At 53.2% G+C, this 112,523-nt stretch carries 106 protein-coding genes, 4 tRNA genes and 3 pseudogenes (2 of these 113 running past the window's edge); 60 read left to right on the top strand and 53 right to left on the bottom strand.

Annotated elements, in window-relative coordinates:
• Positions 1-2,663 carry the 3' portion of an isoleucine--tRNA ligase gene (gene ileS / locus ABLW18_RS04365; protein WP_347823637.1) on the top strand. 244 nt of this gene lie to the left of the window's left edge, so the window shows 2,663 of its 2,907 coding nt (coding positions 245-2,907); its start codon lies off the left edge, out of view; it ends in the stop codon at positions 2,661-2,663.
• A 66-nt stretch (positions 2,664-2,729) separates the two neighbouring features.
• The gene (locus ABLW18_RS04370) at positions 2,730-3,566 is read left to right on the top strand and encodes a DMT family transporter (protein WP_347823638.1); all 837 of its coding nucleotides are present in this window, start codon (positions 2,730-2,732) and stop codon (positions 3,564-3,566) included.
• Here the strand turns inward: ABLW18_RS04370 and ABLW18_RS04375 are convergent.
• The 4 genes from ABLW18_RS04375 to fsa form a co-directional block, all read right to left on the bottom strand.
• A complete protein-coding gene (locus tag ABLW18_RS04375) occupies positions 3,563-4,252 on the bottom strand; it encodes a CDP-alcohol phosphatidyltransferase family protein (RefSeq protein ID WP_347823639.1) in 690 nt (229 codons plus the stop codon). The two genes, ABLW18_RS04370 and ABLW18_RS04375, sit on opposite strands and share 4 nt — an antisense overlap.
• A gap of 35 nt (positions 4,253-4,287) precedes the next feature.
• Positions 4,288-5,226 (bottom strand): tyrosine recombinase XerC, encoded by a 939-nt coding sequence (locus ABLW18_RS04380; protein ID WP_347823640.1) that lies wholly within the window; start codon positions 5,224-5,226, stop codon positions 4,288-4,290.
• Positions 5,227-5,235: 9 nt separating this feature from the next.
• On the bottom strand, positions 5,236-5,940 hold the full coding sequence (locus ABLW18_RS04385) for a DUF484 family protein (protein WP_347823641.1): 705 nt from the start codon (positions 5,938-5,940) through the stop codon (positions 5,236-5,238).
• A 62-nt stretch (positions 5,941-6,002) separates the two neighbouring features.
• Entirely contained in the window at positions 6,003-6,656 is a 654-nt protein-coding gene (gene fsa, locus ABLW18_RS04390; protein ID WP_347823642.1) for a fructose-6-phosphate aldolase, read from the bottom strand.
• 89 nt (positions 6,657-6,745) lie between these two features.
• Between fsa and ABLW18_RS04395 the strand changes: the two genes are divergently transcribed.
• Positions 6,746-8,935: a primosomal protein N' gene (locus tag ABLW18_RS04395; protein WP_347823643.1), complete on the top strand. Its 2,190-nt coding sequence runs from the start codon at positions 6,746-6,748 to the stop codon at positions 8,933-8,935.
• 69 nt (positions 8,936-9,004) lie between these two features.
• On the opposite strand, the gene ABLW18_RS04400 is transcribed toward ABLW18_RS04395, so the two are convergent.
• Positions 9,005-10,978: a protein meaA gene (locus tag ABLW18_RS04400; protein ID WP_347823644.1), complete on the bottom strand. Its 1,974-nt coding sequence runs from the start codon at positions 10,976-10,978 to the stop codon at positions 9,005-9,007.
• Between the two features lie 139 nt (positions 10,979-11,117).
• Here ABLW18_RS04400 and ABLW18_RS04405 point away from each other — a divergent pair, with 139 nt between their 5' ends.
• The 3 genes from ABLW18_RS04405 to ABLW18_RS04415 all read left to right on the top strand — a co-directional run bounded on the left by ABLW18_RS04405 (position 11,118) and on the right by ABLW18_RS04415 (position 15,520).
• A complete protein-coding gene (locus tag ABLW18_RS04405) occupies positions 11,118-12,485 on the top strand; it encodes a 1-acyl-sn-glycerol-3-phosphate acyltransferase (protein ID WP_347823645.1) in 1,368 nt (455 codons plus the stop codon).
• Between the two features lie 107 nt (positions 12,486-12,592).
• A complete protein-coding gene (gene ccrA, locus ABLW18_RS04410) occupies positions 12,593-13,879 on the top strand; it encodes a crotonyl-CoA carboxylase/reductase (RefSeq protein ID WP_347823646.1) in 1,287 nt (428 codons plus the stop codon).
• Positions 13,880-13,969: 90 nt separating this feature from the next.
• Positions 13,970-15,520 carry an AAA family ATPase gene (locus ABLW18_RS04415; protein WP_347823647.1) on the top strand — a complete coding sequence of 517 codons (1,551 nt, stop codon included), beginning with the start codon at positions 13,970-13,972 and terminating at the stop codon, positions 15,518-15,520.
• 210 nt (positions 15,521-15,730) lie between these two features.
• On the opposite strand, the gene ABLW18_RS04420 is transcribed toward ABLW18_RS04415, so the two are convergent.
• Positions 15,731-17,233, bottom strand: a complete 1,503-nt coding sequence (locus ABLW18_RS04420; protein ID WP_347823648.1) for a trimethylamine methyltransferase family protein — start codon at positions 17,231-17,233, stop codon at positions 15,731-15,733.
• Between the two features lie 83 nt (positions 17,234-17,316).
• Between ABLW18_RS04420 and ABLW18_RS04425 the strand changes: the two genes are divergently transcribed.
• On the top strand, positions 17,317-17,781 hold the full coding sequence (locus tag ABLW18_RS04425; RefSeq protein WP_347823649.1) for an MmcB family DNA repair protein: 465 nt from the start codon (positions 17,317-17,319) through the stop codon (positions 17,779-17,781).
• A 12-nt stretch (positions 17,782-17,793) separates the two neighbouring features.
• Here ABLW18_RS04425 and ABLW18_RS04430 read toward each other — a convergent pair.
• Positions 17,794-17,983: pseudogene (locus ABLW18_RS04430) on the bottom strand (DUF6324 family protein).
• Between the two features lie 199 nt (positions 17,984-18,182).
• Between ABLW18_RS04430 and ABLW18_RS04435 the strand changes: the two are divergent.
• Positions 18,183-18,259: transfer RNA gene (locus tag ABLW18_RS04435), tRNA-His, on the top strand.
• Positions 18,260-18,462: 203 nt separating this feature from the next.
• Here ABLW18_RS04435 and ABLW18_RS04440 read toward each other — a convergent pair.
• The 3 genes from ABLW18_RS04440 to ABLW18_RS04450 all read right to left on the bottom strand — a co-directional run bounded on the left by ABLW18_RS04440 (position 18,463) and on the right by ABLW18_RS04450 (position 21,263).
• Positions 18,463-18,879, bottom strand: coding sequence for a hypothetical protein (locus ABLW18_RS04440; RefSeq protein WP_347823650.1), 417 nt, complete (start codon positions 18,877-18,879; stop codon positions 18,463-18,465).
• 287 nt (positions 18,880-19,166) lie between these two features.
• On the bottom strand, positions 19,167-20,192 hold the full coding sequence (locus ABLW18_RS04445; RefSeq protein ID WP_271508886.1) for a DMT family transporter: 1,026 nt from the start codon (positions 20,190-20,192) through the stop codon (positions 19,167-19,169).
• A 111-nt stretch (positions 20,193-20,303) separates the two neighbouring features.
• Entirely contained in the window at positions 20,304-21,263 is a 960-nt protein-coding gene (locus ABLW18_RS04450) for a 2OG-Fe(II) oxygenase family protein (RefSeq protein ID WP_271551036.1), read from the bottom strand.
• 292 nt (positions 21,264-21,555) lie between these two features.
• Here ABLW18_RS04450 and ABLW18_RS04455 point away from each other — a divergent pair, with 292 nt between their 5' ends.
• Complete coding sequence (locus tag ABLW18_RS04455) at positions 21,556-21,717, top strand: hypothetical protein (protein WP_271551038.1); 162 nt, start codon at positions 21,556-21,558, stop codon at positions 21,715-21,717.
• Between the two features lie 428 nt (positions 21,718-22,145).
• Here the strand turns inward: ABLW18_RS04455 and ABLW18_RS04460 are convergent, their stop codons facing one another.
• Positions 22,146-23,315 carry an MFS transporter gene (locus ABLW18_RS04460; protein ID WP_347823651.1) on the bottom strand — a complete coding sequence of 390 codons (1,170 nt, stop codon included), beginning with the start codon at positions 23,313-23,315 and terminating at the stop codon, positions 22,146-22,148.
• Positions 23,316-23,600: 285 nt separating this feature from the next.
• Here ABLW18_RS04460 and ABLW18_RS04465 point away from each other — a divergent pair, with 285 nt between their 5' ends.
• The 5 genes from ABLW18_RS04465 (at position 23,601) to ABLW18_RS04485 (ending at position 28,556) form a co-directional block, all read left to right on the top strand.
• On the top strand, positions 23,601-24,155 hold the full coding sequence (locus ABLW18_RS04465; RefSeq protein ID WP_347823652.1) for a histidine phosphatase family protein: 555 nt from the start codon (positions 23,601-23,603) through the stop codon (positions 24,153-24,155).
• A 4-nt stretch (positions 24,156-24,159) separates the two neighbouring features.
• Positions 24,160-24,660: a hypothetical protein gene (locus ABLW18_RS04470; protein ID WP_347823653.1), complete on the top strand. Its 501-nt coding sequence runs from the start codon at positions 24,160-24,162 to the stop codon at positions 24,658-24,660.
• Between the two features lie 971 nt (positions 24,661-25,631).
• Entirely contained in the window at positions 25,632-26,708 is a 1,077-nt protein-coding gene (locus ABLW18_RS04475; protein ID WP_347823654.1) for an MBL fold metallo-hydrolase, read from the top strand.
• 245 nt (positions 26,709-26,953) lie between these two features.
• Positions 26,954-27,631, top strand: coding sequence for a nitroreductase (locus ABLW18_RS04480; RefSeq protein WP_347823655.1), 678 nt, complete (start codon positions 26,954-26,956; stop codon positions 27,629-27,631).
• 247 nt (positions 27,632-27,878) lie between these two features.
• Positions 27,879-28,556: a glutathione S-transferase family protein gene (locus ABLW18_RS04485; RefSeq protein WP_347823656.1), complete on the top strand. Its 678-nt coding sequence runs from the start codon at positions 27,879-27,881 to the stop codon at positions 28,554-28,556.
• A 739-nt stretch (positions 28,557-29,295) separates the two neighbouring features.
• Here ABLW18_RS04485 and ABLW18_RS04490 read toward each other — a convergent pair.
• The 8 genes from ABLW18_RS04490 to ABLW18_RS04525 all read right to left on the bottom strand — a co-directional run bounded on the left by ABLW18_RS04490 (position 29,296) and on the right by ABLW18_RS04525 (position 35,508).
• Positions 29,296-29,571 carry a hypothetical protein gene (locus ABLW18_RS04490; RefSeq protein WP_347823657.1) on the bottom strand — a complete coding sequence of 92 codons (276 nt, stop codon included), beginning with the start codon at positions 29,569-29,571 and terminating at the stop codon, positions 29,296-29,298.
• 25 nt (positions 29,572-29,596) lie between these two features.
• A complete protein-coding gene (locus tag ABLW18_RS04495) occupies positions 29,597-29,905 on the bottom strand; it encodes a DUF3764 family protein (RefSeq protein WP_271538787.1) in 309 nt (102 codons plus the stop codon).
• Between the two features lie 32 nt (positions 29,906-29,937).
• Positions 29,938-30,561 carry a hypothetical protein gene (locus ABLW18_RS04500; RefSeq protein ID WP_347823658.1) on the bottom strand — a complete coding sequence of 208 codons (624 nt, stop codon included), beginning with the start codon at positions 30,559-30,561 and terminating at the stop codon, positions 29,938-29,940.
• A 316-nt stretch (positions 30,562-30,877) separates the two neighbouring features.
• A complete protein-coding gene (locus ABLW18_RS04505) occupies positions 30,878-31,777 on the bottom strand; it encodes an aminotransferase class IV (protein WP_347823659.1) in 900 nt (299 codons plus the stop codon).
• Positions 31,774-31,971, bottom strand: coding sequence for an NAD(P)-binding domain-containing protein (locus tag ABLW18_RS04510; RefSeq protein ID WP_347823660.1), 198 nt, complete (start codon positions 31,969-31,971; stop codon positions 31,774-31,776). Before ABLW18_RS04510 ends, ABLW18_RS04505 begins: the two co-directional genes overlap by 4 nt.
• Positions 31,972-32,096: 125 nt before the next feature.
• Complete coding sequence (locus tag ABLW18_RS04515) at positions 32,097-33,302, bottom strand: multidrug effflux MFS transporter (protein WP_347823661.1); 1,206 nt, start codon at positions 33,300-33,302, stop codon at positions 32,097-32,099.
• A 74-nt stretch (positions 33,303-33,376) separates the two neighbouring features.
• Complete coding sequence (locus ABLW18_RS04520; RefSeq protein ID WP_347823662.1) at positions 33,377-33,850, bottom strand: DUF3429 domain-containing protein; 474 nt, start codon at positions 33,848-33,850, stop codon at positions 33,377-33,379.
• Entirely contained in the window at positions 33,847-35,508 is a 1,662-nt protein-coding gene (locus tag ABLW18_RS04525; protein ID WP_347823663.1) for a cryptochrome/photolyase family protein, read from the bottom strand. The genes ABLW18_RS04520 and ABLW18_RS04525 overlap by 4 nt, the downstream gene beginning before the upstream one ends.
• A gap of 49 nt (positions 35,509-35,557) precedes the next feature.
• Between ABLW18_RS04525 and ABLW18_RS04530 the strand changes: the two genes are divergently transcribed.
• The 7 genes from ABLW18_RS04530 (at position 35,558) to iolB (ending at position 43,863) form a co-directional block, all read left to right on the top strand.
• Entirely contained in the window at positions 35,558-36,775 is a 1,218-nt protein-coding gene (locus ABLW18_RS04530; RefSeq protein WP_347823664.1) for an FAD-binding domain-containing protein, read from the top strand.
• Positions 36,776-37,117: 342 nt separating this feature from the next.
• Positions 37,118-37,600: a (2Fe-2S)-binding protein gene (locus ABLW18_RS04535; protein ID WP_347823665.1), complete on the top strand. Its 483-nt coding sequence runs from the start codon at positions 37,118-37,120 to the stop codon at positions 37,598-37,600.
• 11 nt (positions 37,601-37,611) lie between these two features.
• Complete coding sequence (locus ABLW18_RS04540; RefSeq protein WP_347823666.1) at positions 37,612-39,972, top strand: xanthine dehydrogenase family protein molybdopterin-binding subunit; 2,361 nt, start codon at positions 37,612-37,614, stop codon at positions 39,970-39,972.
• A gap of 12 nt (positions 39,973-39,984) precedes the next feature.
• Positions 39,985-40,776 carry an FAD binding domain-containing protein gene (locus tag ABLW18_RS04545; protein WP_347823667.1) on the top strand — a complete coding sequence of 264 codons (792 nt, stop codon included), beginning with the start codon at positions 39,985-39,987 and terminating at the stop codon, positions 40,774-40,776.
• Between the two features lie 66 nt (positions 40,777-40,842).
• Complete coding sequence (locus ABLW18_RS04550; protein ID WP_347823823.1) at positions 40,843-41,730, top strand: MoxR family ATPase; 888 nt, start codon at positions 40,843-40,845, stop codon at positions 41,728-41,730.
• Positions 41,730-42,950, top strand: a complete 1,221-nt coding sequence (locus tag ABLW18_RS04555) for a VWA domain-containing protein (protein WP_347823668.1) — start codon at positions 41,730-41,732, stop codon at positions 42,948-42,950. Before ABLW18_RS04550 ends, ABLW18_RS04555 begins: the two co-directional genes overlap by 1 nt.
• A gap of 106 nt (positions 42,951-43,056) precedes the next feature.
• Positions 43,057-43,863: a 5-deoxy-glucuronate isomerase gene (gene iolB / locus ABLW18_RS04560; RefSeq protein ID WP_347823669.1), complete on the top strand. Its 807-nt coding sequence runs from the start codon at positions 43,057-43,059 to the stop codon at positions 43,861-43,863.
• Between the two features lie 19 nt (positions 43,864-43,882).
• Here iolB and ABLW18_RS04565 read toward each other — a convergent pair whose 3' ends face one another.
• The 4 genes from ABLW18_RS04565 to ABLW18_RS04580 all read right to left on the bottom strand — a co-directional run bounded on the left by ABLW18_RS04565 (position 43,883) and on the right by ABLW18_RS04580 (position 47,833).
• Complete coding sequence (locus tag ABLW18_RS04565; protein WP_347823670.1) at positions 43,883-44,215, bottom strand: AzlD domain-containing protein; 333 nt, start codon at positions 44,213-44,215, stop codon at positions 43,883-43,885.
• On the bottom strand, positions 44,212-44,919 hold the full coding sequence (locus ABLW18_RS04570) for an AzlC family ABC transporter permease (RefSeq protein WP_347823671.1): 708 nt from the start codon (positions 44,917-44,919) through the stop codon (positions 44,212-44,214). Before ABLW18_RS04570 ends, ABLW18_RS04565 begins: the two co-directional genes overlap by 4 nt.
• Before the next feature lie 61 nt (positions 44,920-44,980).
• Positions 44,981-46,603 (bottom strand): citramalate synthase, encoded by a 1,623-nt coding sequence (gene cimA / locus ABLW18_RS04575; protein WP_347823672.1) that lies wholly within the window; start codon positions 46,601-46,603, stop codon positions 44,981-44,983.
• A gap of 72 nt (positions 46,604-46,675) precedes the next feature.
• On the bottom strand, positions 46,676-47,833 hold the full coding sequence (locus ABLW18_RS04580) for a cytochrome P450 (protein ID WP_347823673.1): 1,158 nt from the start codon (positions 47,831-47,833) through the stop codon (positions 46,676-46,678).
• A gap of 153 nt (positions 47,834-47,986) precedes the next feature.
• Here ABLW18_RS04580 and ABLW18_RS04585 point away from each other — a divergent pair, with 153 nt between their 5' ends.
• From ABLW18_RS04585 to ABLW18_RS04600, 4 genes are all read left to right on the top strand, one after another.
• Entirely contained in the window at positions 47,987-48,988 is a 1,002-nt protein-coding gene (locus tag ABLW18_RS04585; protein WP_347823674.1) for a DctP family TRAP transporter solute-binding subunit, read from the top strand.
• A 67-nt stretch (positions 48,989-49,055) separates the two neighbouring features.
• Positions 49,056-49,748: a TRAP transporter small permease gene (locus ABLW18_RS04590; protein ID WP_347823675.1), complete on the top strand. Its 693-nt coding sequence runs from the start codon at positions 49,056-49,058 to the stop codon at positions 49,746-49,748.
• A 4-nt stretch (positions 49,749-49,752) separates the two neighbouring features.
• Positions 49,753-51,600, top strand: a complete 1,848-nt coding sequence (locus tag ABLW18_RS04595; RefSeq protein ID WP_347823676.1) for a TRAP transporter large permease — start codon at positions 49,753-49,755, stop codon at positions 51,598-51,600.
• 28 nt (positions 51,601-51,628) lie between these two features.
• Positions 51,629-53,512: an SLC13 family permease gene (locus ABLW18_RS04600; protein WP_347823677.1), complete on the top strand. Its 1,884-nt coding sequence runs from the start codon at positions 51,629-51,631 to the stop codon at positions 53,510-53,512.
• Here the strand turns inward: ABLW18_RS04600 and tpiA are convergent.
• The 4 genes from tpiA to ABLW18_RS04620 all read right to left on the bottom strand — a co-directional run bounded on the left by tpiA (position 53,509) and on the right by ABLW18_RS04620 (position 55,438).
• Entirely contained in the window at positions 53,509-54,240 is a 732-nt protein-coding gene (gene tpiA, locus ABLW18_RS04605; protein ID WP_347823678.1) for a triose-phosphate isomerase, read from the bottom strand. The two genes, ABLW18_RS04600 and tpiA, sit on opposite strands and share 4 nt — an antisense overlap.
• A gap of 30 nt (positions 54,241-54,270) precedes the next feature.
• Positions 54,271-54,597, bottom strand: coding sequence for a TfoX/Sxy family protein (locus ABLW18_RS04610; protein WP_347823679.1), 327 nt, complete (start codon positions 54,595-54,597; stop codon positions 54,271-54,273).
• Complete coding sequence (locus tag ABLW18_RS04615) at positions 54,594-54,959, bottom strand: iron-sulfur cluster assembly accessory protein (RefSeq protein ID WP_347823680.1); 366 nt, start codon at positions 54,957-54,959, stop codon at positions 54,594-54,596. Before ABLW18_RS04615 ends, ABLW18_RS04610 begins: the two co-directional genes overlap by 4 nt.
• 119 nt (positions 54,960-55,078) lie before the next feature.
• Complete coding sequence (locus ABLW18_RS04620) at positions 55,079-55,438, bottom strand: SUF system Fe-S cluster assembly protein (RefSeq protein WP_347823681.1); 360 nt, start codon at positions 55,436-55,438, stop codon at positions 55,079-55,081.
• Positions 55,439-55,617: 179 nt separating this feature from the next.
• Here ABLW18_RS04620 and tgt point away from each other — a divergent pair, with 179 nt between their 5' ends.
• Entirely contained in the window at positions 55,618-56,748 is a 1,131-nt protein-coding gene (tgt, locus tag ABLW18_RS04625) for a tRNA guanosine(34) transglycosylase Tgt (protein ID WP_347823682.1), read from the top strand.
• 11 nt (positions 56,749-56,759) lie between these two features.
• Here tgt and ABLW18_RS04630 read toward each other — a convergent pair whose 3' ends face one another.
• A complete protein-coding gene (locus ABLW18_RS04630) occupies positions 56,760-57,251 on the bottom strand; it encodes a hypothetical protein (RefSeq protein ID WP_347823683.1) in 492 nt (163 codons plus the stop codon).
• A 275-nt stretch (positions 57,252-57,526) separates the two neighbouring features.
• On the opposite strand from ABLW18_RS04630, the gene lon reads away from it, so the two are divergent.
• From lon to ABLW18_RS04660, 6 genes are all read left to right on the top strand, one after another.
• The gene (gene lon, locus ABLW18_RS04635) at positions 57,527-59,935 is read left to right on the top strand and encodes an endopeptidase La (protein WP_347823684.1); all 2,409 of its coding nucleotides are present in this window, start codon (positions 57,527-57,529) and stop codon (positions 59,933-59,935) included.
• A gap of 58 nt (positions 59,936-59,993) precedes the next feature.
• Positions 59,994-60,620 carry a histidine phosphatase family protein gene (locus ABLW18_RS04640; RefSeq protein WP_347823685.1) on the top strand — a complete coding sequence of 209 codons (627 nt, stop codon included), beginning with the start codon at positions 59,994-59,996 and terminating at the stop codon, positions 60,618-60,620.
• Between the two features lie 56 nt (positions 60,621-60,676).
• Positions 60,677-60,752, top strand: a tRNA-Val gene (locus ABLW18_RS04645).
• A 196-nt stretch (positions 60,753-60,948) separates the two neighbouring features.
• Positions 60,949-61,602, top strand: coding sequence for a protein-L-isoaspartate O-methyltransferase (locus ABLW18_RS04650; RefSeq protein ID WP_347823686.1), 654 nt, complete (start codon positions 60,949-60,951; stop codon positions 61,600-61,602).
• Positions 61,603-61,636: 34 nt separating this feature from the next.
• On the top strand, positions 61,637-63,001 hold the full coding sequence (locus ABLW18_RS04655; protein ID WP_347823687.1) for a TolC family outer membrane protein: 1,365 nt from the start codon (positions 61,637-61,639) through the stop codon (positions 62,999-63,001).
• A gap of 50 nt (positions 63,002-63,051) precedes the next feature.
• Positions 63,052-63,399 (top strand): hypothetical protein, encoded by a 348-nt coding sequence (locus ABLW18_RS04660; protein ID WP_347823688.1) that lies wholly within the window; start codon positions 63,052-63,054, stop codon positions 63,397-63,399.
• 33 nt (positions 63,400-63,432) lie between these two features.
• On the opposite strand, the gene ABLW18_RS04665 is transcribed toward ABLW18_RS04660, so the two are convergent.
• The gene (locus ABLW18_RS04665; RefSeq protein ID WP_347823689.1) at positions 63,433-64,890 is read right to left on the bottom strand and encodes a cobyric acid synthase; all 1,458 of its coding nucleotides are present in this window, start codon (positions 64,888-64,890) and stop codon (positions 63,433-63,435) included.
• Positions 64,891-65,088: 198 nt separating this feature from the next.
• A complete protein-coding gene (locus ABLW18_RS04670; RefSeq protein WP_044049365.1) occupies positions 65,089-65,400 on the bottom strand; it encodes a DUF6280 family protein in 312 nt (103 codons plus the stop codon).
• Between the two features lie 215 nt (positions 65,401-65,615).
• On the opposite strand from ABLW18_RS04670, the gene efp reads away from it, so the two are divergent.
• A complete protein-coding gene (efp, locus tag ABLW18_RS04675; RefSeq protein WP_044049366.1) occupies positions 65,616-66,179 on the top strand; it encodes an elongation factor P in 564 nt (187 codons plus the stop codon).
• On the opposite strand, the gene ABLW18_RS04680 is transcribed toward efp, so the two are convergent.
• Positions 66,176-66,907 carry a folate-binding protein gene (locus ABLW18_RS04680; protein WP_347823690.1) on the bottom strand — a complete coding sequence of 244 codons (732 nt, stop codon included), beginning with the start codon at positions 66,905-66,907 and terminating at the stop codon, positions 66,176-66,178. The genes efp and ABLW18_RS04680 overlap by 4 nt on opposite strands.
• Positions 66,908-66,967: 60 nt before the next feature.
• Here ABLW18_RS04680 and ABLW18_RS04685 point away from each other — a divergent pair, with 60 nt between their 5' ends.
• Positions 66,968-67,645, top strand: coding sequence for a TIGR04283 family arsenosugar biosynthesis glycosyltransferase (locus tag ABLW18_RS04685; RefSeq protein WP_347823691.1), 678 nt, complete (start codon positions 66,968-66,970; stop codon positions 67,643-67,645).
• A gap of 51 nt (positions 67,646-67,696) precedes the next feature.
• Here ABLW18_RS04685 and ABLW18_RS04690 read toward each other — a convergent pair whose 3' ends face one another.
• On the bottom strand, positions 67,697-69,460 hold the full coding sequence (locus tag ABLW18_RS04690; protein ID WP_347823692.1) for an ABC transporter ATP-binding protein: 1,764 nt from the start codon (positions 69,458-69,460) through the stop codon (positions 67,697-67,699).
• Positions 69,461-69,569: 109 nt separating this feature from the next.
• Between ABLW18_RS04690 and ABLW18_RS04695 the strand changes: the two genes are divergently transcribed.
• Positions 69,570-70,775: an aminotransferase class V-fold PLP-dependent enzyme gene (locus ABLW18_RS04695; protein ID WP_347823693.1), complete on the top strand. Its 1,206-nt coding sequence runs from the start codon at positions 69,570-69,572 to the stop codon at positions 70,773-70,775.
• Position 70,776: 1 nt separating this feature from the next.
• Here the strand turns inward: ABLW18_RS04695 and ABLW18_RS04700 are convergent, their stop codons facing one another.
• The 5 genes from ABLW18_RS04700 to ABLW18_RS04720 all read right to left on the bottom strand — a co-directional run bounded on the left by ABLW18_RS04700 (position 70,777) and on the right by ABLW18_RS04720 (position 76,365).
• Positions 70,777-71,886, bottom strand: coding sequence for a pyridoxal phosphate-dependent aminotransferase (locus tag ABLW18_RS04700; RefSeq protein ID WP_347823694.1), 1,110 nt, complete (start codon positions 71,884-71,886; stop codon positions 70,777-70,779).
• Positions 71,887-71,920: 34 nt separating this feature from the next.
• Positions 71,921-74,848 carry a valine--tRNA ligase gene (locus ABLW18_RS04705; protein WP_347823695.1) on the bottom strand — a complete coding sequence of 976 codons (2,928 nt, stop codon included), beginning with the start codon at positions 74,846-74,848 and terminating at the stop codon, positions 71,921-71,923.
• Between the two features lie 61 nt (positions 74,849-74,909).
• Positions 74,910-75,503 carry an HD domain-containing protein gene (locus tag ABLW18_RS04710; protein WP_347823824.1) on the bottom strand — a complete coding sequence of 198 codons (594 nt, stop codon included), beginning with the start codon at positions 75,501-75,503 and terminating at the stop codon, positions 74,910-74,912.
• Positions 75,503-76,255, bottom strand: a complete 753-nt coding sequence (locus ABLW18_RS04715) for a phytanoyl-CoA dioxygenase family protein (protein ID WP_347823696.1) — start codon at positions 76,253-76,255, stop codon at positions 75,503-75,505. The genes ABLW18_RS04710 and ABLW18_RS04715 overlap by 1 nt, the downstream gene beginning before the upstream one ends.
• Positions 76,201-76,365 carry a hypothetical protein gene (locus ABLW18_RS04720; RefSeq protein WP_347823697.1) on the bottom strand — a complete coding sequence of 55 codons (165 nt, stop codon included), beginning with the start codon at positions 76,363-76,365 and terminating at the stop codon, positions 76,201-76,203. Before ABLW18_RS04720 ends, ABLW18_RS04715 begins: the two co-directional genes overlap by 55 nt.
• A gap of 141 nt (positions 76,366-76,506) precedes the next feature.
• On the opposite strand from ABLW18_RS04720, the gene ABLW18_RS04725 reads away from it, so the two are divergent.
• Both ABLW18_RS04725 and ABLW18_RS04730 read left to right on the top strand, forming a co-directional pair.
• Positions 76,507-78,792, top strand: a complete 2,286-nt coding sequence (locus ABLW18_RS04725) for a xanthine dehydrogenase family protein molybdopterin-binding subunit (RefSeq protein ID WP_347823698.1) — start codon at positions 76,507-76,509, stop codon at positions 78,790-78,792.
• Positions 78,793-78,798: 6 nt separating this feature from the next.
• Positions 78,799-79,878, top strand: coding sequence for a DUF2235 domain-containing protein (locus ABLW18_RS04730; protein ID WP_347823699.1), 1,080 nt, complete (start codon positions 78,799-78,801; stop codon positions 79,876-79,878).
• Here the strand turns inward: ABLW18_RS04730 and ABLW18_RS04735 are convergent.
• Together ABLW18_RS04735 and ABLW18_RS04740 are read right to left on the bottom strand one after the other, a co-directional pair.
• The gene (locus tag ABLW18_RS04735; RefSeq protein ID WP_347823700.1) at positions 79,807-80,325 is read right to left on the bottom strand and encodes a PaaI family thioesterase; all 519 of its coding nucleotides are present in this window, start codon (positions 80,323-80,325) and stop codon (positions 79,807-79,809) included. The genes ABLW18_RS04730 and ABLW18_RS04735 overlap by 72 nt on opposite strands.
• A 55-nt stretch (positions 80,326-80,380) precedes the next feature.
• Positions 80,381-81,202 carry a methylenetetrahydrofolate reductase gene (locus ABLW18_RS04740; protein WP_347823701.1) on the bottom strand — a complete coding sequence of 274 codons (822 nt, stop codon included), beginning with the start codon at positions 81,200-81,202 and terminating at the stop codon, positions 80,381-80,383.
• 95 nt (positions 81,203-81,297) lie between these two features.
• Between ABLW18_RS04740 and ABLW18_RS04745 the strand changes: the two are divergent.
• The 4 genes and pseudogenes from ABLW18_RS04745 to ABLW18_RS04760 all read left to right on the top strand — a co-directional run bounded on the left by ABLW18_RS04745 (position 81,298) and on the right by ABLW18_RS04760 (position 83,881).
• Positions 81,298-82,204, top strand: a pseudogene (locus ABLW18_RS04745) (LysR family transcriptional regulator).
• 58 nt (positions 82,205-82,262) lie between these two features.
• Positions 82,263-83,054, top strand: a complete 792-nt coding sequence (locus ABLW18_RS04750; RefSeq protein ID WP_347823702.1) for an inositol monophosphatase family protein — start codon at positions 82,263-82,265, stop codon at positions 83,052-83,054.
• Positions 83,055-83,208: 154 nt separating this feature from the next.
• Complete coding sequence (locus ABLW18_RS04755) at positions 83,209-83,748, top strand: tetratricopeptide repeat protein (protein WP_347823703.1); 540 nt, start codon at positions 83,209-83,211, stop codon at positions 83,746-83,748.
• 47 nt (positions 83,749-83,795) lie between these two features.
• Positions 83,796-83,881 (top strand) — tRNA-Leu (locus ABLW18_RS04760).
• A 136-nt stretch (positions 83,882-84,017) separates the two neighbouring features.
• On the opposite strand, the gene ABLW18_RS04765 is transcribed toward ABLW18_RS04760, so the two are convergent.
• Positions 84,018-84,497, bottom strand: coding sequence for a winged helix-turn-helix transcriptional regulator (locus ABLW18_RS04765; protein WP_347823704.1), 480 nt, complete (start codon positions 84,495-84,497; stop codon positions 84,018-84,020).
• 224 nt (positions 84,498-84,721) lie between these two features.
• Here ABLW18_RS04765 and ABLW18_RS04770 point away from each other — a divergent pair, with 224 nt between their 5' ends.
• Positions 84,722-85,006 (top strand): hypothetical protein, encoded by a 285-nt coding sequence (locus ABLW18_RS04770; protein WP_347823705.1) that lies wholly within the window; start codon positions 84,722-84,724, stop codon positions 85,004-85,006.
• Between the two features lie 131 nt (positions 85,007-85,137).
• Positions 85,138-85,500, top strand: a complete 363-nt coding sequence (locus ABLW18_RS04775; protein WP_347823706.1) for a DsrE family protein — start codon at positions 85,138-85,140, stop codon at positions 85,498-85,500.
• Positions 85,501-85,640: 140 nt separating this feature from the next.
• On the opposite strand, the gene ABLW18_RS04780 is transcribed toward ABLW18_RS04775, so the two are convergent.
• Both ABLW18_RS04780 and ABLW18_RS04785 read right to left on the bottom strand, forming a co-directional pair.
• Positions 85,641-86,207 (bottom strand): glutathione peroxidase, encoded by a 567-nt coding sequence (locus tag ABLW18_RS04780; protein WP_347823707.1) that lies wholly within the window; start codon positions 86,205-86,207, stop codon positions 85,641-85,643.
• A gap of 259 nt (positions 86,208-86,466) precedes the next feature.
• Positions 86,467-87,393, bottom strand: a complete 927-nt coding sequence (locus ABLW18_RS04785) for an ion transporter (protein ID WP_347823708.1) — start codon at positions 87,391-87,393, stop codon at positions 86,467-86,469.
• A gap of 333 nt (positions 87,394-87,726) precedes the next feature.
• Between ABLW18_RS04785 and ABLW18_RS04790 the strand changes: the two genes are divergently transcribed.
• The 3 genes from ABLW18_RS04790 to ABLW18_RS04800 all read left to right on the top strand — a co-directional run bounded on the left by ABLW18_RS04790 (position 87,727) and on the right by ABLW18_RS04800 (position 89,282).
• Entirely contained in the window at positions 87,727-88,002 is a 276-nt protein-coding gene (locus ABLW18_RS04790) for a hypothetical protein (RefSeq protein WP_347823709.1), read from the top strand.
• A gap of 132 nt (positions 88,003-88,134) precedes the next feature.
• Complete coding sequence (locus tag ABLW18_RS04795) at positions 88,135-88,728, top strand: holin-associated N-acetylmuramidase (RefSeq protein ID WP_347823710.1); 594 nt, start codon at positions 88,135-88,137, stop codon at positions 88,726-88,728.
• Positions 88,719-89,282, top strand: coding sequence for a 3TM-type holin (locus ABLW18_RS04800; protein ID WP_347823711.1), 564 nt, complete (start codon positions 88,719-88,721; stop codon positions 89,280-89,282). Before ABLW18_RS04795 ends, ABLW18_RS04800 begins: the two co-directional genes overlap by 10 nt.
• A 15-nt stretch (positions 89,283-89,297) precedes the next feature.
• Here the strand turns inward: ABLW18_RS04800 and ABLW18_RS04805 are convergent, their stop codons facing one another.
• Positions 89,298-89,609 (bottom strand): DUF6476 family protein, encoded by a 312-nt coding sequence (locus ABLW18_RS04805; protein WP_347823712.1) that lies wholly within the window; start codon positions 89,607-89,609, stop codon positions 89,298-89,300.
• Here ABLW18_RS04805 and ABLW18_RS04810 point away from each other — a divergent pair.
• The 4 genes from ABLW18_RS04810 to ABLW18_RS04825 all read left to right on the top strand — a co-directional run bounded on the left by ABLW18_RS04810 (position 89,608) and on the right by ABLW18_RS04825 (position 93,063).
• Complete coding sequence (locus ABLW18_RS04810; protein ID WP_347823713.1) at positions 89,608-90,606, top strand: RluA family pseudouridine synthase; 999 nt, start codon at positions 89,608-89,610, stop codon at positions 90,604-90,606. The two genes, ABLW18_RS04805 and ABLW18_RS04810, sit on opposite strands and share 2 nt — an antisense overlap.
• 126 nt (positions 90,607-90,732) lie before the next feature.
• The gene (gene rpoH / locus ABLW18_RS04815; RefSeq protein ID WP_347823714.1) at positions 90,733-91,629 is read left to right on the top strand and encodes an RNA polymerase sigma factor RpoH; all 897 of its coding nucleotides are present in this window, start codon (positions 90,733-90,735) and stop codon (positions 91,627-91,629) included.
• Positions 91,630-91,721: 92 nt separating this feature from the next.
• Complete coding sequence (locus tag ABLW18_RS04820) at positions 91,722-92,696, top strand: Gfo/Idh/MocA family oxidoreductase (RefSeq protein ID WP_347823715.1); 975 nt, start codon at positions 91,722-91,724, stop codon at positions 92,694-92,696.
• A gap of 139 nt (positions 92,697-92,835) precedes the next feature.
• A complete protein-coding gene (locus ABLW18_RS04825; protein ID WP_347823716.1) occupies positions 92,836-93,063 on the top strand; it encodes a DUF4389 domain-containing protein in 228 nt (75 codons plus the stop codon).
• Here the strand turns inward: ABLW18_RS04825 and ABLW18_RS04830 are convergent.
• Entirely contained in the window at positions 93,060-94,877 is a 1,818-nt protein-coding gene (locus tag ABLW18_RS04830) for a M3 family oligoendopeptidase (protein WP_347823717.1), read from the bottom strand. The two genes, ABLW18_RS04825 and ABLW18_RS04830, sit on opposite strands and share 4 nt — an antisense overlap.
• Before the next feature lie 200 nt (positions 94,878-95,077).
• Between ABLW18_RS04830 and ABLW18_RS04835 the strand changes: the two genes are divergently transcribed.
• Positions 95,078-95,842 (top strand): aldolase/citrate lyase family protein, encoded by a 765-nt coding sequence (locus ABLW18_RS04835; protein WP_347823718.1) that lies wholly within the window; start codon positions 95,078-95,080, stop codon positions 95,840-95,842.
• Here the strand turns inward: ABLW18_RS04835 and ABLW18_RS04840 are convergent.
• The gene (locus tag ABLW18_RS04840; RefSeq protein ID WP_347823719.1) at positions 95,827-96,708 is read right to left on the bottom strand and encodes an alpha/beta hydrolase; all 882 of its coding nucleotides are present in this window, start codon (positions 96,706-96,708) and stop codon (positions 95,827-95,829) included. The two genes, ABLW18_RS04835 and ABLW18_RS04840, sit on opposite strands and share 16 nt — an antisense overlap.
• A gap of 65 nt (positions 96,709-96,773) precedes the next feature.
• A complete protein-coding gene (locus ABLW18_RS04845) occupies positions 96,774-97,064 on the bottom strand; it encodes an SCP2 sterol-binding domain-containing protein (protein ID WP_347823720.1) in 291 nt (96 codons plus the stop codon).
• Positions 97,065-97,170: 106 nt separating this feature from the next.
• Here ABLW18_RS04845 and ABLW18_RS04850 point away from each other — a divergent pair, with 106 nt between their 5' ends.
• The 5 genes from ABLW18_RS04850 to ABLW18_RS04870 all read left to right on the top strand — a co-directional run bounded on the left by ABLW18_RS04850 (position 97,171) and on the right by ABLW18_RS04870 (position 101,991).
• Complete coding sequence (locus ABLW18_RS04850) at positions 97,171-97,698, top strand: hypothetical protein (RefSeq protein WP_347823721.1); 528 nt, start codon at positions 97,171-97,173, stop codon at positions 97,696-97,698.
• Positions 97,699-97,717: 19 nt separating this feature from the next.
• Positions 97,718-100,540: a helicase-related protein gene (locus ABLW18_RS04855; RefSeq protein WP_347823722.1), complete on the top strand. Its 2,823-nt coding sequence runs from the start codon at positions 97,718-97,720 to the stop codon at positions 100,538-100,540.
• The gene (locus tag ABLW18_RS04860; RefSeq protein ID WP_347823723.1) at positions 100,537-100,914 is read left to right on the top strand and encodes an RNA-binding S4 domain-containing protein; all 378 of its coding nucleotides are present in this window, start codon (positions 100,537-100,539) and stop codon (positions 100,912-100,914) included. Before ABLW18_RS04855 ends, ABLW18_RS04860 begins: the two co-directional genes overlap by 4 nt.
• A gap of 68 nt (positions 100,915-100,982) precedes the next feature.
• Positions 100,983-101,321: a ferredoxin FdxA gene (gene fdxA / locus ABLW18_RS04865; protein WP_347823724.1), complete on the top strand. Its 339-nt coding sequence runs from the start codon at positions 100,983-100,985 to the stop codon at positions 101,319-101,321.
• Positions 101,322-101,472: 151 nt separating this feature from the next.
• On the top strand, positions 101,473-101,991 hold the full coding sequence (locus tag ABLW18_RS04870; protein WP_347823725.1) for a CarD family transcriptional regulator: 519 nt from the start codon (positions 101,473-101,475) through the stop codon (positions 101,989-101,991).
• 82 nt (positions 101,992-102,073) lie between these two features.
• On the opposite strand, the gene ABLW18_RS04875 is transcribed toward ABLW18_RS04870, so the two are convergent.
• A complete protein-coding gene (locus tag ABLW18_RS04875) occupies positions 102,074-102,826 on the bottom strand; it encodes an adenosylcobinamide-GDP ribazoletransferase (protein WP_347823726.1) in 753 nt (250 codons plus the stop codon).
• An 83-nt stretch (positions 102,827-102,909) separates the two neighbouring features.
• Between ABLW18_RS04875 and cobT the strand changes: the two genes are divergently transcribed.
• Positions 102,910-103,923 (top strand): nicotinate-nucleotide--dimethylbenzimidazole phosphoribosyltransferase, encoded by a 1,014-nt coding sequence (gene cobT, locus ABLW18_RS04880; RefSeq protein WP_347823727.1) that lies wholly within the window; start codon positions 102,910-102,912, stop codon positions 103,921-103,923.
• 5 nt (positions 103,924-103,928) lie between these two features.
• Here the strand turns inward: cobT and ABLW18_RS04885 are convergent, their stop codons facing one another.
• Positions 103,929-105,971 carry a hypothetical protein gene (locus ABLW18_RS04885; RefSeq protein ID WP_347823728.1) on the bottom strand — a complete coding sequence of 681 codons (2,043 nt, stop codon included), beginning with the start codon at positions 105,969-105,971 and terminating at the stop codon, positions 103,929-103,931.
• 205 nt (positions 105,972-106,176) lie between these two features.
• Here ABLW18_RS04885 and ABLW18_RS04890 point away from each other — a divergent pair, with 205 nt between their 5' ends.
• Complete coding sequence (locus ABLW18_RS04890) at positions 106,177-106,593, top strand: VOC family protein (protein ID WP_347823729.1); 417 nt, start codon at positions 106,177-106,179, stop codon at positions 106,591-106,593.
• A gap of 18 nt (positions 106,594-106,611) precedes the next feature.
• Here the strand turns inward: ABLW18_RS04890 and ABLW18_RS04895 are convergent.
• Positions 106,612-107,525: pseudogene (locus ABLW18_RS04895) on the bottom strand (hypothetical protein).
• A gap of 290 nt (positions 107,526-107,815) precedes the next feature.
• Here ABLW18_RS04895 and ABLW18_RS04900 point away from each other — a divergent pair.
• Positions 107,816-109,468, top strand: a complete 1,653-nt coding sequence (locus tag ABLW18_RS04900) for a choline dehydrogenase (RefSeq protein ID WP_347823730.1) — start codon at positions 107,816-107,818, stop codon at positions 109,466-109,468.
• Between the two features lie 622 nt (positions 109,469-110,090).
• On the opposite strand, the gene ABLW18_RS04905 is transcribed toward ABLW18_RS04900, so the two are convergent.
• A tRNA-Tyr gene (locus ABLW18_RS04905) sits at positions 110,091-110,174 on the bottom strand.
• A gap of 442 nt (positions 110,175-110,616) precedes the next feature.
• Here ABLW18_RS04905 and rlmB point away from each other — a divergent pair.
• Positions 110,617-111,390: a 23S rRNA (guanosine(2251)-2'-O)-methyltransferase RlmB gene (rlmB, locus tag ABLW18_RS04910; protein WP_347823731.1), complete on the top strand. Its 774-nt coding sequence runs from the start codon at positions 110,617-110,619 to the stop codon at positions 111,388-111,390.
• A 14-nt stretch (positions 111,391-111,404) separates the two neighbouring features.
• On the opposite strand, the gene ABLW18_RS04915 is transcribed toward rlmB, so the two are convergent.
• The 3 genes in view from ABLW18_RS04915 to hisA are tightly spaced (at most 28 nt apart) and all read right to left on the bottom strand, a layout consistent with a single transcriptional unit that may run on beyond the window.
• Positions 111,405-111,710 (bottom strand): phosphoribosyl-ATP diphosphatase, encoded by a 306-nt coding sequence (locus ABLW18_RS04915; protein WP_347823732.1) that lies wholly within the window; start codon positions 111,708-111,710, stop codon positions 111,405-111,407.
• Entirely contained in the window at positions 111,707-112,468 is a 762-nt protein-coding gene (gene hisF / locus ABLW18_RS04920; protein WP_347823733.1) for an imidazole glycerol phosphate synthase subunit HisF, read from the bottom strand. Before hisF ends, ABLW18_RS04915 begins: the two co-directional genes overlap by 4 nt.
• A gap of 28 nt (positions 112,469-112,496) precedes the next feature.
• On the bottom strand, positions 112,497-112,523 hold the 3' end of the coding sequence (hisA, locus tag ABLW18_RS04925) for a 1-(5-phosphoribosyl)-5-[(5-phosphoribosylamino)methylideneamino]imidazole-4-carboxamide isomerase (protein ID WP_347823734.1). 690 nt of this gene lie beyond the right edge of the window; 27 of the gene's 717 nt are visible here — the last part of the coding sequence; its start codon lies off the right edge, out of view — the gene reads right to left on this strand; its stop codon occupies positions 112,497-112,499.

Consider the following 112,523-nt stretch of genomic DNA (forward strand, 5'->3'; position numbering starts at 1 on the left):
TCCGCTCGCAACAAATGATGGGCAAAGATGCGCGCTATATCCCAGGTTGGGATTGTCACGGTTTACCCATTGAGTGGAAAATAGAAGAGAAATACCGAAAAAAAGGCCGAGATAAAGACGCGGTTCCGATCGTCGAATTTCGTCAAGAATGCCGGGAATTTGCCGCGGGTTGGGTTGATATCCAACGCGAGGAATTCAAGCGACTTGGCATCACCGGCAAATGGGAAAATCCGTATTTGACTATGGATTTTCATGCGGAACGGGTGATTGCGGCGGAATTTCAGAAATTTTTGATGAATGGCACACTGTATCAAGGTTCAAAACCTGTGATGTGGTCGCCTGTTGAAAAGACGGCGCTTGCGGAAGCTGAGGTCGAATATCACGACAAGGAAAGTTTTACAGTCTGGGTTAAATTTCAGGTGGTTGGCACGGGTGATGCGACATTAGACAGTGCCAAAGTTGTGATATGGACCACGACGCCGTGGACCATGCCGTCGAATAAGGCCGTGGTCTATGGTGCGGGAATTTTCTATGGGCTTTATGAGGTAATCGGCCGGCCTGAGGAATGTTGGGCGCGGATCGGTGAGCGGTTTATTTTGTCAGATGCATTGGCCGAAGATGTCTTGGGCCGTGCGCGGCTTGAGCCGTCGATGTATCGCCGCCTGTGTGATATCACGCCCGAGGATTTGGCGAAGATCCAGTTGCTCCACCCTTTGCATGGTGTTGACGGCGGTGAGGGCGAATGGGATGGCATCCGCGACTTCCGCGCGGCTGATTTTGTCACCGACAGTGAAGGCACGGGATTTGTGCATTGTGCACCCTCGCACGGGATGGAAGAGTTTGAGCTCTATCGCGACCTGGGCATGTTGGAGCAGGTGATTACCTATAACGTGATGGAAGATGGGCGTTTCCGCGCTGATCTGCCATTCTTCGGTGGCAAGGCAATTCTCAAGCCCAATGGCAAAGAGGGCAATGCCAATGGCGCGATCATTGAGAAACTCGCCGAAGTGGGTGGATTGCTTGCGCGCGGTAAAATAAAGCACAGCTACCCACACAGCTGGCGCTCTAAGGCGCCTGTGATTTACCGCAATACGCCACAATGGTTTGCCGCCGTCGACAAGCCGGTCAACGACGGGCAAGACACATATGGCCAGACCATCCGTGAGCGGGCGCTGACCTCCATTGACGAGCTGGTCACTTGGACCCCGACGACCGGGCGCAATAGGCTGTATTCGATGATTGAAGCTCGACCTGATTGGGTCTTGTCGCGCCAGCGTGCCTGGGGGGTACCTTTGACGTGTTTTACCAAAAATGGCAGCCTGCCCACAGATGACGATTATCTGCTGCGCAATGACGAAGTGAACGCCCGCGTATTGGACGTTTTTGAGGCTGAAGGGGCGGATGCTTGGTATCACGAAGGCGCAAAAGAGCGCTTTTTGAGCGATATTGTGGCTCCTGAAGACTATACGCAGGTGTTTGATATCCTGGATGTTTGGTTTGATAGCGGATCCACGCATGCTTTTGTCTTGCGCGACCGAGCAGATGGGTCTGAAGATGGCTTAGCTGACCTCTATCTTGAAGGCACAGATCAACATCGTGGATGGTTCCATTCCTCAATGCTGCAATCTTGCGGTACGCAGGGCCGCGCGCCCTATCGGGGTGTTCTTACCCATGGTTTCACGCTGGATGAAAAGGGCATGAAGATGTCTAAATCAATCGGCAATACGGTTTCGCCGGAGGATGTCACCCGGCAATATGGTGCGGATATTTTGCGTCTTTGGGTGGCGCAGTCCGATTACACCAGTGATCTGCGGATTGGTCCGGAGATTCTCAAAGGTGTGGCCGATAGCTATCGCCGTTTGCGCAATACGATGCGGTTTATGCTCGGTTCATTGGCGGATTTTACCCCAGCAGACCAGGTGGCCCCCGAGGCAATGCCGGAGCTGGAGCAATGGGTTTTGCATCGCTTGGCGCAATTGGATGCCAACGTGCGGGAGGGCTATGCGGCCTATGACTTCCAAGGGGTTTTCCAAGCCTTGTTCCAATTCGCAACCGTCGATCTCTCCTCATTCTATTTCGATATTCGCAAAGACGTGCTGTATTGTGATAGCGATACCCCAGAACGCCGCGCCGCTCGGACGGTATTGGATATCCTGTATCAACGTTTGACGACCTGGCTGGCCCCGGTTTTGACCTTCACGATGGAAGAGGTTTGGCTGGAGCGGCAAAGGGAGGAGGGCAGTTCGGTGCATTTGCAAGATATGCCGCAGACCCCTTCAAGCTGGTCCAATCCTGATTTGGCTGAAAAATGGTCCAGCATCCGCAAGGTGCGCCGTGTGGTCACCGGGGCGCTGGAAGTGGAGCGGCGTGAAAAGAACATCGGCTCCAGCCTTGAGGCGGCGCCGGTGGTTTATGTATCTGCAGATGTGGCAGAGGTGTTGAAATCTGTGAGCTTCGCAGATTTGTGTATCACATCTGGCATTGAAATTTCGACCGAGACAGCGCCAGAGGCTGCTTTTGTTTTGGAAGACACAGATGGGGTGGCAGTGTCCTTTGCCAAGGCCAGCGGTAAAAAATGCCAACGTTGTTGGAAAATTCTTCCCGATGTGGGTCGACACAGTAATGCCGGTGTCTGCGGGCGCTGCGATGCTGCGCTGCGCTAGGTCGCTATGTGATTTCGGGGCGGGGGGCCGTGCGCGCCCCGTTTTCGTTTGCAAAGTGCGGACGCCGTGACTGGGCTAGTGTTCAGCTCGGTAGTGTTTGCCGCCGTGTTGCATGCTAGCTGGAATGCTTTGGTCAAAACTGGACAGAACAAGCAATCGGGCATGCTGCTTTTGACTCTGGCTCACGGGTTCTTCGGGCTTTGTATTCTCCCCTTTGTTCCGGTGCCACAGGGCGCGGCATGGTTGTGGCTCACTGCCTCGGGCCTTATTCACATGTTTTACCAACTGTTCCTGGGCTTTGCCTATGAGCGCGGTGATTTAAGCCGGGTCTACCCAATCGCCCGCGGCGCTGCGCCGCTGATCGTTTTGATCGTCAGCCTCTGTTTTGGCATTGATTCGTTGCGTGGTTTGGATTTGCTGGGGATTTTGGTTTTGGGAATTGGGATCGTTTTGATGGCCCATGGGGTGTTCCGCTCTGGTGAGGATCGCCGGCTCATTCCCCTGGCGCTTGGGTCAGCGGTCGCCACGGCGGGCTATTCTTTGGTGGATGGGCTGGGCGCGCGTGTGATGGGGGATGCGCTGGCCTATGTCTCGTGGTTGCTGATTTTCTCGGCGGTGTTTTACACACCCGTAATTTTGGCGTTACGCGGTCGTTCGGTGCTTCCGCGGGGAGGCGGGCAGGTCGCGCTTGGATTTTTGGCCGGATTTGCTTCCTTTATTGCTTATGCGATTGTGGTTTGGGCGATGACAGAAGCGCCCATCGCCCTGGTCACCGCGTTGCGTGAAAGCTCCATTCTGTTTGCCATGCTGTTGGGCTGGTTTTTCTTCAAAGACCCGATGGGTCCGACCAAGAGTCTGGCTGGGCTGGTGATTGTCGCCGGGGTAGTACTCACGCGTTTTTAAGAATCCGCAGTCATTTGCTGGACAATACCGGCAAATAATAAGTATGCCGAACAGGCCACCAAGCCGAGATTGGCCACATAAACCTCGGTGAAATTGCCCCAAGCTGCCCAAGCCGCGAAGCCCACCCAAGCCAAAGCAATGGGCAGGGTCAAAGGGCGCCAGCGCTCCGTGCGCATGGGATGGACAAATTTAAGCGGCAGGAACATCGAAACGGCCAAGAGCGAAACTGCCGCAAGAATGACCCAATGGTTAGGTTCGGTGGCAAAGATTACAATCACCGCCATATTCCAAGCGCCTGGAAAGCCCTGGAAGGAGTTGTCTTTCGTCTTCATGCGCTTATCTGCGAAATACATCGCGCTTGCAAAGGTGATGACAATGATCGCTATCCAGCCGGACCACCCGGCCAACAGGCCACTGGCAAAGAGCGCATAGGCAGGAATGAATACATAGGTGAGATAATCAATGATCAAATCGAGCAGCACCCCGTCAAAAAGCGGTGCATTAGTTTTGACGTCATAGCGACGGGCCAAGGGGCCATCTATCCCATCAACGAAAAATGCGACCACCAACCAGACAAACATCATGTCCCATTTTTCATTGACCGCTTCCAGCATTGCCAATATTGCAAAAACAGCTCCAGTTGCAGTCAGCAAGTGAACCGCCAAGGCTTTAATTCGAATATCCATACACCCGTATAGGCGCAATTGCCATCAAGTGGCAATTAAGCTTTGGGATGGGCGGCGTTGTAAACATCCATCAAGCGAGCGGTATCGACGGCGGTATAGCTCTGCGTGGTTGAAAGCGAAGCATGGCCGAGCAGCTCTTGGATGGTGCGCAGGTCACCGCCGGCGCTGAGCAGATGCGTGGCAAAGGAGTGGCGCATGGCATGCGGGGTGGCGCTTGCGGGCAAACCCAATTGCATCCGCGCTATGCGCATGGATTTTTGAACTAATCCTGGCCCTAATGCGCCGCCGCGTTTTCCTCGAAAGATCGGATCTTTTGCTCCGATATGAAAGGGACAGAGCTCTGCATATCGCGTGAGAGCGGCACGGGCGACCGGTAAAACTGGCACCAAACGCTGTTTGCCGCCTTTGCCCGTGATGCGCAAGACTTCGGGCAAGGGATGATCTGCCCCGGTTAATCCGAGTGCCTCAGATATTCGCAGACCGCAGCCATAAAGCAGGGTTAAAACGGCCACATCGCGGGCGGCAATCCAATCTTCTTGGGCCTGAACCTCGACGGTCTTAATCATTGCATGAGCGGCATCCTCCGCCAGAGGGCGGGGCAATTTGTGTTCGAACTTTGGCGCGCGTGCCAATAAGACGGCTGTCGGTTCAAGCGCATGTCGCTCTGCGAGCCAACGAAAGAACGTTTTGACTGCACAGAGCGCACGCGCCAAACTGCGACTGCTCACGCCGCGGCTGCGCTCATGTGCCATCCAGGCACGCATGTCCCGTGTCGAAATGGCGGCCAGTGGCGCCAGCCCTTGCCGATCGCCGCTATGCTCGGCCATGAAAGCGGTAAATCTAGCCACATCGGTTGCGTAGGCAATAAGGGTGTTATCGGCCGCAGATTTCAAAGCGCGCTCATGCGACAGCCAATGCCGCAGCACGTCGCGAATGGCTGGTGATATCAAGGTGAGGTCAGACCTCTGTGACATCATCGCCCCCTATGCCAGCCACCGGCGCAGGGCGCGCTCAAAGATTGTTGCAAAAAATGTCAGCAAATCTGTTCCTTGGGCGGGAGAAAATTGCTCGGCATCTTTGGCCGCGAGGATCAACAGTCCGGGCAGGGTGCCCGCGCCAAAATCAAGCCGCAAACAAGCTTCAGACCCCACGGGTGTGACGTCTTGCGGATAGACAAAAATATCTGTGTCCGTGACGGTGCGCAGGGTTACTTTTTCCTCCAAACTTGGGGACAGGTAATGGGCGATGAAGCCCAAAGGCGCAGGTTTCACAACAGGGCCCAGCTGCGCGAGGCTGGGATTGGGACTTTGATTTTGAGTTTCTAGAATCAAACAGGCGTAATCTATCCGCAATATATCAACCATCTCTGTGCCGATCATGGTCAAGAACCCGCCAAAATCTGTCGGCTCCATGATTTTCAGTAAGGCCCGATGGACTTGTTGCGTGCCGGCGAGATTGTCGTAAGCGGCTGCAATAACAGAACGGTTGGTTTCCTCAAGCCGGCCCAATTGCGCCTCAAGCCGTCGCATGGCAACGCTGCGCAAGTCTACGATGTTCTGCCCTAAGGTTTCATCATGAGATGCCAGTAGCGCACGCATGACATCCGGGGCGTCAAGAACGATCCGTGGGTTCTTAGTGATGATATCACGTAAGATATCTTCGGCTTGTGCTGCGGTTTGCGGTGTCATGGCTGTCCCATTCACTGATGCGATGGTTGTCCTACATGGGCTGCGGACAAGTTTACCATAGGTTAGAGAATTTTCTGACCTGTTTTTGCCCAATCCGACATAAATTGCTCTAAACCCTTGTCGGTTAACGGATGATTTGCAAGGGACTTGATTACATTTGGCGGCGCTGTGATCACATCTGCTCCAATTAAGGCCGATTGAGTGACATGGTTAACGGTGCGGATAGAAGCTGCCAATATTTGCGTGTCAAATCCAAAGTTATCATAAATCTGGCGGATATCTGCGATTAAATCCATACCGTCGATGTTCACGTCATCTAGGCGGCCGATGAAGGGGCTTATGAAGGTTGCCCCGGCCTTGGCGGCCAAAAGCGCTTGGTTGGCGCTGAAGCAGAGGGTGACATTCACCATTTTGCCTTCACTCGACAGGGTCTTACAAGCCTTGAGACCGTCCCATGTCAGCGGCAATTTGACCGTGATGTTTGAGGCAATTTCCGCCAGCTTGCGCCCTTCGGCGATCATATATTCCGCTTCGGTCGCAACCACTTCGGCGCTGACCGGGCCGGAGACCAATTGGCAAATCTCGCGTGTAACTTCAATAATATCACGGCCAGATTTTAAAATTAAAGAGGGGTTAGTTGTCACCCCGTCGACCATGCCTAAATCGTTCAATTCGGCAATTGCGTCTATTTCAGCAGTATCAACAAAAAATTTCATGGCGTATGTCCTTGATAGGTTGGCCCTCGTTGGGGCAAGCTTTATCGGAGTTTTTAGGGCACTAAAAGCCCTGCTGTTAAGGAAATGTCGTGTCAGAGCCCCAATTTTTTCATCAAGGTGACTTGGTCGCCGTCCTAACCAGCCAACCGCTGGATAGGGTGCTTGATTATAAGGCGCCGGAAGGTGGATGCTGGCAGGGGGCTTTCGTTGAGGTACCTTTGGGACCACGAAAGGTCTTAGGTGTCGTTTGGGGGGCTGGCGCGGGGGATTATGACCACGCCAAGATCCGCCCCGTGATCCGCGTGCTTGATGTGGCGCCCATGCAACAGAGTATGGCAGAATTCCTGCGCCGGGTCTCGGACTATACGCTCACACCTATGTCGAAAATGCTGCGCTTGGCCACGCGCGCGCCGGGCTTGGGCGATCCGCCCTCGATGCGGCAGGTTTACCGCTTGGGTGCGCAGACCGAGCTTCGAATGACCGCCGCAAGGCAAAAAGTGCTCGCGGTTTTGGAAGAATTTGCAGAGCTGAGCTTTACGCTGAAGGAACTGTCAGAGGCGGCAGGCGTGACCGCATCGGTGGTTAAAGGCCTGGTGAAACTGGGAGCAGTGGCAGAGATGGCCACGCCGCAAGACATGCCCTTTGCGCATTTAAACCCGGGCTTGCCCGGCAAGAGCCTGTCAGAGGATCAGGCCCATGCGGTTGCACAATTGCAGGCAAATACCGTGGGCTATCGCACGACGCTTTTGAAAGGTGTCACGGGATCGGGGAAAACGGAGGTCTATTTGGAGGCGGTGGCCAGCTGTCTCAAAGAGAGGCGACAGGCCTTGGTTTTGTTACCTGAAATCGCTTTGACAGCAGAATTTTTAACCCGTGTGGAGGCCCGCTTCGGCGCGCGCCCAGCGGAATGGCATTCGGGCGTTACGATGACGGAGCGCCGCCGCACTTGGAAAATGGTAGGGCAAGGTCACGCGCAAATGGTTGTGGGCGCGCGGTCGGCCCTGTTTCTTCCGTTTCAAGATTTGGGCCTGATCGTCGTCGATGAGGAACATGACAGCAGCTACAAACAAGAAGACGGCGTGCTGTATAACGCGCGCGACATGGCTGTGCTGCGCGCGTCTTTGGTCGGCGGGCAGGTGGTGCTGGCCAGTGCAACGCCCAGTCTCGAAAGTTGGGCCAATGTGGAGGCCAAAAAATATACGAAAATCGAACTGAAAAGTCGCTTTGGTGTGTCGGTTTTGCCGGAGATGATGGCGATTGATATGCGGCAAGAAAATTTGCCGGCGGACCGATGGATATCTCCCAGTTTGCAAAAGATGGTTGAGGCACGCATCTGGGCGGGGGAGCAATCTTTACTTTTTATCAATCGCCGTGGTTATGCGCCAATCACCCTCTGCCGGGCTTGTGGCGATCAAGTGGGCTGCGATCACTGCGATGCGCGGATGGTCGAGCATCGCTTTCAGAAGCGTTTGATGTGTCACCAATGTGGCGCAAGCAAGCCAGTGCCAAAAATTTGCCCCAGTTGTGCGGCGGAGAATCGTTTGGCTGTGGTCGGGCCTGGTGTGGAACGGTTGGCGGAAGAGGCCACAGCGCTCTTTCCTGAAGCGAAAGTCGCGGTTCTCTCGTCAGATTTATTTGGCTCTGCCCGCGCACTTAAGGAGCAAATTGCCAAACTCGCGGCTGGTGAGGTGGATGTGATCATTGGAACGCAGCTGGTCGCGAAAGGGCATAATTTTCCAAAGTTAACCTTGGTCGGTGTGATTGATGCCGATTTGGGGCTGCAAGGTTCAGATTTGCGAGCCGCAGAACGTACCTTTCAGCTTATGCGCCAAGTGGCTGGACGTGCCGGTCGGTCTGACAAGCCGGGCGTTGCGGCATTGCAAACCCATCAGCCTGAACACCCGGTAATTCGTGCAATTCTGGACGGCGATGAAGAGGCCTTTTGGAGCGCTGAAGCGCAAGCGCGTGCACAGGCCGGTGTGCCGCCATATGGTCGTTTGGTCGGGGTTGTTTTATCTTCGCCCGATGCGCAGGAGGCTTTTGAGGTGGCGCAGGCCATGGCGCGCAATTGCCAGCCCTTGACGGATATCGGCGCACAGATCTTTGGGCCGGCACCGGCCCCTATTGCCCGCATCCGCGGGCGCCACAGGGTGCGTCTCTTGATCAAGGCGGAAAAAAACGCCCCTATTCAATCAGCTTTGAGCGCTTGGTCGGCCCAATTCAAATTTCCTAATGCGCTCCGCTTATCGATAGACATTGATCCGCAAAGTTTTTACTGAAAGACCCCTGCATAACCCAGCTGCCAGACTAAATGGCTTTGCCGGGTGATGACACCGGGCTGCGCCTGGCTATTGTGCCGCAATGCCGTCCGGGCCGGGATCGGTGAGGGCCACAATATCGAACATGATCCGATTGAGCTCAAAGTCCTTGGGCGTGTAGATGCGCGCGATTCCCATTGCGCGGAGCTTGTGTGCATCTTCATCGGGAATAATCCCGCCCACGATCACCGGAATATGGTTCAGCTCAGCCGCGCGTAGCTTGGCCATCAACTCTTCCATCAAAGGCATATGTGAACCGGAAAGGATAGACAGGCCGATCACGTGCACCGCGCCGTCGCGCGCGGCTGTGATGATCTCGTCTGGAGTGAGGCGGATGCCCTCATAAGAAATCTCCATTCCGCAATCACGGGCACGGGTTGCTATTTGCTCTGCGCCGTTGGAATGCCCATCCAGACCCGGTTTGCCCATCAAAAACGTCAGCTTGCGTCCCAGTCGATCGCTGACCGCCGCGACTTGATCGCGAATGTCATCTAAGCCTTCCGTACGATTGGACGGGGTGCCGCTGACACCTGTAGGGCCTCTATATTGACCGAATGCTTGGCGCAGTACATCGCCCCATTCGCCCGTGGTGACCCCGGCTTTCGCGGCGGCAATAGAGGGTGGCATAATGTTGCTGCCATCGAGCGCGGCTGTGCGCAGATCCTGAAGCGCATCGGACACGGCTTGCGCATCTCGCGCATCTCGCCAGCGGGTGAGGCGCTCGATTTGCTCGGCTTCGGTCCTGGGATCCACTGTCATGATCGCATCATCGCCCGAGGTGAGCGGGCTGGCTTCGCCGTTCTGATAGGCGTTGACCCCGACCACAGTCATATCGCCGCTCTCAATTTGCCTAATCCGCGCGGCGTTAGATTCGACCAAACGCGATTTCATATATTCGATCGCCTCCACGGCTCCGCCCATAGAATCGATAAGCGCCAGCTCCGCCCGTGCGCCTTCCTTGAGAGCTCCGACTTTGCGTTCCACCGCGGGATTTTCGTCAAACAGATCTTCATATTCCAATAGATCGGTTTCATAGGCCATAATTTGTTGCATCCGCAGCGACCATTGCTGATCCCAGGGGCGGGGCAGGCCCAAAGCCTCATTCCAAGCGGGCAATTGCACAGCTCGGGCGCGGGCCTTCTTGGACAGGGTAACGGCCAGCATTTCAATCAAGATTCGATAGACGTTGTTTTCCGGTTGTTGTTCGGTCAGGCCCAGAGAGTTGACCTGAACGCCATAACGAAAACGCCGCATCTTCGGGTCGCTCACCCCATAGCGCTCGCGGCAGATTTCATCCCACAGATCAACAAACGCGCGCATTTTGCACATTTCAGTGACAAAACGGATGCCGGCGTTCACGAAAAAGCTGATCCGCCCAACCATCTGTCCAAAATGTTCTTCGCGCACTTTGCCTTTGAGGTCGTCCAAAACTGCAGTTGCTGTTGCGAGGGCGAAGGCCAGCTCCTGCTCTGGTGTCGCGCCGGCCTCTTGCAAATGGTAAGAGCAGACGTTCATCGGATTCCATTTAGGCAGGTGCGCGCGCGTGTAAGCGGCGATATCCGTGATCATCCGCAAGGAAGGTTTGGGCGGACAGATATAGGTGCCTCGGCTCAGGTATTCCTTAATGATATCATTTTGCACAGTGCCTTGTAGCGCGCTGATATCGGCGCATTGTTCACCGGCTGCGGCAATATAAAGCGCCAGCAGCCAAGGTGCTGTGGCATTGATGGTCATGGAGGTGTTCATCTGATCAAGTGGGATATCTGCAAATAGCGTGCGCATATCCCCCAAATGGCTGATGGGCACGCCTACTTTACCGACTTCTCCGCGCGCTAAGATGTGGTCGCTGTCGTAGCCGGTTTGTGTCGGCAGATCAAAGGCTACGGATAGGCCGGTTTGCCCTTTGGCGAGATTAGAGCGGTACAGAGCATTCGAAGCCTCGGCCGTAGAATGGCCTGCATATGTTCGAAACAACCAGGGACGATCTTTTTGCACTTGGGTCATGACGAGCCTCTCATTCTTGTGTACGAAATATAATTGCGCATTTCAATTTAATGGAGGAATAATCCCACCCTGTCAATTCGCTGCAACGCGGCAATTTTTCCATCTGGCGCAGACCTGCCTTTTCAGGCAGGTTGGCCGGATGTTTGAGACAATCGAGCTTCCGATGTGGTTTGTGGTGATCGCGGCGGTTTTTGCTGCGATTGCCGCTTTGGAGCGGGCCTTGATTCCTTCGGTGCGGTGGTTTTTCCGGCGCAGAATGCAACGAGTGGTCAGCCGGTTGAACGCGCGTTTAGACCGTCCAATTGAGCCGTTCAAATTGGCCCGCCGCCATGATATGATTCAAAGATTGCTTTATCATCCAGATGTGATGCAGGCGGTCAATGATCATGCCTCCAAAAAGGGCATCCCGGAGAATGTCGCCTTTCAAGAGGCTCGGAAATACGCGCGAGAAATTGTACCGTCTTTTAGTGCGACGGTCTATTTTACCGTCGCCAGCACTATTGCTCGCTTTCTCAGCGAGACGCTCTACAGGGTGCGAATTGGGCGTTTTGAGGATGTCTTGAGCGGTCTAGACCCCAAGGCAACTGTGGTGTTTGTCATGAACCATCGCTCAAATATGGATTATGTTCTAGTGACTTATCTGGCCTCAAAACGATCTGCTTTGTCTTATGCGGTGGGCGAATGGGCGCGGATCTGGCCGATCAGCTTGCTCATTCGCGCAATGGGCGCATTTTTTATTCGCCGCAAGTCGCGAGGGTCGCTGTATCGGCGGGTTCTGGCCCGCTATGTGCAAATGGCGACGCAGGGCGGGGTGACGCAAGCGGTGTTTCTTGAGGGCGGTCTGTCACTGGATGGGCGTTTGGCGCCGCCGCGTTTGGGTTTTCTGAACTATGTTATTTCCGGTTGGGAACCGCAGACTCGGGACGTAATTTTCGTGCCAGTCTCGATCAATTACGATCGGGTCTTAGAGGATTATATTTTGTTGGCCGCTGGCAAGCGCGGCCAAAGGCGTTTTGGCGCCAATATCTCAGTGATTGCGCGATTTATGGCGCAGCAATTTTGGCTTTGGTTGACCGGCCGGTATAAGCGCTTTGGGTATGCGGCGGTCCATTTTGGCAGGCCGGTTAGCCTGGCAGACTTCCATAGACGGGGTGGGGGCACGATCTCCTCGCCTGTGCTTGCAAGCGAGATCATGGCGCAGGTCGAGGCCGGCATTCCTGTTTTGCCAGTTCCACTAATCTCATTGATACTCATTAATAAAGCGCCTCTGCGCGCATTGGAGCTCAATGCGGCATTTGTGGCTGTGATGCAGGCGGTTGAGCCGGAGTATTTGCCAGCCACTCCAGATGCTTGGACGGAGGCGGCGGAAGCGGGCGTGCTGAATTTGATGCAGCGTAAGTTGATTGTGCATGACGCGGGGCGTTATGTTATTACCGAGAAAGGAAAATCTGTCCTGCCCTATTATATGGCCAGCCTATCTCATATATCAAAAATTTTAGCTAAGTAATTAAATTACAAATTAAAGCAAAAATTGGTTGCAATATTACGCAATGGATTTTACCCATTGAGGTGCAGGTTGATTCTGCATCGCAGCAATATCGTAAGGGGCCTCTCATGCCATTTGATTCAAACTCACCCTTGACCACCTATACCGCGGAGAAAAAAGACCTCTATGACTTGGGCGAGATGCCGCCCTTGGGTCATGTACCAAAACAAATGTACGGATGGGCCATTCGCAAGGAGCGCCATGGCGAACCAGATACGGCCATGTTGCAAGAAGTCTTGGATGTGCCGGAATTGGACAACTACGATGTTTTGGTCTTGGTGATGGCGGCCGGAATTAACTACAATGGTGTTTGGGCCGCATTGGGCGTGCCAATCAGCCCTTTCGATGGCCACAAGCAACCTTATCACATCGCGGGATCTGACGCGTCGGGCATCGTTTGGGCCGTGGGCTCGAAAGTCACGCGCTGGAAAGTGGGCGATGAGGTTGTCGTCCATTGCAACCAAGACGATGGTGATGATGAAGAATGCAATGGCGGTGATCCGATGTATTCGACGTCCCAGCGCATCTGGGGCTATGAAACCCCTGATGGCTCGTTCAGCCAGTTTACCCGGGTTCAAAGCCAACAGCTCATGCCGCGTCCGCAGCATCAAACGTGGGAAGAGAGCGCCTGTTACACGCTGACCTTGGCCACGGCCTATCGAATGCTCTTTGGTCACGCGCCACATGAGTTGAAACCGGGTCAAAACGTATTGATTTGGGGTGCATCGGGCGGGCTGGGCTCTTATGCCGTGCAATTGGCCAATGTGGTCGGTGCCAATGCCATTGGTGTCATCAGTGACGAAAGTAAACGTGATTTTGTCATGGGGCTGGGCGCTAAAGGCGTGATCAACCGCCGTGATTTCAATTGCTGGGGAGCAATGCCCACTGTCAATACCCCGGAATATGCGGCTTGGTTCAAAGAGGCCCGTAAATTCGGCGCGGCGATTTGGGAGATCACAGGTAAAGGCAACAACCCCGATTTGGTGTTCGAGCATCCCGGAGAGAGCACCTTTCCTGTCTCAACCTTCGTATGCAAAAAAGGTGGCATGGTGGTCATCTGCGCTGGCACCACCGGTTACAATTTGACCCTTGATGTGCGCTACATGTGGATGCATCAAAAGCGCCTTCAAGGCTCTCATTTTGCCAATCTCAAGCAGGCCGCCGCGGCCAATCGGTTGATGTGTGAAGACAAGCTGAACCCATGTTTGTCTGAAACCTTTGATTGGATCGACCTGCCTGGAGCACATATGAAAATGCGCCGCAATGAGCATCTGCCGGGCAATATGTCAGTATTGGTGCAGGCGTCCCGTCGCGGGTTGCGCACTATTGAAGAGACGCTCGCGGTTGCACGGTAAAATAGTCTCTGGGAGCAATTAATTTGCTCCCGGCCACCGGGGACGCGCAATAGCTCTGGCCCCACGACAAGCCATTGGCTAAACAAAGGCATGTCACAGACCCCAATTTCCTATTCCGAAGATCAGGCTCAGGCCTATGATACCATAAGTGAAATTCTGCGCTATGCGGGCGTGGATCTAACCAATGGGCGCGTGACCCCGCCGCCAGCGGGTAAAGACAATGTTGTTGCCGTCATCGGCAAGGCTGGATCGGGTAAAACTCTGCTTTTGGCGCAGCTTTATCATGGGCTGAAAGACGCGGGGCTGAACATCGTGTCCGAAGACTATGAACCCCGGGCGCGCAAAGACCGCCGTACCTTGGCGATTTTGGCGCCCACCAATAAAGCCGCGAGCGTGTTGCGCAATAGAGGTGTGCCAGCGACGACCATTCACCGCATTCTCTATACCCCGATGTATGATCCCGAGTATGCGAAAATCGCAGATTGGCTCGGTGGCAATGGCGCGCGCCCCGAGGTCGAAGGGGTCAGTGACCTTGCATTAGACCGGGCATTGAGCTTTTTCTCTTCTAATGCCTCTATTCCCGGCGCTTTGGCGGCGGCGGGGCTGCGCGGTTCGGACTTCATTACCGGATGGAAGCGCCGTGAGGAGCCTTTGGATGTCGGTTTTGTTGATGAAAGCTCCATGCTGGATGCGCAGCAATTGGAAGATCTCAAAGAGATTTTCCCCACATTGATTTTGTTTGGAGACCCGGCACAATTGGCGCCGGTGAACCAATCCGGGGCGATGGTGTTTGACGCCTTGCCGAAGGAGCGGCGCTTGGTGTTGAGCCGGGTACATCGCCAGACTCAGGACAATCCAATCTTGGATCTGGCCCATGCTTTGGGCGACCCCTCTTTGCAGTTTTCTGATTTTGAGCAGATGGTGCAGGACGCATCCAAGCGCGATGATCGGGTGGTGATTGGCCAAAGGGTTGAATCTGACCTCATGGCTCGGTCGCCCGTATTGGTGTGGAGAAATGTGACTCGGATCAAGCTCATTCAAGCGTTCCGCGGGGCCTATCAAGCCCCCATGGAGGAGCTCTTGCCGGGCGAGCCGTTGATTTGCGATGGAATCGAGCTTCCTCTGAAGCACCGCAAAAAGCGGTTGGATCTGGAGGCGCGCGGTCTGATCAAAGGCGCGCAGGTGGTTTATCTTGGTCCTGGCCGTAAACCTGGATTTTCGCGCCTGCATGTCATCGGTGCAGAGCAACCCCAGCTGAGTGCCGCCAGTATCGTCAAGATTGAAATGCCCGATGAGGAAGAACCCTTCATTCCTTTCGCCGCCCGCATGGGGGCCACTTTTTTGCATGGTGCAGCGGTGACGATTCACAAGGCTCAAGGCTCTCAATGGGATACGGTACAGGTGTTTGCGCCGGATATTTTTGTCGCCGCCCGCATGAACCGTACAGAGGCGGGCACCCAGCTTTGGAAACGTTTGGCCTATGTGGCGATCACACGAGCTGAGAACCGGCTCATTTGGGTTGTGCGCAACCGGCTGGCGCGTCCGAGTAGCGCTCTGGTGGTCGATGACTTGGCGGCAGATGTGCCGAATTTTGAATTGACGATGGAGCCGATTGAAGATCAAAAAGACGGTGCATTCTGAAGCAAAACGTGGCGGGCCCGCCAGAACAACCGTGTTGGTACTGAATTCCCGAGGACCTGTATGTACAGGTGGGCGCCAGGTAAAAGAACCAGGGTTCAATCAGAGCCAGCTCCCTCGGATTGCGTATGGCCACTGGAATTTGACCGCTTTCGAGAAGGGCAGAACCCGCCGCTGTTTGAGATAGGCTTTTGCACGGGCTTGTGCAAGGGTTCACTCGATAATCGGTGCACCACCGGCTTGGGTGAATTTTGCGATTGTACCCTCCATGCGGTCCACCCGTTCTTCTGCGCCAGGTGGGGCGGTGAAGTCGTGCAATATTGCCTGCCATTTCGCCGTGGCCCGAGCTTCGGCGGTCAATGCGCCATTTTTCTGCCAAGTGCCAAAATTTGTCAGATCCGCATTTACAGGTTCCAGAAAAGCTGTGCTATAATTCTTTAAGGTCTGATCTGTTTCGAAAAAATGTCCGCCTGGAGCCACTTGTCCTATGGCATCCAGCCCAATGGCTGCTGCATCCGCAGCCACTGGTTTGCACAGATGCGCAATCGCTTGCAGCGCTTCAATGTCTTGGATGAATTTCTCAAAGCCAAATGTCAGCCCACCTTCAAGCCAGCCAGCCGCATGGATGATCATGGTTGCATTGGCTTGAAGACAGCCCCAGAGCGACATAACGGTTTCATGGGTGGCCTGCATGTCATTGGTATTGGCTGCCGCGCCGGCGGCTGAACGCCAGGGCAGGCCGATATGACGGGCCATTTGCCCCGAGCCGATCGACATTTGAATATGTTCCGGTGTGCCAAAACTTGGTGCTCCAGATTTCATATCTACGTTTGAGCCAAAGCCACCGTACATCACTGGAGCGCCAGGTTTGGCCAATTGATTGAGCGTAATGGCGGCCAAAGCCTCGGCATGTTGCAAGGTCAAAGCCCCGGCGATCGTGATAGGCGCCATAGCACCCGCCAAACAAAACGGCGTGACAATGCACATTTGACCGGCGCGGGCGAAGTCTATCAAAGCCTGCGCCATAGGCCGGTCCAGCATGCGCGGGGAGTTTGTATTGATGACCGTGGAGCAATAGGGCGCATCGCTAAATTCAGCAGCGCTGAGACCCAGGGCGGTTTGGATGATCTCAAAGCATTCCTTTACCTGCTGCCGGCCCCGACCATAGACGGTCACGGCCTTATCTCCCAATCCCATTTGCGTTTGCATCATTGCGTAGTGGCGCAAATGCACTGGAATGTCTTGCGGTTCGGGCGCAGGGGTGAGCTTGTGGATGACGTCGAAGCTCTGCATTAAGCGTACGGCATCTTGATAGCTCGCCAGATCACCAGGCCTGCGGCCTCGGATGGCGTCGCTGACATTGGGGCAACCGCCGCCGGGGGTAAAGATCAACTGTCCCGGCGCGACAGGCAGATTGCGTGCGCGATTGGGTGCGTGCAGGGTGAAGGACTGTGGCGCAGAAGCCAGGGCGGCCTCCACCATATCCGAGCCGATCCGCAGCATGTCCCCAGAGACGGCAGCGCCATATTTGGCGAAAAGCTCAATCGCTTCGGGCAAAAGGACTTTGATTCCAAGATTTTGCAAGACCTCCAAGGCCGCTTGATGGATGGCCTCCACGCGATCTTGCGAGAAAATATTTTGCGGCTCAAAAGGATGCCGCAGGACCGACCAACTGTGCGTCGAATCGGCCGCTTGTCTGGTTTTGCGGCGTCTCATGCCCGTCACGATAACCGCGTTTGGGCCGCGCGCAATAGGCAGCTTGCCCTTGCGCCGCTTTCCTATTCGTCCATAAATGGCGCATGGATGAAAGCAATCTTTCAAATCTGATGCCGGGCCAGCTTCTGGCGCGGGGCGTTTGTCGCCATTTGCTGAGCTATGATTTTGTTTCAGTCGAAGAATTGGTGCCAACACCAGGTCGCCGCGTGGATGTAATGGCGTTGGGACCGAAGGGGGAGATATGGATTGTCGAATGCAAATCTTCCCGCGCAGATTTTCAATCCGACCATAAATGGCAAGAGTATTTACAGTGGTGTGACAGGTATTTTTGGGCGGTCGACCAAGAGTTTCCCAGTGAAATATTGCCTGGTGACACGGGGCTCATTATGGCCGATGCCTATGATGCGGCGATCCTGCGCATGGGGCCGGAGCATAGGTTGGCACCCGCCCGGCGCAAAGTCATGATCCAAAAATTCGCCCGCCATGCCGCAAGACGGGCACAGGTCAGTCGCGACCCCGGCGTGGCGCGCTTTAACGGTTCCTCGTGACGGATATTGCGGCTATTTTGCCACCGCTGCGGCTGCCCGGGCCGCGGCCATTATTTCTTCTGCAATATCATGGGCTTCGTCAATTTCAAAGTCCATCGGGATTTCAGCATCGCCGGCAGTGACGAAAGATCCGTACCATGCCTTGATCCGTGGGGCCAATTTGCAAATTGGCTTCGATGTCTTTTTCTATGTTGATGCCCATGGGTGTGCCTTTCGCTCTATGTCCTTGGGGTAAGGGGCTTTTGAGATATGATCAAGGGTCTTTCCGGCGGCTTTCACGCAGGTTTAAGCCTCCGCTTGGGTCCGCAGGTGCATTTTCTTGCATTTTGCTTGGCCGATGGCGTTTATTGCACACTCGAGCCCTTGCATTCACGCAGCAGCCCCGCTAAATCGCTCTCAGTGCCGCCTTAGCTCAGTTGGTTAGAGCGCCTGATTGTGGATCAGGAGGTCCCTGGTTCGAGACCAGGAGGTGGTACCATTTATTATAATTTTATAACTGAAAATCAAATGCATAGGAAGTTCATTGCAATTTTATAGACCTTTTTATGTACCTTTGGTTTAGCTTGTTGCGCTAATTAAGCGTAGTATGTACCCACTAACGTGCCATCAGCGCAATAAATTTTATATAGCCGCTTGTTGCGCGTAATCTTCCTCTCTAGCTTATGTAACCTGGTTTTGTGATTATGCATTTGAATTCTCCAGCACCTGAAGCCTTTGTTCTATCTCAGTCAACTCAAGAGTGCGTCTATAGCTATCAATCAATCCCATAACCCTTGTCCCTTCGATGGGTGTAATGGTTCCGTCGCTTACTGCGCTTAAAACGCTTCCTGCGGCTTCTGAGGCGTCCATAGCGTCGAGCATCTGGGGCAGGGGGAAGACAACAGGCTTATCTTTCATTGGGGGTGCTATGCGGTCCATACAAAGCCTCAGAGCAATGCTATCGCCGTCCAACGCTTTCGCTATAGCAGTCTGGGTTAAAGCCTCTGCTTGGCCCTGAAGTAGGCTTTCAATTGCAATAGTTGCTTTATTGCGAGAACCTTTCGGGCGCCCTAAGTTTCCATCGGAGAACTTACCATCCGTATTTCTGCCGTTTTTCATATCTACTGCTAACACAAATTTAGCTTGCTTTGAAGTTTTGTATGAATTTGAGTGCTGTAGCTGTGAGTGAGCCTGAAAATACTCCACCTTTACTCAGGTCTCAATTTCAAGCCAAACCGTGCCGCTGCTCTCGCTGAGTGGCGCCAATTATTGAGCGCATAGATTCAGGCTGCGCTAGCAATCCGATGCGAGTTCTCATTTGTCTGACTGCACCCTATGCAAGCCTCACACGCTTTTGGAGGTAGTAGGCCTGGTAGCTAGAGGTGGGGGTAACACCAAAGGCTAAATCATAATTTTTGCCTGTTTTGCTGCTCAAATAAAGCAATACCTGCAAATACAAAGATCATCGCAGCAAGGTGGTAGGTACTGAAACTTTCGCCCAATAGCATCACAGCAATAATGGCGGAAAAAACAGGCACCAAATTGGCATATAAACCGGCGGCCCCAGAACCTATAAGATCAACGCCACGCATGAAAAATACCTGCGCAATAAACGAAGGGATCAGAGCAATGTAAAGAATAATAAACCACCCCTTTGTTCCAGGCATGGCCGTTCCAAATACTGCATTTTCAATTACCATAAACGGTATAGTCATCACGAAAGCTGCGACTGCAAAATAGCCCAACATAACAAGGCCCGAAACCTTAGGCCGATCTTTCAATCCAATTGTATAACCTGCATAAAAGAAACATGCGATAAGCATCAACAAGTCACCAGTGCTAAAGGCTAAGAGCATCAGGTTTTCAATTGAGCCTTTAGAAACCATCACAACTACACCGATGAACGTCATTAAAAGTCCGAAAGTTTGTAATGTGTTAATGCGAGAACCAAAGATAAAAAATGAACCAAGTAGGATCATACCAGGCATCGTGCTTTGTATAATACCCAAGTTTACCGCGGTTGTGCTGTGTGCTGCGATGTAGAAAAGCGCATTAAACATACTCAATCCAAAACCACCCATCAGAAAAACCCATTTAAGCCTTTTACGAATGTTGGGCCATTCCTTGATCATCTCTTTACCATGAAGGGAAAAGACAAATATTACGACCAAACCCCAGCGCAAGAAAATTAACATCATTGGCGAAACTTCGCCAACCGCAAGGCGACTAGCGACGGTATTAGTACCCCAACCAAAAGTGGCGAGACAAAGGACTATCGGAGCATTGGCATAAATGCGCGAGAAAAGTTGTAACGCCATATGTGGATCTGTAAAACATTCGAAAATTTGAGCAAGATATTTCATACGATATAATAAATTAATCTTTGCCGTTTTGTTTGGAACTTGAAAGATTTTATCAATTGAAAATTTCAACACATACTTTGAACCAACCCAGACATCCCGGACATCTGGACACCCCTATAGGGGTGTGTCCGTGTCTGTCCGGTCCAGGAATGTCGACGGACATAGTGGACATTTCCGTCATTACTTCCGGCTTGATTGATCAGCTTGGTGCGCGTCATAACTTGCGCCCAACTCGGCTCTTAAAAAGTCCCCGAAATTCAAAGGATCGAATTTTGGCGCACCGGTCCCTGGCAATGGCGCGACAATGGTCGAAATATTGGGATCAAAGAAGAATGGCACCGAATAACGCTCCCGTCCGGAGGTGTTGATAACTCTGTGAGGGGTCGACAATAGCTTCCCATTCGACATGCGGTGCAACATATCACCAACATTTAAGATAAAGGCGTCCTCACGCGGTGGCACATCCACCCATTTACCCGCCGGAGTTTGCACCTGTAAGCCGCCAACGTCATCTTGCGCTAGAAGTGTCAAACACCCAAAGTCTTTGTGAGGGGCTGATCCGTACAAATCCTCAGCTGCCTGAGGAGGTTGCGGTGGATAGTGTAGCAGACGCAGCCAAATCGTTGGCGTGTCAAATGCTTCGAGGATCCCTTGTTCCCTAACGTCAATTGCGTCCAGCGCCAATCTCATCAGCTTATGTGCCAGCTCTGTCATCGCTTCTGCATAGGCTTCACACACATCTTGAAACCCTTTCAGAGCAGGCCATTGGTTTGGACCCGACAAGTAGACGTCTGAACGAGCAAATTCATCTTCTCGCATCATCATAAAAGACGTAGACTGGTTAGGTTTCGTCACGTCTGCGAGATCAGAGTTCACATCAGTAGATGTATTGATAGCGATGTAGCCCCGATGGTTCTTATCTAGTGCGATCGCCTGCTTCTGCGCTTCCGAAAGGGTATGAAACTGCTTCGAAGCCGCGAATATGCTCTTACGAAGCTTTGGGTCCACGCCATGGTTGATGATGTAACCAAAGCCCGTATTTCCGTATGCATTTGCAAAGTCGATGGTCAGCTGGGTTTTGTCGCCACCATTCGTCAACGGCGCAAGGTCCAGCACCGGTATTTCTGTAAACTCAGCCATAGCAATCTATCCTACCCACCTAAGCCCAATACTGTCGTCTTGAAACTACAAAGACAATCCTCTCAGCGCCCATATTAGCTTCGTACAAGCGTAATAGTCTTTGTTTTGCCACATGATGATGCTGACGTTAAACACGCTGTAAGAGCCTCTGTGTGGGCCTCCGATGGGACCCTCCAGGAAGCTAGGACAGGTATCGGTATGGGTTGGTTTGGGCTACGGCCTACAAGACAAAAAATAAGTTTGCGGGCGGGTTAGTTCTTTGGCAGTTTGGAAAGTGAGGAGACCCATTGGAATGGTGAAAAGTAGAATTGAAGAAACTGAAGAAGAGTTTGATGCTCGGATGGCAGCGATAAGTTCTGAAGCTAAGAACGCTAATAAACCGCAAGCTAAGCCAATAGAAAGCTCAAAAGAAGTTTTTGGGGCGCTGTTTTCAGCATCGCCTAAAGAGGACTAACAGCTCCATGAAACACCTCATCAAGCCAACACGGGCGATCCACTTTATGGTTCTGGCGTTCCTTATGATGATTGGGTCTCAGACTAGTGCTGCTACCAACGCTGAAACTATCCAGTACATATTCGATAAGCATGAGGCTGAATGTATTGCCTAACAATACGAAGTCCTGAATGCCAAAGAAGGTGAAACACCTGAGGTCACTGTCGATTTGAAACTGGATGATGATAACATCTACGAGATAACCATAGGCAGTGATGGTAAGACTGCCACTGTTATTCATGCTGAGTTTAGCTGCACTGGCATTGGATATTACTGGTGTGGGAACAGTAGTTGCGCATCTTACGTGATTGTCGATGGTGTGAGCTTCACTGCACGTGGAAAGCCTGTGTCAGTTGAGGTGAGCATCCGATTAACCCTCTATTTTGTTGCTAATTTTTACAAGTTTTCATGAAAAAATAGTAAGTTAACAATGCAAAAAAGAAAAGCGATGCAGCAAATGCGAGCGCAAACTTAGACGTACCCACATAGTCATAAAGCCAGCCAGCTATTATTGGCGATACTGCAGCAAAGAAGAAATATATAGTTTGAAGAATACCCATTCCAAAGGCTCTACGATTTGCGGACATTGCCTGACCAGCAAGTGCTATAATTATTCCACCACCAGACATGCCAAATGCTCCAAATAGGAAACTAAATGTTAACCAAAAGCTGCCCAAAGGTAGAAGTAACAGCGATACAATTCCAATAAAACTGCTCACAAATACGATGACTTCGTGCAATGAAAATTTGTCCGCCAAAAAGCCACCTAATGGGATTGATAACATGATTAGAAAGCTGCAAAAACTGAGTGCCGCAGCAGCGGTCAGGGTCGACACGCCAATCTCTATAAGCGCCAAAAAAGCAAAACTGAGAAATACTAAATAGCCAGCGTTATAAAAAGCCCAGGATAATGCAGCCAAAATAGTCTTACGCCACTCCTCTTTTGAAAGTTTACTTTCCTGCTTAATTGGCTTGGAGTGAGGTTGGATGAGTTCTGGCGGTTTGTAGAGAGCGTAAAAAATAACGGCACTTCCAAGACAAAAAATACTCGCAGTGGATACTGCACCTCTCCAGCCAACCTCTAAGGAAACTAATGGATGGATAGCCTGACTTAAAGCAATGCCACCAGGCCAGCTTATTATCAAAATGCCCATAGCTGTTGCTAATTCACGCCCCTCAAACCAGTCTATCGTAACTTTACTGAAATACATCGTGGTCAATACGAAACCGACGCCACAAACAATTCTGCCAAGCGCCATTATGCTGAAATTATTGGAAGCTACCACTATCAAACCACCTCCACACAGGCACATTAGACCAAATGAAATGATTGACTTGTCTCTGAAGTAGCTTCCCAAATAACCACCAGGAAATGCCAAAAATAACCCAGGAAGCATAAATAGCCCAATCAACGAACCAAGCTGAAAGTTTGAAAGTCCTACGCCGCTGACTAAATCATGACCGACTGATCCTAAGCTTTGAAATTGGAAGCCCATAGATAATCTTGTCAGGAAAAGTAAGACAAGCATCGACCAACGTTTATTAAGAACTTCACTCATATGAGACGGAACTTAATAGTGCCAATTAAAGCTGTCATTAACTCTTGGAGGATAGTGCGCATACTCAACTCCAATTTTTTGTTGATATGATTATTGTGAGGCAACTTGTAGTGAAAATCTATATCAAATGAGGGAGTGTTTTGGTCCCATAAACACCACAGCCCATGAGGTACGTCAGAGAGCCAGATGCCATAACTGCGGTGTGAAGGGTAACAACACGTATCAGATCGTTTATGCGGGTAACTCTTATATTGCGATGGATGGGGCTGGGGTTAAAGTAAAACCATGACTATGCGCTTAATTCCCGTTTTAGTATATCTCGTGATGCACTTCAGCCATGTCACTGCTGAAAGTCAAAACAACCTCACAAACGCAATAGCAGCAGTTGATGCCAATGTCGTTTTCATGAGACATGCATTAGCGCCCGGCTATGGAGATCCAGATAATTTCTCTTTGAGTGATTGTAACACTCAGAGAAATTTGGACGCCAAGGGTAGAAAGCAAGCCAGTTATATTGGCGCAGCTATCCAGCATAGTGGGTTTCGTTTCACCCACATATTCTCCAGTGAATGGTGTCGTTGCAAAGAAACAACTGAACTTATGCAACTGGGCTACTGGACAACCTTTTCGGGTCTGAACTCTTTTTTCCAGAGTTATGCGGACAAGCAAGATACACTTGAAAAGCTACGCTTCAAGCTTCAGGCACTCACCGACGGTGTTACTTTGCTGGTGACCCATCAGGTGATTGTCAATGCGGTTACTGGAGCATCTGTAAGAAGTGGAGAGTTTGTTGCTTACAATACTCACACAAAGAGACGAAAAGTATTTCGCTTGGACTGACTGAATGCGTATTATTATCTTAGCCATTTGCTCTGTACTTGCCAACAAGGCTTATGCCGTTGAGGAATGTGACCTTCTTGGGTCTTTAGAGGCTGACCCATTCTCAACCTCTGAACCTGTGAAGTTCCAAGACATACAGAGTACCAAGCTTGTAAAGGCCTGCACTGAAGCCATCGAAGAACAAAACGATAATGTTGCAAGATATTATCTGCTGAGGGCTAGAGGCCATTTACGTGGTGGGTCATACGAACAAGCGATTAATGATATAAGCCTGTCTCACGATATGGATTACCCAGCGGCAACATTTGCACTCGCTACTCTTTATCATTTTGGCGATGCTATGCCGCAAGACCTCGAGAGGGCCGCCTCTCTTTACCATGCAGCATTTAATAATGGCGTTACTTGGGCGGCTCGTGGACTAGCGATCCTCTATGAAGATTTCAGTTTCGACAACTACAACCCTGAGTTGGCGAAAGAGTGGCTTAAGAAATTTGAGGGTGTCTAGCGTTTGGCATACCAAAGCTGATGCCTCTCTCTCCATCCTGATAGGTCATCATCCCCACTGATAATTGTATCTACGTCTAATGCGGTAGAATCCTCACTATCGTCCTCATCCTTGCGGTATGTCCAAGTTAGTATTTCTTTGTCGATCTTGGAGATAGGCTCACGCATTTCATCGTAGAAAGCCCGATGCATTGCTTCCTCTACTTCTCCGCTCCCACCTCAAGAACGAATGCAGGAATAAATGCCAAATCATACGGGACAACCCGGACATCTGGACACCTCTGTAGGGGTGTGTCCGTGTCTGTCCGGTCCAGGAGTGTCGACGGACAAAGTGGATATGTCCGCTATTTGTCCTGTCCGTCCGGGTCATCAATAAACCAGATTTTATTCTCATATTCGCGAATATAATCATTTGCCTGCAGCCAGTCCCGCGCCCTGTTGAGGCTTTTGCGAACTGCGTCCGGTTTTGCGGCATCGTCAGCCCGTCGCAACTTAAAATCTTCGAACCACAGGCTGGCATCGACTACTAGACGGTTTGACGGGTAAAGCTCTGACTTAGCTATCTTGCAGCTATGTCTCTTTAGCGCGTCGTGCAGCGCTTGGTTCTTTTTACCGCAGTGGTATTGGGGGCAGGCTACATGCTGTTAGATAGATGGCTTTTTGAAGTTGATCGTTGCTCACCGCTTGGATGCACGGAAGGCTATCCATGCTTTGATCAGGGTAATTGCAGTCGTTGGAAAGATCCTCCTGACTAACACGCTCCATTTTGGCTGCGTCATTGGACGTGTAAGATAACCGGTCGGAGCCTACAGGTCCCTTAGATTCATAACCAAACGAATTGGGTTGGCCCGTTTTGCAGGTGGGAATCCAAGGTAAATATTTGTTTGAAAATAAAATGCTCGGGTGGACATAAAAGGTGCGTTTCATTAGACGCGACAACATAATTAGGAAAATTCAGGTATTAGTTCGATCATGAATAGACGAAAGTTCTTAAAATGGACCGGATTTGGTGCCCTCAGTCTAAGCTTGTATGGATGCATCAAAGGTCTAAATGCTACCCAACAAAACCATTATTACAGCGGCCCCATTACAGATCACTTTGATGGAGTCCATTTTTTCAATCGTAAAGATAAACATGTGACAAGCTTTTCTGACTTTTTGAAATGGAGAGTGCTTGAAAAGAGAGCGGTCTGGCCAGATAATTATCCCAGTCCCTATTCCAAAGTATCACCTGACCCGTCTTTATCTCATGATGAAATCACGGTCACAATGGTCGGCCATGCAACCCTGCTCATCCAAATGGTTGGGTTAAATATCTTAACTGATCCTGTTTACTCTGAGCGAGTGAGTCCGATAGATTATGTTGGCCCAAAACGTCATAATTCTCCCGGAATTCAGTTTGAAGCACTGCCAAAAATTGATGTAATACTTATTACACATAATCATTATGATCACCTCGATTTAGAGACTTTGAACAAGCTTGTATCACGAGATAGCCCAAAGATTTATACGCCACTGGGAAATGATACAATTATCAAAAAAGCGATTCGAACTTCCGACATCCAAAGCGGTGACTGGGAAGATGAATTTAAATTTAATGCTGATTTAAAAGTTCATTTTGAACCCTGCCAACATTGGTCTGCAAGAGGAGTAAATGATCGAAGGATGGCATTATGGGCTGGTTTTGTTCTCGAAAGTGATAACCATAAAGTTTATCATATTGGAGATACTGGATTTGGTAATGGAGAAAATTACCGTGACGTTGCCAAGAAGCATGGTGGGGTTGATGTCGCAATATTACCAATAGGAGCTTACGAGCCTCGTTGGTTTATGAAATCTTCACATCAAAATCCACAAGAGGCACTAACCGGATCGCAATTGTGTAAGGCACGCTATGGGCTAGGGCACCACTGGGGTACATTTCAGTTGACCAATGAAGCAGTTGATGCCCCCAAGCAAGCTCTCGACGCAGCTTTAAAACAACAAGCACTCGATCAAGACCAGTTTATTGCGCTACGACCTGGACAGGTTTGGAAGCTTCCCACTTGAAATTCACACCACAACGGTTAGCTACTCTTTCTTTAGTCAGAAGCTTTCATACCATAGTCCGTGAGGTGCGTCAGGGAGCCAGATGCCATAACTGTGGCGTGTGAAGGGTAACAACACGTATCAGATCGTTTACACGGGCGGTTCAGGCGTTGATATGGATGGCGCTTGAGGTTGCAGAGCGTAGCGGGCTTGTTACTGTCTATGATGGAAGCAATTCACTCGATTAATTTCCATGGAGGCGATCTATGAAACTTGAAAAAGCGATGATTGAGCGAAGATCAATTAGGGGCTTTAAGGATGAGCCGGTATCCAAATCTATTCTGGAGGATGTCATTGCCCTTGCAAATCGAGCGCCGTCTTCAATGAATACTCAACCTTGGCACCTACATGTATTAACGGGAAAGCCTCTCGAAGCTGTTAGACATGGCAATACAGAGCGGATGCTTGCTGGTATGACCCCTGTTCGTGAAATCGAAGATTACGCTGCATATGAGGGAGAACATAGAAAACGTCAGATCGAGATCGCTGTGCAGCTATTTGAAGCTATGGGTATCAAGCGAGAGGATGCAGAGCGGCGACAAGATTGGGTCATGAGAGGTTTTCGTCAGTTTGACGCACCTGTCTCAATCGTGGTTTGTTTTGATCGATCTCTTCTTGAGAATACAATAGCCCATTTTGATACTGGAGCGATGACGTATGGGTTAGTTCTTGCTGCATGGAGCAAGGGCCTTGGAGCCGTTATTAACGGCCAAGGGATCATGCAAAGCCCGGTGGTGCGCGAAGCAGCTAATATTCCTGAAGATCAAGTTATACTAACTTGTGTAGCCCTTGGTTGGCCTGATGAGGAGTTTGTTGCTAATTCAGTTGTGTCTCGCCGACGGCCTATCGAAAATGTCACAAGATACCTCGGGTTTGAGGAATGAATTTGGACCGTGAAGCTCTGACCTCAGTACTTAACGCTCCTGTTCTTGGGATGGGGGCATAGCAGTTCGCAGGGTTAATAAAGTTTTGATAAGCCACAATAGGAGGGGGGGCGAAAAACAGCCGCTCTTTTATGGTGATATGTCCTGCTCTCACATTTTTTGTGAAAAAGGTTTGGCATTTGAAAAATAATTTTTAGTCTATAGGCTTATTCTACTGATGTAGAACTATTAATAATGGGAACCCAAAATGATCAAACTTGTTTATTTTAAAATGCGGGCGCTTGCTGAGGCACCGCAAATGCTGATGCGCGCCTATGGAATAGAGTACACGTATCTGATGTCGTGGGATCATTTTGGCGATCAGTGGAGTAAGGTAAAACCAAGGGTTCCATTTAAACAATTGCCAATTCTAGAACTTGATAATGGAATTCAGATTGGTCAGAGCATAGCGATATTGAATTATATCGAAACAGTAAAAGGTCTATCTATACGTGACCCAGAAAAGGCCGCTGAAGCATGTGCTATACTGCAGAGTTCGCAGGAGTTATTTGCGCCTTTAAATCCAACCGTTAATTTTGCTGTTGGTGAAGACTTTAAAGCTAAAAGAGATGCGATGAGATCTGATTTGGAAAGCAGGTTTTCCGATTTAGAGCGTTATCTGAATAAGTACGATGGAAGGTACTTTGTTGATGACATGCCCAGAGCTGCTGAGTTTGCTTGCTTTCATCATTTAGATTTATCGAAAAAGCTTGATCCAAAATTATTAGATGGGTTTCCTCGGTTAATGGAATTTGTAGATGATATGACAAGCATTGATGAAGTGTCGGAATATATGAAAAACCGACCCGAGCTAGTTGATGTTGGTGTAGAGCCAAAACTTGTAATTGACGGCATAGCGCATCCCACGGGTGTTAACAAAACTTAATCAGAACTGAAAAGCAGCCAAGTGCAGACGTTTAACACACTCTACCCGCCTCTGTGTGAGCCTCAAGGGAACCCCTAGATTCATAACCAAACGAATTGGGCTGGCCCGTTTTGCAGGTGGGAGTCCAAGGTAAAGATTTAGTTTGCGGATGGGTTTGGTCTCTGGCAGTCTGAGGATGATACCTACGGGCGATCCACTTTAAGTAGGCAAAAAAAAGCCAGCTTTTCAATTTAAAAAAACTGGCAAGTTAGTTGGTCCTCTGACTACAGGTTGGGAGACCCTTTGAGAGGACTTGCTCCGGACCTTACGGAGTGCTGCTAATTCATGAATTTTTGTAATTTCAGTCTAGTTCTAATTGTAGAGTGGTTATATTGATTAACATCACAGCCCACGAGGTACGTCAGAGAGCTGGATGAGCCAAATGTAACAACTGCGGCGTGGAGGGTAACGATACGTACCTGATCGTTTATCGAGGCGCCTCAGATGCTGCTATGGATGGTGCTGGTATTAGCTAGGGAAAGTCACTTTGCTTGCCTCTCAATGGGAGAGGGGGGGGGCCAAAAGCAGCCGCCCTTTTATAGGGATATGTCCTGCTCTCACATTTTTTGTGACAAAGGTCCCTTCTTTTTCATAATTTGGGAAGTGCAGCAGTTAAATTTTGAGCCTCCAGTACAGAAAATGTACCGAAGGGCTAGATGCTGTTGAGAAGGTTTCTCTATTGTCGGCGCGAAAGAGCGAATTAAATTCCGACGCTCGCAACCATTGGCCCAGCTTCTGCCTTGATCAGGGTTGCTCCAAAGGTATCCGACCCTTCAGAACGTATTTCAGCTATTCGTTGGGATGCTTCTATAAAAGTTACTTCATCAGGGTATACGGCAATGATGCTCACCGTCGTATCACTTGTCTGAACTTCAAAACATTGCGTTGCGCCTAATGATTTTATCATCGGCATGAAATGTTTTTGCATTGTTTCGTACATATTATCAGTAATTTCTGGCGCTTCCCAGTGTGACATGCTCACGTGCATCGCTTGGTTTCCTTTACTTCAAATTTAAGACCATAGGATAATTAATAAACGCTTCGTCTGTGATTGGTGTAAAAGTACCTGTTTCCACTATTGCTCCCGCTTCCGCTCTTAAACGTGTAAGTTCCTGATCCTCGCTGAAACTCTTAAGGTGTGCTTCACTTTCAAAATGAATGACTGTGTGTAGCATGCTGTCATCATCTTTTTGCGTTCCAGCAAAAACAAAAGTCATCCCGTGTTCTTTCATCTTATCTCCAACGGAATGCACCATGTCCTTCCACGCTTGAAAGCCTTTCGATAAACGTATTGTTGTTACCACAAGCATTGTTATCTCCTCCTAATGCAATGCTGCTAATTTTACATCGCCGTACTTTGAACCTTGATTATGGTTCTAAGATTCACATCAAGTGCGTTATAGATTTTTGCAGCAACAGGGTTACTGGCGATAGCGTCGTACGTCGCTTCAATTTCTGACATGGACGGGTAGGTGACACCCAATAGAAAATCGCCTGTATTATTGCCTGTCATTATTCTAGCAAACCTAAAAGTTTGCGCCCCAGTCTCTGCAAACATAGGGGATGCTTCTGCCATCAATTCCATTAACTCCGGTTGTGAGATGTGAGATTTTCCGCGTGTTAAAATGACATATTTTCTTTGAGGGTTAGCCGGTGCATCAAAAGGTACGTCGCAAAATTTTGCTATATTTCGACTCGTGACTGTTAATCCAGTTCCCATTATTTTGCCGTAAGTGTCTGATGTAGCGAAGGCATCCATCACATTTGCAAAATCGTTCAGAGACTGGAAGAATTGCTGAAAGACTACGCTGCCTGCGTTGTTGCCGGTCATTATGGTACCAACGCTAGCTCTAGTTGATCCAGCTGCTTTAGACTCCTCAGCAAGTGTTACACCTAGCGAAACAGCTTCTGATAGTTTGCCAGCTGGTACAGCTCCAACTGTATTGACGTAGAAATTTTCCGACATTTGTTAGCTCCTAAGATTAATATCCCGCTACGTACAAAAAACCTTTCGCATTACTTTCGTTCAAGTCTAAATCTTGAAGTGGTTGGAATAATTGTGGCCTAGTGGAGCATTATGCGAGGTGCGGGCGGTAAAATCCGCGCGCCACGAACTCGCCTGCAAGTTGACAGCCTAGAAGCAATCCCAAAGTTTGAAGCATCGGCGCCGCACTCCTTAACACTGTCAGAGTGATGCGGAACCAGCCGGGAGGCAATCTATCAAAGAACGGTTAATCAAAACGGCGCCAATTGCTAGTGGCAAATCAGATGTAGAGCGGGATTTAAACGTAGGTGACTTTCTCAGTCAAATCCGCCCGATTGTGCCAATCCCAGTAGGTTTGGAGAATTTGAGCCGTGAGTGGGCTGGCTGTGTCATTGCCCAGAATAGTTGTGTTGACCCTTGTCACAGGGACCGGGCCACCGGCTGTGGTTGCGGTAAAAACCTCATCGGCTGATAGGAACTCATCAAGGCTAATGTCGGTCTCTGCGCAGGGGATGCCAAGGTCGACGCAAATTTCCAAGACGGTTTTTCTGGAAATGCCTTCGAGCATTCCCGATCTGGGTGTCCGTACTTTTCCGTCAATAACTGCGAAAATATTAAAGCCTGGGCCTTCGGTGATATAGCCGTTCGTGTCGAGTAATACGGTGGTGTCATAGCCGGCATCGAGCGCATTAAACAGGGCGGCGGTCATGTCGCCCCAATGATAGTTTTTAACAGTAGGATCAATGCAATGAGGGGGAATGCGCCTCAGGTTCTCTTCAACAGAAATATGCACGCCACGTTGAGCCACCTCTTGCGGGATCACCCAGATGAACGGAACGGCCCAGGCATAAAAATGGTTGGTGCAGGCTCTGGGATCACGCGTGCCCGCAATTTGCGGCGTGCCGCGGGAGGCCACCATGGAAACATAGGCTGATTTTAGACCCGATGTGGCAACCAACTCAACCAAGGCGGCCTTTATCTCAGCGCGGTTCATGCCCACATCAAGTCGCAGCTTATTCATCGAAATCATGAAGCGATCTAAGTAGTCTTCCAGCCGAAAAAATGCGCCTTCCCAGACATGGACAACATCATATGTAATATCGGAGCGCGTCAAACCCCAATCAAAGACGGAAATTTTGGCCTCCGATACCGGTATGACCTTACCCTCCATCCACGCCGCACCGGCCGAATAATTCATCTCATTGCCTTTTCATGGGGTGCGAAACCCCGGTAACGACAGTTTGAGCGCCTTGCGGAGATCTGCCGAATGGGCGCGCGATTACGATGGGCCAGCACATAGACTGGGTAGCCCGCAAGTAAGAGGTTTTTGGCAATACCGTGCCCCATGAGGCCTACGCCTATAAATCCGATCGTCTCTGCTGAATTATTCATGACTTATCCTTAGTGACGGTGTTGCTGGGATGCGCTTTCATGTGTGAAACTGGAGTGAAAATAAGCGCCCTTGTCAAGTCGTCGCCTTTGGGCGGGCGCGGCTTGCCTGCTGTAGCGAACACATCCTAAAATGCCGTTGTGCGGTCAAATCTTTTCAAGCGATGCGCGCTGAGGGATCCGCAAATTGACCACACAAAGATGGCGATAAGCAACACCAACGGTGTGCCATCAAAAAATTGCCCGGCGATGGTGGCCAAAAGGATTGAGCCCAAGGTAGCGACGGCGCTGGTGACGCTGGCGGCCGTTCCGGCGATATGACCGAGTGGTTCCATAGCTAAAGCTGTGAGGTTGCCCAAGGTCATTCCAGCTTGAAAAAACAATCCAAAAATCCAAAAGATGAAAAGTGCAAAGCCAAGATTGCCCGCCATTAGTCCTTGCGCGTAGAGCACCAGCATCCCGAGGCTCCAGACGATCTGCATGCGCAAAGCCGCGCTGATTAGGCGGCGCATCCCGAGGCGCATGACGATCATGGAGTTTAGAATACTGGCCGAGGCTGATAGACCAGCCACTAAAGCGAACCATCGCGGAAAACTGTCAGCGCGGCCGTAAAATTGATCGAAGATCTGTTGCACCATAAGGATGCTCAAAAACAGCATCGCATAGGCAAACACCATGGTCAGCATCGAAATACGCACCATACCAAGGGAAAAAATCTCGACCAAGGCGGCTTGAAAGGCGTCTCTGCGGAAGGGGATGCGCTGCTCTGGTGCCAAGGGCTCTTGAATGCGCAATCCGGTCCAAGCGGTGCTGAGGGTTGAAAATAAAATGAAAATCACAAATATCGATTGCCATGCGAAAATTGAGATCAATCCGGCTCCGAGCAAAGGGGCGAGCGCGGGTACAATGGAAAAAATCATCATTACAAAAGAGGAAATCCGCGCCATTTGTCGCCCAGAGTAAAGATCGCGGATCAAGGCTTGGGAGACAACACGCGGGGCGGCAGCGCCAAAGCCTTGACAGAGGCGGGCGATAATCATCGTCTCAAGATTGCTGGCAAAAATACAAATGATGGAGGCCAAAATATAAAGGCCAGCGCCCCAATAAATTACGGTTTTGCGGCCAAAACTGTCCGACAGCGGGCCGACGATCAATGTGCCCACAGATATGCCAACAATGAAGCTCGACAAAATCAACTGCACGTTATTGGGGCGCTCCGGTGTCAGTGTTGCGGCGATATCCGGCAGCGCAGGCAACATCGCATCAATCGAGATGGCAACTGTGGCGACCAGCATCGCCATAAGCGCGATAAATTCGGGAGTTGAGATCCGCATGACTATCCAGACTTAAATGTGTTTGTAGGCTAGTCGTGGGAATTGACTGAAAAGTAAACACCTGCTGCGCAATCTTAAGCGGCGATACCCAAACATGCCAAGACCAAAGCCGTCAGCAGCGCGCGCAATTTAAGCCACCAATCTGGCGTTAATCTGTAGCGAAAGAACATAATATCAAGACCAAAGAGCGCCACGAAGCCGCCGATCAGCAATATGGGTTGCATAGGTGCCGCACTGGCCAAAAGGAAAGCCGCCCAGAGCGCTGGAAGGGTTGAAAGGCTGAAAAGCAAGGGAGCTTTGGGCTGAGCTGCTTTGCAGGCGAAACCCCACAGAACCCCGGACATAAACGATAAGATTACCGCGCCATAGGTCAGCTGTAGGCCGCGCCCAATAAACCCGGTGCCGAGCCAGTCGGCGACCGGCCGGGCAAGCTCGCCGCTCCAAGCGCTTATGGCGCCCCAAACAAAGGGCAGCACGCCTGCCAGGCCAAGCCACCGAGGTGCGCTTGGGATTTGGGTCTGAAAGGCGCGGCTCTCGAGAATATTCATGGGCTGTGGTCTTTGGTTGCGAGATCGTTAAAAAACTGTTCGGCATCAGATCGGATCGCCTGCTGTTTGTCAGCGCCCATGCGATCATAAACTTGGTACATCATGCCGACCCGTGGGTTTGTACGCAGCTTGGTGCGGTTACGGTCGAGAAAATCCCAATAGAGATAATTAAATGGGCAGGCCTTTGGGCCGTTTTTGACCGTAACGCTATAGCTGCAGCCTTTGCAATAATTAGACATCTTATTGATATAGCCCCCACCAGAGGCATAGGGTTTGCTGGCCAATTTGCCGCCATCGGCAAAGAGCGCCATGCCAGACACATTCGGCAGCTCGACCCATTCAAAGGCATCGGCATACACGCTCAAAAACCAATCATTGACCTGCGCGGGCAAGATACCGGCCAGAAGCGCAAAATTGCCCAAAACCATGAGCCGTTGGATGTGATGCGCATAGGCATGATCAATCGTATCTTGTACCGATTGGCGCAGACAGTTCATTGGCGTGTCAGCGGTCCAGTAGAAGTCAGGCAGATCGCGCTGGGCATCAAAAAAGTTGAGCCGTTCATAGCCAGGCATATTTTGCCAGTAGAGCCCGCGTACAAATTCGCGCCAACCCAAAATCTGTCGAATAAAGCCTTCAACTGCATTGAGAGGCGCTTGATTGCGATGATAGGCCTGCTCGGCGGCGGCAATACACTCTAGCGGAAGCAGCAAGCCGGTGTTGAGATAGAGCCCGATATGCGCATGGAACATCCAAGCCTCATCTTGCAGCATGGCATCTTGGTAGTCACCAAAGAAGGTCAAGCGTTCGTCAATAAATTGCTGCAACGCCGCGCGCGCAGTCTCGGCGGTTACTGCGAAATGGAAGGGGGCGGCGGCGCCCATATGGTCGGGGAACAATCGCTCAACCATAGCGCAGACCTCTTGAGTGATGGCATCGGGCGCGCGGTGAAACGTATCGGGAATGACGATGGCCGAATTAGGCGGTTTTCGGTTTTCACTGTCAAAGTTCCATTGGTCTCCGACCGGCTGGTCACCGTCCATAAGGATCATGTAACGCTTGCGCATTTCACGATAGAAATATTCCATCCGCAAAGATTTACGCCCAGCGCTCCAGGTCTCAAAATCGCTATGGTTGGCTAAAAACCGCGTGTCAGGACGAATATCAACCGGCAAATTTAGCAGCCCAGGCCAAAGCTTTATCTCCTCTAGAACACGATACTCACTGGGCTCTGTCACGACTATTTCATCAAAACTTGCCCTTTGCGTCGCGCCGATCACCACGTCTGAAAAACGTGAAAATGATTTTGCATCATCAAGCTTGTGGTAGATTACCCGGTAACCTGCATTGCGCAGCTCTTGTGCAAAATGCCGCATGGCGGAAAAAATGAAGACCAGCTTCTTTTTGTGGTGTTTGACATAGGTGGCTTCTTGTTGGACTTCACAGAGCAATACCGTATCTCTGTCCTTGTCGGTATTGTGCAGACAAGAAATTGTCGGGCTAAGCTGATCGCCCAAGATTACGCGTAATACCGCCAAAGTGTCACCAATTCCGTTTTGCCATGGGTAGAGCCGACCCTCAAAAGGTGAGTTAGATTGATTTGACTTCGCTGCAACGCCGGGCGGCAATTTTTGTCTCGTGATAGGCGCCGCGCGCATTGCACTATCGGCTTGTCGCTATATTTCCATAGCAACAAAGGAGCTGGCGATGACACATCCAATTACAGCAACCCGCGCGGTAGGGCTGGCGCGGCTTGAACAATTTTCTGCAAGAATGGGGCGCGATTATGCTCAAGGGCGCAATTTTGATCGAGGGTTGGGTGCGCATCGGGATGTCTCGATGCTATCGGCTTACATCCGGCGCCGGCTCATAACAGAGCAGGAGGTTATCGCCACGGCCATTAAAGCGCAGGGGGCCGAAGCCTCTGCCAAATTCATTGATGAGGTGATTTGGCGCAGTTATTTCAAGGGTTGGTTGGAGCAGCGGCCAGAGGTCTGGGACCGCTATGCGGGCGGGCTGCGGCAAGACTTAGCTGCACTGGACGCGGATGCGGGGCTGCGTCACGCGGTTCAGGCCGCCGAAACGGCACAAACAGGGTTGGCCTATTTCGACAGTTGGGCCGCAGAGCTGATTGAGACCGGATATCTGCATAACCACGCGCGCATGTGGTTTGCCTCCATTTGGATCTTTACGCTGAAATTGCCATGGCGTCTTGGGGCAGATTTTTTTTTGCGGAATTTATTGGATGGGGACCCCGCTTCCAATACTTTGAGCTGGCGTTGGGTCGCGGGTCTGCACACGCGCGGCAAGCCCTATGTGGCGCAAGCGGGCAATATTGCGCGCTTTACCGAAGAGCGCTTTGTGCCGCGCACGCAGGAGTTGACGCAGAGCGCCGCCGGGCTGGAGGCGCTTGAGCCTGATGGGTTGCCTGAGTGCAAAGCGCCAAGGGTGCCGATCGCGCCGCAAAAGCACATTCCGACTGCGCTATTGTTGACCGAGGAAGATTGCCAGATCGAAGATTTTCCCGTGCAAGAGTTGATGTGCACCACAGTGGCCACTTTGGCAGCAAGCTCGCTGCGCTCGCCGCGTGACACAGCGCCGCTTGTGGCGCAGTTTGAGGCGGAGGCGTTGGCTGACGTAGCGCAAAGATCAGGCCTTGCGGTCACCGCTTTGCAGATTGGCGCGCCGTCCGATCTGGCGCAATGGGCGTTGCAATCGGGCGCACAGCAAATAGTCACGCCCTATGTGCCTGTTGGCCCGCTGCGCGATTGGCTCGCGCGTGCCAAACCAGAGCTCGATGCGGCGGGCATTTCTTTGGCTGAATGGCGCCGCGATTGGGATGCGACGATCTGGCCCTATGCGACCGCGGGATTTTTTAAGGTCAAAAAACAAATTCCGAAGTTCTTGCGCTTAATTTCTTTGTGAGCGCAGGGCGCCGAGTATCTGCGCCCCAGCAGATCGCCTGCCAGATCTGCGGCTGGCTGGCCAGTTTTGAGGCGGGCGATGGCCGCCGACGCGATGGTTTGGGAAAGTCGCGCCTTGCATAATGAAACGAATGCAATAAGCTAGCTTACAAGACCTTAATGCTGCAGCGCTTAACTCATTGTTTATAAATTGGGGGGCGCATGACTTGATCTTTGTGTCCTGCCGTTTGCGCGTAGCCTGATGCTCAGCATCCTATAACGAGACTGCGTGTAACACATGGGCCAAAGACGTGGCGTAAGATAAAAATATTAAAAATAAAGACTACGACTAGGGAGAAAATGAATGAAAATTACGATGACTGTGAACGGCAAATCGGTATCTCGTGATGTTGCCGGCAACACTTTGTTGGTTGATTATATCCGGGATCATTTGCGACTGACCGGGACCCATGTGGGCTGTGATACTAGCCAATGCGGCGCCTGTGTTGTTCACCTGGACGGCAAGGCGATGAAATCTTGTACCATGCTCGCGGCCAGCGCTGAAGGTGCGTCGGTCACGACGGTGGAAGGATTGGCGACATCGAAAGATGACCTGCATCCCATGCAGATCGCCTTTAAAGAAAATCATGGTCTTCAATGCGGATTTTGTACCCCGGGCATGATTATGACCGCAACCGATATGGTCGCACGCTATCAAGCCGCAGGCAAAACATTGACGGAGGATGATATTCGCCATGAGCTTGAAGGCAATATTTGCCGCTGCACCGGCTATCATAACATTGTGAAATCCATCTCGGACGGTGCGTCCAAGATGACGTCAGCATAGGGGGACGGGATATGTCAGAAGGAATTGGCGCGCGCGTTTTGCGCAAAGAAGACAAAAGATTCATAACCGGCAAAGGCCGTTATACCGACGATATCATCGAGGCCAATCAGGCCTATGCTGCCTTTGTACGCAGCCCGCATGCACATGCGCGGATTGTCTCGCTGGACACCTCTGCGGCTTTGGCCATGGAGGGGGTTGAAACCGTTTTAACTGGTCCGGAATTGGTGGCCGATGGCATTGGCAACATCATCTGCGGCTGGGGTATTACCTCCAAAGATGGCACCCCCATGAATATGGGAGCTTGGTCCGCATTGGCTACTGAGAAAGTGCGCTACGTGGGCGATGCCGTCGCGATTGTTGTGGCAGATAGCAAATCACAGGCTCAATTGGCTGCTGAGGCGGTGGTTGTGACTTACGAGGAGCTGCCGGTTGTCGTCGGTTCGGTTGAGGCTTTGGCCCCAAATGCGCCGAAAATTCATGATAATGCCCCTGGAAATGTGATCTTTGATTGGGAGATCGGGGATTTGGCGCCTACTGACGCGGCTCTGGCCTCTGCGGCGCATGTGACGGAGATGGAAATCACCAACAATCGTTTGGCACCCAATCCAATGGAGCCACGGTCCGCCATCGCCACCTTTAACGAGGCGGAAGACCATTACACGCTCTATACCACCAGTCAAAATCCCCATGTGGCTCGTTTGGTGCTCTCGGCCTTTTATAACGTCGCGCCAGAGCATAAATTGCGGGTGATTGCGCCTGATGTCGGCGGCGGTTTTGGATCCAAGATCTATATTTATCCCGAAGAGATTGCGTGCCTTTGGGCCTCTATGAAATCGGGCCGTTCGGTGAAATGGACCTCAGATCGCACAGAGGCCTTCCTCACAGATGCCCAAGGGCGCGATCATGTCACAACCGCTAAAATCGGTTTTGACAATGAAGGCAAGATTGTGGGGCTGAAGGTCAACACTAAGGCGAATTTGGGCGCTTATATGTCCCTGTTTAGCTCGGCTGTGCCGACCTATCTCTACGCGACTTTGCTGTCAGGTCAGTATGATATTGCAAATATCTATTGCGATGTTCAGGCGGTTTACACCAATACCGTGCCGGTCGATGCCTACCGCGGAGCAGGGCGTCCAGAGGCCTGTTATGTGGTTGAACGCATCATGGAAACGGCGGCGCGTGAAATGGGCATGGACCCTGCCGAGCTGCGGGCCAAGAACTTCGTGCGCAGCTTCCCGCATCAAACGCCTGTGATAATGGCCTATGACAGCGGTGATTTTGACGCCAATTTGAAGCAAGCTCAAGCGGCCGCAGATGTGTCGGGTTTTGCCGCAAGAAAAGCCGAAGCGGCTAGCCGTGGTAAGCTGCGAGGGATGGGCTACTCCAATTATATCGAAGCCTGCGGCATCGCGCCTTCGGCTGCGGTTGGTAGCCTTGGAGCAGGGGTCGGTCTTTGGGAAAGCGCAGAGGTTCGGGTCAATCCCGTGGGCACCATAGAGATCCTCACCGGCTCGCACAGCCACGGGCAAGGGCATGAAACCACATTCGCGCAGATCGTGGCGGAACGTTTTGATTTGCCGACGGAAAACATCCAAATTGTCCATGGCGACACCGATAAGGTGCAATTTGGTATGGGCACCTATGGCTCCCGTTCCGGTGCTGTCGGCATGTCTGCCATTGTGAAAGCGATGGATAAAGTGGAAGCTAAGGTCAAGAAAATCGCCGCTCATGTGCTTGAAGCCGGCGAGGATGATATCGTGATCGAAGGTGGGGCAGTCAAAGTGGCTGGCACTGACAAACAGATGCTCTGGCATGAGGTTGGTCTTGCAGCCTATACGGCCCATAATATCCCCGAAGGCATGGAGCCTGGTCTGAAAGAAAGCGCCTTTTATGACCCGACCAATTTCACATTCCCAGCGGGGTGTTACATTTGTGAGGTCGAAGTGGATCCCGAAACTGGGGTGACGGAAGTGGTGCAATTTGTGGCCTCTGATGACTTTGGAACCATCATCAACCCTATGATTGTGGAAGGCCAAGTGCATGGCGGTATCGCGCAGGGCATTGGCCAAGCGATGCTTGAAAATGTTGTCTATGACGCGGCCGGTCAACAGCTATCGGCCAGCTATATGGATTACGCCATGCCGCGCGCCGATGATTTGCCAAATTATTCGGTGCATCACGCCTCGACCACCTGTCCCGGAAACCCGCTTGGGATGAAGGGCTGTGGGGAGGCCGGTGCGATTGGTTCGCCGCCTGCGGTGATCAACGCCATCACGGATGCCATCGGCAATAACAATCTTTCAATGCCGGCCACTCCCTCTGCGGTTTGGGCCGCGTTGCAGGATGTGAGCCAAAAACTAGCAGCTGAATAAGGAGTTTGGACGATGTATGAGACCAATTTTCATAAAGTGGCCACCGCACAAGAGGCTGCCGCCCTGTTGAACACCTCTGAAGATGGTAAAATATTGGCGGGGGGGCAAACCTTAATCCCCACCATGAAACAACGACTTGCCAATCCGACAGATGTGATTGATCTAAGCGGCGCGGCGGATCTTAGCGGGATTACCATTGCGGGTGATCAGATCACCATTGGGGCGATGACACCCCATGCAGAAGTGGCGGGACATGCCGGTCTCGCAGCGCTGTGCCCTTCGATTTGTAAACTTGCGGCCAATATCGGCGATCCCGCTGTCCGTCATCGCGGAACGATTGGCGGGTCTTTGGCCAATAATGATCCGGCGGCTGACTATCCAGCAGCTGCCCTAGCCTTGAACGCGCGGATTCACACCACCTCTCGTGAAATTGCGGCCGATGATTTTTTCGAAGGTATGTTTACCACAGCCTTGGAAGAGGATGAGATTATCACCGCCGTCAGCTTCACCGCCCCTGCGAAAGGTGGTTATGGCAAGTTCCCTAATCCGGCGTCGCGCTATGCAATGGCTGGCGTGTTTGTGGCCAAATCAGCCGAGGGCAGCGTACGGGTTGCTGTGACCGGCGCGAGTGAAGATGGGGTCTATCGCCATGACGCGCTGGAGGCTGCCTTGAGTACGGATTGGTCGGCCTCTGCTGTTGATGGGGTCGAGATCTCATCGGACGGGCTTTTGTCTGATCTTCATGGAAATGCGGAGTATCGCGCTAATCTGATCAAGGTCATGGCCAAACGCGCTTTGGGCTAGATCTTTCACAAACCTTACACACCAACCCCATTTTTGGGGTTGGTGTTGCCAATTTACAGGGCAGATATCGTGCAAAACTTGCCGCAGTCCATCGACGCAACCACCGCTCTGCTCGCTTCTGAAGGCTATGTGGCCGATCGTGCTTTGTCGACCTTGACCTTCCTCTCCCTGACGCTCAATCGACCAATCTTTTTGGAGGGTGAAGCAGGCGTCGGTAAAACAGAATTGGCTAAGGTGATCGCCAAAGGTCTTGGGCGAGATTTGATCCGCTTGCAATGCTATGAAGGGTTAGACGCCAGCAGCTCGGTCTATGAATGGAATTTCGCCGGCCAAATGCTGGCAATGCGCAATGGGGCTGAGCAGGGCGACATATATTCAGAAAAATACTTGATCAAACGTGCCTTGTTGCAGGCGGTTGAGCCTCATCCCTCTGGGCCGCCGGTGTTGCTGATCGATGAGATTGACCGCACAGATGCACCTTTTGAGGCGTTTTTGTTGGAGGCGCTCTCTGATTTTCAAGTTACCGTACCAGAGCTGGGCGTCATCAAAGCCCCAGAGCCGCCGATTGTGATTTTGACCTCAAACCGCACGCGTGAGGTGCATGACGCGTTGAAGCGCCGCTGTCTGTATCACTGGGTTGATTACCCGGGGTTCGAGCGCGAGATGGAAATTTTGCGTGCCCGCCTGCCAGAGGTGAACGCCGATTTAAGCCGCGAGGTGGTGGCTTTCATCCAAAAGCTTCGTGAGGAAGAGCTGTTCAAGCGGCCAGGACTGGCCGAGACGTTGGACTGGGCCAAATGCCTTGTGGCGCTGGATGTTGTGGCACTCTCACCCGATGTGATCACAGACACCATTGGTGCGGTACTGAAATATCAAGATGATATTGCCAAGATCACCGGGGGCCCTGCGACGCGTATTTTGGAGCAAATTCGGCAAGATATGCAGGCGCTGTAATGGCAGATGCCGCAGGCAGATTGCCGGACAATATCGTCTATTTTGGCCGCGCCTTGCGCCGGGCCGGCGTGCCGGTCGGAACGGCGCAAGTTCTGGAGGCCCTGCGGGCGGTGCAGCTGGTTGGCTTCACCAACCGGCAGGATTTTCACACCACCCTACGGGCGATGATTGTGACCCGGCCAGAGCATCTACTGATATTTGACCAAGTCTTTGCAATGTTCTGGCGCGATCCTGATTTCTTGGAAAATATGATCACGAACCTCCTGCCTGTGATCACGGCACCTTCGGCTGAGAGACCCATGAAGCCGGCGCAGAATAGGGCCGCCGAGGCAATGGCGGCAGGTGGGGGAAAGCCGCGCGATGCACCCCCGAAAGAGCAGCTGGAAATGGATGCGCAGTTTTCTCATTCGGATGTGGAGAAACTGATGCAAAAAGATTTTGAGGCTATGAATGCCGCAGAAATCCGCCAGGCCGAACAGGCCATTGGAAACCTGCGGTTGGATTTGCCACAGCTGGCGGGGCGGCGTTTTGAGACGGTGGCTCGGGCCTTGCGGATTGACCAGCGAAAAGCGCTGCAACAGGCGCGGCGCAGTGGCGGTGAACTCCTTGCTTTGCCAAGGCAGCGGGCAAAGCCCCGACAGCTCAATCTCGTGGTGCTATGTGATATTTCTGGATCCATGACCCGATACAGCCGGATGATGATGCATTTTATCCATTCCTGCGCACAGGCGCGTGGATCGGACTGGGCCGCAGTGCATGGCTTCACTTTCGGCACTCAGCTGCATAATATTTCGCCTCAGCTGACCATTAAAGACCCCGATGCTGCTCTGGCGGCGATCGGTCAACATGTGCGGGATTGGGAGGGCGGCACCCGCATCTCCGAAAGCCTTGGGACGTTTAATCGTGACTGGGCCCGGCGGGTTTTGTCAGCCCCGGCTGTGGTATTACTCATAAGTGACGGGCTTGAGCGGTCGGGACTTGCGGCGCTTGAAGGAGAAATCGCCCGACTGGCCCTGCAAGCCCGGGAGCTGATATGGCTTAATCCCTTGCTGCGGTGGGACCAATTCTCGCCGCAGGCCGCAGGCATCAAAGCCATGCTGCCGCATGTGTCCTCACTGGTGGCCTGCCACAATCTTGGCAGTTTGCAAGATCTTTCAGATCATTTGAACGGCCGGTGCAGTGTCGATCACAAGGCGCGTTTGATGCGGTTGCTTGGATGAGGGCGAGCGTCTCACATGCGGCGTCCGTTTGTGCATTGTACGGGGTGATTGATGCCCCGCTTGTAGTTGATTATGACTATGGACAGTTTAACCTATGAGGGGCGCGATGTCCGATCTGCTCAAAAAACCTTTTGGAACCCATGGAAAAGTGCATGAAATCACGCCACAATCTGCGGGTTGGCGCTATGTGGGCTTTTCGCTTTATCATTTGCGCGCCGGCGAGCGCGCCGCGGAGCTGACAGGTGATCGTGAAGTTATTTTGGTGATGGTGGAGGGCAAAGCGCAAATCTCTGGCGGCGGGCAGAATTGGGGAGTCTTAGGCGCGCGGATGTCGGTGTTTGAAAAGACGCCGCCCCATTGTCTTTATTTGCCCAATGACTCCGATTGGGAGGCTGTGGCTGAGACCGATTGTGTCATTGCGCTGTGCACAGCGCCGGGCAAAGGTGGTCATGCGGCACGGCGGATTGGCCCAGAGGGCATCACGCTGACGGAGCGGGGCAAGGGCGCAAATACCCGCTACATTAATAATATCGCCATGGAAAACGAAGATTACTGCGACAGTTTGCTGGTGACAGAGGTGTTCACACCGCCGGGGCATTGGTCCTCTTATCCCAGTCATCGCCATGACGAAGATGATTATCCGCGGATCACATATCTTGAGGAGACTTACTATCATCGGCTCAACCCTGCTTCGGGCTTTGGTGTTCAGCGGGTCTATACCGATGATGGGCAATTGGATGAGACAATGGCGGTCAAAGATGGGGATGTGGTCTGTGTGCCGCGCGGCCATCACCCTTGCGGTGCGCCACATGGCTTTGAAATGTATTATCTCAATGTCATGGCCGGGCCGCTGCGCAAGTGGCGATTTGTGACGGCGCCCGAGGTGGAATGGATCTTGGAACGGGATGCGTGAGGGCTGGATCTTACGGGCACTAGACCAAAGCGAGTATCACTGGGGCGAAGAAAATACCGAGGCCTGCTAACATGCCCCAAATGACCTTGCGGGTCAGATAGGCCGTCCCAACGGCGGCGCTCGCGGCGGCCAGATGCAACAGGGTGACCCCATCGGTGGCATCGGTTGGCCAGAAAACGAGCGGCGCCACCATGCCCGGAAGGACTGCGACCGGGGTGAAGCGCAGCATACGCTCAATCACAGGCGCCATGCGCTTTGAGCCGATCAATCCAAGAAACGAAAAGCGAATGGCAAATGTACCGATCGCCATGAGCGCAATAATCAGCCAGATTTCAAATTGCGAGTAATTCATGCGCTTCGCTCCAGCAGTGTTTCGACGATGACCCCTGTGACCATGGCGCAAAAGGCTGCAATCAAGAGCCCGCTGCCCGACGGCAGGCTGGCCAGTGCTAGGGCTAGCACAATTGATACACAGGCGGCGGTGATATGGGCCAGCGATTTCAGCAAGGGCGCCACAGTGGACAAGAACGCCAGAGGCAAGACAAAGGACACCTCCAAAGTGCTGGGTATCCAAGTGCCAATCTCTGCGCCGATATAAGTAAATAGGCACCATAGGGGCGCAATCGTGAGCGATATCCCTGCAAAATAAGCCACCCGTGAGGGCAGGGGCATGTCGGGTTGGTCTTCATATTTTGCAACAGCGAGCACATAGCTGTGATCAAAGTTCAAATACCCAATAAAGGCCCGCTGCAACAGAGGCGCGCTACCCAAATGGGGTGCCAAAGCGGCGGAATACATGGCCATTCGTAAGTTAACCGCCAAAGCGGCAGCGAGAATGAACCCAATGGCGGCATTATCGAGCATCAATTGCAGCGCGGCAAATTGCGAGGCGCCCGCGATGACAAGAATGGAAAAACTCAGGGTTTGGGCCAGGCTCAACCCCGCTTCAATGGCGACAACTCCAAAGAGGGTGGCGAATGGCACGACCATGACAATAAAGGGCAAGACATCTACAACCCCTGTCCAAAAAGCAGATCTTTCTAAAAAGCGTGTCATCAGGTCAGCCTTTTGCAAGATAGGTTTGATATGGCACGCAGCACAGGGGGGCCCATGCGCCTTAGGCCGGCGGAGCCGTGTCGCGAATTAACTTCCAATTGACCGCATCCAACAAAGCCTCAAAGCTGGCGTCCACTATATTGGCAGAAACGCCGACGGTGGCCCAGCTGCGCCCTTTGCTGTCTTCGCAATCGATCACCACGCGCGTGACGGCCTCTGTGCCACCTTGGGTGATGCGCACCTTGTAATCGGTCAAATTCATGTCATCGATCATTGCCTGATAAGGGCCAAGGTCTTTGGCCAGAGCTTTCGACAGAGCATTCACAGGGCCCCGGTCATTGCCCAGCTCATCCATCGACTCGCTGACAGACATTTTCTTTTCGCCATCAATCCGCACCACAACCAATGCCTCCGATAAAGAGACCATGCGGTTGTATTTATTTTTCCGCCGCTCCACTGAGACTTTGTAGCGTTTGACTTCAAAAAAATCTGGGCAGAGCCCCAATTCGCGCCGTGCCAATATCTCAAAACTGGCTTGCGCAGTGTCGTAGGAATATCCTTGTGCTTCGCGCTCTTTGACCAATTCCAAAATACGCCCCAATGCGGGGTCGTTTTTTTCGACGATCAAATTTGCCTCTTTGAGGCGTTTGCGTAGATTGGATTGCCCGGCTTGGTTCGACATGGGGATGTCGCGCTGATTGCCGACCAAGGCCGGGTCGATATGCTCATAGGTGACAGGGTTCTTGAGGATGGCGCTGGCATGAAGGCCGGCTTTATGGACAAATGCGCTGGCTCCGACGAAAGGGGCCTGGGGCGCTGGTATCCGGTTGAGAATATCGTCGAGCACCCGTGAGGCGCGTTTTATGTCGCGCAAAGCCGCATCGGTGACGCTGATCTCATATCTCGACCGATAGGGCTCTTTGAGCTTGAGGATTGGCAGAAGTGAGGTGAGGTTGGCATTGCCGCATCGCTCGCCCAACCCGTTCAGTGTGCCTTGAATCTGCCGTACCCCTGCATCGATGGCAGCCAGGGTATTGGCGACAGCATTTTCTGTGTCGTTATGGGTGTGAATGCCCAAATGATCACCCTGCAGCCCGGCGGCGATGACCTCTTGCACGATCTGTCCAACCTCGGCTGGCAAGGCGCCCCCATTGGTGTCGCATAGGATGATCCAACGTGCGCCTGCTGCAAAGGCTGCCTGAATGCAGGCGCGTGCATAGTCGGGATTGGCCTTATAGCCATCGAAGAAATGTTCCGCATCAAACAAAGCTTCCCGGCCCTGGCTGACGAGATGCTCGATTGAGCGCCTGATGTTCTCAATATTTTCATCCAAGGTGATGCCAAGTGCGGTTTCGACATGAAAATCATGGGTTTTGCCGACCAGGCAGACCGCAGCTGTATTGGCATTGACCACAGCATTGAGCGCTGCGTCATTTTCGGCAGAATGTCCGGTGCGTTTGGTCATGCCAAAGGCCGTAAAAGTGGCTCGGAGTTTGGGTTGGCTGTCAAACCAGGCGCTGTCGATCGGATTGGCTCCTGGCCATCCCCCTTCAATGTAATCAATGCCGAGCGCGTCTAAGGTTGCTGCGATTTGCTGTTTTTCCACAAGTGAAAATTGCACCCCCTGCGTCTGCTGACCATCCCTTAGGGTGGTGTCATAAACATATAGGTTTTCTTTGGTCATGAAGGGCTCCAGTTTGCGCGCATAAAACCAGCACAAGGCGAAAGGTCAACCCCGCGCTTCCGCCTCTTCGCCCTATCGCTGCACCATCAAAGCATCGAGCCCGTGGAAATGGTAGCTGTTGGCATAGAGTGGCGTTTGGCTGATGTGCAAATTAGGGCAGCGGTCAAAAAGCACCTTTAAACCGAGTGATATTTCCAGCCGAGCAAGCGGCGCGCCAACGCAAAAATGCAATCCCGCCCCGAAGGATTGATGGGCGGTGATCTTTCGGCCTGGGTCAAACACATGGGGGTTTTCTACAAAAACGGGATCGTGATTGGCTGCGGCTAAAAGGCATGCGACCTCTTGGCCCTTGTGAATGTCAAAGCCAAAACAATGGGTGTCCTCATAAGCAAAGCGGGTGAAAAGATGCAAAGGCGGATCGAAGCGCACGACTTCTTCGATCAATTGCGGCGTTACCTCACGATATGGACTTGGCAGGAGCGTTTTGAGCGCATTGCCCAGCGTATGCACCGTGGCTTCATGGCCGGCGTTGAGCAGCAATATACAGGTTGAGATCAACTCCACACCGGTGAGTTTTTCGCCCGCTTCTTCGGCGGAAATAAGGTCGGACAATAGATCATCGCGTGGCGCGCTGCGCCGGTGGGCAATGTAGCTGTCGAGGAAGGCGGTAAACTCCAGCGTCGCCTGGTTGGCTGCGACTTCCGTTTCATAGCTGCGGTTCGATTGATACATAGCCACCATGGCATTGGACCAGCTGAGCAGATCTGCGCTGCGATCGGTGGGCACGCCCAAGAGTTTGGCGATGATATGCACGGGGAGAGGGCGGGCGAAGGCGTTAAGGAAGTCAAAAGGTTGCGTGGGAAAAGCATCGATTAACCTGTGGCAGGTATCTATGATCTCTGGTGTCATGGCAGCCACTTTTTTGCTGGTAAAGGCGCGTAAAACCAAGCCGCGCAATCGGCTGTGCCGCGGCGGCTCAAGCTCAAGCATCGAGTGGCTCTCATTGGCTTGCCAGTCGGCAAGATGGGCAGGGCATTGCGGCGCCGTCAGGGCCTCGCGGCCAAACTTGCGGTTGGTCAACAGGCCGCGCACCGCCCGGTAGGTGACGGCCGCTGGCATCTGATAGTCGTCCCACCATACCAGATCTCCCATGGCGCGTGCGCGGTCATAGGCCGGATAGGGATTTTGTACAAAGCTGGGATTTGTTGGTGATTGTTTGAATACTTGCATGTTGTCATGACAGCCGAAAAGGGGCAGTCTGGCAAGACGCGTTGAGTGTATTTAAATAGCCGCGTCAAAAACAACGAATGCTTCTTGTTTTTTTGCCACCGCGAGATACATGTAACTTCACTCCGGACATACCGGTTAAATTGGGAGGATACCATGAAATACTTTACTGCGGCCGCGGCCGCTGTTGCACTGTCGTTTTCTGCGAGCTCAACTTTTGCCGCTTGTGATGCTGGAGAGATCGTCATCAAATTTAGTCACGTCACAAACACGGACAAGCATCCCAAAGGCATAGCGGCCACATTGCTTGAACAACGGGTTAACGATGAGATGAACGGCAAGGCCTGCCTTGAAGTATTCCCGAACTCCACGCTTTATAACGACAATCAAGTTTTAGAAGCACTGTTGCAAGGTGACGTTCAAATGGCCGCGCCATCCTTGTCAAAGTTTGAGCAGTTCACAAAGAAATTCCGCATTTTTGATCTGCCGTTCATGTTTAAGAACATCAATGCGGTTGATGAGTTCCAAAACTCAGAAACTGGTCAAGCGATGAAGCAATCTATGACAAAGCGGGGCCTCCTTGGCCTAGCATTCTGGCATAACGGTATGAAGCAAATGTCAGCAAACGTTCCATTGAATGTGCCATCTGATGCAAATGGATTGAAATTCCGTGTTCAGAACTCTGACGTTCTAAAAGCACAAATGGCTGCGATGGGTGCGTCCCCTCAGCCGATGGCTTTCTCTGAGGTTTATGGTGCGTTACAAACTGGCGTTGTAGATGGACAAGAGAATACTTGGTCTAACATCTACGGTAAGAAGTTCTTCGAAGTTCAGGACGGCACCACAGAAACAGATCATGGCATCATCGACTATTTAGTCGTGACATCTACTGATTTCTGGGATGGCTTGCCTGCCGACGTTCGTGACCAGTTGGCGACCATTCTTGACGAGGTGACCACGGCACGGAACGCAGAGTCCACTGCTGTAAATGCAAGTAACAAGAAAGCAATTTTGGATGCTGGCGGTGTCGTTCGCACTTTGACAGCAGATCAGCGTGCTGAATGGGTCAAAGCCATGATGCCTGTTTGGGATCAATTTGTAGGCGATGTGGGTCAAGAAAACATTGACGCAGCCCAAGCAATTAATGCGAAGCATTAAACTTTTAAATGCGTAACTTTGGCCCGTAGATCTGCGGGCCAAATGTTTCTTGATAGGACCCCTCGACATGTCATCAAATGCCCCTATGCCACGGTCAAGATTGGGCTATTGGATCAACGAATTTGAAGAAACAGCCATCGCTGTTCTTTTGGGCCTCATGACTTTAATCACCTTCGCAAATGTTGTTTTGCGCTATGGGTTCAACACTGGCTTGATCTGGGGTTTAGAGGCGACAACATTCTTGTTTGCTTGGTTGGTGCTCTTCGGTGTCAGCTATGCGGTGAAGGTCACCGCGCATTTGGGCGTCGATGCCCTAATCAATATTTTTGCACCGAAAACCCGCCGCATTCTGATGCTGATCGCGGCGGCGGTTTGCGTTGTCTATGCTGGCTTGCTGATGAAAGGGGCCTGGGATTATTGGGCTAATTTCGCCAATTTGCCTCAGACAACAGGCCGTTGGTTTCCAACAGGCTTTGAAGAGATGAAACGCACCTCTTACCGCGGATGGTATGAGGTTATTGATATAGTCTTTCCTGATTGGTTACGTTGGATCCAACCGATTATGAATGACGGCGATGACTACGAAAAAATTCCACGTTTCATTCCCTATGCTATCTTGCCGATTGGGATGGCGCTGCTCTTGTTCCGCTTTGTCCAAGTCTTCGTGCGCTTGTTGCGCGGCCAAGATGCCAGCTTGATTGTCAGCCATGAGGTTGAAGAGGCTGTGGCAGAAGTTAAGCATCTTAACGCTAAGGTCTAACCCCATGGAAGTCGCAATTTTATTTGCAGTTGTTGTTGGTCTGATGCTCATCGGTGTGCCCATTGCGGTCAGCCTCGGCATGGCGTCGATCTTGTTTTTGCTTGCCCTTGGCGATACCTCGCTGGCGTCCATTGCGCAGACATTCTTTCAAGCCATGGCGGGCCACTATACCCTGCTGGCCATTCCTTTCTTCATTTTGGCCTCTAGCTTTATGTCCACGGGTGGGGTCGCGCGGCGTATCATACGCTTTTCGGTGGCTCTGGTCGGGCACGTGCCGGGTGGCTTGGCGATTGCCGGTGTTTTTGCCTGTATGATGTTTGCGGCATTGTCGGGCTCCTCACCGGCGACGGTTGTGGCGATCGGCTCCATCGTTATCGCCGGCATGCATCAGGTTGGGTACACGAAAGACTTTGCGGCTGGTGTGATCGCAAATGCTGGTACTTTAGGGATTTTGATTCCCCCCTCCATCGTGATGGTGGTTTATGCGGCGGCGGTGGAAGTGTCCGTAGGCCGCATGTTCCTCGCGGGTGTATTGCCCGGCCTTTTGGCCGGCTGCATGTTAATGATTACCATATACATCATGGCGCGGGTGAAAAACCTGCCAAAGGGGGACTGGCAAGGCTGGGATGAGGTTGCGGCCGCAGTCTTGGATGCCGCCTTTGGATTGGTGCTGATCGTAATCATTCTTGGTGGGATTTACGGCGGTATTTTCACCCCAACCGAAGCCGCCGCTGTGGCTTGTGTCTATGCGTTTTTTGCAGCCTTGATGATTTATCGCGATATGGGTCCTTTGCAAGGCAGGGGCTGGTTGCGTGAGGGTGAGCAACGCGCTTTTGGTTTGGGACTGCGGGTCGTAGCCTTTGCGGTGATTGGCTTCTTGCTGCATGCTTCGCTCGGCAAGGCGGGGGTCTATCCAGAGGGCTGGGGGCTGGCTGTGGCGATTGCTTGGGTTTTGGTTTGCCTTGGCACAGGCTGGGCCATGACTCATTTTGCAGCCCAACGTAGCCGCGTGGCCGGGCCTGTGATCGTTATGCTTGGCGCTTTGCCGGGTGTGATTTTTGCTTATTGGACGATGGTCTCAATTTTCCAAGGCTTATCGGGCTTCGCGTCAGGGTCGATGCTTGCGTTTGCAGGCACTGGGCTTTTAGCTGCTGTTGCTGGGTTGTTTCTCTTTGCGGCCACCGTGGCACCGGCTATTATTTTCACGTTTTCGCTGCATGGCGCGGCCCGCGAGGGGAAAGACACCGGATTTGGCGCCAGTCTTTTAGGCGGGGCCAAGGCCATGAGCCGGGGTGTCATGGAAGCGATCATCTATTTGCCAGCCGCGGTTGTGCATAAAGACACCCGCAAAACATTGTTTGAGTCGGGAAAACTCACAGTGACGTTGATGTTCATCATCGCCAATGCGCTGATCCTCAAGCATGTGTTGACGGATGAGCAAATCCCGCAGCATATTGCCAGCGCCATGCTGTCTGCAGGTTTTGGACCGATTATGTTCTTGGTGATCGTCAATGTTATCTTGTTGATTGGTGGGCAATTCATGGAGCCATCGGGGCTTTTGGTCATCGTTGCGCCCTTGGTCTTTCCAATTGCGATTGAGCTGGGCATTGATCCGATCCATTTGGGTATCATCATGGTGGTCAATATGGAGATTGGCATGATTACCCCGCCCGTGGGGCTTAACCTCTTTGTAACCTCTGGCGTAGCGAATATGCCAATGATGTCCGTTGTGCGCGCGGCCTTGCCCTTTTTGGCGGTCCTATTCGGTTTCTTGATATTGATTACCTACGTGCCTTGGATATCTACGGTCTTGCCGAATGCGATGATGGGACCGGAACTGATTGTGAAATGATACTGTAGACGAATTAAAGGCTATAATGATGGATCCGGTGACGCTGACAAATGAAATGATCGTTGTACTGACGGTGCTCTTTGTGACGGTTACATTGTTCATCACTGAAGCCTTCCGCATTGATTTGACAGCAATCCTGACCATGTTGGCGCTGGGTCTGCTCAGTCAACTGCCCGGCCTTGGAAATCTTGCAGATACCTCGCGATTGTTTGACGGCTTTGCCTCGAACGCGGTGATATCTATCATTGCCGTTATGATTATTGGAGCAGGGTTGGATAAGACCGGTTTGATGTCAAAAGTCGCTGGCTATATTTTGAAACTCGGTGGGGCGAAAGAAACCCGGATTGTGCCGATCATTTCTGGTTCGGTCGGAATAATATCATCTTTCATGCAAAATGTTGGGGCTGCTGCGCTGTTTTTGCCGGTGATCAGCCGCATTTCTGTACGGGCAGAATTGCCGATGTCCCGGCTTTTGATGCCAATGGGGTTTTGCGCCATTTTGGGTGGTACGATCACCATGGTGGGATCGTCGCCGCTGATTTTGCTCAATGATCTTATGGGTGTTGCCAATGCTGGATTGCCGGACGAACAGCAGATGCGTCCTTTTGAGCTTTTTGATGTCACGCCGATCGGTCTGTCGTTGATCATCACTGGGATCTTATATTTTATGCTCTTTGGGCGTTGGATTTTACCGCGGCGAGATGGCAAAGGTGAGGGCACTTCGGCGCAATCGATGCTTGATTACGTTAAAGCTATTTACGGGCTCAAGGCTGTAATCTTTGAGGTGAAAGTTCCGGATGGCAATATTCTTATTGGCCATAAATTGGCTGACATTATGGATGCGCATCACATTTATATTATTGGCACAGATTATCGCGGTCGCCAAGTGGTGGCTCCTATGGCTCCGACACAGATTGAGGCACCTTGCCGCTTGGCCATATTGGGCCGCCGGCGCGTGGTGGAAGAATTTGCCGCAATCTATGGCTTGGAAATTCTACCACAGCTTGACAATTTTTCTGACAATTTTGCAGCGACCCGCGCAGGTGTTGCGGAGATCGTCGTCCCGCCCGGGTCATCTGTGATTGGCAAAACGCCTGGGCAGATCCGCTTTCGCGCTACCCATGGCCTGTCCTTGCTCGGCATTCACCGCGGGGAAGAAACCTTAAGCCATGTGGAAACCCCCGATCATGCGGCGACGCGTCTCACGCATGTGCCGCTATTGGCGGGTGATACTTTGGTGGTGCATACGAAGTGGGAATCTCTGACACGACTGAGCCGCAACCGCGATTACGTCGTTGTGACTTCTGAATATCCGCGCGAAGAGGTTCGGCCGCAAAAAGTGAGCTGGGCTCTGGTCTTCTTTCTCCTGGGGATCGCCATGATTTTGCTGACTGATATTCGCCTGTCTCTTTGCCTTTTGACCGGCGCGGCGGGCATGATCGTGTCGCGTGTCCTGTCCATAGATGAAGCCTATGAGGCGGTGAGCTGGAACACAGTGTTTCTATTGGCCAGTCTGATCCCACTCGGGGTCGCGGTCCAAACCACTGGCACTGCGGCTTGGATTGCGCAACAGGTTCTCATGCTGTTAGAGGGATGGCCGATTTGGAGCTTGCAAGTGGGCGTGGCGATTATGGCGACTGTTTTCACATTGGTGATGTCCAATGTGGGGGCCACCGTGTTGCTCGTGCCCTTGGCTGTGTCCATCGCAGTTGCGGCAGGCGGCAACCCGGCAATTTTTGCGTTGACCGTCGCTATTTCAACCTCAAACTCTTTTTTGATCCCCACCCATCAAGTAAACGCTCTGATTATGGGGCCGGGCGGCTATCGTGTGGTTGATTTCATGCGTTGCGGCGCGGGGATGACCCTATTGTTTTTGGTCGTCTCTATGGTGGTGATGAACTTGCTGTTTTAACTCTCCGCCAAGCTGCGCATAATGGGTAGGAAATCCTCGGCTTTGAGACTCGCGCCTCCCACCAATGCGCCATTCACATGGGTGATGGCAAAAATTTCTTGTGCATTGCTCGGCTTGACCGAGCCGCCATAAAGGATGGAGATGTCCTGACCGGCCGCGCCAAAGATGGCATGGAGCTGAGCGCGCAAAGCATCATGGACTTCCGTGATTTCAGCCACAGTGGGAACAAGACCCGTTCCAATGGCCCAAATTGGCTCATAGGCAATGATGACCTGGGCATCATCGGGCAGGGAGCCAGACAGTTGCGCCAACACGACCTCAAGCGCCTGACCTGCGGCGCGTTGCTCTTGGCTCTCACCAAGGCAGATGATGGGCGTGAGCCTGGATTGGAGAGCCGCTTGGGCCTTGGCGCGCACCAAACTGTCGCTCTCGCCATAGCCTTCGCGCCTCTCGGAGTGGCCAAGGATGACATAGGAGGCACCGCAATCGGCCAGCTGCGCGGCGCTGATGTCGCCGGTGAAGGCACCTGACGGGGCGTGGTGGCAATTCTGCCCGCCGATGGCCAATGGTCCAGCCAGGCTGGCCGCGCTGTGTAGCAAATGCGCCGGCGGGCATAGAATGGTCGAGCAGTGACTCTCTTGTGCGGCTTTCGCTATGGCTTGGATCTCAGATCGGCTGGCCTGCGTTCCGTTCATTTTCCAATTTCCAGCGGCGATTTTTTGGGGCATCGGAGATCCTTCCACGGGGTGGGTATTTATTTAGGAGTTTTGCAGCAAAGAGCGTCTGGCCCAATCGCAGGCCCGCTCCGGCTCATCCATTGCAGCGTTGGGCAGAGTCCAATAGGGCATGGCGACGCGCTTGTTGGCCTTTTCGTCATGAATAAATTGCTGTGATCCTTGGGCGGCGAGGTGGCTTGCAAGCGCGCCCTTTGCCTTGATCATCAAAGCACCCGTGCTGATGATAAGTGCAAAAATGACCCCGTCCGCATAGATTGCCAACCCACCAAACATTTTGCGGGTTGTCAGAGTGCCGACGTCTGCAAAGTGATCTTTCACAAAGGCGATATCAGCGTCGGAAATGCTCATTTCTTGGCGAAAAGTGTTTCGTCGAATTTGATGCTCTCGCCGCAGCCACAGGCATCAACCACATTTGGGTTTTTGAATTTGAAGCCAGATTCCAACAGGCTGGTCTCATAGTCAATCTCAGTGCCGAAGAGGAACATCTGCGCCATTGGAGCAATCATAACCCGAGCGCCATCGGTTTCAATCAATTCATCATGGGCTTCGATTTCATCGACATAGTCCATTGTATATTCCATGCCGGCACAGCCGCCCTTTTTCACGCCAATACGCAGGCCCTTATGGCCCTCGCGCGCCATGAGCTTGGTGATTTGCCCAATCGCGGCAGGGGTGAGGGTCACAGCTTTTTTACCCGGAATACCGAACATGTTTGATCCTTTTCAATCTGCTCTTAACCTAAGAGCGGCCAAAGCGAACTGCAAGAGGGGACATGCAGGTTGCAATCGCTCTTTGCGACTAGGCTGCGGTGTTAAGACGGCGCAGAGCCCTACATAAAGCCCAATTCAAGCCTTGCCTCATCGGACATCATATCCATGCCCCAAGGCGGCTCCCAAACCAGCTCAACATCTACATGTTTTACGCCGGGCAAGGGTTCAACGGCCTCGGCCACCCAACCGGGCATTTCACCGGCGACCGGGCAGCCCGGAGCGGTGAGGGTCATGGCAATTTTCACCTCGGAGTCCTCATTGATATCTACCGTATAAATGAGGCCAAGATCGAAAATATTAACTGGAATTTCAGGATCATACACAGTGCGAATACTGTCGACAATATTGTCATACAGCGGGTGATCTGTGCTCGAGGGCGCGATCAATGGTGTACCTTCAATGGGAGACTCGTCTGACATGTCATGATCCTTGAGTATTTTTATAGGGTATAAAGGGGCAGGACGCCGGGGTAAAGCAATAACCTGAATTAAGAACGCTAATGCTAATATCGGCCCGTGCGCTCTAGGTTTTGGGTGAAAAGCATGAATCTTTCGAGCAATCGCTTGATCCTTCATAAGGTTTAGCGCATGTGAGGCTCATGACAGAAAAATTCTCCTTCCAATTGCATACGCGCTCAGGCAAGGCCCGGGCTGGCACCATTTATACCCCGCGCGGCGAGATCCGAACGCCGGCCTTTATGCCCGTTGGAACTGCGGCCACCGTAAAGGCGATGCTGCCAAGCTCCGTGCGGCAAACGGGGGCGGATATATTGCTGGGCAATACCTATCATTTGATGTTGCGCCCGACTGCAGAGCGGATTGATCGCTTAGGCGGGCTGCATAAGTTTATGAATTGGGAGCGTCCAATTTTAACAGATAGCGGCGGGTTTCAGGTGATGAGCCTGTCCAGCCTTCGCAAGATGAGCGAAGACGGGGTGACCTTTAAGTCGCATATTGATGGCTCTCAACATCATTTGTCGCCTGAGCGCTCGATGGAGATCCAACGGCTTTTGGGCAGTGATATTGTCATGTGTTTCGATGAATGCCCGGCTTTGCCGGCAGAACGCGACGAAATTGCACGGTCAATGCGTATGTCGATGCGATGGGCCGAGCGCTCTCGTGCCGCATTCGGTAACCGCCCGGGTCATGCGTTATTTGGCATTCAGCAAGGCGGTTTGGATGAGCAATTACGCGGTGAAAGTGCCGATGCGCTTAAAGCTATTGGTTTTGAAGGTTATGCGGTTGGCGGCCTGGCAGTGGGCGAGGGGCAGAAGGCCATGTTCGGGGTACTCGACTTTGCGCCCAATCAATTTCCCGAGGACAAGCCGCGATATTTGATGGGTGTTGGCAAGCCAGATGACATCGTGGGCGCCGTGAAGCGTGGCATTGATATGATGGATTGTGTTTTGCCCAGCCGGTCCGGGCGCACAGGGCAGGTATTCACCCGCCGGGGTGTGGTTAACATCAAAAATGCGCGTCACCAAGATGATCCGCGGCCCTTGGATGAGGTCTGCGGCTGTCCGGCTTGCAGCAATTATTCGCGCGCCTATTTACACCATGTGTTCCGCAGTCAGGAAATCATCAGCTCCATGCTTTTAACCTGGCACAACCTGCATTATTTCCAAGAAATTATGCAGCAGATGCGCGACGCCATTGCCGTGGATGATTTTGCTGGTTTTGAAAGTCAGTTCCATTTACAGCGGGCCTTGGGTGATATTGAACCGGTTTAACTAAGCCTCGTTTAGGGTGCCAATGTAACGCGCAACGCCGCTGGATAGGCATAGCGATCTTTGCTCCGGTCACGCAGGGAAATCGTAGCGCCAATGCGCGGCCCCCCTCTGGCCAGCGTGAGCCGCACCCCTTCACCTTTCGGTGCAGATTGATTGATAGCGTCCTGAGTGAAGCGCGCGGTAAGATCAGTGCCCGGCAGGTGGCAATATCCGTGGATTGGCGTGGGCTTGCCCCTAAACTGTGGCACACGCACTTGTGCCGGGGTTTCAAAGGCGGCGGATAGACGCTGATCTGGTGTGAAGATATGACAGCGCGCGCCAGACCGCTCTTGTCGATTGCGGGCCAGGAAGCTGCGGACCGTGATCACATCAAACCGCAGCGGCTGGGTGGTGATCTTGGCATTGGGACTGCGGGCATCTGCGACATAATCGGCAATGGGCAAAGGCGGCGCACAGCCGGCCAGTGCTGTGAATAGAAAAAGACCGAGGGCGAATATCCGCATTGTGACACCTTTCATTCCTGCCTCATGCTACCGCCAGGCGCCGAGGCCTGCAAATGGAGTGTTTGGAGCGGTCTGTATGAGTGATTTGATATTTGCTGACCGCGCAATATTTAAACTTACCTAAAACCTACTGCTTGCACTTCCCAGATTGTGCAGGCAATTTACTTAGGGTCTTGAAATTGAGGCGGTTGCGCCCCAGATGTATAACAAGACCGGGGCCGGGCGAATTGCCGGATTGGGATCCGCTCTATGCCTGCCACAGTTAAGGAACGAGAATGACTTTGAATTTAGCCGAAAGCTACCCTGTATTGCCGCTGCGCGACATTGTTGTGTTTCCACATATTATCGTGCCACTGTTTGTTGGGCGCGATAAATCTGTGCGCGCGCTCGAGCAAGTGATGACGCAAGACAAGCAAATTTTGCTGTCGTCGCAGCGCGACCCGGGGGAGGATGATCCGTCTGAAGATGGAATTTTTCGGGTCGGTGTTTTGGCTAATGTCCTCCAGCTGTTGAAACTTCCTGATGGGACGGTCAAAGTTTTGGTCGAAGGCCGCGCTCGCGTTCAGATTGACCGCTTCATTGGTAATGACTCTTATTTTGAAGCCGAGGCCCGGCTTTTGGAAGAGACGTTGGGTGATGAGGAAACAGTCGCAGCCTTGGTACGTTCGGTGTCGTCTGAATTTGAACTTTATGCCAAAGTCAAGAAAAACGTGCCCGAGGAGGCACTGGCGGCCATTGCCGAGACGCGTAATTCCAGCAAGTTGGCCGATCTGGCCTCTGGACATCTTGGCGTCGAGGTTGAGCAAAAGCAGGAGCTTTTGGAGCTGCTCTGCGTGGCAGACCGTTTGGAGAAAGTCTACGGGCTGATGCAGGGCGAAATGTCCGTGCTGAAAGTTGAGAAAAAAATCAAGTCGCGGGTCAAAACGCAAATGGAGAAGACCCAGCGCGAATATTATTTGAATGAGCAAATGAAAGCTATTCAAAAAGAATTGGGCGAGGGGGAAGAAGGCGAAGGCGAATTGGCCGAGCTGGAAGCCAAAATTGCAGAAACGAAATTGTCCAAAGAAGCCTCTGATAAAGCGACGGCGGAGTTGAAAAAGCTCAAGAATATGTCGCCAATGTCAGCAGAAGCGACCGTTGTGCGCAATTATCTTGATTGGATGCTGTCTCTGCCTTGGGGCCTGCGCAGCCGGGTCAAGAAAGACCTTGTTAAGGCACAAAAGACACTGGACGACGACCACTTTGGCCTGGAGAAGGTTAAGGAGCGGATTGTTGAATATCTCGCAGTGCAACAGCGCTCGCGCAAACTAAAAGGCCCTATCATGTGCTTGGTGGGCCCTCCCGGCGTGGGGAAAACCTCACTTGGAAAATCTGTTGCCAAGGCCACGGGGCGCGAATTTATCCGCATCTCTTTGGGCGGTGTGCGGGATGAAAGCGAAATTCGCGGTCACCGCCGGACTTACATTGGCTCAATGCCGGGTAAAATAATCCAAGCGTTGAAAAAGGCCAAAACCACCAATCCGCTTATCCTGTTGGATGAGATTGACAAAATGGGTCAAGATTTCCGGGGCGATCCGGCCTCAGCTATGTTGGAGGTGTTGGATCCCGAGCAGAACGCAACCTTCGTCGACCATTATTTGGAAGTCGAATATGACCTCTCTGATGTAATGTTCTTGACCACATCCAACAGCTATAACATGCCCAGTCCGTTGCTGGACCGCATGGAAATCATTCCCTTGGCGGGCTACACTGAGGAGGAAAAGGCGGAGATCGCGCATCGTCATTTGATCCCAAAACAGGTGAAAAACCACGGGTTAAAGGCCTCTGAATTCTCTTTGGAGCCTGAAGCACTGCAAGAGATGATCCGCACCTATACCCGGGAGGCGGGTGTTCGGAATCTGGAGCGTGAGATTGGCAAATTGGCCCGCAAGGCTATAACCAAGATCGTCAAGAAAGAGGTGGGGAGCGTCAATATTTCGGTTGAAAATCTGGACGATTACCTCGGCGTTAAGAAATATCGCTACGGATTGGCGGAAGACGATCACCAGGTGGGGGTTGTGACTGGTCTGGCCTATACCAGCGTGGGCGGCGATTTACTGCATATCGAAGCCTTGCGCTTGCCGGGCAAAGGCCGGATGAAGACCACCGGGACGTTGGGCGATGTGATGAAAGAGAGCATTGATGCAGCCAACTCCTATGTGCGGTCCATTTCCCCCGAAATCGGGGTGAAGCCGCCCCGGTTTGACCGGATGGATATCCATGTGCATGTGCCTGAAGGCGCAACACCTAAGGATGGCCCATCGGCGGGGCTGGCGATGGTGACATCGATTGTCTCTGTGTTGACGGGCATTCCCGTGCGAAAAGACATTGCCATGACCGGCGAGGTGACCTTGCGCGGCAATGCGTTGCCGATTGGTGGATTGAAAGAAAAGCTCCTGGCGGCCCTGCGCGGAGGCATCAAAACTGTACTGATTCCGGACGAGAATGCGAAAGACCTGCGTGATTTGCCCGAAAGCGTCACGGATGGGTTGGAAATTATTCCCGTCAGCCATGTGTCAGAGGTGTTGAAACACGCTTTGATATCCGCCCCCGAGCCGATTGATTGGGATGAGGCGGCAGAGGATGCAGCCGCGGCCGCCCTTGCGGCAGAGCGTGGCAGCGCCGCTGGCTTCACTGCGCATTGAGTGAGTCCCAAAGGCGCCTCGGTGGACGAGCTGGAGCGTCTTTGACGATCAGAGCCCATTGCGGCGTGATCGCGGCGGCGGTGCGCTGCCTATGACCGCGGCTTCGGTCATCTCCTCCTGCTGCCCTGAAATGCTGGTCCTGCGCCACGGGCAAACCGAGTGGAATGCGACAGGGCGGTTGCAAGGTCATCTCGACAGCCCCTTAACCGAAAAAGGCTTGCGCCAAGCACGGCGTCAGCATGAGCTGTTGCAGCCCTATGATTTGACGGGTTTTCGCTTTATCACCAGCCCCCAGGCGCGCGCGCGCAAGACGGCGCAAATTGCCCTTGCGGGTCTTGCGGCGCATATTGAAACCTCATCGGAGTTGATGGAAATTGGCTTGGGGGCTTGGGCTGGATCCACCCGTGCTGAGATTGCGCAAGAAAGAATGATTAGCCTTCAAGATCTTGGGCAAACCCAATTCTATGACTGGGCGCCCGGCGGGGAAGGCACTGAGCGGCTTTACGAACGCTGCGCGGCATTCTTGAGCCAGCTGACAGGACCGGCGGTTCTGATCACACATGGCATGACCTCGCTGTGTTTGCGGCTCTGCGCGCTGGGTTGGGGGCTTGATCGTTTGGCAGATTTGCCGAGCGGGCAGGGGGTGGTTTATCGCGTCAAAGCCGGCCATCATGATGAGTTGTAAAAAACTGAAAAAAACTGCTTGCCCCGCAGGCTTGCCCGATCTATATCGCCTCCAACGGGTCGTTAGCTCAGTTGGTAGAGCGCTTCGTTTACACCGAAGATGTCGGGAGTTCGAGCCTCTCACGACCCACCAGTACACCCCTGCCACATAACCCGCGTGACAGCCAAAATCGCCTGAGCCTGAGGCTTGGCGTTTACCTGTCGAACAGACATCTTTAATATAATCGAGAAATTCACCTGAGATTTTGTCTGATGGCTGTTCTTGTCGTTGCAGGGCACTGGCGCATGTGGGATAATCGCGAGACTCGATGACGACAGGGATACCTGACATGACTAATTTTTTGACACGCCGAACAACGATGGTTGATACGCAGATTAGACCGGCTGATGTGACGAAATTTCCCATTATTGAAGCCATGCTTCAGGTGCGGCGGGAGGTTTTCGTGCCAGATCACCTAAATGAAACCGCTTATGCGGATGCGATTTTGGACTTGGGCCATGGCCGCGTGATCCTTGAACCGCGCACCTTTGCCAAAATGCTCGATGCTGTGGATATTCAAGGCAATGAGTTGGTATTGGATATCGGCTGCGGTCTTGGCTATTCCTCCGCTGTGATTGGAAAATTTTCGGAAGCTGTTGTCTCTATTGAAGAAAATGAAGCTATGGCCGCTGAGGCTGAGGCGAATTTGGCCGCTGAGGGCTGTTTAAACGTCGCAGTTGTGCAGGGCAGCTTGGCGCAAGGTGCCGCGCAACACGCCCCTTTTGATGTGATTGTCGTGCAAGGGGCGGTGGAGCGCATGCCAGCCGCCTTGATCGAGCAACTGGCTGAAGGGGGCCGTATTGTTGCGGTCTTTAGCCAAAAAGGTCAGGGCGCGGTTCGGGTGGGCTACAAGACTGATGGTCAGATGTCCTGGCGTTTTGCCTGCAATGCTTTTGCGCCAGTTTTGAAAGGGTTTATGGCAGAGCGCAGTTTTGCACTTTAGAAATTGAAATGATTCTTTTGCCTGGGGGGCACAAATGTTTGGACGGAAATTTGCTGAAATAAGCTGCGCGGCCATGTTGATTTTGGCCACACCCAGCGTCGCTGCTGCCGAGAGCCTGCGCGACAGCCTGCGCAATGCCTATGAATACAGCGGTTTATTGGTACAAAATCGCGCCTTGTTACGCGCTGCGGATGAAAAGGTTGCTGACGCTGTGGCGGCTTTGCGCCCGGTGATCAGCTGGAGTTCAAAATTTTCCCACAGTTACAGTGACGCGGCCAATGGCGACAGCTTGATCACAAGGCTGAACGCGAACTGGCTGCTCTATGATTTTGGCAGGTCGAATTTACAGACGGAAGCGCTGAAGGAAAGTGTTTTGGCGACCCGGCAGTCGTTGGTGTTGATTGAGCAAAACGTGCTTTTGCGGGCGGTGCAGGGGCATATGAATTACCGCCGGTCGGTGGAATTTGTATCCCTCCGGTCGGCCAATGTGGAATTGATTGAGCAAGAATTGCGCGCCGCGGAAGATCGGTTTGATGTGGGTGAGGTGACCCGCACGGATGTGGCATTAGCGGAGGCGCGTTTGGCTAGTGCGCGGGCGTCGCTTGCAGGTGCTCAAGGCGATCTGGCGAAGGCCGCGGCGGAATATCATGCGGTTGTGGGACGTAAACCGGATGACCTTGTAACCCCTTCGAGCCTGCCTGAACTGCCAGTGGATGTTTCTGCTGCCATTGCCACCGCACGGGCCCATCACCCGGAGCTTAAACGCGTGCAACATGAGGTCGCGGCGGCTGAGCTTGCTGTGAAAGCCGCGCAGCTGGCCTATCGCCCAAGGCTCGAAGCTGGCGCTGGGGTCTCTAACCTGGATCTTGATGGAGAGGTGAGCCGAAGCCTTAGTTTGACGGTCAGCGGGCCACTGTACAGCGGTGGTGCCATTGCATCGGCCAGCCGTGCTGCGATCGCACAACGGGACGCAATGCGGGCGCGTTTGCATGTCGCAGGTCTCGAGGCCGAGCAGACCGTGCGCAATTCATTCGTTGTATTGGAGGTTGCGCGCGCCACGGGTGGGGCGACGGATCGGCAGATTGAAGCGGCCAGCGTCGCTTTTCGCGGTGTCCGGGAGGAAGCCTCTTTGGGCGCACGGACGACTTTGGATGTGCTAAATGCTGAGCAAGAGCTGCTGGATGCGCGCGTGAGCCGCATTTCAACACGGATCGATGAGCAGATCGCGAGCTATAGCTTGCTGGCCGCGATGGGAAGGTTAACCGCGACAGAGCTTAATCTAGGCGTAAAAACCTATGACCCGGCGGAATATTATAATCTGGTAAAGTCGGCACCGCGCACCAAAAGCAAACAGGGCGCAGCCCTCGACCGCGTGCTGCGAGGCTTGGCTGGAAATTGAGCCGGACTGCGGCTCGTGATATGTGCAAGCCCCGATGACAAGGAGGCGCTGTGACCCATAAGGATGACCCACTCGAGCCAGATGCTTTGGTGCTATTCACGCGCAAGTTAATTTCTGATGCTCCAATTTCGGTACAGGGTGCAGGCGTGGTCGCCCCTTTGGTGTTGCAAGCCAGCCAGCGGGTTGCTCCGCCATCCTCGGAGCCGGTTGTGCTTACGCATGTGGATCGAGCCAGCGCCGATGCAGCGGACCCCGAGCCGCCCAAGCCTGAAGCACCACTGTCGCATGATCCCGAATATCTGGAGGTCATTGCCAACCTCCGCCGCGCTCTGGCCGGTCCGATGCGCGACGAGCTGTCGAGCGCGGTTTTGACTATGATTGACGATAGCGATCCTTGAGCTATGCTCAACCGGTGTTATTAGCTGCGGCTCCTACAGCGCGACAGGTCTTGCTAGGGCGATCAGCGCATCGACATCTAAATACTGCTCGATAAAAGCCGCGAGCCGGTCCAAAGTTTCCTCCACAGCCGCGTCATAGGAGGCGAGCTGCGATTGCGTGCCGAGCATGGTCAAGACCTCAGCGCGAAAACTATCAGAGGCAAAAAGGCCATGCAAATAGCATCCACGCACCAGGCCATCAGCGGAGATTGCCCCCTCATGACGATCTGCGAGCTTGAGCCATGGATTTTGGCAATCGATTCCGCTGCTCTGGCCGAGATGGATTTCATAACCGCAGACCGGCGTGTTGGTTTCGGCGCTGTAGGCTTCGGTCAATGACAGGTTTTTCTTTGGAACCATCGTGGTTTCAATATCCAAATATCTCAACCCATCGATGGAGCGTGGCGCGCCTTCTATTCCGTCAGGGTCATGAACCTTGCGCCCCAGCATTTGATACCCACCACAAATACCAATGATGTGACCGCCGCGGCGGTGATGCGCTTGAAGATCAATATCCCAACCATTGGCGCGAAAATTTTCCAGATCACTTATGGTGGACTTGCTGCCGGGCAGGATTACGAGCGACGCGTCACCGGGCAATGGTTGACCTTGTTCAACAATTTCGACGGTCACATTTGGCTCTGCTACCAGCGGGTCGAGATCATCGAAGTTGGAAATCCGCGCCAAACGCGGCACGGCGATTCTGATCGCGCCACCGGACCGGGTCGCAATATCCATCACATCCTCCGCCGGTAGCTTCCAAGCCTCGGCGAACCATGGCAAGACGCCAAGCGATACCCATCCCGTCTGTTCGGTGATGGCTGTCATGCCCTCATCAAAGAGCGACACGTCCCCGCGAAATTTATTGATTGCAAACCCCGTGATCCTGTTGCGATCATTAGCCGGTAAAACCGCATATGTTCCGACCATTTGCGCGATCACCCCACCCCGGTCGATATCGCCGATCAGGACCACTGGAACATTGGCGGCTTCTGCGAACCCCATATTGGCGATATCCCCAGAGCGTAGGTTGATTTCAGCTGGGCTTCCCGCACCCTCAATCACGATGAAATCGGCATGTTTTGCCAGTTGGCCAAAGGAATCTAACACCCGTGGCATCAAGGTAGGTTTGAGTGCCGCATAGTCTCGGGCTTTTACTGTGGTGAGCCGTTGCCCTTGAACCACCACCTGCGCGCCGATCTCGGACTCGGGCTTTAACAGCACCGGGTTCATATCGACGATCGCGGGCCGTCCGCAGGCGAGGGCTTGTAGCGCTTGCGCGCGGCCGATCTCTCCACCGTCGACGGTGACGGCGGCATTGTTGGACATATTTTGCGGCTTGAACGGTGCCGGGTGATGGCCGCGTTTGACCAACGCGCGGCAAATCCCGGCCACCAATACGGATTTGCCGACATTCGATCCGGCACCCTGTATCATAATCGCTTTGGTCATACGGCCCTCCTTGAGGTCTCAGGATGTTCAGCCGAAGTGAATACCGGATTGGCGGTCGAACATGCACGAAGTTTAGTCTGCGACGTGCGCCAGAGCCATCTTTAAAGCGGCAGTTTCTTGCCTGTTCCGGCAAATTGATCGCCAAAAAGCAAAACGCGCCCGTTGGGGCGCGTTGGCGGTCACAACCGTGAAGAGGTTTTAAGCGGCTTCTGCCTGCTGGCGACGCTCGCTCTCTTCGCGGCTCAGAGCCACGGAGGTGCGAATGCCTTTGCCGACGAAATCCATGAGGCCCGAGACGACACGCTCGTTGGGATCAATGCCCGCGCAGGAGAGCACTTCGCGCCCATCGCGAGAGCGAGCCCAACGCGCAATTTGCTCAGGTCCGTTGCCATATTTTTTATCGTCTGCAATTGCGTCATCTAATGCAGCGAGTACAACGGCCGCAAAGAGTTTGCGAGCGCGGTTGCCCTGTTCGTTGTTAAAAGCGTTTCCGTCGACGAAATCTTTCATCTCGTGTCCTTTTAATTCTTACTCTTGAACTTTCCGATCTGCGCTCCTTATGCAGCATGGAAAACGATTCGGGTGGTCTCTTTTGGAATATCTGCCATGCGCTCATCGCATAGCTAGTCGGCCACCCTCGGCATCAGTCGTGGCTTGAAAACACGCCCTTGCTTCGATATAGGCGATGTTGAATCAAAATCAACCTTTTACACAAGGTTCCATACATGCCAAAGATTAACGGAAATGAAATACGCATCGGCAATGTGCTTGAGCATAATGGCGGCCTGTGGAGTGCGGTGAAAGTCGACCACGTAAAGCCCGGAAAAGGCGGAGCTTTTGCTCAGGTGGAAATGCGCAATTTGCGCAATGGGTCAAAATTGAACGAGCGATTCCGGTCTGCTGACAAAGTGGAAAAAGTACGTTTGGAACAAAAAGATCAGCAGTTTTTGTATGAAAATGACGGTATGTTAGTGTTCATGGATATGGAAACCTATGATCAGATTGAACTGCCGGCGGAGCTGCTTGGCGATCGTCGTCCATTTTTGCAAGATGGTATGACTGTTCAGATTGAATATCATGAGGCCGAAGCGCTGCATGCCACTTTACCTCAAAAAGTGACTTGCAAAATCGTTGAGACGGAGCCTGTGGTCAAAGGTCAAACCGCGGCGAATTCTTTTAAGCCAGCTGTTTTGGACAATGGGTTGAAAGTCATGGTGCCGCCTTTCGTTGGGCAAGATGAGTTGATCATCGTAGACACTATTTCGATGGAATATACAGAGCGGGCCTAAACTGTGATGACGGCAGAGCCTGCAACCATCTCAGGCGCGATCCGATCAAAGCGCAGATAGGCCAATGCAAGCCCGCCATGTTGTGTGTATAATATGCCGGCGGGTTTTTCATTTGCAAGAACGGCCGTGCCAATTGGCGCAGATCCAGTAATTTTAACTTGCCGCAAGCCTTTGCGGAGCTCGGTTTTATGTTTCATGCGCGCGACGATCTCTTGTCCGACATAGCAGCCTTTTTTAAAATCCACCCCGTTGAGGCGCTCGAAATCCATTTCTAGGATAAAGCGCTCTGGGGTTAACTCGATTCCCGTCTCTGGTATGATATGCGCGACACGCAAGCCTGGCCAATTGATGGCACCTGCCTCCTGTCGTCCGAAGGCGCGCCAGCCCAGATTTGGATCGCGCGGATCTGCAAACCCATCCGGTGGGACCGTACCCAAGCCGCAGCACAGGTCGATATCTGTTTTTGAAATTTGTACATCTGCGCGCAACCGATACATATTTAGGCGCATAACTATGCTGGGGCAAATCTCTGATGCCACGTCGATCAGCAGATCATCTGGCCGTTGCAACACGAAAAAATCTGCAAGATATTTGCCCTGTGGTGTCAATAGCGCCGTATAATGTAATCCAGGTGCGGAGATGTCATTGGTCACAAGATTTTGCAAAAAGCCAATCCGGTCGCGACCGGTGACTTGAAGTATGCTGTGGGGCTGTTCGGGCTGGGCCATGGGTGTTCCTTTGTCTGACGATCCCATATAAGCTGTTTTGACCGTAAAGCTAGAGGCCTCATGTCCGCTCCGATTTCTGTTGTGATCCCGACGCTTAATTCTGCCGATAGCTTACCGGCGACTCTTTTGTCGTTGATGGAGGGATTGGAGGCTGGATTGATCTGCGAAGTGGTTGTCACTGACGGCGGATCGACAGATGCCAGCGGCTCTATCGCTCTGGACTGGGGCGCTGAGGTGATAACCGGAGATGCCTCGCGCGGCGGGCAATTGCGCCGTGGGGTGGCGGTCACGCGCGGTGCTTGGGTTATGGTTCTGCATGCGGATACGAGCTTGCAAGAGGGCTGGGCCGATCAGGTGAAAGCTCACATGCAGCAAGGCCCGCTATGTTTTTCACTGGCCTTCCGCGCCAGAGGTCTTGCGGCCCGATGGGTGGCGGCTTGGGCGAATTTGCGAAGTGATGTATTTGGTCTACCCTTTGGTGATCAGGGGCTCTTGCTGCGTCGGACAGAGTATGACCGGGCGGGAGGCTATCCAGACCAGCCATTGATGGAAGATGTGGCATTGGTCCGGGCCATAAAGCGAAAAATCCGCCGACTGCCGGCCTGTGCTTTCACAGGTGCCGATAAGTATCAGCAACAGGGCTGGTTTCGTCGCGGGGCGAAGAACATCGGTCTCTTGTTGCGGTACTTTTGGGGTGCAGATGCCAAAGATTTGGCGCGTCGCTATCATAGAATATAGAAGGGCTGTGCACCATGCTGCGGCAAGAGCCGAAAGGTGGTGGCGCTTGCCCTATTGGTTTTCGGAGCGATCAAATTGTAAGCGACATAAATCCGAATAATGCCCACCTGCCGCAATCAGCTCCGTATGGGTGCCTTGCTCAATCGCGCGGCCTCTGTCCATCACGATGATGTGATCGGCAGAGACAATGGTCGACAGGCGATGCGCGATGACCAAAGTGGTACGATTTTCAGAGAGTTTCTCTAAAGCATTTTGCACTAGGACCTCTGATTGGGTGTCCAATGCTGAGGTGGCTTCATCCAAAAGTAATATTGGCGTATCGCGCAGGAGCGCGCGGGCTATGGCGACCCGTTGACGCTGCCCGCCGGATAGGTTTGAGCCGCGCGGCCCGACTTCGGTATCCATACCTTGGGCTAAAGTTGGCAGGAATTCGCCCACATGGGCCGCTGCGACCACCTCATCGAGTTTCGATGGATCCGTATCGCGCGCATCAAGGGTGATGTTTTCCCCAAGGGTTTCATCAAACAGTAAGCTGTCTTGCGACACCACCGAGATGCAGGTCCGAAGGGCACTGGGATCAATTTCCGTATTGGCTAGGCCGGAGATCGTTATCTTGCCCGAGCTATGGGCGTAAAGCCGGGTGAGCGCATTAAAGATTGTTGTTTTGCCCGCACCTGAAGCGCCGACAATGGCGGTGGTTTTTCCAGCGGGCGCGCGGAAAGAGACATCGCGCAGCACCGGTGTTTCGCCAAACTCTAAGCTGACGTTCTTAAATTCAATATCGCCAAAAGGTTGCACGGGTTTGGGATGATCCGGACCGAGCAGCGTTGGCTGATGGCTGAAAATATCTCGCATTCTTTGAATGGATACAGACGCGGCGTTGATGAGCCCTGAGATGCCAGCCAAGCGGCGTAGCGGTTCAAATGCCAATCCCAATGCACTGAAGAAGGCCATGAATTGCCCGACTGTTTTAGCGCCGCTGATGATTTCATATCCACCATAAATAATCACGCAGGCAAAACCGATGCCACTCATCACATCCACCAGTGAAGGGATAACGGCCGTGCCGAAGAGAGTTTTAACCTCGACTTCAATTTGCCGCTTGGTTAGGGCGCGATAGCGGTCTGTATAGTAGCGCTCCAGCCCATTGAGCTTGATTGTTCCGACCCCATGGAAGGCCTCATTGAGGCGCGTTGCCATATTGGCGGCGACTTCTCGGGCTTTAACTGCCTGCTTGCGCGTATAGCGCTGCGCGACCAGCGACGGGAACAATAGCAATGGTGCACCGACCAATGCTGCGACAGTCCATAACCAATCTATTGATAACATGACCGCAAAAAGCGATACCAGTCCGATCAGGTCGCGCGCTGCGCCGCGCACCAAAAGCGCCCATATTCCGGCGACGGCCTGCACATCGCCGTTGACCCGCTCCATCAAATATCCCGGAGCATAGCGGGAGAAAAAGCTGAGATCCAATTGTAGTAAGTGGCGCAGCAAATCATTTTGCAAATCGGCTACGGATTGTTTGGCAATTTTGGTCATGAGGACCCGGTGCACCACTGAGAGCACGCCTCGGATCAGAAATAATCCCAAGACAATGCCGCCCACCAACCACAATTGGCTCTTGCTCCCCCCCACAAAAACTCCGTCAAAGAGGGGCTGCATCATCCAGGCAAGCCCGCCGACCATACTGCCTTCGATCATCATCAACACGACAATAATCGCCAAAACCCATGTGTGGCGTTGCAGATATCCGCGCCAGAGCCACAGGAACAAGGCGCCTTGTTTTATGTCTTTGGGGGATGATGATTTCATGTCCATGGGCGCCTGTTAGTGCTTTGTTCGAGTTGCTGCAAGGGACGGCCGCTTGACGCGGCAGTAAACCGCGAATACCGATTGGCTATCATAATCGAGGTGAAATTTTATGTCACTGTCCCAAGGCCGTTCCTATCTCGCCATTCCGGGCCCTTCGGTCATGCCCGAGCGCGTTTTGCAAGCGATGCATCAACCCTGCCCAAATATATATGAGGGGGGATTGATTGAGCTGACCCATAGTTTGATTCCGGATCTGAAACATGTGGCTGGCACGGCAGGTCAGGCGGCAATCTATATTGCCAATGGCCACGGCGCTTGGGAAGCGGCTGTATCGAACGTCTTGGCACCGGGCGATACGGTCTTGGTGCTGGCAACCGGGCGGTTTTGCACGGGTTGGGGCGAAATGGCTGGCGCCCTTGGGGTTATGGTGGAGATACTTGATTTTGGCAACCAAGCGACGATTGATTTGGCGCAGGTCGAGGCCCATCTTGCCGCCGATAGGTCGGGGCGCATCAAAGCTGTGATGGCCGTCCATGTGGATACATCGACCTCAGTTCTCAACGACATCGCAGGGCTGAGGCGCAGTCTGGATGCTGCGGGGCATGGCGCTTTGCTTATGGTCGATTGTATCGCCAGCCTTGGCTGTGATAAATTCTTAATGGACGAATGGGGCGTCGATCTCATGGTCACAGCCTGCCAAAAAGGCTTGATGACCCCACCCGGTATTTCCTTTGTATTCTTCTCTGATAAGGCTGCTGCGGCGCGCAATGCGATTACGCGGGTCAGTTCCTATTGGGACTGGAACGCACGCATAAATCCTGAATATTTTTATCAATATTTCTGCGGCACTGCGCCAACGCAACATTTGCTGGGGTTGCGGGAGGCTTTGGATATGATTCTTGAAGAAGAATTGGACCATGTCTGGGCGCGGCATGAGGCGATCGCGCGGGCGGTTTGGGCGGCATGCGAAGCCTGGGGTAAAGTTGGACCATTGGCGATGAATATCGCAAAGCCAGCTTTGCGCAGCCGCGCGGTGACGGCGCTTTCAATTGGGGCGCCCAACGGGCTCAATTTACGCCGTTGGACAGAGCATCAAGCCGGTCTGACGCTGGGCATTGGTTTGAATATGGCCACAGATGACGATCCGAATGCGGATGGGTTTTTCCGCATCGGGCATATGGGGCATATTAATGCGCAGATGATCATGGGAACGCTTGGAGCAATCCAATCGGGCTTGATGGCCACAAAGGTTCTCCATGGTGAGGGGGGATTGGAGGCCGCGGCGCATGTATTGGCCGCGGCGACCCACGGCTAGCCTAGCCGGATCTTGCGGATTTCAGGGCTTGCGGCAAGACTGTTGCAACCAAAGCCATCGCTGCTGTGTCTCCGCATGATATGCGGATGCAACGGTTCATCGGTGCCACGGCCGGCATGCGGATAAACACAGAGCGCGCGACTGTCTGCTCCAGGACCGCACGGGCAAAATCGCCATCGCCGCCGCAATCTATCGTGACAAAATTCGTGGCCGAGGTCAGCGGGATGAGGCTATTATCTTGGGCAATTTTTGCGAGAGTCTCGCGGCTTTTTGCCACTTTTTGCACGATTGCCGCCACATAGGCTTGGTCTTTGAGGGCGGCCAAGGCTCCAGCTTGGGAGATTCGCGACAGTCCGAAATGATTGCGCATTTTGTCGAAGGCAGAGATCAGAGGTTTTGGCCCTATTGCATAGCCCACCCGCGCGCCTGCCATGCCATAGGCTTTGGAAAAGGTTCGCAGACGGATTACATTATCGGTCTCGGGTCGCAAGAGCGGCGCCGTCCCGTTTGGCGCCAGATCAATATAGGCCTCATCAAGCACTAAAAGGCTAGAATTGGGCAGGTTATCAATCAAATCCTGCACAACATCAGCGCTGTGCCAGCTGCCCATTGGATTGTCAGGATTGGCGAAATAGACCAATTTCGCGCCCAAATGATGGGCCTGCTCTGCAAGGCTCTGGGGATCCTCGTGATCGTCCAGATATGGCACCATATGCAGAGTGCCGCCATTGCCGGCGGCATGATAATTAAACGTTGGATAGGCCCCATGGGAGGTCAAAATAGCATCCCCCGGCGCCACGGTCAGGCGGGTCAAGGTTAATAACAGACCATCAATGCCCTCACCTATGGTGATATGGCCCGGATCAATGTTGTGATGCGCGGCCAATGCTTGTCTCAAATCATGATTTTCCGGGTCGCCATATTGCCAAACCTCCTGCGCCGCTTGTGTCATCGCCTCGATCGCAAGCGGCGAGGGGCCAAATTGGCTTTCATTGGCCCCCAATCTTGCAACGAAAGGCCAACCCAAGGCCCGCTCTTGGGTTTCCGGCCCCACAAAGGGCACGGTCGCCGGCAAGGATTTGGCCAAGTCAGTGAGCGCATAATGTGACATGGCACGATCTCCAGGCAAAAGGGTTTTGGGCAGTTTAGCCAATTTCTTCCAATCTGGCCAATGCTGTAGCGAGTTTGGCCTCTTCCTCCTCACGGGCTTCGAGATTGGCCCGTGTTTCGGCTAGGACCTCTGGCGGGGCGGAAATTGCGAATTTCGGGTTATTCAAACGCCCCCGAAGGCCGCCCAGTTCTTTTGCCAATTTACCCATGCTTTTTTCAAGTCGCGTCTTCTCGGCTGCCACATCTATAATATCTGCCAGCGGCAAGCCAAAGGTGGCTTGGGGCGCGGTGATGGTGATGGCGCCTTTGGGCATTTCAGGCACTTGGGTGACTTCAGTGATCCGAGCCATTTGTTGAATTTGCGCCATATTTGCGGCCAAAGCTGTTTCTCCGGCCGGGCTGATCGCCACTTGGACCAAAGGCACTTTCGCACCGGCGGGCACATTCATCTGCGCGCGGGCAGAGCGGATGGCGTCAATCAAAGCAATGACCCAGCTAATTTCTTCGCTGGCGGCCGCATCGACCAATTCGAGCCCATAGCCTGGCCAATCTTGATGCACCAGCATCTGGGTCCGCGATGCTGTGATGCCCCAAAGCTCTTCGGTGATAAAGGGCATGATGGGATGCAGCAAGGTCATAGATTGCTCCAAGACCCAAGCCAATGTTATTTGTGTTTCCAATCGCCCAGCGTAACCGCTGGAATGGCTGCCTTTCAAAATTGGCTTTGACAGTTCGAGATAACGATCGCACAAAGTACCCCACACAAAGCCGTAGAGTGCGGAGGCTGCATCATTGAACCGATAGCCCTCCAGTGCGGCATCCACCGCCACACGCACCCGCCCCACTTCGCCGATGATCCATTTGTTGAGCGCCAAATCTGGGCTGGGAATGGAATCGCTTCGGTGTGCAAACGCCTTACTGAACTCTGCAAAAGAACAGGCATTCCAGAGTTTTGTACCAAAATTTCGATAGCCTGCAATGCGCTGCATATCCAGCTTGAGCACCCCACCTAAGGAGGCCATAGAGGCATTGGTAAAACGCAGAGCATCGGCACCAAATTCGTCGATAATCTCCAGCGGATCGACCACATTACCCGTGGATTTACTCATTTTCTTACCCTTGGCATCACGCACCAAGCCGTGCAGGTAGATGGTATTGAACGGCACTTGATCGACCACTGCCAATTGCATCATCATCATCCGTGCAACCCAGAAAAACAAGATGTCAGAGCCGGTGATGAGATCAGAGGTGGGGAAAAACCTTTGTAGTATATCATTTTGTGCATCGGCCTCAGCCACGCCGGTCCAGCCCAAAGTTCCGATGGGCCAAAGACCGGAGGAGAACCAGGTGTCGAGCACGTCGGGATCACGGGTTAGCCGTGCGTCGGGGCCAGCGAGCGCCTGCGCCTCTGCTTCAGTCGCGGCGCAATATTGCGCGCCGCTATCATCAAACCAAACAGGAATTTGATGGCCCCACCACAATTGCCGAGAAATGCACCAAGGCTCAATATTTTCAAGCCAATGAAAATAAATTTTCTTTTCTGACTTGGGCAGAATTTTGACGGTGCCATCACGCACCGCTTGGAGGGCTGGGGCGACGATTTTGTCCGTATCAACAAACCACTGATCTGTCAGCATCGGCTCAATTACCACTTTTGATCGGTCGCCGAAGGGCTGCATGATGGGTTTGTTTTCCACCAAGGGCACCAGCCGGGTGGTCTGCTGCCCTTCTGCGTCGGTGATGGTCGCCTGGGTCATCACCGCCAATCCTTCGCGGGTAATGTCATCGACAATTTTTTTGCGCGCTTCGAAACGATCCATGCCGCGATAGGCATCGGGCACCATATTCATGGCCGCAATTTTGGCCTCGTCAAAACTCTCCTCGCCATTGGCAATGCGCTGGGCGGTGGCCGCCTCGGTCGCATAGGCCTGTCCATCGGCCCGCAGATTGGCTTTGGTGTCCATCAGGTTATACATCGGAATGCCAGCGCGTTTTGCCACTTGATAGTCGTTGAAATCATGCGCCCCCGTAATTTTGACGGCGCCAGACCCGAAGTCTTTGTCTGGGTAGTCATCGGTGATGATGGGAACCAAACGTCGCTGCGCTTTGGGCCCAACGGGAATTTCGCACATCATCCCCACGATCGGCGCATAGCGCTCGTCGGAGGGATGTACCGCAACCGCGCCATCACCCAGCATGGTCTCTGGGCGGGTGGTGGCAATTGAGATATAGTCGCGCTCTTCTTGCAGTGTGATGTTTCCGTCTTCGTCCTTCTGCACATATGTATATTTAGCGCCGCCTGCGAGAGGGTACTTAAAATGCCACATGTGGCCGGCGACTTCGATATTCTCAACTTCGAGATCTGAGATGGCTGTCTCGAAAAGTGGATCCCAATTGACCAGACGCTTGCCGCGGTAGATCAGGCCTTTGTTGTACATTTCCACGAAGACTTTGATCACCGCATCGTGAAAATTTGGGCTATTTTCATGGCCGGTGCGCGTGTCACCCTGCGCGCCTGCCATGGTGAAGGCTGTGCGGTCCCAATCGCAGGAGGCGCCCAAGCGTTTGAGTTGGTTTACAATTGTTCCGCCAGATTGCTCTTTCCACTGCCAGACTTTTTCCAAAAATTTCTCGCGGCCCAGGGCCACGCGGCCCGGTTCGCCCCGCTCTTCCAATTGCCGCTCAACGACCATTTGCGTGGCGATGCCCGCATGGTCTGTCCCGGCCTGCCAAAGGGTGTCAAAGCCGCGCATCCGGTGCCAGCGCACCAAGATATCTTGCAAAGTATTGTTGAAGGCATGACCCATATGCAAAACGCCCGTAACATTAGGCGGGGGAATCATGATGCAATAGCTCGACGCTCCGGGTTTGGCATTGGCCCCGGCTGTAAAACAGCCCGCCGCCTCCCAGGCTTTGTAAAGACGATCTTCAGCTTCCGCTGCGTTGAATTTTTCCATGGCCATAATAGGGGGGTATCCTTCGAATTTGTCTCCGAATACCTATTTCTCTGGGCGAGTGAAAGCCCTAGCTGACCAAAGCTTCGCGCGCGCCAGGGCGCAGGACGGCTGGATCATAGGGTTGCCGCGCAAACACCTCGCGCACCCGCTGCCCGAAATGCTCAATTGGCAATGTCTCATAGTCCGGATCAAAGCTGTTTTGGTCCCACCGTTCGCAGAAGGTTGCACAGTCCTCAAAATAGATATGGCCGCGATAGGTTTCGCGCTTGTCTCGGTTGCCGCCCACGTGATGGCCATAATAGAGCATCTGAAAATCACCGTGTTTCTCAACAACCCAGGCGCATTGTTCTCGCACGAAGGGGCGCAGGATAGCGGCGGCATATTCGTCGTGATTGTAGGGCGCGAAAATATCGCCGATATCATGCAACAGCGCAGAAACAATCCAATCGGTATCGGCCCCATCGCGCTCCGCGCGGGTGGCCGATTGCAGCGAATGGCCCAGACGCGTCACCTGATAGCCAGATAGGCCTTCATCCAGCGCAACCAATGCCCGGAGCAGGCGATCGGCTGTGCCCATGGTATATTCAATCTCATGTTCCGTGAGAAAGGCATAATCTGCCGCATCGCCATCTTTCATGGCGCGAAATTTCACTTGATCCATCATCTGTACATCTCGGCTTTGCCCTCGGCGCCCGCCATCATGACATTGGCCTGTTCTGTTCGAATTTCTTCGTAAAGTAAAAGATCCTCTGGATGAATCAAGCCCTTTGGCGCGTCGCAGAGGGTGAAATTTCCCGTGTCACAATTGCCGCGCATAGGCACGCCGTAATCGGGCGCATTATTGGGTTTTTTGACATGTGGGCTTAAAAAGCGCATCACAACACCAATTCTGCGGTCATCGCTTATATTGGCTCCCGAGCCGTGGATCATCAAGCCGTGGTGCCGGCTGATCTCGCCCGTCGCCAGGGCGCCGCTGGATTTGTCTTCCTCCGCCACATCTACCTTGATTTCTTGACCGCGTGATAGATGATTCAGCTCATCAAAGCTATCCTGATGGGAAATAATCGTGTTTTTGTGACTGCCTTTCACAAAATCCATACATCCGCTTTCCGGCGTTGCCGGAGAGAGCGCCAGCCAAGCGGTGAGTATCCCATCAATTTCACCCAAGCCCCAATAGGCCAAGTCTTGATGCATCGTCACCACATTTTTTGTCCGCGGCTCTTTGATCAAAAAATCTGTCGAATACAGTAAGACATCAGGCCCTAAAATACCCTCAACCACATCCAATATCGCGCTATGGGCAGCGATCTCATAGGCCAGCGCCATAACGATATGTGCATTGACCCGTTTGTATACATTCAAAGCCCGTGGCAGGTCGTTGTCGAGCCAATCGCTTCCAATTGGGCGGGCCAATCTTCACATTGCTGCGCGGAAATCGCATGGATGGGGCATAAAAAACCGTCCTCCCAATAGCTTTGGATCTGGGCGTCGGACAGGCGATGAGAGGTTTGGGCGTTTGGCATTGTGAACTCCGTGAATGCGCCAAATGCGCCATATCAAAAAGCGGCAGTCTTGCCTGAACACGACATCCGTGAATTAATCTGCTTGTGGCTGGACAGTTGGGGGCAGGTTGGTACAGTTTAACCAAACTTAGGAGCAGGTGCGTGGAAAAATTTGGAAAGAGCCAATCGGTATTGCGGCGCGAAGATGATCGTTTTCTGACGGGGCGCGGGCAATATGTGGATGATACCGCGCCGGAGGGGACGTTACATGGCTATGTGCTGCGTTCAAGCTACGCGCATGGGGTGATCACAGCGTTGGACACGCAAGAAGCGGAAGAGGCCGAGGGGGTTCATCTCGTGCTCACTGCGGCCGCGCTGGAGACGGCGGGACTCTTGGGCAAGATGGAGGCCAGTCTGGTGAAAAACCAAGATGGCCAATTGGCGCCCAACACCGATCGGTTCTTGTTGGCCAAAGACAAGGTGCGCTTTGTGGGGGAACCTGTGGCCATGGTCTTTGCTGAGACCTATGCGCAGGCGCGGGCCGCGGCGGATATGATTGAGCTCGAGGTTGATGATCTGCCGGTGCATCTTGAATTGCAACCGGGCGGGCCCAATTTGCATGAGGCAGCGCCGAATAATGTCGCCTTTGATTGGGCTTTAGGTGACAGCGCGCAGATGGAGGCGGTGAAAGGCAAAGCGGCCCATCTGTTGAGTTTCGAGATTTCCGACAACCGTGTGATTTGTAATTCCATGGAGCCGCGGGGCTGCTGGGCGGATATAGAAGATGGGCGGGTGCACCTATGCGTGAATGGCCAGGGGGTCTGGTCGCAAAAAGGGCAATTGGCGAAGATGTTGGGCCTGCCCGAAAGCGAGATCCGCGTGACCAACCCCGACGTCGGTGGCGGCTTTGGTATGAAAGCCATGGCCTATCCGGAGTATTTCCTAGCCGCGCAGGCCGCGCGCGTGCTCAATCGTTCGGTGCGCTGGATGTCGGACAGATCGGAGGCGATGCTGTCGGACAATGGTGGTCGGGACCTAACCTCAACGGCAACGCTGGCTTTGGATGCCGATCATAAGATCATCGGTTATCAGGTGCGGACGCTGGCCAATATGGGCGCCTATTCGGGTCAATTTGCCCAGCCCATTCAAACGCAGCTGTTTTCAAAAGTTTTGACCGGTCTTTACGATATCCCGGTTGCGCATTTGCAAGTTACCGGGATCTACACCAACACCACGCAGGTAGATGCCTATCGTGGGGCTGGGCGTCCTGAGGCGATTTACGTTTTGGAACGGGCCATGGATTACGCGGCCCGTGCGCTGGGCATCGACGCTTGGGATTTTCGCCGGCGTAACTTCATCGCGCCAGAGAAATTTCCCTATAAGACGGCCAGCCAAGTGCGCTACGATGTGGGGGATTTCAGTCTTGTCTTGGATCGTTTGGCCCAAGAGGCTGCGCGCGAAGACTTTGAGGCGCGGCGCGCTGCAAGTGCGCAAAAGGGTCTGCTGCGCGGCTTGGGACTGTGCTGTTACATCGAAAGTATTTTAGGCAACCCGACCGAGAACTCGCGGGTTGTGTTTCAGGCCGATGGCAGCGTTAATCTTTATGTGGGCACGCAGTCCGGAGGGCAGGGGCATGAAACGGTTTATGCCCAATATCTGGCCGATCAAACCGGTCTGCCGGTGGAACAGATCAACGTGATCCAAGGCGACAGCGATCTCATTCCCACGGGGGGCGGAACTGGTGGATCGCGCTCTGCGACGGTGCAAAATTCCGCGACTTTGGCCTTGGTTACTGTGATGACGCAGGCTTATAAGCTCTTTTTGGCGGAACATCATGAGGCCGATCCCGAGGATGTGAGCTTTGATGACGAGGTGTTTCGGATTGCGGGCTCCAACGTGGTGTTCAGCTGGTTGGATGCGGCCAAACTGGCGCGTGAGGCCGGGCAGTCGGCGCTTTTGGATGTGACGCAATCGGCGACTTTGGATGATTTGAGCTTCCCCAATGGAGCGCATTTGGCGGAAGTGGAAGTTGATCCGCAGACCGGGCAATCACGGGTCGTGCGCTATGTCATCGTCGACGATTTCGGCTATCTTCTCAATCCCATGTTGGTGGAGGGGCAGGTGCATGGCGGCGTGGTTCAAGGGCTGGGGCAGGCCATGATGGAACATGTGGTATATGATGACAACGGCCAGCTTCTGACAGCCAGCTTTATGGACTATGGCATGCCGCGGGCTGCCGATGTGCCGATGTTTGACTTCAACTCCGTCGTGGTGCCCTCAACCGCCAATCCTATTGGCATGAAGGGCTGCGGTGAGGCTGGCACCATTGGCTCAATGGCCGCTGTATCCAATGCGGTGATGGATGCTTTGGCCTCAAAGGGTGTAACGCGGGCGGATATGCCCTTCACGCCGCAGCGGGTTTGGAGCATGTTGCAAAACGCAGGCTAAGTCGTCATGTCTCTTTGGCATTGGATCAACTCCAAGATTTGGCAGAACCGCTTTGGGCAGGTCGTGGAAGATGCGGGGCCTGCGTCTGGGGCCGCACCGCGCCGAGCGGTGCATGTTGTTGTCATGGACGGCACGCTCTCCTCGCTGGAGCCGGGGTTTGAGACAAATGCGGGGTTGGCCTATCAGCTTTTGAAACGTAACGCTGGGCCGGAGGTGATATTGCATTACCAACCCGGGCTGCAATTTGACCGGAGTAATTTTCTGGCATCAGCCTGGTCTGTGTTGACCGGCAGCGGGTTGGATTGGCAAATTCAGAAGGTCTATGGCGCTCTGGCGAGCCGCTATCAGCTAGGCGATGAGATCTTTTTGATTGGCTATTCGCGCGGTGCCTTTGCGGCGCGCTCTTTGGCGGGATTGATCGATCGGGTCGGGTTGCTGCGACGCGATCAGGCCACCCAGCGTCATGTCAGCATGGCCTATCGCCACTATCGGGACGGCAGCGACGCCTTGCGGGCCTTTGCGAAAGAATATTGCCACTTAGATGTCCCTATCACAGCGATTGGGGTTTGGGACACGGTCAAAGCGCTTGGGCTGCGCGTTTCGGGGCTCTGGCGGATGTTTGAGGAAAAATACCAGTTTCACAACCATCAGATCAGCGCCTGTGTCGGCGCCGGGTTTCAGGCTTTGGCTTTGGATGAAACCCGAGACATATATCGACCTGAAATGTGGGAGGATCCACCAGATCGGCTGGTTGCGTTGCAGCAGGTCTGGTTCGTTGGGAATCATGGGGATGTAGGCGGGCAGGTGATGGGATCTCCGCAAACACGGCCCTTGTCAAATATCCCCTTCGTTTGGATGATGCAGCGACTGGAAGAGCAAGGCCTTCATTTGCCCAAGGCTTGGGCAGAGGAGTTTGTGCAAGATGTTCATGCGCCCTCGACGGGCAATTGGAGCGGATTGAACTGGGTGTTTTGGGCACGGTCCAGGCGTTTGGTTGGACGCTTTCGTTCAGAGTCAATTCATCCCAGTGTTGCTGATGGGCGGCCTGGGCGGCTCATCAACTTGCATAATGATGCAGGTGGTTGAGCCGGTCGCATAGAGTTTTCCATCGTCGGCACCGCGAATTTCTCCCGCGGCCACGCCGGTGGATCGGCCGGCGTGCTGCACCCATCCGCGGGCGATAACAGGCTGGCCGATTGAAATGCTGCGGGTGATATTGATCTTATATTCCAGCGTTGTGTAAATACTGCCTTTTGGTACTTTGGTCATCACTGCACAGGCCATACAGCTGTCTAATACCGCACCATACCATCCGCCATGCAGTCCGCCCATTGGGTTCGTGTGATCAAACTCCGGGGTTCCAGCAAAGGTGACAGCACCCACAGATACCTCGGTCAGCTCATAGCAAAGCAACCGAGCGATGGGTGGGCGCGGCAATTTGCCGTCGCGCATGGCGCACATAAACTCATAACCGGACATCGATAGAAGTTGCGCGCGGGTGGGCAAATCCGAAAAATCTTTCGCCTCTGTCATTTCAAGCTCCCTGCGCGCTGGTGTTGACGGAGCCTAACGTGGCGCAGGGAGGGCTTCAAGCCACGCGGCGGAGGCTTTGTTGCGGTACCTTTCCCAAAGCGGTGCAAATGGCACTGACCACTTCGGCTTTGTTCATCGTGTAAAAATGCAGATGCTCAACACCATTTTGGATCAAACTGTCACAAAGTTCACTGGCCTGCGCGATGGCCATCATCTCGGCCCGGCCCTCTCGTTCGGCGCGGGCGAAGCCCTCTGCCAGATCAGGGGCGATAGAGGTGCCACAGGTGCTGACGATGGCCTGGGTTGCTGCCCAATTTTGCACAGGCAGAATGCCAGGGATGATGTGTAGGGTGATCCCCCGCGCTGCGGCTCTATCGCGGAAGCGTAGAAAAAACTCTGCGTGGAAGAAAAATTGGGTAATCGCAGCCGTAGCGCCCGCATCTTGCTTGCGTTTGAGCCAATCTAAATCACTCTGGGAGCTCTGTGCCAAAGGGTGCAGCTCTGGGTAGGCGGCGACGAAAATGTCCCGCATCGCGTTTTTCTTGGCGCATCCGATTAAGTCCATCACTTCCAAACCTTTGGGCGCCGTATCTCCGCGCAGGGCGACAATCCCCTCCGCGCCAGCCTCTTGCACCGCTTTCAGATAGGTGGGAAGATCAGCCGGTTTCTGGGTCGCACAGGTGATATGTGCCTGCAAGCGTCCCAACCCGGACCGCTGCAACGCCCGCAGGGTATCTAGGGTTTGCGGGGGATCATTGCTGCAGGTGACAGAGGAAAACCGTGGCGCAAATTCGGCCAGACTCTCGACAGCCCGGCTTAATGAAAAGGCCGCTGTTATTGTTTTTGGCGAGAAAAATTCAAACGAAATTTGGGGCATTTTATCCTCATGGAAGCTTGATCTTGTTGACAGTGCCAGAGGATTGTGATTAATCAAATTCATAAAATTCAATTTAGTTATGAGAAATTTTACGAATGCACTTTGATTTGCGCCACCTTCGTGCCATCCGCGCCATCCACAAATGCGGAGGGCTGTCCCGTGCGGCCGATAGTGCTCAATCTCACACAATCGGCCCTGTCGCATCAAATCAAAGGGCTTGAAGATCAGGCGGGCGTTGATCTTTTTGTGCGGCGCACCAAACCGCTGAAATTGTCGGCCGCCGGGCAGCGGCTGCTGAAATTAGCCAACCGGGTGTTGCCAGAGGTTGAGGCTACGGAAGAAGAATTTCGAAGCCTGCTGTCGGGCAAATCAGGTCGGTTGCATATCGCCATTGAATGCCATGCGTGTTTTGAATGGCTGTTCCCCGTTTTGGAGGCCTTTCGTAAAGCCTGGCCAGATGTCGATGTCGATATCCGTCCGGGTTTGGCCTTTGACGCTTTGCCGGCTCTGGCGCGTGAGGAGGTGGATTGGGTGGTCTCCTCCGATCCAGAAGAGCATCCTGATCTCGAATTTTCACCGCTGTTTGATTATGAACCGGTATTTGTTGCCTCAAGCCAGCACTCGCTGGCGCAAAAATCTTGGATTGATGCGCAAGACTTTCGTGACGAGCTCTTGATTACCTATCCTGTAGATCGCGCCCGGTTGGATGTGTTTTCGCAGCTTTTGATGCCCGCCAAGGTCGAGCCGCGGGCGGTGCGTCAGGTAGAGCTGACGGCGGTGATATTGCTTTTAGTGGCCTCAAATCGCGGCGTTGCGGTGCTGCCCGATTGGGTTGTGCGCGAAGTGCGTTATAATTCCGATTATGTGACCCGACCGCTCACAAAGCAGGGACTCAACCGCCGGCTCTATGCTGCAACCCGCAGAGAAGAGACAACAAAACCTTTTATGGCGCATCTGCTCAAACTCGCGCGCAGCGAGCCAGTGAAATTGCAACGCAGCTAGCCCTTGGCAAGCTGGCTTGGGCGGCGTATAGCCCAGCCTGATCTGCAGGAGCATCACCATGGTACAAAGCGCAAATATGAACGTAATGATCGCGACAGCGCGCAAAGCTGGACGCGCCTTGGCGAAAGATTTTCGCGAGGTGGCCAATTTACAAGTGTCAGTTACAGGCGCCAGTGATTTTGTCGCCCGCGCGGATATGCATGCGGATAAAGTGGTGAGAGAAGAGCTGCTCGCGGCCCGTCCGACCTATGGGTACCTGGCCGCTGAAAGTGCTGAAATTAAGGGCAAAGATCCGACCCGTCACTGGATCGTGGATGCCATGGTAGGTGTCACCAACTTCCAACACGGCATGCCTCATTATGCGGTCACGATTGCTTTGCAGCATAAGGGCGAGATTGTTGCCGGCGTGATTTACGATGCCGCGCAAGACGAATGTTTTTTTGCAGAAAAAGGCCAAGGGGCTTGGATGAATGAAACGCGCATGCGGGTTTCTGGCCGTCGCAGCTTATCGGATTGTGTCTTTGCCACTGGGCTGCCAAGTTCAGGCTGCTCGGACTTGCCGCAAGCCTTGGCTGATCTGTCGCAGCTTTTGCCGGCCTCATCCGGCGTGCGCAATCTTGGTGCCGCCGCGCTGGACATGGCCTATGTGGCCGCTGGCCGCGTGGATGGATTTTGGGGCCGCCGCTTGCAACTTTGGGACGTCGCCGCTGGGATGATCATTGTGAAAGAGGCGGGTGGATTTTCCGAGTCCATTCAACCGGGTGGTGACCCGTTACAAGACGGAACGGTGATTGCCGCAAACGATCAAGTTTTCGCGCCGTTTAGCAAGATCATCCGCAAAAATAGCTAACTCCAGCTGTCTTTGAAGCTGTTCTATCAGAGTGGACACGGGTTTGCTGGCTCGAACATGCGATCTTTGCATGGGTTGGAGACTGTTTGCGCACACAAGTTTGCACAATATGCTCTCAGCTTGACAGATGATCGATTTGGCCCAGTTTGAGACTATGAGAAGTCTTTTTATTTTCCTTTTCACCGTCTTCGCTACAGGCGCCTTGGCCCAGTGCCCAAAGAATCCTGAGATTTCTGAGGAGCTCGATCGTGCGTATCGAACGCTGAAATTCGCGAAATTTCCCCGAGATGCACAGGCTGCGACGAATGTGCTTTGGAGCCTGTGGACCCGTGCACCTGACACTCATGCGCAACGCATGCTCAACCGGGGGATGACGAACCTCCAGCTTGGCGATTTGACAGCTGCCGAGGGATTTTTGAACACTCTCATTGAGTATTGTCCTGATTACGCCGAGGGTTACAATCAACGCGCCTTCGCGCGGTATTTGGCGGGGAACTTCGAAGCAGCTTTGCCAGATCTGGTCCGCACCCTTAGCATCCAACCGCGCCACCTTGGGGCCTTGTCGGGTAAAGGCTTGACCCATTTGGCACTCGGACAGCCAGAGCTGGCAGAAATTGAGTTTCGAAGAGAGCTGGCTTTGAACCCATTCACAGCAGATCGGGATTTGATCCCGAACTTAGGCACGGATTTGTAGAGAATCTGCCTTTACACGCTCAGCATTTTGCCTATGTTCTCCGCTGTGCCCGCGTGATGGAATGGTAGACATAGAGGACTTAAAATCCTCAGGCTTAACGGCCGTGCCGGTTCGAGTCCGGCCGCGGGTACCACCACATAATGAACATTTAGTAAATAGGCCGGCTGTGCCCCTTGGTGCGCATCACAACCGCCGCTGACATCCAGAGCACAACGGGCCACGCCTGCGCGGAGCAGATCCAAGCTGCGAAGATGTTCGTTGAGGCGAGATCATGCCCACCAAAGGGGTTCGGGCTCTTCGCTTTTGTGAATATTGAAGGTCCGCAAGCGTTCCAACAGCCAATTCATGCGGGCAGCGTCCTCGTCAAGATAGGGCTTTGTCAGTGAGACAATATCCTGAGCCGGAGCGCGGAATGTTGCAGTCCATGCAGCGAGTTTAAACAGTATTGGAACAAATGCGATGCCGGACTCCGTTAGGTAATAGGGTTTCTTTTGCGCATGCTGCTCTGAAGTTCCGATTTCGAGCAGTTTGAGATCACGCATTAACTTCAAACGAGAAGATAGGGACCCCGAAGAAATATTCTCCATGTTGTTATTGAGAATATCGTTAAAGGTGCGCCGATTAAACAATGCAATATCGCGAATGATAATCGCAATCCATTTGTCGCCGAGAAGATGAGAAGCAAGCCCAATTGGGCACATGTTTTCCTCTACGAATTTTCCATCTACTCCATTTTTTACATCCAACATAAAACCACCTTACTATTTAAACTACTGTCCTAGTGACATTGGATCGCCAATTTCGGCACGTCAATTATATTTTGTCTAAAGTCCCACGTACCTTCCATCAAAACCACTTTAATCTTTGGTGTAGTTAACAAATCGCGTTCAATACTAATCTATGTCTTGAGCGACATTATATGTTTGGCTTTTCGGACCAAGCATCAGTCCAAACTATAAATGGGAGACGGATCATGATGGTAAAGCTCACACAAAATCTCGCGCGCGGGCTCGGACCGTGGAAGGAGATGTATCATGAAAATCAAGCGGTGCTAAACGGCCTGGGCGCGCGTCTTATATTCGCCGGTACAGAAAAATATGATGACAGAAAATTGACGGTGATTATTGATTTTGACTCTCTTGAGGCGATGAAAGCCTTCGGCGCGCATGAGGAATTAAAAGCCAAACGTGCGGCGGCTGGTGCACTCTTAGACACCACCGTTATCACCGTTATGAGCGAAGGTTCCTTTGTGGGATGAGACGTTCAGGAACGGGGCTTGCGTCACACAGAAGCAAGATCAACCAGAAATTGGGCAAATAGTTCGGATAGAAACCGGCGCGACACCGCTAAATTAAACGAAATTCAACCGATAGCTAAAAAGGTATTCAAATGGCTAAGCTGCTCATACATATTCATAGTGGACCGGAGTTAAAGAACAAGCTCACCCTTGGGTTGCTTGTCGCCAAAACTGGCGTAGCGGAAGGGCACAACGTCAAACTGTTTTTGGCCGCTGATGCTGTGCATGCCCTCAATTGCCGGGCGGAGGGTGAAATTGTCGGGCATGGCACTGGCGATGCAAACTTGCATTTGCAGGCGCTTGCTGCTGCAAATGTTCAAATAATGGTCTCGGGAATGTCTGCGAAAGTGCGCGGCTATGATAACAGTCTTCTCAGCGGTTATAACGCCTCCTTTGCGATGCCTGATAAGCTCATTTCTCATGCCTTAGACGCTGATACGGTGCTGTGTTATTGAGACTGTAATGAAATGGCGGCGCGAGATGAAGAGCGGGTTTGAGTCTTAAGCCGCAAGGCGCTTATGTGTGATGTCGCGCCTGCCGCGTTGTGCACCCTAGCCGATGTGGCATAGTATTGCCTAACAGAGCCTCATGGCTGCTAGCGGTGCTTGTCCAGCTCCGCGTCTATCGCATGCGTTAATTTTTGCGACAGGGGCCGGGTTGAGGCGCCCCAGGTTGCCAACACCTGGCCGTTACTGCCTATCAAAATTTTGTTAAAATTCCATCTGGGCGTGAATCCACTTTGCGCTCGCACTGCTTTAAAGAAGGGATGCGCTTGAGCGCCTGTGACCGCCAGCGTCTCACTCATTGGCATATCAATGTCGTAATTCAAGGCGCAAAAGCTTTTGATCTCCGCGTTGCTATCAAACTCCTGGTTAAAGTCATCTGATGGGATGGCAATTATTCCAAAGCCAGAGTCGCGGTAAGTATCATAGAGTTTTTGCAAATCGGCATATTGTTTGGTGAAGGCGCATTGTGACGCGGTGTTCACCACTAGATAGGGTTTTCCTTGCCACTGCTTCGTATCTATACGCCCGCCATAAATTGAGGGGAAGCTATGTGTCCCGAGCTCGCTACTGCGGCACAACTGCGGCAAAAAGGCGGTAATAGCTGCCGTTATGACAAGTATTGATGCCCACAATATTCGTGTCTGTGTATGTGTCATACAGAACTTACGCATCAAACACAGTTTTAGATCAGTCTTACGCGAGACCGACGCAAGATTTTGCCTGCGGATCCCAGGTTGTTCCAGGCAGGCAGAGGGTCTGAGGGTCAGTGCCGCGATCTGGGCAGCTTGGGGCTCCCTGAGCGAGGCCGGGATTGGCGCAAAACATGATCAAAAGCGATGTTAGAATGGGCTTCATCGTTTGTGTCTCCAGATTACATGAGGCCTTGGCCCCGTGAAGGCTCATCATAGGGCAGGGCTATTTTTTTGCGCGCATGTTTTGTACCTGATGGATAAGCGCATCAGCTCTACGCTTGGTCATGCCAAATTGTTTGCGCAGCCGCTCAAGGTCCGCTTTTTCCGTGTGGTCTAAAATTCCATCTAAAAGTGCTTTGCGCACCTGATCTTCAAAAATAATATTCCGCCGTTCCAATTGTGAATTGAACGATGAGGCGACAATACCCGTGATCAAAGCCACCACAATCACCCCTAAAATTGCGGATCCAACAGCGATGAGTTTGCCCGCTACCGTAATGGGCGTGATGTCGCCATAGCCAACGGTGGTAAGCGTAATCAGCGCCCAATACATGGAATCCGGAATTGACTGAAAGCCGGTTGGATGGGTTCTATATTCAGCAAAATACATTAATGTCGACGAGAGGATGAACAGGATCGCGAATAGATAACTGGCGGCATAAAACGAACGCCTTTCCTCATTAATCGCCTCAAACAAATCTTCCATAGCCGAGTTGTAATGTGATAATTTCAAAATGCGGAGCAACCGCAAAGCGCGCAAAATTCGCAGATCTAAATAAGGGAAGAACGCGCGTAGATAGAAGGGCAAAATGGACAATAGATCCACGAGGCCACTGAAGCTAAGCATGTACTTGGCGCGTGCTTTGCAGGCGTCAGCAAAGTTACATGGGCCAGAGATTTTGCTAGGCGCGACCCAAACGCGGCACAGGTACTCGACCGTAAAGATCCCCACGCTGATGATTTCAATCCATGTAAACAATGTTTTATATTCGGCGTAGATATGCGTCACGGATTCCAAGGTAATGGAGATGATGTTTGCGATAACCAATGCCGTGAGGAACAAGTCGATTCTTCGGCTGACCCTGTCGCCCACATCTGCCCGCTCTAAAATCTGATTGAGCCGGTTTTGCACCTCTTGGTATTTTGACATGCACACCCCCTATTTCACATAATGATGCGCTTAGCATGATTGCCAAACTGTGCTTTGGCAAGATTATCTGATGAATTTGCCCACGGTTGTCATATGGTATTGGCCAAAAATACGCAGATTTAGACTTGTGAAATGAGCCAGCCATGAAGGGCTTAGGCCGGCGTTCTGCCTGTTTAACTTTCCCTAATACAGCTCTTGCAGGATTTAGGTGATGCCAAAGCCCCATCGCTAATTGCGTCGGTAAACGTTGTCCAGGCTTTTGGAATGCTGGGCCAGACCGCAGGTTGCTTTGCATCATAGAACATCAAGAGGAAAAAATGATGGAAAAAAATAATGCATAAAGGCGTTGAAAATCTGGCGATCGGAATTTGGGATGACCTTTACCGGGGCCTGCCCGGGCCGGTGAAATCGGTCTTATCGGTGATCATTGTCAGCACCACGTTGATGCTTGGGGCGCTGTTTTTCACGACCCAGCTTCTGCCCGGCGCCGACAGTTTGATCCCCACTTTGGTAGATGCGCTGGATCGGCAGATTGAGGGGCAGAATGTCAAGAATGAGCAGCTTGAAATATTGGCCCGCAAGATGGTGCAAATCGCCAGCTCTCTGTAGCAGCTCACCGAAGAATTGGCGCTATCCAATGATAGGTTTCAAAACTCGGTCGATGCGCTGCGCCGCGATGTGACGATTTTGCAAGAGCATTGCCACGGGAGCGGTGGCGGCAGCTATCAGTAGGAGGGCGATATGCACGATATTGAAGAAATGACCGCCGAGATTGTTCGGCGCGAAGGCGGGTTTGTGAATGACCCCGATGATCCGGGCGGCGCAACAAAATACGGCGTCACAATTCGCACTCTGCGCGCCCTGCGGGGCTGCGCAACCGTGGATGATGTCAAAGCCCTGACCGAAGCGGAGGCCATTACGATTTTCAAAGGCCAATATTTTGAGCAACCAAAGATCAACCAGCTGCCTGCGCCTTTGCAAGCGTCCGTGTACGATATGCAGGTGAATGCCGGGGCCAATGTGATCAAAATCTTGCAGCGTCTTGCGGCTGATTTCGGTGTAAAGCTGGCGGTGGATGGGGTGCTGGGTCCGAAGTCAATTGCGGCATTAGACCGGGTGCATAGCAAAGCCGGGGTGCGGTTTGTCGATGCTTACGGCATCGTGCGGCGCAATTACTATTTTCGAATTGGCGACCGGCGGCCAGCCTCACGAAAATATTGCGTGACCCGGCGCAGTGGCAAGGGCGATTGGATCACCCGCGCCGAGGAATTTATCAGCGCGCGCTATCATATGAGCCAAAAAGAATTCGATGGGAGGGTTGCGACATGGGTCTAATGTCATGGGTTTTGGGCGGTGGCGCGAAACAGGCCGCAGCAGTAGTGGGTCAGGTGGCCGGGGTTTTCAAACCCAATGCGGGGGCTTTAGAGACGCGCGGTCACGCCTATAACCGGGCGGCGCTGGCGCAATATATTGCTGAATTTGCCCATCCGCGCCGGGGCTGGTTTGATAGCTTGGTGGACGGGCTGAACCGCCTGGTGCGCCCGGCGATCACCTTCGGGTTTTTGGGGATCTTGCCCGCGGTGGTCATTTGGCCGGAGGGAGCTGCCATCGCCTTTGCCGCCCTCGCGCTTTTGCCTGCGGGCTATTGGGCGCTTGTCACGGTGATTATCGGGTTTTATTTTGGCGGGCGTATGCAGCTCAAAGCGCAAGATTTTCAAAAATCCGTGCGATCAGCCGCAGATCGTGCCCCAGAGGTCATCGCCAATATTAAACGCCTCCGCACGGCCCTCTCTCCCGATGAGGCCGCTGACGACAGCCCCGAGCTGGCGCATGGCCTGCCGCAGGCCGAGAACGCCGCTGTGCGTGATTGGGCGCAAGTAAAGGGGTAAGGGGGAGGCCTCTGCCTAATTCTGGGGCAAAGCCTGTACATGCAGAAGGTTTTCACCATCGAGACTGAGCAGGTAAATCTTGCGATCTTGGCCGATAACGATCAATTCATGCGCTGTGCGGCTCACCGAAAGTACCTCGGTTCCTTTTGGAAGTGCGGTGATTTCGGGGAAAATTGTGACCGGGCTCTGCAAGCGGATGACAAGCACTGCAAAGATCGCTATGAGACCCACAATCATGGTGGCTGTGAGCGTTGTGACCAGCCGCCTTAAAAAACGCAAATTTGCCGGTTCAGTTGGATTTGCCGGAACCTCAGATTGATCTGCCATGACTGATGTCCTTTTTACCATTGGAGAAAACCCTCCACTGCGCCTTGATAAAGCCTTGGCGCGGAATGTGCCAGAGCGGGCGATCAGCCGGTCGCGCCTGTCGCGGATGATCGCGGAAGGTGCGGTTGAGGTAAATGGCGTTGTGTTGACCGATCAAAAGGCTCGGGTGCAAGCCGGCGATGATATTGTCATCCATGTGCCAGAAGCAGTGGAAAGTCACATGCTGCCGGAAGACATTCCGCTCGAGGTTATGTTTGAAGATGACGACTTGATTGTGGTCAACAAGCCGGCCGGCATGGTTGTGCACCCAGCACCAGGAACGCCTTCGGGAACATTGGTTAATGCGCTTTTGGCCCATTGCGGCGAAAATCTCTCTGGTGTGGGTGGGATGAAACGCCCTGGGATTGTGCACCGGATTGATAAAGACACCAGTGGGCTATTGGTGGTGGCCAAATCGGATGCGGCCCATCAAGGCTTAGCGGATCAATTTCTGGATCACAGCATCGAGCGCCTTTATGCCGCGGTGTGTTTTGGCGTGCCCTCGGCAGGCGATCCGCGGCTTATGGGCCTCGCAGGCACGTCGTTTGAAGCGGGCAATCAGCTCAAAATCACAACCCAATTAGCCCGCCACAAGACCGATCGGCAACGCCAAGCGGTCGTGCTGCAAAACGGTAAACATGCCGTGACCCGTGTGCGGGTGATGCAAGAATTAGCTGGCGGCGCCGCCGCGGTGGTTGAATGTAAATTGGAGACCGGCCGTACCCATCAAATTCGGGTGCATATGTCCTACGCTGGCCATGCTTTGCTTGGGGATCAAACCTATAGCCGTAAACGCAAATTGGCTGGCGTCTACACTGAGCAGGTCGCTGCCTTCCCAAGGCAGGCGCTACATGCGGGGCTTTTGGGTTTTAAACATCCAATCACGGGCCGGGCGCTCCGTTTTACGAGCCTATTGCCGGCGGATATACAAGATTTGATTGGTCTTTTAAGCGCATAGGCGCCGGGGTGCGCCCCATCTGTTGCCGAAAATAATTATTAATTTCTCGCCCTCTTGAAACAGGACGAAGGCGCACGCATATCTATGTTACGCCCATATACATGAGATGGAACATGAGGGAGCACGATGGCAAATTACGCAAATTTACCTGCACCAACACCGGATGGGGGATTGAGCCGCTATATGCAGGATATCCGCAAATTTCCGATGCTAGAGCCGGAAGAGGAGTATATGCTGGCCAAGGCTTGGGTGGAGCGGCAAGACAATGGCGCAGCGCATAAATTGGTGACCAGTCACCTGCGTTTGGCGGCTAAAATCGCCATGGGCTATCGCGGTTATGGGCTGCCCCAGGCCGAGGTCATCTCGGAGGCCAATGTCGGCTTGATGCAGGCCGTTAAGAAGTTTGACCCGGAAAAAGGTTTCCGTTTGGCCACATATGCGATGTGGTGGATCCGGGCGAGTATTCAGGAATATATATTGCGCTCTTGGTCCTTGGTTAAAATGGGAACCACCTCCGGACAAAAGAAGCTGTTTTTCAATCTTCGCAAAGCAAAATCGCGGATTGGTGCTTATAATGATGGGGACCTGCGGCCCGAACAGGTCGCCAGCATTGCGACCGATCTTGGCGTGACTGAAACCGAAGTGCAATCGATGAATCGCCGGATGTCTGGGGGCGACGCCTCTTTGAACGTGATGGTTGGCAGAGATGGCGAAAGCGCGACACAGTGGCAAGATTGGCTGCAAGATGAGGATGCCGATCAAGCGGGTGACTATGAGAGCAATGATGAGATATCTGTGCGCCGTGACATGTTGGCTGAGGCAATGGGCGTTTTGAACGACCGTGAAAAAGACATTATCGCCCAACGCCGCTTGCAAGATCAGCCGGTGACCTTGGAGGAGCTGTCAAACCAATATAGCGTGAGCCGCGAACGGATCCGCCAGATTGAAGTGCGGGCGTTTGAAAAACTGCAAAGCCGTATGCGTGAATTGGCGCAAGAAAAGGGCCTGCTACGCGACCCGTGATGCCAAGCCGTGCGTCTTGCCCTACCATTTTCTCTGGCAGGGCTGCCCTTCTCGCGTTATCCTAGAGAGAGATGGTAAGACTGGAGGCACGCATGACACATATCCGCTGGGGCATTCTTGGGGCGTCAAAATTTGCGCGCGAGCATATGGGTCCGGCCATTCATTCAGCCAAAGGGGCGGTTTTATCGGCTGTCGCCAGTCGCACCCCAGACAGCGTTGCCCCATTTCAGGAGTTTGCAGCCGGATGCCGCGCGATTAATGGCTATGACACTCTGATCGAGGATCCAAATATTGATGCGGTCTATATCCCCTTGCCGCATCATATGCATGTGGAGTGGACGGTGAAGGCGCTCAATGCTGGCAAACATGTATTGGCAGAAAAACCCATTGCGATGCAGGCTGCAGAGTTTGACACGTTAATCGCGGCCCGTGATGCCACCGGACTGTTAGCGGCTGAAGCCTATATGATCGTGCATCACCCACAATGGCAGCGCGCGCGGCAAATGGTGGTTGATGGCGCGATTGGCCGGGTTGTGCATATCACTGGAGCCTTTTCCTATGACAATTCCGACGATCCGCAAAATATCCGTAATCAAGCGGCCATGGGCGGTGGTGGGCTGCGCGATATTGGGGTCTATGTGTTGGGGTCGGCGCGTTATGTCATGCGGGCGGAGCTGGAGAATATTTTCGCCAAAATTCGTTTGGAAAGCGGGTTTGACACATTTGCCTTCATGCAGGGCAATATGGGAGAGGCGACCTATTCGGCCTATGTCTCCACGCGCATGCATCCGCATCAAGAAATGGTGTTTCATGGATCTGAAGGGGTTTTGCGCCTAACCGCGCCATTCAATGCCAATATTTTTGGCGAGGCGCGCATTGAATTACACCAGCCAAATCTAGGCCTGTGGGTTGAGAAATTCCCTGCTGCGAACCATTATGTGCAGCAAGTGGAAGCCTTTGGGCACAGCATCCGCACCGGTGCGGCCTTTCCTTGGACACTCGAGCAGGCGCGCGGAACCCAAGAAGCGATTGACAAGATATTGGCGATTGGCACAGAGTTGCCATAATTTTAAAGCGACAGTCTTCTGAAATAATTAGACGTTCAAATTGATTTAAAAAGGTGTTTCAACGATGAGCAGGCCAAAGGCTGAAGGTGAATTTTCCCTCAATGAACCCCGAAAGGGCAAAGCGTAAGAAAGCCTTGTGATGCGGCTGCTTTGGATGGTCTTCATTTCCGTTATGTTGAGCCTCGCGCAAACGGTTCTCACCGTTGTCACGATCATCCAGTTTATCATCATGCTGGTCTCTGGACGGCAGCCCAATGAGCGTTTGGCTGATTTTGGCACGACTTTGGAGATTTGGATTACCAAAGCCGCCCGCTATCAAACAGCTGCCAGCGAAATGCGCCCTTGGCAATGGAGTGAGTTGGATTAATCTTCCATCGCTTCCAGCTCATCAATCATTGCAGAGATCATGCTGAGCCCCTTGTCCCAAAATTTGGGGTCACTCGCATCTAGACCGAAGGGCGCCAGCAGCTCTGTGTGGTGCTTCGAGCCACCGGCACGCAGCATGTCAAAATATTTGGCCTGAAACTGCGGATCACCCTCTTCATAGACAGCATAGAGCGCATTTACCAAACCGTCGCCGAAAGCATAGGCGTAAACATAGAATGGGGAATGCACGAAATGGGGGATATAGGACCAAAAAGTCTCATAGCCATCCATGAATTCAAAAGCCGGCCCGAGGCTTTCACCTTGCACGCTCATCCAAATCGCATTGATCTGATCTGGTGTGAGCTCCCCCTCGGCACGGGCCGCATGCAGCTTGCACTCAAAATCATAAAAGGCAATTTGGCGCACCACGGTGTTGATCATGTCCTCCACTTTGCCGGCCAAGAGTACTTTGCGCTCTTGCGGTGTTTTAGCGGCTGCCAGAAGTTTGCGGAATGTCAGCATTTCGCCAAAAACGGAAGCGGTCTCTGCCAAGGTGAGCGGTGTTGAGGACAGCAGCTCGCCTTGCTGGGCGGCCAGAACCTGATGCACCCCGTGCCCCAATTCATGGGCCAGTGTCATTACATCGCGCGGTTTGCCCATGTAGTTGAGCATCACATAGGGATGCACGGTGGTGACGGTCGGATGCGCAAAGGCGCCGGGTGCTTTACCCGGCTTAACCGCGGCATCAATCCAGCCTTGGGTGAAAAACGGTTTGGCGATCTCGGCCATCTCTGGGGAGAACTCAGCGTAGGCTGACAGCACCATCTCTTGCGCTGTGCCCCAATCGACCAGCTTGTCGTCTTCAATTGGCAAAGGAGCGTTCCGATCCCAGACCTGCATGGTCTCAAGACCCAGCCATTTGGCTTTGAGCGCATAGTAGCGATGCGATAATTTGGGGTAGGCGGCCACGACCGCATTGCGCAGCGCCTCGACAACCTCGGCTTCCACATGGTTGGACAAATGCCGCCCGGTTTGTGGCGTTGGCATTTTCCGCCAGCGGTCTTCAATCTCTTTTTCTTTGGACAGCGTATTATGCACCCGGGCAAAAAGGCCTGTATTGGCGCGCAACACTCGCGCAATCTCACGGGCCGCAGCCTCGCGCGTGCCGCGGTCTTGTCCGGATAATTTGTTGGCGGCCGCCTCCAGCGGCAGATCTTCCCCATCAATGGTAAAGACTAGGCTGGCGACAGTTTCGTCAAACAAGCGGTTCCAGGCAGCTGCCCCGACCACCGATTGATCATGTAGGAATTTTTCCATTTCGTCAGACAGCTGATAAGGCTTCATGGCGCGCATGCGGTCAAACACCGGCTTATAGCGGGCCAGAGCAATATTTTGCGACAGTAATTTTGAAAGAATTTCTTCATCCAATCTATTGAATTCTAATCCGTAAAATACCAATTTTGTCGTATGCTCCGTCAGCTTATCTTGCATATCTGACATGAATTTTGCCCGCTCGGGGTCCGTTGTCAGTTGGTAATAACGCAAACCAGCAAATGACATGATCCGACCGGCAATAATGTCGATTGCCTCATACCGTTCAACGGCTTTGAGCATTTCATCCGCATTAAGTTGCGCGAGCTTTCCGTCATAATTCTCTGAAAAGTCTTCGCAAGCTTGCTCAAGCTGTTTGAGATCGGCATGCAGTTCGGGCGCATCCTCGGAGTCGTAAAGATCGCTGAGATCCCAAGCTGGCAAATCTCCGAAGGCTCCGCCACCTTGCGGATTGGCCTCAAATACGCGTGTGTCTTTTCGCATGAATTGGTCCATCAGGGCTGTATTATTCGGTCCGCTGGCTCAAAAAACGCCCAGTTTTGAGCTGCAAAATTATAGGGTGTCTTGCGCCCTATCTAATGTTTTTTGCATGGAGAGGAAAGCCACTTTAGCCCTTCGCAATTCAAATTGAATTTTCCAACGCTTCGTGCTCTCCTTTGCCTGCTGCTAGAATTGGAGAACTTATGCGCATCGAGAATTTTAAATCCCGCATGGCAAATCGAGATATGATGGCCGGGACGTTTTTGAAAACGCCAGCCTATGAATTGGTGGAGGTTTTGGCCACTTCGGAGCTGGATTTCATTTGCATCGATATGGAGCATAGTCCCTTTGACCGCGCCCGCACGGATGCCTGTTTGGCGGTGGCGCGGGCCTTAGATTTTCCGGTGCTGGTGCGGGTGACGCATTTTGCACCCCAAACCGTGTTGCAGGTGTTGGACATGGGCGCGGTGGGCGTGGTGGCACCGCATATTATTACAGCGGAGCAGGCCAAGGACTTGGTGCGTGCCGCGCATTTTGGTCCCGGGGGCCGCGGTTTTGCCGGCGCCACGCGTTGGGCCGGCTATGGCACACAAAATATGGCAGAAGTGTTGGCGCAATCGGCGCGTCAAACCGTTGTGATTGCTCAGATTGAAGAGCCTGAAGCGCTGGAGAACGTCGAGGAAATTGCCGCAACTCCGGGTGTGGATGGTTTATTCTTAGGGCCGTCAGATATGAGTGTTTCAATGGGATTTAGTGATACCAATTCTGAGCAATTGCGCGCCGCCTTAGCGCGATGTGGCGCGGCGGCCGAGGCGTCGGGCAAAGCCTATATGACCTTTGTGCCCAATGCCTCGAAGGCTGCAGATTGGGCGCAGTTTGGGGCGCATATGTTCTTTGTTGGATCCGAGCATGGCTGGATGAAGTCTGGGGCAAATGCGGATGCTTCTGGCATTCATGCGCTCGGGTGATGTCGTTCAAAATGGGCGATGGTTTCGCGGTAAAAATTCTCACGGATTTCCGGGCGTTCCATCATGAATTCATGTTTGGCTTGGGGCACGACCTTTAACTGAGCTCCAGGCCAATGGGCCATACGCTGCTCAATGCGGCGCGGGTCCACAATGGTTTCCAGGCCACCGACAAAGCATAGGGCTGGGTGGTTTGGTGCACGGTGACGGTGCAGCGACAAGGTCTCGCGCAGGGCTTCATTGAGCCAGCGCAGGCTCGGCCCGCCAAGCGCACAGTCTGGAAGTTCTTGCAGTTGGCATCTCATCATTTCATACATTTGCGGATCACAGCTTAACTGATTTTCCTCAAAGGACACTTTCTGTAAGTGGGATCCCACAGAGGTTCCGGGCGCGCGCAACTGAGCCAATTTGAACGGATGCAGGAGGCTGGATAAGCCCCAAGCGAGGACGCGTTTCGCAGGTGGGTGGAACAAAATTCCCCACATGGGTGCGGAAAAACTGACCGCCTGTACCGGCAACCCTTGCATGAGGGACTGCAATCCAATGCAGCCGCCCATCGAGTGTGCCATCAGAAAATATGGCTTGGGCAGGTCCAATGTCTCGGCTGCGGTCACAAGAGTTTGCACGTCCTGCTGGTAGTCAGAGAACCTGTGCACATGCCCAATCAGGCGATTTGACAATAGCCGATCTGATAGGCCCTGTCCCCGCCAATCGATTGCCAAAGAGGTGTAACCGGCATGCGCAAGGGCGGCTGCGGCTCCGCCGTATTTCTCGATATATTCGGTACGCCCGGGAAATATCAAAACCGTCCCTTTGGCCCCGTTGCGCCATGCAGCGAGGCGCAGGCGCACCCCGTCTCGCGTTTGCATCCAATGGCCCGAGGCTCCTGCAGGACCGCACGCCAGATCGTTGTGCAGTGGCGCAGGGCTTAGCATCAGCTCAAAACACCTGCCAGTCGCATGGCCAGACCCATGTCGCCCTCCAAAGAGAGTTTGCCGCTCATGAAAGCGGAGGTTGGATTTTGTCTGCCGGCAAGAATATCCTCAAAGACCTCCGCCGTGGCCGAAAGGGTCACATCCGCCGGTTGATCGGAAATGCGCACCCCCTCGCTATCCACGATTAAAGAGCCCTCATCGGTGATTGAAAACTTTGCAGAGCCCTCAAAAACGCCGCCACCCAGCTTCTGTGTTAAAACATCACGGGCTTGGTTCAAAATTTCGCTCATTTAACAGGTTCCTTAATCATTTTATTTTACATCGAGGGGCTGAAACCTCGGAAAACTGTGCTACGTCTCTGTTATGACCGGTGTTGTTTGGAAACTCAAATCAATCATGGCGGCAATCGTCCTTTTTGTTGCGGCAACGGGGATGGCGGCGGGACAATCGGCGCGCTTGGATCCATTGTTTGAGCGTTTGAAAAACGTCGATGCTGCCGATGCACCGGCTCTTGAGGCGAAAATTAGGCAGGAATGGTCGAAAAGTGGATCTCCCGCGGCCGATCTACTGCTGTCTCGGGCGAAGATTGCCTTTGATGCAGGCGACCACAAGGCGGCCATGGGGCATTTGACAGCCTTAACGGATCATGCACCAGAATTTGCCGAAGGTTGGAGCCTCAGTGCGGTCACCTTGTTTAGTATGGGTAAAGTTGGTCCAGCGATGGCCGCAATTGAGCGCACTTTAGGTCTGGAGCCACGTCATTTTGTGGCGCTAGAGGGGCTGGTGCTGATTTTCGATGACGCGGGGCTTTATAAGGAGGCTTTCGAGACCCTGCATCGCATTGAGGCTATACATCCTCACGCCGAGATTCTATCAAAAGCGCGCGCGCGGCTTGAAGCAAAAACCCTAGGGCAAGCCCTGTAAACCCTTAAGGGATTGGCCAATGACTCCGAATAATCGAATTGTGGCCGTTTTAGGTCCGACCAACACCGGCAAAACCCATTATGCCATTGAGCGGATGCTAGCGCATCGCACGGGCATAATTGGATTGCCGCTGCGTTTGCTGGCGCGCGAGGTCTACGACAAAATCGTAACGCTGCGGGGGCCATCCGTTGTGGCTTTGGTCACCGGCGAGGAGCGCATAGTGCCGCCGCGTGCGAAATATTGGGTCTGTACGGTCGAGGCCATGCCAGAGGGCATGGGATGTGATTTTCTCGCGGTTGATGAAATTCAACTCTGCGCTGATCCCGAGCGCGGCCATGTTTTTACGGATCGATTGTTGCGCGCCCGCGGATTGCATGAAACGCTCTTTATGGGGGCAGAGACCATGCGAAAGGCCATTGCGGCCTTGGTTCCATCTGCGGATTTTATGCATCGGGAGAGATTTTCTGAGCTGAGCTACAGCGGGCAAAAGAAGATCAGTCGAATGCCAGAACGCTCAGCCATCGTGTCGTTTAGCGTTGATAATGTCTATGGCATCGCGGAGCTGTTGCGGCGCCAAAAGGGCGGGGCGGCGGTGGTCATGGGGGCGTTGAGCCCGCGGACGCGCAATGCGCAGGTTGAGATGTATCAAAACGGTGATGTGGATTACCTCGTGGCCACAGACGCCATTGGCATGGGCCTCAATCTGGATGTGAACCATGTGGCCTTTTCGGCAACATCGAAGTTCGATGGCAACCGCATGCGACCGCTTTTACCGACTGAATTGGCGCAAATCGCAGGTCGCGCGGGACGACATATGAACAATGGCAGCTTCGGCGTCACGGGCGAAGCTGCGCCTTTGCAGGATGAATTGGTTGAGGCCATTACCGAAAATCGCTTTGTGCCGCTGACCAAGCTTTACTGGCGCAATTCCAAGTTGCAATTTGGCTCCACCAAAGCGCTGATCTCGGCACTTGAGCAACATACGAGCAATGAATGGCTGACGCGGGTCCGCGAGAGTTGTGATTTGGCTGCGCTCAAGGCTTTGGTACAAGATGCCGAAATTGCGGCGCGTGCCAGTGATGGCGCCTCGGTTGCGTTGCTTTGGGATGTCTGCCGAATCCCTGATTTTCGGAGTATTTCAAACCGGCAACATGCCGAGCTTCTGGGTGTTATTTACAACTATTTGCACGAAAAGGGGCAAATTCCGCAAGATTGGCTCGCTCGAAGCATAAATAGTTTGGATAATACCAAGGGTGACATTGACGCCCTGTCAAAAAGGTTAGCCTATATTCGCACATGGACCTATGTTGCGCAACGCAAAGACTGGGCCCATGATTATGAGCATTGGCGCGAAACGACCCGCGCCGTAGAAGATCGACTGTCAGATGCGCTGCATATCGCACTGACCCAAAGATTTGTCGATCGGCGCACGTCAATTTTGATGCGGCGATTGAAACAGAAGGAGAGCCTTGTGGCCGACGTGAATAAAGATGGTGAAGTAACCGTAGAAGGCCAGTTTGTTGGGCGGCTTGAGGGATTTCAATTTCGACAAGACGCCAGCGCGTCCCCCGATGAGGCGAAGACGCTTCGCAGCGCCAGCCTGCAAGCCTTGGCTCCCGAGTTTCATCTTCGGGCGGATCGGATGTACAATGCGCCAGACACGGAAATTGATTTCACCGAACAAGGTGGATTGATGTGGGGCAGCTCGGCGGTGGGCAAGTTGATTGCTGGATCAAACGCGCTGAAACCGCATGTGCAGGCTTTCGTTGATGTAGAGGCTGGCCCAGAAGTGGCTGAGAAGGTTGCGCGCCGTCTGCAGCATTTCATTGATCGCAAAATATCCACTCTGTTTGAGCCATTGATAAACATGCAGCGCGATGAAAGCCTCACGGGCATGGCGCGAGGTTTTGCGTTCCGGATGATCGAAGGCCTGGGTGTTTTGGATCGGGCCGATGTGGGTGAAGATGTGAAGTCTTTGGATCAGGAGGCCCGCAGCGCATTGCGCAAGCATGGCATCCGATTTGGCCAGTTCACCATCTTCATGCCGCTGTTGCTTAAACCCGCGCCAACGCGTCTGCGATTGTTGCTCTGGTCTTTGGCCTCGGGCCTGCAAGAATTTCCCGAGGCGCCCCCCCCAGGGCTGGTGACTGTTCCGACCGATGAGACAAAGCCTGCGGGATATCACTTGAAATCTGGTTATAGAGCCGCGGGCCAGCGGGCTTTGCGTGTTGATATGGCGGAACGTCTTGCCGATATGCTGCGCACGCAGGACACGCGTGGCGGATTTGAAGCCACGGCAGATATGCTGTCGATCACGGGCATGACTTTGGAGCAATTTGCCGATTTGATGCAGGGTCTGGGGTATCGCGCGGAAAAGGCTGAGAGGATCAAAGTGAAAGCGCCTGCGGCCACACCGGTGGCGGAGGAGCCTGCCAGTGATGCGGATGCGTCTGGTGATGGACCTTCACAAGCGGTCGAGACCGCGCCACAGGATGCGCCGACGGCGGAGGTTTCATCAGTAGATCCGGAAGCGGCCGCCGCGGCTGGGACGGATGCCGCCGAAGCAGATGCCTCGAAGGAGGCGGCGCCCGTAGAAATGGAAGTCTATTATAAATTCGCTTGGGGTGCGAAACGCGTGGACCGCTCGGCGGATGGTCCGCGCAAAGGTCAGAAACCACGCGGCAAGCCCAAGCAGGACCGAGGAGCGAAGGGCAAAGGCGGAAAGTCAGGCGGCAATTCAGGCAAGGCGGAACGGTTCGAAGCCCGGCCACCCAAACGCGACAAGCCGATTGATCCCGACAACCCCTTTGCCGCAGCCTTGATGGGCTTTAGCAAAAAGTGAGTGAGGCGAAACCGGGTCTCCGAATTGACAAATGGCTCTGGCAGGCCCGGTTTTTTAAGACGCGGAGCCTGGCGGCAAAGCTGGTGCAATCGGGGAAATTGCGGCTCAACGGTGATCTTATCTCCAAGCCGTCGCGTATGGTCAGCGAGGGCGATGTGCTGACTTTCCCAAAGGCTTTGGACACCAGGGTGGTTGAGGTGCGCGCGCTTGGTACGCGCCGCGGTCCCGCCCCCGAGGCCCAGGGCCTCTATCGTGATTTGGCGCCCCCGGAACCCAAGCCGGCAATCACCGCCAGCCCAAAGGCCGATCACCGCCCGACGGCCCGCGAGCGCCGGGCCATTCAAAAATTTAAGCAAGGGCTTGAAGAGAACTAAGTCAGGCACAACTTGCCAAAGAGCGGCTTGCGGTTTATGGGCGTGTCGAAGTCAAAGGAAACACGATTATGACATATGTTGTCACAGACAATTGTATCGCTTGTAAATACACAGACTGTGTTGAGGTCTGCCCCGTAGATTGTTTCTACGAGGGTGAAAACATGTTGGTTATACATCCTGATGAATGTATCGATTGCGGCGTTTGTGAACCTGAGTGCCCCGCCGATGCTATTCGTCCAGACACCGAGCCGGATATGGAAAAATGGGTGGATTTCAACCGGAAGTATTCCGAGGCCTGGCCTGTGATTGTAACAAAAAAAGACGAGCTTCCCGATGCGGAAGCCCGCGACGGCGAAGAGGGTAAGTTGGAGAAATATTTCTCTGAAACGGCCGGCACTGGCGGCTAAATAGCTGCGCTTTATCAATCGCTAAAAATATGATATGCTTAACGAGATGAACAGCTGTTTTAACACAGCGCCAAGCGCATCCTCTTTAATCTGACCTTAAGGCTGGTTCCTTACAGCAGGTTCACCGGTGCGTCGGCGTGAAAGGACGAAGATGAGTAAAAAGAAACTTGATTTCCGTATTGATGAGTATGTGGTCTATCCTGCCCATGGGGTTGGCAAGGTCACTGCGGTTGATGAGCAAGAGGTTGCGGGCATCACCCTTGAGTTATTCGTTGTGGCTTTTGACAAAGACAAGATGACCCTGCGCGTGCCAACCCATAAGGCGATTGAAGTGGGCATGCGCCCATTGGCCTCGCCAGATGTGGTGGCTCATGCCATGGCGATCCTACGCGGGAAAGCCAAGGTGAAACGGGCTATGTGGTCGCGCCGCGCGCAGGAATATGAGCAAAAGATCAACTCTGGCGATTTGATTGCCATCGCCGAGGTGGTGCGTGATTTGCACCGCACCGATGATCAACGCGAGCAAAGCTACTCAGAACGCCAGCTTTATGAGGCTGCACTTGAGCGTCTAACACGCGAAATTGCCGTGGTGAATGGGGCAGAAGAGTCAACCGCCGGGACAGAAATTACCGATGTTTTGATGTCGCGTGTGGTTCCAGCAGCCAGCTAGAGCTCTGCGTCACACCATGCTGGCGCTATGGATCAACGAGAGGATTGGCGCGCGGCGGGTCATCTCAGACGGGGGCCGGACCCTATAGCAGCGCTATGAGACCGATTAATGCGCAGGTTTCGGCACATTGCTGACTGGCCCCTAAAATATCACCGGTCTGCCCACCAATCTTGCGCTTCGCGATCGTGGCAACGGCCAAAGCACCAAGAGGTGCGCCGATCAAGGCCGGCCAGGCCCCGCTCAATGCGGCAATTGCCCCGCCCAGCACCACGGCCATAATGGCAGTTTGCGTGGGGGGTCGACCAACGCTGGCTGACAGTCCCTTACCGCGGGCGTTGGGCAGTGCTGTCATCAGTGGTACTATCATGGCCCGCGAAAGGGCCATGACGCCGAGGATGGGCCAAAGGCTCTGGGTGGCCAGCTGGCCGTAAAGCGCGGCTTGCAGCCCCAAGATGCAAATCAGACCAACAACGCCATATACGCCGATGTGACTATCCTTCATTATATCAAGGCGCTGCTTCGGGCTCCAGCCCCCCCAAAGCCCGTCGAGACTATCGGCCAGCCCGTCATGATGAATTGCACCTGTGATCCATGCTGTCGTGCCAACTACAAGCAGGCCGATGGCAAGGTTTGGCAGGCCCAACACAAGCCCCATCCAGGCGACCAAAGCGGCCAGAGCGCCAATAACGGCCCCCGCCAGACCAAAGGCCCAGCTTGGGTGCGCGCCACGGGCTAGCGCCTGCTGCGTGTCAACCTTCAGGGGTAAGCGGCTGAGCAGGCCGATCGCGGTGGGGATATCGCCCCACTTAGGAAACCATGTGTCGGAATTAAACATCAAGCGGGTCCTTTCGTCGTATCCGCCTATTCTGCGCTTCGGTAGACACAGGATCAACTGCAATCAACGGATTTACATTCATCATGCGTGACATTTCTTCAGTAGCTGAGTTTCGTGACTTAATGAGCAATCTGCCTGAGGCTGATGCCAGCGCGGGACAGGCCGCGGCAGACCGTAATGCGCAGTTGACCAAACCGCCGGGTGCTTTGGGCGATTTAGAGGATTTGGCGATTTGGTACGCCCGTTGGTCCGGTCAAGCGCGGCCACGCATTGAAGCGCCCCAGGTTGTTATTTTCGCTGGAAATCATGGGGTTGCTGCTGCTGGTGTTTCGGCTTTTCCGCCTGAGGTGACACAGCAAATGGTTTATAACTTCCAAGCTGGTGGTGCGGCGATCAACCAGATTTCTAAGACCTTTGGCGCAAAAATGACTGTGGTTGCATTGGAATTGGATCGGCCAACGCAAGATTTCACAAAGGGGCCGGCCATGACCGAGGCCGAGTTGCTCTCTGCGTTGCAAACCGGCTGGCAAGCTGTGGATCCGCAGGCCGATCTATTTGTGGCCGGCGAAATGGGCATCGGCAATACAACGCCAGCTGCAGCAATCGCGGCGGCTTTGCTTGGTGGCGCGGTTCAAGATTGGGTTGGGCGCGGCACGGGTGTGGATGATGCTGGTTTGGCCAAAAAATGCGCCGTTGTGGAGGCTGGCTTGGCCCGCCATGCTGAGAATCTGCATGATCCGCTGTTTGTTTTGCAAGCGCTTGGCGGACGAGAAATTGCCGCAATGGCCGGATCCATTGCAGCGGCGCGCGCCCATGGTGTTCCAGTCCTGTTGGATGGGTTCATTTGTTCAGCGGCCGCTTTGGTACTGCATGCTATGAATCCGGCGGCATTGGACCACACCCAGGCGGGCCATAAAAGCGCTGAAGGCGCTCATGCGCGGCTTTTGGAGCATCTTGGCAAGACACCGCTGTTGTCACTGGGGCTGCGGCTGGGCGAGGGCTCGGGCGGTGCATTGGCGATTGGTGTTTTGAAAGGGGCGGTGGCCTGTCTTTCGGGCATGGCAACATTTGCGGAAGCTGGGGTCTCGGATGCGTGAAACCGCTAGCCGCGCGGCATGTCCAGAGTGATCGAACGGCCAGATTTGGCATAGGTGAGAGTCTTGGTTGAGATATCCGTCACGCGTCCGCCATCTAATCGATCTCCAACGCGTACTTTGACGACCTGACCATTGGGAAGGCGTACGAGCGCGTTGCGCAGGCGTGTTGTGCCTGTTATTCCTATAAGATTGATATTGCGTAAATTTATCACATTTTTTCGAGTGGCAGAACGGGTAACTGTCTTGCTGCTGGTGGCGGTGGGTGCTTGGATTTCTGAGGGCTTGGCCACCACTGGCGCCGGTTGGAGTGCCGTCAATTCAATCGCGCGTGGACGGGATTGCGGCCGCAGTGAGCGCGCCAGGCTCTTGCCATCCGGCAGAGTTTTGGGCCGTACGGGCGAGGGGAGGCTTGCGGGGCGCGGCATGGGCCGGAATGCGGCCAAAGGATTTGCCTCCTCTGGGGAAGCGTTTTCCGGCGGCAAAGGCGCCACCCTCTGATCGGTCTGCTCCAGCGCTGCTGTGACGGGCGGTATGTTTACAGGTTCTGCAAGATTCACAGAATCGGGGGCTGAGTGCTCCTCAGTTTGATCTTGTGCGACGGTAGGCGCGCGGTTTTCCTTGTCCGGTAACGGGTCCGGACTCAACCAGGGCATGTCCAACAGCGGGGCCTCTCCGCCGCTTCGCAGGTTTGGATCTGGAGCCGCGACATACCCCTCCGCGTTTGTGGGGGGCGTGGCGGCGGGCTCGGTGACGGGGCCAATGGCCAAAGCACGCACCGCTGGCGGTTCCTGTGCGAAAAGGCCTATCGGGGGTTCCGCGTCATTTTCGGGATCTTTGAGGGCAATGTCTGCCTCTTGCAAGCCTAGTGCATCATCTTTAGCCTGTGGGACGAAAGCCGCCTGTTCTGTCGGAGCAGAAGGCTCGTTCAAAGGTTTTAAGCCGATTCCAATGACCCGTCCGATCGGGTCAGCTGGCAGAGCTGCGGTCATCTCTGTTTGGGAAGGGGAAAGGCCCAACCAGGCGGAGATCTTATCGCGCCCGAGAGTTGCGGCCAGCGCGGCGACGGTGAACATAAATAATAAGAGCAGAGTTGTGAGGATCAGGCCAAAATATTTTGGCTTTCCATCGACCTGAATTTGCACTGTTTTTATATGTGCCGGCGGGGGTTTTTGGGCGCGCCGGCCTAGGCGCAAGCGGATCTTTGCCAAGTGCTGCGCGATGCCAAGCGCTCGGGGCGCCTGCGGATGGGCGCTTGCGACTTGCAAGGATTCAGCTGGCACGGCTTTGGTGTCGGTCGCCGGCGGGGCGGGGGCCGCCGCTCTTGCACCCCCGACGCTTGAGGGCAGCGCGTCCATGCCAGCATTCACCGTTGGATTGGCAGAAATTTGCGCCATTGGTGCCGCTGGAGCTTCGGCGCGCGCGCTGAGCTCTGGCCTGGGGGAGATTGAGGGGGCGGGCGTTGCAATGGGCGGCGTGGGTGTGGGCATCGCGCCCGCTGCAAGCGCCGCAAGGGGCGTCGGATCTACGGCTTTGGCCTCTGGCAACGCTGCGCTATAGGCACTCGGCCGGCTTTGGTCGCCATATCCGGGGCGCTGGAACACAGAGAAATTATTTTCCCAAGCACCGCCCGGCAGAGCGACAAAACCCGCAGCTTTAAAGCCAAAGGCCTGGGTGAGGCTTTCTGCCTCCTCAAGCGTTTCTTGTGCAATCGCCGCGATGGTTTGCCCTTGGGGTGTAAGGAGACAATCCACGCAGAGTTCGTGAAACTCATAGGGGGTTTGACCTGTCAGGGCTTGCTGCAAGGCTTCGGTGCTTGTGTCGGAGTGATCAAGGTCCACACGCTTAATCTGATCGGCGGGCAGCGCTACAAGAACCTCCAGCGGATCTGTCGCCTGGGTCATCACGGTTTGGCGCAGATGCGCGAGCGCTTCGGTCAAATGTTCAGTGTCTGGTGAAACTGATCCTAGCCGATGCCAATGTCCCGATGCATCTTGGCGCTCAAGGTCAATACTGTCATTGGAGAGATGAAGTAGAAATTTTGATGACATCAAACCCTCAATCAACGTGTCAGATCCACATTAGACCCTAAGAAACTCGCATAATCGGGTCGGTGGTGCAACGATCATGCGCCAAAAGAATGAAATTATGCTCTGCGAATTGATTTATGCGTGAGAACAGGCCAATCATCGCGATGGGGCTCGGCAACTTATTGCCAGCGGCTCCTGATCGGTTCATAATTTCAGGAAAGCGCCCATGCTCACTCCCTTTCATCTTGCGATTAATGTGACAGATTTGGAGGCCACGCGTGTGTTTTATGGTGAAGTGCTGGGCGCGAAAGAGGGGCGCAGCACGCCTACCTGGGTGGATTTTGATTTTTTCGGCCATCAACTTTCGTTCCACCTGGGGCCGGTGATGAAAACTGAAAACACTGGCCATGTTGGGGATCACCTGGTTCCAATGCCACATTTCGGCATGGTTGTGGCGCTGCCGAAGTGGCAAGCCTTGGCCGCTCGGCTCACGGCTGCGCAAGTGGCATTTATTCTTCCGCCTTCCGTGCGCTTTGAAGGCGAGCCCGGTGAGCAATGGACAATGTTCTTCAAAGATCCATCCGGCAATCCTATCGAGATTAAGGGTTTCACCGATTTGGAGGCCGTGTTCGCAAGTCATTAAAGTTGAAGATCATCGCATCTAAAATCCGGCGCGTTTGATTGTGTTTCGGATCTGTTGCTCTTTGCGTGGCAGATTGTTTTGATCAAACAGCGCCCGCACCTTAGCGTCGCGTTTTTGGCAGACCATTCCGCGGATGGGTTCGTAGGCTTTAACGACTTTCTTGATTTTGTTGGGTGCGATGGCCTTCTCTAAGGTTTCGATCGCCCCATCACTCTCGTGCGCATAAAGCAAAGGCAGGAGGCGATAGTGACATGAGACTGCCCCATCTAAGTGGTCGGTCTCAAGCGCATCACGTCCGCCACCGAAACTGTGGATGACTAAGGGCAGGGCGACTTGATCGAGCCACGGGTTTAGCGCTTGGCAGATAATTCCTTTTGGCCCATCATCGCGGATGGTTAGGGCATAGTTTAAAAACGATCGCCAAAAACTTTGGGACATTTATAATAGAAACAGCCAGCGTTAAAATACAGGTAGCGCCGCCAATATTCATCTGGTTGTGACAAATCCAAGCTGCTTTCGAAATCGAGCTTCAATGTATCCTATAGGTTCTTCCAAGTGGCTGTATATCCGGGGCCGTAAAGTTCGATCACTGGCCATGTCCCTTCAATCTTAAGCGAGGCGGAGGGGCAGTTGAAGTCAAAAGGCACACTATCCATATCACCTATGATCAATGTGTCCGTATCAAAAAAGACGAAGGGCTCACCCCCGGGCAAGACAGAGGGCGCCTCTATTTTGTTCCCATAGGGGTAGTATTCTCCGAAGTGTTTGTTCTCAAATGGACTAATCTTTCCGCTCAAAGCCTGAATCAACGCGCGAATTTCAGGATCGGTGATGGCAGGGTTTTGAGTCCAACGCTCATTACGTTGTGGCTCAGCGACGAAGACTTGGCCGTTAAAATCTGGGGCGGATTGGCGTAAACTGGCCAAAAACATTTTAGCCTCCTATTGCAAACGCCCTGATTGGCCAATGATTAAGATATTATAGGTCATAAGTTGAACCTGCTCTAATGGCCAATAAAATGAATATGAAAAATTGTGTGACGTAAATATTATAGATACACCAAAAGGGTTAAAGATTTCGGAGCGATGTGCCACAGAAAATCAGCATATGTCGGTACAAAACCAGTTGTCCAATGATATCAGTTTTTTAATTGCTGAATGCGCCAGGCTGAGGCAGTATAGGATATTGCTCGGCTGGGCGAAGCAATTGGGGCTTAAGTGCAATGGAATTTGATTATATTATCATCGGGGCCGGGTCGGCGGGCTGTGTTTTGGCGAACCGCTTGAGCCATGGTGCTGAAAACCGCGTGCTTTTGCTGGAGGCCGGGCTGGAAGATAAGGCACTGTCCATAAAAATGCCGGCAGCCTGTTTGTCTAATCTTAAGAGCACGAAGCATAATTGGGCGTTTCAAGGGGAGGCGGAGCCGGAACTGGGCGGTCGTCGGCTTCAACATGATCGAGGCAAAGCTCTCGGGGGGTCTTCTTCGATCAATGGCATGTGTTTTATCCGGGGCAATGCGCTGGATTACGAGGGGTGGCGCCAAGCTGGTTGTGAAGGGTGGAGCTACGCCGACGTGCTGCCCTATTTTAAACGCATGGAGAGCTATAGCGGCGGGGCTGATGAGTTTCGCGGCACAGAGGGTCCGCTGCATGTCCAAAGGGCGCAAGCAACTGAACCCTTGGCGCGTGCTTTCTTGGAAGCAGGTGCGCAAGCGGGATATCAAACAACAGATGACATCAGCGGCTATTGCCAGGAGGGTTTTGGAGTTTTTGACCGAACGGTTTTCAAGGGCCAGCGTTGGAGCGCGTCGCGCGCTTACTTAGATCCTGCGCGCGGGCGTGACAACCTGACCATTGTGACGCGGGCCTTGGTGCAACGCTTGAGCTTGTCGGGGGATCGGGTGACCGGTGTCGTGTATCGCGATCGTCATGGCGCGCTTGTGACTGTGAGGACGCGGCAAGAAGTTCTTCTTTGCGCAGGCGCTGTTGGCTCGCCCCATATATTGTTGCTGTCTGGTATTGGGCCCAAATACCATTTGGAGTCTATGGGCATTGCTGTGAAGACGGACTTGCCTGGGGTGGGGCAAAACCTGCATGACCATCCGGATTTTGTACTGCAATTCAAATGCTTGCAGCCCATTTCTCTTTGGCCAAAGACCAGACCATTGGCCATGATCGCGGCGGGAATGCGCTGGCTTGTCGCCGGTGACGGGCTGTGTGCGTCCAATCATTTTGACGCTGTGGCCTGTATCAGGTCGGATGCCGGTGTTGAATATCCCGACCTCCAGCTAACCATGTCACCCATTGCTGTGGATGAAAATTGGTCCACCTTGGAAGAGCACGCCTTTCAAATCCATGTGGGATTGATGCGGGCGCATAGCCGCGGCTCAATTGAATTGAGAACAGACAATCCGGCCGATGCACCGCGTATTTTGGTCAATTATCTTCAAGATCCAAGGGATCGTGAATTGATGCGAAAAGGCATTCACTGGGTTCGCGAATTGGTGGAGCAACCAGCGTTTTCTGCCCTCAAAGGTACTGAGATTTTCCCTGGTGCGGAGTGTCAATCAGATGCAGAGCTTGATGCGAAGCTAAAAAGCCATACCAGCTCACAATGGCATTTGTCCTGTACGGCCCGAATGGGGCCGGCGACCGACCGATTGGCCGTGGTGGATTCAAAAGCCAAGGTGCACGGATTGTCTGGGCTGCGGGTTGTTGATGCCTCAATTATGCCCTTTGTAACCAATGGCAACACCAATGCCCCCACAATTATGCTGGCTGAGAAGCTCAGTGACGCCATCCTCGGGCTTGCCCCCCTTGCACCCATGGACTTACCGGTCTGGAAGAGCCCAAACCACAAACACGCGCAGCGTTAACCTTTGATGGGGTCCACTGGTTTTATAGTGAAATTTTTGGAATTTATGTGCAAAAGTGGCGGACAACCCGCTGACCTATGCCGCAGCCGTTTGAATTATGTGAGGTCTTCCCGCCTGGATCCACTGCTCATGTCGCTCAGTTATGGCAAACAGATGGCATATAACTTACCAATGGCGCTCAAACCCAGCTCAGGTCATTGGCGCAAAAAAGCGCTGCCAAGACGCGCTACGCTCGACAACACAGCAACGATCCCTATTTATGTTGATTATTGTCACATCACCTCAAGCGAGATGACATAGCAACGTCCATGCTAGAGAGCCTATCGGCGCCTCTTACTGTCTCGCTTTTGCTCATCTGTAGTCGTTCCGTATCCTTCCGGAACTACCGTTGGAATGGCAAGAGCGGCGGAAGATTCTAGGCTTTCCGCATCAGTAGCGCATCCAGCCTGCCTCAAGACCTCACACGTAATTGCGCTGCTGAGACTTTTGCCGTATACGCCCAAAAAACCCGACAAACAGAGACTAATTGTGAGCACCTTAGGGTGTTTTATCCTAGATAACCATCTGAAATTTATATAATTTCCAAAAATTTTACCTTACCTGCGGTTTTGAGGAGACTGAGTGGTGGGCGACCCTGGAATCGAACCAGGCGTGCGTCTCCGCGAGGGAGTTACAGTCCCCTGCCACACCTTGCGGCCTGTCGCCCACTTAAACTGAGGCAACTGCCTCGGTTTGCGCACGAGTACGACTTAGAAAATCGCGCGTCAACCCGAAAATTGTCTTTGGTGGAGTGATGTGGGAATAAGCGTTAAACCCATTTTTGGTCGATGCATTCTGGGATCGGATTTTGTGCCGGCAGCTGCGATGCGGGCCGATGGGGACTTGCACTGTTAGGCAGGTAAGCGGTCGCGTTTTGTGGGTTTGTCGCCATATTTGTGGTGACCTATAGCTGGGCACTTCGGCGGGCAGGCCAGCCCGTGCGTCGTGAATCTCGAAAGCTCAACTAGCCCTGGCTGTTAGGGCTATGGCCAGGCTTGGCGCGCCAGGATGCTGGGGATCTCATATTAACTGAAAATGCTATAGAATTTAACTTGCGCTCTGCCGAGACACCGCTGCATAAGGCCCCAGCGGCAAGGATCGGAAGATAGATGAAAAAACCCACATGGATTGTTCAAAAGGAACGTGAAAAACGCGAGGCCGCCGCCCAGACCATTTGGCTTTTTGGCATTCATGCGGTGCGCGATGCGCTATTGAACCCCAAGAGGATCAAGCTGCGCTTGCTTTTGACCAAAAACGCCTGTGACCGACTCGGTGAGGCCATCGCAGAGGCTGGGTTGGAGCCAGAGATTGTAGATCCCCGTAAGTTTTCGGCACCGATTGATCCTCAGTCGGTGCATCAAGGGGCGGCTTTGGAGGTCAAAGCTCTGGATTGGGGGCCTTTGAATGAAGTGGCGGCAGTGCGGCCCGGAGAGGCGCCTGTGATTTTACTGCTGGATCGGGTGACTGATCCTCACAACGTGGGTGCGATCTTGCGATCGGCTGAGGTTTTTGGTACAGCAGCTGTCATCGCACCGCATCGCCATTCTGCGCCGGAAACCGGAGCCTTGGCCAAAACAGCCAGCGGTGCTTTAGAGCGGCAGCCCTATCTTCGGGTGCAAAACCTGGCGGATACGATGGAGAGGCTCAAGACGATGGGCTATTTCATCTTTGGATTGGACGGGGAAGCCGAAGCAACATTGGAGGCGACATTGGGCCAGCACAAAGGTCCAACGGCGTTGGTGCTGGGGGCAGAAGGGCCGGGCCTGCGGGACCGCACTAAGGACACTTGTGATGCTCTCGTGAAAATTTCAGCGGCCGGGGGATTTGGCTCGCTCAATGTTTCCAATGCCGCGGCTGTCGGCCTTTATGCGGTGACCCGTTAGTAACGTAATTTGCCCTAGCGCTTAGCTTTTTCCTCAAGGCCCGATTGGGCTGTGCGGCGAGATAGCTCTGCAAATACATCGTCTAAGGCGACATCGCGGGAGGCCAGCATTACCAAGAGGTGATAAAGCACATCGGCTGCCTCAGATGTGAGCGCGACGGGATCGCCTTTGATCGCCTCAATCAACGCTTCAATAGCCTCTTCCCCAAATTTTTCGGCGCATTTGTCCGGGCCCTTTGACAAGAGCTGCGCAGTCCAGCTGCTGCTGGGGTCTGCGGATTTGCGCGCAATGATCGTCTGTTCCAGCTCGTGTAATATCATGACATCCTCATCGGAATTCCTGCTGCAGCCATATGGGTTTTGGCGTCTTGAATGGTAAAATCTCCAAAATGGAAAATTGAAGCTGCCAAAACCGCGCTGGCGCCCCCTTGGGTGACCCCCTCGACCAGGTGTTCCAAGCGTCCCACGCCCCCAGAAGCAATCACAGGCACCGAAACCGCATCTGATACGGCGCGGGTGAGCGGCAGGTTGAAACCCGCGCGCGTGCCGTCGCGATCCATAGAGGTGAGCAATAATTCACCAGCGCCCTTCAAGACAACCGTTCGGGCAAATTTTATCGCGTCAATCCCAGTGGCGCGTCGCCCGCCATGGGTGAAAATTTCCCATTTGCCAGGAGCCACGGTCTTGGCATCTATGGCAACAACAATACATTGGCTACCAAAATGATTTGCCGATTGGGCAATGACATCAGGATCAGCCACAGCGGCAGAATTGAAGCTGACCTTATCTGCGCCCGCCAGCAGTAGGTTGCGCACATCCGCCGGGCTGCGCACGCCGCCGCCAACGGTTAGCGGCATGAAACATTGCTCGGCTGTGCGCCGGGCCAGATCAAACAGCGTGCCGCGATTTTCATGGGTGGCTTTGATGTCAAGAAAGCACAATTCATCAGCCCCCGCCGCATCATAGGCCTGTGCCGCCTCTACCGGGTCGCCAGCGTCCACCAAATCGACGAAATTTACCCCTTTGACCACGCGGCCCTCCGCCACATCCAAGCAAGGTATGATCCGAGTTTTTAGCATGATCGGTCTCCTGCGCGCGCGTTATGGGTCATGCCAGCGCCGCCAAGGCCTGCGA

The sequence above is a fragment of the uncultured Planktomarina sp. genome (assembly GCA_943788425.1).
Taxonomy (GTDB): Bacteria; Pseudomonadota; Alphaproteobacteria; order Rhodobacterales; family Rhodobacteraceae; genus Planktomarina.

What these genes read in the sequence shown, in the direction of transcription:
- ABLW18_RS04375 (WP_347823639.1), bottom strand. Translation starts at nt 4,252, where the DNA reads ATGGATATTCGAATTAAAGCCTTGGCGGTTCACTTGCTGACTGCAACT.
- ABLW18_RS04380 (WP_347823640.1), bottom strand. Translation starts at nt 5,226, where the DNA reads ATGTCACAGAGGTCTGACCTCACCTTGATATCACCAGCCATTCGCGAC.
- ABLW18_RS04385 (WP_347823641.1), bottom strand. Translation starts at nt 5,940, where the DNA reads ATGACACCGCAAACCGCAGCACAAGCCGAAGATATCTTACGTGATATC.
- fsa (WP_347823642.1), bottom strand. Translation starts at nt 6,656, where the DNA reads ATGAAATTTTTTGTTGATACTGCTGAAATAGACGCAATTGCCGAATTG.
- ABLW18_RS04400 (WP_347823644.1), bottom strand. Translation starts at nt 10,978, where the DNA reads ATGACCCAAGTGCAAAAAGATCGTCCCTGGTTGTTTCGAACATATGCA.
- ABLW18_RS04405 (WP_347823645.1), top strand. Translation starts at nt 11,118, where the DNA reads ATGTTTGAGACAATCGAGCTTCCGATGTGGTTTGTGGTGATCGCGGCG.
- ccrA (WP_347823646.1), top strand. Translation starts at nt 12,593, where the DNA reads ATGCCATTTGATTCAAACTCACCCTTGACCACCTATACCGCGGAGAAA.
- ABLW18_RS04415 (WP_347823647.1), top strand. Translation starts at nt 13,970, where the DNA reads ATGTCACAGACCCCAATTTCCTATTCCGAAGATCAGGCTCAGGCCTAT.
- ABLW18_RS04420 (WP_347823648.1), bottom strand. Translation starts at nt 17,233, where the DNA reads ATGAGACGCCGCAAAACCAGACAAGCGGCCGATTCGACGCACAGTTGG.
- ABLW18_RS04425 (WP_347823649.1), top strand. Translation starts at nt 17,317, where the DNA reads ATGGATGAAAGCAATCTTTCAAATCTGATGCCGGGCCAGCTTCTGGCG.
- ABLW18_RS04440 (WP_347823650.1), bottom strand. Translation starts at nt 18,879, where the DNA reads ATGAAAAACGGCAGAAATACGGATGGTAAGTTCTCCGATGGAAACTTA.
- ABLW18_RS04450 (WP_271551036.1), bottom strand. Translation starts at nt 21,263, where the DNA reads ATGGCTGAGTTTACAGAAATACCGGTGCTGGACCTTGCGCCGTTGACG.
- ABLW18_RS04455 (WP_271551038.1), top strand. Translation starts at nt 21,556, where the DNA reads ATGGTGAAAAGTAGAATTGAAGAAACTGAAGAAGAGTTTGATGCTCGG.
- ABLW18_RS04460 (WP_347823651.1), bottom strand. Translation starts at nt 23,315, where the DNA reads ATGAGTGAAGTTCTTAATAAACGTTGGTCGATGCTTGTCTTACTTTTC.
- ABLW18_RS04465 (WP_347823652.1), top strand. Translation starts at nt 23,601, where the DNA reads ATGACTATGCGCTTAATTCCCGTTTTAGTATATCTCGTGATGCACTTC.
- ABLW18_RS04470 (WP_347823653.1), top strand. Translation starts at nt 24,160, where the DNA reads ATGCGTATTATTATCTTAGCCATTTGCTCTGTACTTGCCAACAAGGCT.
- ABLW18_RS04475 (WP_347823654.1), top strand. Translation starts at nt 25,632, where the DNA reads ATGAATAGACGAAAGTTCTTAAAATGGACCGGATTTGGTGCCCTCAGT.
- ABLW18_RS04480 (WP_347823655.1), top strand. Translation starts at nt 26,954, where the DNA reads ATGAAACTTGAAAAAGCGATGATTGAGCGAAGATCAATTAGGGGCTTT.
- ABLW18_RS04485 (WP_347823656.1), top strand. Translation starts at nt 27,879, where the DNA reads ATGATCAAACTTGTTTATTTTAAAATGCGGGCGCTTGCTGAGGCACCG.
- ABLW18_RS04490 (WP_347823657.1), bottom strand. Translation starts at nt 29,571, where the DNA reads ATGTCACACTGGGAAGCGCCAGAAATTACTGATAATATGTACGAAACA.
- ABLW18_RS04495 (WP_271538787.1), bottom strand. Translation starts at nt 29,905, where the DNA reads ATGCTTGTGGTAACAACAATACGTTTATCGAAAGGCTTTCAAGCGTGG.
- ABLW18_RS04500 (WP_347823658.1), bottom strand. Translation starts at nt 30,561, where the DNA reads ATGTCGGAAAATTTCTACGTCAATACAGTTGGAGCTGTACCAGCTGGC.
- ABLW18_RS04505 (WP_347823659.1), bottom strand. Translation starts at nt 31,777, where the DNA reads ATGAATTATTCGGCCGGTGCGGCGTGGATGGAGGGTAAGGTCATACCG.
- ABLW18_RS04510 (WP_347823660.1), bottom strand. Translation starts at nt 31,971, where the DNA reads ATGAATAATTCAGCAGAGACGATCGGATTTATAGGCGTAGGCCTCATG.
- ABLW18_RS04515 (WP_347823661.1), bottom strand. Translation starts at nt 33,302, where the DNA reads ATGCGGATCTCAACTCCCGAATTTATCGCGCTTATGGCGATGCTGGTC.
- ABLW18_RS04520 (WP_347823662.1), bottom strand. Translation starts at nt 33,850, where the DNA reads ATGAATATTCTCGAGAGCCGCGCCTTTCAGACCCAAATCCCAAGCGCA.
- ABLW18_RS04525 (WP_347823663.1), bottom strand. Translation starts at nt 35,508, where the DNA reads ATGCGCGCGGCGCCTATCACGAGACAAAAATTGCCGCCCGGCGTTGCA.
- ABLW18_RS04530 (WP_347823664.1), top strand. Translation starts at nt 35,558, where the DNA reads ATGACACATCCAATTACAGCAACCCGCGCGGTAGGGCTGGCGCGGCTT.
- ABLW18_RS04535 (WP_347823665.1), top strand. Translation starts at nt 37,118, where the DNA reads ATGAAAATTACGATGACTGTGAACGGCAAATCGGTATCTCGTGATGTT.
- ABLW18_RS04540 (WP_347823666.1), top strand. Translation starts at nt 37,612, where the DNA reads ATGTCAGAAGGAATTGGCGCGCGCGTTTTGCGCAAAGAAGACAAAAGA.
- ABLW18_RS04545 (WP_347823667.1), top strand. Translation starts at nt 39,985, where the DNA reads ATGTATGAGACCAATTTTCATAAAGTGGCCACCGCACAAGAGGCTGCC.
- ABLW18_RS04555 (WP_347823668.1), top strand. Translation starts at nt 41,730, where the DNA reads ATGGCAGATGCCGCAGGCAGATTGCCGGACAATATCGTCTATTTTGGC.
- iolB (WP_347823669.1), top strand. Translation starts at nt 43,057, where the DNA reads ATGTCCGATCTGCTCAAAAAACCTTTTGGAACCCATGGAAAAGTGCAT.
- ABLW18_RS04565 (WP_347823670.1), bottom strand. Translation starts at nt 44,215, where the DNA reads ATGAATTACTCGCAATTTGAAATCTGGCTGATTATTGCGCTCATGGCG.
- ABLW18_RS04570 (WP_347823671.1), bottom strand. Translation starts at nt 44,919, where the DNA reads ATGACACGCTTTTTAGAAAGATCTGCTTTTTGGACAGGGGTTGTAGAT.
- cimA (WP_347823672.1), bottom strand. Translation starts at nt 46,603, where the DNA reads ATGACCAAAGAAAACCTATATGTTTATGACACCACCCTAAGGGATGGT.
- ABLW18_RS04580 (WP_347823673.1), bottom strand. Translation starts at nt 47,833, where the DNA reads ATGCAAGTATTCAAACAATCACCAACAAATCCCAGCTTTGTACAAAAT.
- ABLW18_RS04585 (WP_347823674.1), top strand. Translation starts at nt 47,987, where the DNA reads ATGAAATACTTTACTGCGGCCGCGGCCGCTGTTGCACTGTCGTTTTCT.
- ABLW18_RS04590 (WP_347823675.1), top strand. Translation starts at nt 49,056, where the DNA reads ATGTCATCAAATGCCCCTATGCCACGGTCAAGATTGGGCTATTGGATC.
- ABLW18_RS04595 (WP_347823676.1), top strand. Translation starts at nt 49,753, where the DNA reads ATGGAAGTCGCAATTTTATTTGCAGTTGTTGTTGGTCTGATGCTCATC.
- ABLW18_RS04600 (WP_347823677.1), top strand. Translation starts at nt 51,629, where the DNA reads ATGGATCCGGTGACGCTGACAAATGAAATGATCGTTGTACTGACGGTG.
- tpiA (WP_347823678.1), bottom strand. Translation starts at nt 54,240, where the DNA reads ATGCCCCAAAAAATCGCCGCTGGAAATTGGAAAATGAACGGAACGCAG.
- ABLW18_RS04610 (WP_347823679.1), bottom strand. Translation starts at nt 54,597, where the DNA reads ATGAGCATTTCCGACGCTGATATCGCCTTTGTGAAAGATCACTTTGCA.
- ABLW18_RS04615 (WP_347823680.1), bottom strand. Translation starts at nt 54,959, where the DNA reads ATGTTCGGTATTCCGGGTAAAAAAGCTGTGACCCTCACCCCTGCCGCG.
- ABLW18_RS04620 (WP_347823681.1), bottom strand. Translation starts at nt 55,438, where the DNA reads ATGTCAGACGAGTCTCCCATTGAAGGTACACCATTGATCGCGCCCTCG.
- tgt (WP_347823682.1), top strand. Translation starts at nt 55,618, where the DNA reads ATGACAGAAAAATTCTCCTTCCAATTGCATACGCGCTCAGGCAAGGCC.
- ABLW18_RS04630 (WP_347823683.1), bottom strand. Translation starts at nt 57,251, where the DNA reads ATGCGGATATTCGCCCTCGGTCTTTTTCTATTCACAGCACTGGCCGGC.
- lon (WP_347823684.1), top strand. Translation starts at nt 57,527, where the DNA reads ATGACTTTGAATTTAGCCGAAAGCTACCCTGTATTGCCGCTGCGCGAC.
- ABLW18_RS04650 (WP_347823686.1), top strand. Translation starts at nt 60,949, where the DNA reads ATGACTAATTTTTTGACACGCCGAACAACGATGGTTGATACGCAGATT.
- ABLW18_RS04655 (WP_347823687.1), top strand. Translation starts at nt 61,637, where the DNA reads ATGTTTGGACGGAAATTTGCTGAAATAAGCTGCGCGGCCATGTTGATT.
- ABLW18_RS04665 (WP_347823689.1), bottom strand. Translation starts at nt 64,890, where the DNA reads ATGACCAAAGCGATTATGATACAGGGTGCCGGATCGAATGTCGGCAAA.
- ABLW18_RS04670 (WP_044049365.1), bottom strand. Translation starts at nt 65,400, where the DNA reads ATGAAAGATTTCGTCGACGGAAACGCTTTTAACAACGAACAGGGCAAC.
- efp (WP_044049366.1), top strand. Translation starts at nt 65,616, where the DNA reads ATGCCAAAGATTAACGGAAATGAAATACGCATCGGCAATGTGCTTGAG.
- ABLW18_RS04680 (WP_347823690.1), bottom strand. Translation starts at nt 66,907, where the DNA reads ATGGCCCAGCCCGAACAGCCCCACAGCATACTTCAAGTCACCGGTCGC.
- ABLW18_RS04685 (WP_347823691.1), top strand. Translation starts at nt 66,968, where the DNA reads ATGTCCGCTCCGATTTCTGTTGTGATCCCGACGCTTAATTCTGCCGAT.
- ABLW18_RS04690 (WP_347823692.1), bottom strand. Translation starts at nt 69,460, where the DNA reads ATGAAATCATCATCCCCCAAAGACATAAAACAAGGCGCCTTGTTCCTG.
- ABLW18_RS04695 (WP_347823693.1), top strand. Translation starts at nt 69,570, where the DNA reads ATGTCACTGTCCCAAGGCCGTTCCTATCTCGCCATTCCGGGCCCTTCG.
- ABLW18_RS04700 (WP_347823694.1), bottom strand. Translation starts at nt 71,886, where the DNA reads ATGTCACATTATGCGCTCACTGACTTGGCCAAATCCTTGCCGGCGACC.
- ABLW18_RS04705 (WP_347823695.1), bottom strand. Translation starts at nt 74,848, where the DNA reads ATGGCCATGGAAAAATTCAACGCAGCGGAAGCTGAAGATCGTCTTTAC.
- ABLW18_RS04710 (WP_347823824.1), bottom strand. Translation starts at nt 75,503, where the DNA reads ATGGATCAAGTGAAATTTCGCGCCATGAAAGATGGCGATGCGGCAGAT.
- ABLW18_RS04720 (WP_347823697.1), bottom strand. Translation starts at nt 76,365, where the DNA reads ATGCCAAACGCCCAAACCTCTCATCGCCTGTCCGACGCCCAGATCCAA.
- ABLW18_RS04730 (WP_347823699.1), top strand. Translation starts at nt 78,799, where the DNA reads ATGTCTCTTTGGCATTGGATCAACTCCAAGATTTGGCAGAACCGCTTT.
- ABLW18_RS04735 (WP_347823700.1), bottom strand. Translation starts at nt 80,325, where the DNA reads ATGACAGAGGCGAAAGATTTTTCGGATTTGCCCACCCGCGCGCAACTT.
- ABLW18_RS04740 (WP_347823701.1), bottom strand. Translation starts at nt 81,202, where the DNA reads ATGCCCCAAATTTCGTTTGAATTTTTCTCGCCAAAAACAATAACAGCG.
- ABLW18_RS04750 (WP_347823702.1), top strand. Translation starts at nt 82,263, where the DNA reads ATGGTACAAAGCGCAAATATGAACGTAATGATCGCGACAGCGCGCAAA.
- ABLW18_RS04755 (WP_347823703.1), top strand. Translation starts at nt 83,209, where the DNA reads ATGAGAAGTCTTTTTATTTTCCTTTTCACCGTCTTCGCTACAGGCGCC.
- ABLW18_RS04765 (WP_347823704.1), bottom strand. Translation starts at nt 84,497, where the DNA reads ATGTTGGATGTAAAAAATGGAGTAGATGGAAAATTCGTAGAGGAAAAC.
- ABLW18_RS04770 (WP_347823705.1), top strand. Translation starts at nt 84,722, where the DNA reads ATGATGGTAAAGCTCACACAAAATCTCGCGCGCGGGCTCGGACCGTGG.
- ABLW18_RS04775 (WP_347823706.1), top strand. Translation starts at nt 85,138, where the DNA reads ATGGCTAAGCTGCTCATACATATTCATAGTGGACCGGAGTTAAAGAAC.
- ABLW18_RS04780 (WP_347823707.1), bottom strand. Translation starts at nt 86,207, where the DNA reads ATGACACATACACAGACACGAATATTGTGGGCATCAATACTTGTCATA.
- ABLW18_RS04785 (WP_347823708.1), bottom strand. Translation starts at nt 87,393, where the DNA reads ATGTCAAAATACCAAGAGGTGCAAAACCGGCTCAATCAGATTTTAGAG.
- ABLW18_RS04790 (WP_347823709.1), top strand. Translation starts at nt 87,727, where the DNA reads ATGCATAAAGGCGTTGAAAATCTGGCGATCGGAATTTGGGATGACCTT.
- ABLW18_RS04795 (WP_347823710.1), top strand. Translation starts at nt 88,135, where the DNA reads ATGCACGATATTGAAGAAATGACCGCCGAGATTGTTCGGCGCGAAGGC.
- ABLW18_RS04800 (WP_347823711.1), top strand. Translation starts at nt 88,719, where the DNA reads ATGGGTCTAATGTCATGGGTTTTGGGCGGTGGCGCGAAACAGGCCGCA.
- ABLW18_RS04810 (WP_347823713.1), top strand. Translation starts at nt 89,608, where the DNA reads ATGACTGATGTCCTTTTTACCATTGGAGAAAACCCTCCACTGCGCCTT.
- ABLW18_RS04805 (WP_347823712.1), bottom strand. Translation starts at nt 89,609, where the DNA reads ATGGCAGATCAATCTGAGGTTCCGGCAAATCCAACTGAACCGGCAAAT.
- rpoH (WP_347823714.1), top strand. Translation starts at nt 90,733, where the DNA reads ATGGCAAATTACGCAAATTTACCTGCACCAACACCGGATGGGGGATTG.
- ABLW18_RS04820 (WP_347823715.1), top strand. Translation starts at nt 91,722, where the DNA reads ATGACACATATCCGCTGGGGCATTCTTGGGGCGTCAAAATTTGCGCGC.
- ABLW18_RS04825 (WP_347823716.1), top strand. Translation starts at nt 92,836, where the DNA reads ATGCGGCTGCTTTGGATGGTCTTCATTTCCGTTATGTTGAGCCTCGCG.
- ABLW18_RS04830 (WP_347823717.1), bottom strand. Translation starts at nt 94,877, where the DNA reads ATGCGAAAAGACACACGCGTATTTGAGGCCAATCCGCAAGGTGGCGGA.
- ABLW18_RS04835 (WP_347823718.1), top strand. Translation starts at nt 95,078, where the DNA reads ATGCGCATCGAGAATTTTAAATCCCGCATGGCAAATCGAGATATGATG.
- ABLW18_RS04840 (WP_347823719.1), bottom strand. Translation starts at nt 96,708, where the DNA reads ATGCAAACGCGAGACGGGGTGCGCCTGCGCCTCGCTGCATGGCGCAAC.
- ABLW18_RS04845 (WP_347823720.1), bottom strand. Translation starts at nt 97,064, where the DNA reads ATGAGCGAAATTTTGAACCAAGCCCGTGATGTTTTAACACAGAAGCTG.
- ABLW18_RS04850 (WP_347823721.1), top strand. Translation starts at nt 97,171, where the DNA reads ATGGCGGCAATCGTCCTTTTTGTTGCGGCAACGGGGATGGCGGCGGGA.
- ABLW18_RS04855 (WP_347823722.1), top strand. Translation starts at nt 97,718, where the DNA reads ATGACTCCGAATAATCGAATTGTGGCCGTTTTAGGTCCGACCAACACC.
- fdxA (WP_347823724.1), top strand. Translation starts at nt 100,983, where the DNA reads ATGACATATGTTGTCACAGACAATTGTATCGCTTGTAAATACACAGAC.
- ABLW18_RS04870 (WP_347823725.1), top strand. Translation starts at nt 101,473, where the DNA reads ATGAGTAAAAAGAAACTTGATTTCCGTATTGATGAGTATGTGGTCTAT.
- ABLW18_RS04875 (WP_347823726.1), bottom strand. Translation starts at nt 102,826, where the DNA reads ATGTTTAATTCCGACACATGGTTTCCTAAGTGGGGCGATATCCCCACC.
- cobT (WP_347823727.1), top strand. Translation starts at nt 102,910, where the DNA reads ATGCGTGACATTTCTTCAGTAGCTGAGTTTCGTGACTTAATGAGCAAT.
- ABLW18_RS04885 (WP_347823728.1), bottom strand. Translation starts at nt 105,971, where the DNA reads ATGTCATCAAAATTTCTACTTCATCTCTCCAATGACAGTATTGACCTT.
- ABLW18_RS04890 (WP_347823729.1), top strand. Translation starts at nt 106,177, where the DNA reads ATGCTCACTCCCTTTCATCTTGCGATTAATGTGACAGATTTGGAGGCC.
- ABLW18_RS04900 (WP_347823730.1), top strand. Translation starts at nt 107,816, where the DNA reads ATGGAATTTGATTATATTATCATCGGGGCCGGGTCGGCGGGCTGTGTT.
- rlmB (WP_347823731.1), top strand. Translation starts at nt 110,617, where the DNA reads ATGAAAAAACCCACATGGATTGTTCAAAAGGAACGTGAAAAACGCGAG.
- ABLW18_RS04915 (WP_347823732.1), bottom strand. Translation starts at nt 111,710, where the DNA reads ATGATATTACACGAGCTGGAACAGACGATCATTGCGCGCAAATCCGCA.
- hisF (WP_347823733.1), bottom strand. Translation starts at nt 112,468, where the DNA reads ATGCTAAAAACTCGGATCATACCTTGCTTGGATGTGGCGGAGGGCCGC.